The organism is Ruegeria sp. YTSC230, from assembly GCF_059609665.1.
This window is the reverse complement of the sequence record NZ_JBXWMC010000012.1, coordinates 55,086-142,066: the sequence shown is the minus strand read 5'-3', so window position 1 is coordinate 142,066 and position 86,981 is coordinate 55,086. Positions and strand designations below refer to the sequence as shown.

Below are 86,981 nucleotides of genomic sequence, written 5' to 3'. Positions count from 1 at the left end.
CCATCGCGCACAGCCGCACCAAGGATCTGCCCGACGTGGTCCGCCGCGCCGATATCGTCGTGGCCGCCGTTGGCCGCCCCGAAATGGTGCCGGGTGACTGGATCAAGGAAGGGGCGACCGTCATCGACGTGGGCATCAACCGCATTGATGCGCCCGAAAAAGGTGAAGGCAAGAACAAACTGGTCGGCGACGTCGACTACGCCAGCGCCGCAGCACGCGCCGGCGCCATCACCCCGGTCCCCGGCGGCGTCGGCCCCATGACCATCGCCTGCCTGCTGGCCAACACACTCACCGCCTGCTGCCGCGCAAACAAACTGCCAGAACCAGAAGGCCTCACAGCCTGACCTGTTTCTCTGGGGCGCAAAAAATGCGCCCCAGAGAAACTGAATTTTGCACAAGTTTGAAAATTGGCCATGATGTCAACGTGCTAAATTTCCCCCCTTTAAGGTTTGAATGTCTGAATGGGGCGTGTTAGCCGGGATCTCCCAGCCGTTTACAGTGTGTGAATGTTAGCTTTCCGGGGCTTTTGGCTGGGTCCCTGAAAGTGGTTTTTGATATGGTATGACTTCAAAGCTAAGACCCATCTTCAGCCTGTGCAGCCCACAACGCGTGGTGGCCGGAGCGTTCTTCCTTCCTATGCTGGCTTACGCTTTTCCGCCGTTCCAGATGTCGGATTTGCCGTTTGTCATAAGCTTCTTATTTTGGTTCGGGGTGATGGGTATCGCCGTTACGTCGACCTGGATGGCCCGAAAGCTGATCCGAGAATCCGGGACTGTTCTGAACTTGCCGGTGCGTGATCTGGCAATCGCCCTGTTTGTTTTGCTATTGTTTATCCCGTCCCTTTGGGTGCTGGCCGTGGTTCTTTTTTCCATTGGGGGCCACTCCGCACCCGGCATCCCGCGGGTTATTGGATACAGCGCCTTGTTTACCGCTGGCCTGATTCTGACCAGCCGGGCAGAACCCAAAGGCGCTCCACCATCATCCCCGGTGCCGCGGCTTGCACGACGGTTGCCTGCGTCTTTTCAGGGGCAGATTTATCGCCTGAGCTCGCGCAATCACTACGTGGATGTGGTCACATCAGAGGGTACCTTTGCGATCCGGTTACGGCTCTCTGATGCGGTTGGGGAAATGGAGCCCTTGCGCGGGCATTGTGCGCACCGGTCCCATTGGATCGTGGACAACGCAGTCACAGGCACTGAGAAGGTAGCTGACAGAATCTACTTGAAGCTGGTGAATGGTGACCTGATACCGGTCAGCCGGAAGTACAAGCCGATGCTTGAAGACGACGGGTTGATATGATCTCAGCGTGGCATTGGGATGATTTGTGGTTGAGGGCCGGTCAGGATGGCCATTGCCCGGTCGCTCATCAAGTCACTTAGAACTTTCTCGGAACTTCGTAGCCCGCCTGTATAGGTGCCATAGGCCGGTAGGATAAGCCGTGCATTATCCATCAAAAACGCCGGGCGTGTGATCGTCCGACCGCGTGCCCTAATGCGGGTCTTGGGATGGTAGTGACCCGAGACTTCACCTTGGGCACCAAGTTGGGCGATATGTCGGAAAACCAGCGGACCTACCGCGTATTCAGCCAGATGTTTTCCGCCCAGATCTATTGGACCTGGGTCGTGGTTTCCTTCGATCCAAATCCATTGTCGGCCTGCTTGCAGGGCGGTCAACGAAAGCGTCTCGGCGGTCCCCAACGCCGCCAAAGCATCCAAATCGTCAAAGCTGTCGCCCAGGCAGATGACAGTTTGCGCGCCGGTTCTGTCGATGTCGGCTGCCAGCCGGTTCAGGGTGTCCTGACTGTCATAGGGCGGCAAAGAGGGACCACCGCGCCGCGCAATACGTTCGGATTTGCCAAGATGCAGATCGCTGACGCATAACAGTTTCCGGCTTGGCCACCACAACGCACCAGATCCCAATGCGCGCAGGTCTTGTTCAGCAAAGGAAAACGCCAGCTCGTTCATGGTACGTTCTTCACCTGTTTTGATCCTTGGCGCAAGCTGAATTACTTCGCGTCTAGTCCCGCAGCCTGTAGCAACCGGGCGCTTTCCTCGGCCAACAGACGTTCTTCGGCGGCACCTTTGACCGGTACTTTGCCAACCTCCAGAAACAACGGCGCGGCGAGGGGAGAGACCCGATCCAGCCGAACCAGATCTATCCGGTCACCAATTCGTTCAATCATTGTCTCGATACGTCCAAAATCCACTAGTCCGCGCATTGCTTCCTCGCGGGTGATCTGCATCAGAAGGTGGTTGGAGTCATACTTCAGCAGCGTATCGTAAAGAATATCCGAGGAAAACGTAGCCTGAGGCCCGCTTTTGCGTTGCCCGCCTGTATTGCGCTCGATCAGGCCTGCTATTGTGGCCGAAGCGCGAAAGGTGCGTTTCATGACAGCGTTGCCCGCCAGCCATGTCTCAAGCCCGTCACGCAGTTTGTCCAATTGGAGCAATGGGCTTGGGTCGGTCACAGCATCCAAGCCCCAAATCAGCGTCGCATAGTCGGTGGCAACAAAACCAAGCGGCGCCAACCCGGTTTCCTCCATCCGTTTGGACAATAAAAGCCCAAGGGTCTGTTGCGCATTGCGCCCAGCGAAGCCGTAAACACACAGGTGTTCACGACCGTCATTGGGAAAACTTTCGATCAGCAAGCGATCCCGTTGAGGCAGTCGGGATATATCCCGCTGCAACGCTAACCATTCGGCCGTGTGGGCAGGTAGTTGTGGCCAGTCTAGCTGAGCGAACATGCGCAGGATACGGTCGCTGAGTTGGGTCGAGGTCGCGAACTTGGTGCCCGAAAATGTAGCGATCTTGGGCTTCTTGTCCGCCCGGCGGCTGACCTCGACCACCATTTCTCGCAGCCCCTCGTACCGTACGATCTGTCCGCCGATCAGAAACGTGTCTCCGGGCGTCAGAGAGGCTGCAAATGCCTCCTCGACCTCACCCAGCGGTTTGCCCCCGCGATTGCGCTTTAAGCGGACTTTCAGCGTGTCTGTGTCCTGTATCGTGCCCAGGTTCATACGAATACGCTGTGTTGCCCGTGGGTCTCTTAGCTGCCATTTCCCGTCTGGCCGCTGCAACAGCCGCTGCCAGCGATCATAGGCGCGCAGCGCGTAGCCGCCGGTTGCACAGAAATCCAAACAGGCGTCGAACTCAGCGCGGCTGAGATCGGAATATGGCCCTGCTGCCGTCATTTCGGTGAACAGGGCATCTGCATCGAACGGGCCTGCCGCAGCGGCGATGAGCATATGCTGGCACAAGACGTCCCTTGGGCCCGGTCCGCGCGGTTCGCCATCCAGATCATGGGCCTTTGCCGCCTCCAACGCGGCGACGCACTCGACCACTTCAAACCGGTTCGCTGGCACTAATAGGGCTTTGGACGGGGCGTTGTAACGATGGTTGGCACGACCAATGCGCTGAACCAGACGTTTTACGTTCTTGGGCGCGCCAATCTGGATCACCAGATCCACATCGCCCCAGTCGATGCCCAGATCCAGACTGCCGGTGCAAACAATGGCGCGTAGGTCACCGCGGACCATTGCAGCCTCGACCCGTTCGCGCTGTTGCCGATCCAGGCTGCCGTGGTGAATGCCAATGGGCAGCCCGTCATCATTGGCAAGCCAAATGTTGTGAAAGAATATTTCGGCCTGCGCGCGGGTGTTGTGAAAGATAAGCGTGGTTTTGTGTTGTTTGATCTGATCCAGCACCGCAGGGATCGAATAGGCCGCCCCTCCACCGGACCAGGGCGGCATCTCTTGCGTCTCAAGCATTTGGATATCGGGGTCGGGGCCGGGATCAGCCTGAATGATCTTGCAAGGATCGGGGTGGCGGGCCAAAAACTGCGCGATGGCATCGGGGTCTTCGACTGTGGCCGACAGGCCGACGCGTCGCAGGTCAGGGCACAAGCTCTGCAAACGGGCCAGCGCCAACATCAACTGATCGCCTCGTTTGCTTTCGGCCAAGGCGTGGATTTCGTCCACGATCACGCGTTGGACGCCTGCAAACATCCGCGGGGCGTCTTCGTACGACGTCAGTAAGGCCAGGCTTTCAGGCGTGGTCAGCAGGATGTGCGGAGGGTCCACGCGCTGACGTTTCTTTTGCGTGGCCGAGGTATCGCCTGTTCGGTCTTCGATGCGGATGGGCAGGCCAATATCGTCCGCCGGGCCGCGCAGGTTGCGGCGGATATCGGCGGCCAAAGCCTTGAGTGGGGAAACATAGAGCGTGTGCAGGCCGGGGCGATCATTTTCCGCCAGTTCGGCCAGTGTCGGCAGGAAACCGGCCATCGTTTTGCCACCGCCGGTCGGCGCAATGAGCAAAGTTGCCGGGTCCGCAGCCCGGTCAAACATCTCTTGCTGATGTGGATGGATGGACCAGCCTTTGGCGTCAAACCAATCCGTGATCCGGGGGGGAATCTGCGTCATGAACGCAGACTACCCGGCCTGTCCCGGAAATGGCACGGCGTTAATTTACGATTACCTCGTCTTTGACGAACATGTTGGCCCAGGCCCTGTCGATCAGGTCGGGGCTCATCTGATAGGGGATGCCCTCAAATTCGCAGATCGAGATCATCTGGTCGATCAGGAAGATCGGCTGATAGTTGGCATAGACGTTGTTGATGGTCGGGTATTTGACCTTCAGCAAATGCACCAGAGCGGATTCATCCAGCGGCATGCCGCGTTTCCGCGCCACCATTGCAAAGATTTTTAGGAAGTCTTCTTGAACGGGACCACCGATCTTGATCTTGAAGAAGATCCGGCGCAGGGCCGCTTGGTCGAATATCTCATTTGGGTGGAAGTTGGTCGAGAAGATAACCAGTGTGTCAAAAGGCACTTCGAACTTTTCGCCAGACTGCAGGCCAAGAATGTCCTTGTTCTCTTCCAAAGGAACAATCCAGCGGTTGATCAACGCCTGTGGCGGTTCCTGCTGACGACCAAGGTCGTCCACGATGAAGATGCCACCGGTTGATTTCAGCTGCAGTGGCGCCTGATAGGTACGTGCAGTCGGGTTGTAGACCAGATCCAGCATTGAAAGCGAAAGTTCACCACCCGTTACCACGGTCGGGCGTTCGCACTGAACATAGCGTGTGTCGAACCGCTTGCGACGGCGAAGGCTGTTGGGGTCATCCGCCTCTTGCTCGATCGCAGTGTGGACGATCGGATCATAGACCGTGATGACCTGACCTGCATACTCGATGGCACGGGGAACATAGACGTTGTCCCCCAGCGCGTCGCGAATACCGTTCGAGATTGAGGATTTACCGTTACCCGGAGGGCCATACATCAGAATTGACCGGCCGGCGCTGACTGCGGGGCCCAGATGGTCCAGTAGGCTGTCGGGCAGAACAAGATGTCCCATCGCACCAGTTAGCTGATCGCGGGTCACCTGAATATTTCGGATTGACTGACGCTTGACCTGTTCCCGGTATACGTCCAGCGGAACCGGCATAGCGCCGAAGTATTCAGATTGGCTCAGCGCGTCCAGTGCACGGGCTTTGCCGGCATCGGTAAGCTGATAGCCCATCTCGTTGCCACTGTTGGCGTTCAGTGTGCCCGTCGCTTCGAGCAGTTTCTGTTCGCGTGCAATGTCTACAAGTTCTTGCGTGACCGCACCTGGCAAACAGATCGCTTCCGCGATTTCCGTGACCGTATCCACGTTCTTTCGGAATATCGTCTTAAGCAGAATGTCCCGCATCATCACGATGGGCAGTTTCATTTCGGCCATACCCTTGGGGGCAGGGGGGGCCATAACCGAGGTCGTCTGCATATTCATGAGCGTTGCCCGTCTATCCACTAATCACGCCAAAAGCCCCACAAGGGCTGCTTGGTTAAAATCTTAACCTGCTTTGTGTCAGCACAAAGGCATTGAAAAGGCGGACTGATGATAGTTTATGAGCCGGAAACAGTTCCGAAAATCAAATAGATCGCCAAACTGGCCCCTAACGGAAAACCCATCGGAAATTTCTTGCCCCGATCCCAGCTCTCCCAGTCCGGGGCGATTGCCCGAAGGCGTGTGTGCTTGGCCAGCCTGTGCGTCACATATGCACCAAGCATGGCGCAAGTGGCGATCAGCGTCATAAGCAGATAGTCACCGGCCCAGACAAAGGCTGAGGCGGCAGCCAGAAACTTGGCATCACCTGCCCCCATGACGCCGGCCGCGTTCAACAGGATGCCAAAAAACAAAACGACAACGATGTGCAGCAATTGCCACAGATAGGGCGGAAGTGTCAGGGCAATCGGACCCACGCTGCCGGTCGTCCACTCGGTGGCCCAGGGTGGCAGTGCAATCAACCCGACAACAGCAAAAATCGCGGCCAAAGCGATCACGGCATGATTTTTGATCAGCATGCTACGCAGATCGGTGAAGGCCACATAAAAACAGATCGGCAACACAAACGGCAAAAACCATGCGGCTGCCGTCGCAGGGATATTCATGAATCAGGCCTCTTCAAGCGCGCGAAGCGATCGGACGGCTTCCTCATAATGCTGGGGGTGGGTTGCGATGGCTTCACGGAACAGGTTTTTGGCCGTCGTGATATCGCCTTGTTTGATCGCAGAAATACCCATTGTATTCAGCAGCATGGCCCGCTCAACTTGTGTCAGAGGAACAACTGGCATGTTATAGTTCCCCTGTGCAGCCCTGGCCAACACGAGGTTGTTCTTGGCGGTGAACAGCGATTTGTCCTGACGGATTGCTTCGGAAAACAATCTCTCGGCATCGGCGTAATCACCGCGCGATAGCTTGGAGTAGCCCCAGTTGTTCATAACGCCACCTGGGCGCGTGGTTAGACCAACGGCTGTTTCATAAAAGTGATCTGCACGTTTCCAGTCTTTACTGGAGTCTGCAACGACCGCCTCAAGACGGTAACGTTGGAATGTCTCATAGGTTGGAGGAACAGAATCCAGCGTCGACTTGGCTGTTGCCCAGTCACCAGCGCGGACCGATGCGGCGGCGTATTCGACCCGGTCGACGTTGCTCGCGCCTTTCATGGTCGTCACTTTTTTCCACGCCGAAGCGGCCTCGGTCGTGCGTTTAGCGCGCGTAAGAGAAATCGCGAGGCCCCGTTGCAGGTCGATCCGGCCGGGGTTTTTTGCGGCGGCCCCTTTGAAATAAGTTACAGCCTCGTTTGGGTCAGCCGCGGTCAGAAGAACCTCGTTCAGGTTGGTTTCGTCAATGACGTTCACCTCCTGATAGGTGCGTTCTACCTTTTCTTCTTCGGTTTCTTTCTCGCAGGCGGACAGGACCATCCCGCAGACTACCATCGTCGGAATCAAGAATTGTTGGCGCATTTTTTGCGTCCCTTACTGCTCTTGCCTATGTTACGGGAGCTTGCGCAGCTTGAATTGCCCGTTGCCTTGCTGCTCCAGTGTATATTCTTGTTTTTCCGGGGTAGTATTAACAGGATTTTCCATTTTTGCGAGTGCTAAGCGCAGATTGTCCAAAATTGCGTCACTTTCGCCATTGTCCAAAGCAAAGGCGCGCCGGAACATCTGTTCTGCCTCGGGGTATTCGGCCTTTTCCATCAGCACAACACCAAGATTGTTCCACACGATAGGCCAGTCAGGCTCATCCTCAACTGCGCGGCGCAGCAGTTCCTCTGCCTGCCCTAAACGCCTGAGACCCAGGTTCGCAGTTCCCATTGAGGTCAGGAGTTCCGTTGTCATCCCCTGATCCAGCGCGGCACGGGAAAAGGATGTCAGCGCCAGTTCATATTCGCCCGATGCCATCAGCCGGTTTCCGACCGTAATCGGATCAACAGATTCTGCCTTAGGGTCGATACCAGGAGCATCCAGGTCGTTCGAAAGGCCTGTTTCTGTACAAGAGGCCACCATGGCAAGAACCAAGGTGGCCTGAAACGTGCGGCGTAGCCTTAACCGGATACACCTGAAATTTGAATTCATCGGGACGTTATCCACCGGATCCACTGTTTGCAAAGTCCGCGATGCCTTTTGCCGAAGGGCCGACCAGAATGACCAGCAACGGCGGCACCGTCAGCATCATTGTGGCAAGTGTCATTTTGGTTGGCAACTTGTTCGCGGCCTCTTCGGCGCGCATTACCCGCTTGTCACGCATTTCACCGGCATAAACCCGCAGGGCTTCGGCGATTGATGTACCAAATGTGGCCGACTGGATCATAACAGTCACAAACGAGCTGACGTCCTGAACGCCGCAACGTGTGCCAAAGTCTCTGAGAACGCTGTCCCTTTCCTTACCAGCCTTCAATTCGTGCGCGACGACTTCGAATTCCGAGGCAATATCCGGGTAAGAGACTTTCATTTCAGCTGCGACCCGAACAATCGCCTGATCCAGCGACTGACCAGCTTCGACGCAAACCAGCATAAGATCCAGAGTGTCGGGAAAACCTGCAACGATGGCTTCCTGTCGTTCGGCAACGCGCCGTGTGATCCAATAGCGCGGGAGGAAGTAGAACGCACATGCCGGGATCAAGACGCGCATGGCCATCTGGGCTGGTGTAAATTCCTGATCACCGGCAAAAACCGTGACCAACAGCACACCAATCGAAATGCCGACCAAACCAAGCGCAAATTGAGCAAAATGGAAAAAGCGGACCGAGTCTTTGGACTGATACCCCGCCTGGCGCAGCTTGAGCTCCATCGCGGACAGTTCTTCTTTGTTCTGTGGTTCCAGGAAGTTCGCGAATTTCTGAAGCTGCTCGTTGCGGCTGGATTGTCGCAATTTGTCCTTGTTGCCCTTTTTGCTTTCCTTGGAGGGCGCATTAGAGCGCTGAAGTTTCTTGAGAGGGTCCTCAGGCTGGTTCAGCATCAGTGGCAAGGTCACAAGGATCATGAACAAGCCCAAAACCCCGACTACGATAAGTGGCCCGAACGGCCCCAAATTCTCGGTCAGGACTTCATTGATTTGGGTCAGAAATTCCATACTCAAGCCCTCAGACTTTGATATTCGTAAGAATGCGCATGACGATCAGGTTCAGTGTCAGCATGATGCCCACAAAGAAACACATCGGAATGAACCATGGGTGGTCCACAACTTCGTCATAGTAGCCCGGATCTTTTACCAAAATGAACAACAGGCAGAATAGGGGGAAGCCAGACAGGAACTTGCCGGACCATTTGGCCTCTGCCGTAATCGCATTGACACGGCGGAACAAGCGGAATCGCGCTCGGATAACCTGGGCCAGACCCGCCAAAATCTCGGCCAGGTTACCACCCGCCTGTTGCTGAATTCCTACCGCGACGGACAAAAAGCGCAGATCCTGCATCCCCAGTCGTTCGGCCATGTCTTTCAGGGCTTCACCGACGTCACGGCCATAGGCGCATTCATCTGCGATGACGCCAAATTCCGTCCCAAGCGGGTCCTGCACTTCATTGGCAACAATTTGAATCGTCGAAACAAATGGGTTCCCGACGCGAAGAGACCGAACCATCAGTTCAACTGCGTCGGGCAGTTGCTCTTCCATCAATCCCATACGTTTCTTGGCTTTGTTGTTTACCCAAGCATACACACCACCCACGCCGATCGCGATCGACAGCGCAATCCGCAACACGACCTCGGTTCCTGTGCCGATGCTCAAGCCCACATAGGCAAATCCAGAAACCAGCATCATGATCATGATCAATTGGCGAGGTGAAAAGGCGATAGCAGCTTTTTGTGCCTTGTCGGCCAAAAGCGAATAGAGCGGGATGCTCTGGGATTTCATATGCTGCTGCATTTCCTTGCGCAGCTGTTCCAGAACCTGTTCGCGTCCGACGCCTTTTTCAAGCATATCCAGACGCCGGTTCACACGGCTGTTCAGGCTGATGGACTTGCCAAATGCCACAAGATAGATGCCCTCGACCAGGAGAAGAACTCCGACGAAGATCACAACATAGATAAGAGCCTCTACGGGCAGTTGCATTTCCGGATCTCCTTAGACGGTCGTAGGTTCGTAGATAGATGACGGTAGATCAAAGCCCCACAGACGGAAGCGTTCGGAATAGTGGCTGCGCACACCGGTCGCGGTGAAATGGCCAATGATCTTGTTGTCCGGCGTCAGACCAACGCGTTGAAACTTGAAAATTTCCTGCATCGAAATCACGTCACCTTCCATCCCCGTAATCTCAGTGATCGAGGTCATCCGACGTGAGCCGTCCTGCAGGCGGCTGGCCTGTACAATCAGGTTCACAGCGGATGAGACTTGGCTGCGTACCGCTTTTATAGGCATCTCGATCCCGGCCATCGCAATCATGTTCTCGAGACGCGAAATCCCGTCACGCGCCGAGTTGGCGTGGATCGTGGTCATCGATCCGTCGTGGCCAGTGTTCATGGCTTGCAGCATGTCGATCACCTCGGCGCCACGCGTCTCGCCCACGATGATGCGGTCAGGACGCATACGAAGAGCGTTTTTAAGACAGTCGCGCGGGCTGACTTCGCCTTTGCCTTCGACGTTAGGGGGGCGGCTTTCCATCCGTCCCACATGGGTCTGCTGCAGCTGAAGTTCCGCCGTATCCTCGATGGTCAGGATGCGTTCGGCGTCATCAATAAAGCTGGACAAGGCATTCAGCGTCGTCGTTTTACCGGAGCCTGTACCGCCCGAGACGATGATATTCAGGCGCGTTGAAACAGCTGCCTGCAAATAGGCGGCCATTTCCTCTGTGAAGGCACCGAAATTGACAAGATCGTCGATGGCCAGCTTGTCTTTTTTGAACTTACGAATGGAAACCAGCGACCCGTCAACGGCGATAGGTGGCACCATTGCGTTGAAACGCGACCCGTCAGCCAGGCGAGCGTCAACATAGGGGTTGGATTCATCGACCCGGCGACCCACGGCGGATACGATCTTGTCGATGATCCGCATCAGGTGCTTTTCGTCCTTGAACGTGACGTCGCTGATTTCTAGCTTGCCGTGCCGCTCGACAAAAATCTGCTGAGGGCCGTTTACCAAGATGTCGTTGACGCTGTCGTCTTGAAGCAGCGTCTCAAGGGGCCCCAGACCAGTGACTTCGTCATACAGTTCCTTGTTTAACTGCGACCGGTCTTCGCGGTTCAGAACGATATCACGAGATTCAAGGATTTCGCTCGAGATTGCGCTGATTTCTGCACGAAGTTCAGATTCTCCGGCCTTTTCAAGTGCCGCAAGATTCAGGTTTTCCAGCAGTTCCCGGTGCATCTCGATCTTGATTTCACCCAGGCGCTCTTTGCGCTTGCGATCCCGGTCCGAAGCGACCGGTTCAGCGGCCTTTTTTTGGATTGGGCGACGGGCGACGGCGTTTTCAGTGGATGCTTTTTTCGGAGCAGGCGTTTGTGCCGCAGCCTCAGGCGTAGGAGCAGCCTCGACCGGCTGCGCTGCTGGCTGCTTCTTGTATCTTGAAAACACGGCGACTACCCCTCTGAAATACGGTTACGCGGCTTCGGCGCTGCTGCTGCCCAAACTGTGAAGCGATTTTGCAAGTTTTGCGATTTCCCGACGCAGCGGGTTTTTGGCGGCGGATTTGGCCAGCGGCAATCCGTGATCACCGCTTTGCATGACGGGTTTGCCACCATCTGGCAATTGCAGGTCAATTGAAATGCCCAGGCTTTCGCCCATTCGCTTGACCCGGCCTTTGCCATTCAAGTCAGTGAATTTCGGGGCTCGGTTCAGAGCGAACCGGAGCTTGTTGAACGGCAGTTCCTCGGCCTGAAGGGCGCGTTTCAACCGCAGCGCGTTCTGAGCGGATCGCATATCCAGCTCGATCATGGCAAAGTACACATGTGCAGCCTGAAGAACCGTTTCCGACCAATGAACAAGGGTTGTCGGCATATCGACAACCACGTAGTCGAATTTCCTGCGGGCTATTTCGATGACGCGCTCGATGTCTTCGGGTGTGATCAGGTCCAACGGAACCATATCGGACGGTGCAGTCAGGACCTCAAGCTTTTCCTCATAGGTTTGTAGGGCCTGCGAGAAGACATCGTCGTCCATCGAGTTTGTGTCCGACAGCATCTCAAATATGGTTTCGCGTCGGGGAAGGTCCAGATAGGTCGACACGCTGCCGTATTGCAGATCCAGATCGATGACGCACACAGAAGGTGCCTCTTTGTCTGACGCAGTTGCCAGCTCCCAGGCGAGATTGACCGCCATAGTCGTTGATCCCACACCGCCTGCCAGCCCATGGACCACAAACAGCGCGCCTTCTTTCGAATCACCCTGAGTGACCTGAGCTGCCACTGCAGTCGTTGCCACCGGTTCAGGTTTGTTCATGCGCTCAATGGCTTCCTGCAACTCTCCTTCGGGAAGAGGGTAGGGGACAAACTCGTCCGCGCCCTTGCGAAGCAGTTGGTGCAGAGACGCAGGTGTTACGTCTTCGGCGATCAGAACGATCTTGATCTTTTTCTCTTTGGCCTGCGAGATGATTTCGCCCATCAGGGAAAGGTTGTCTTCATCTTCTCCGTCAATAGCAAGCGCAACGAATTCAAGGCTTTCCGCCTCTGGTTGGCTGAAAAAAGCCAGGGCTTCGGCAAACCCAAGGTCGCCCCAACGTTCGCCCAAAATGGTTTCCATGTCCTCGATCAGAAGATCAAAATTTTGGACGTCACGGCTGATCGTGCAGGCCAGAATGGCAGTTCCGTCATCATGCGTTTTGGCGCTTGTCATTCACACAATCCTCGTCGTCTGGACCTGCTCACTGCCCGAACATGTTTGGTTCGGTTCAGTTCGCTGTTGCCCGGTCGCGGCCAATTCGGGCCGCACTTCACCTAATTGTTGAAAAGATGGCTTGGAACTTAGGCAAGATTTTGGCGCAAAAGAACCAATTGTAGGGAAATGGGCGACGATGCCGCCCATTTCTTATGGATTATTCATCGTCGCTGCCGCCAGCGTCTTCACGCTGGATGTAACTTTCTCTTGTCGCGCTGTCGACGTATTCGCGGTACACGATCTCGGCGTATTTGCCATCCAGCACCAGCGGGTTGCGATCCAAGAAGCCGGACACTTCGGTCACAGTACGCCGATTTCGGCGATCTCGGTTCGGAGTGTCGATCAGAGGTCGTGTTTTCCCAAAGGAAACAACGGCTTCCAAGCGTGATCGCGAGATTCCCTGCTGCGTCAGGAACGCGACGGCGGCGTTTGCACGACGTTGCCCAAGCGACTGGTTATAGGCGGTAGAGCCGACGGCATCGGTATGGCCGTAAACGCGGAACCGCGCTTCGGGGAACTGCTTGATCCATGCCGCTTGCCGCAACAAGACCCGTTGCGCCTGAGCGTCCAGCTGAGAACTGTTAAACGCAAAATTGATCTGCGTCGGAACTTCTGCAGCAAACCGCTGACCCAGGATTTGGGCGTATGTCAATTCACCGTTCATGACCTGAACGTTGTTTAGCGTTGCGTTGCCAAAGGCGCCTTGGTCGATTTCGTATCCGGCCTCGCGTGTACACGCGGCAACGGTGACCGACAGACCCAGTGTTATGATCCACTTCTGCATTGGTCCTATCCTCTCAATCATTCCAGGATGTAGCCGTATGAGCTGCCAAAGTCCTGTTTGGCGACTTCAGACGCAGCACCCGAACCAACGCGCGTCGTTCGCGCCGTTTTTCCGTTCAAGAACAGGTCAAACTCGCTAGGCGGTTTGACGCGGTCTGTCGGCAGGGCCAGGGCTTCACCACGGGTGGGTGATACCAGATGGGCTGTGACGATGATAACCAGTTCAGATTGCTGACGCTGGTATTCCGCGCTGCGGAACAAAGCACCCAGCACAGGAATGTCGCCGACCCATGGAATTTGGCTATTCAGGTCCGCGAAGTTGTCCTGAACCAACCCTGCAATTGCAAAGCTCTCGCCGTCTCGCAATTCAACTGTCGTCTTCGTCTGACGCGCAATGAATGTTGGCACGTTGTTGCCTGCAATTGAAAAGTTGGAGTTAGGGTCAATAGTTGACACCGATGTTCCCAGCTCGAGGTTTATCAGATCACCGTCCACCACGCGGGGCGTAAAGAGGACCTGCACACCAAAATTCCGGTATTCAATTGCGATTTGGCCGTCATCGGCTGGAACCGGAATCGGGACTTGGCCGCCAGCCAGGAATTCAGCTTCCTGACCAGACAGAGCTGACAGGTTGGGCTCTGCAAGAGTACGGGCAAGCCCTTTGGATTCGAGCGCCTCTAACAGCAAGCGTACCTGTGTCGAACCGGCACCAAAGCCAAACAAGATGGCACCTGTATTTGTCTGCTGGAAGGGAATGTTGTTGTTCAACGCGTTGGCCAACGCACCAGCGGTGTTCAACGTGTTGAATCCGCCCGTTGTGTCACCACCGCCAAAACCAAGCGATGCGGTCAAACTTTTGGCAACCGACCGATTCATTTCGGCAAAGCGAACTTTCAGCATGACCTGTTGAACACCGCCAACAGACATTAGGTTCGAAACCCGCTCGGGCGCGTAACGTTCTGCAAGTTCCAGGGCACGGGCCAATTTAGCCGAGCTGGAGATCGTGCCAGAAAGAACGATGCCGTCGTTGGCAGTACGCACTTCGATTGGCTCGTTCGGCAGAATCTGTCTCAATCTCTCTTTGAATTCAGACACATCCGGCGAAACACGGACCCGAACGTTGGCCAGCAGGTTGCCAGCCCCATCGAACAAAGTCAGCGTGGTCAGGCCAGGTGCCTTACCCAAAACATAGATAGTACGATCAGAAAGCGACGAAATGTCAGCGATGCCTGCGTTGGCGATGCTGAGTTCCGCAAATGGTGTTTCGCTTTCAACGACAATTGCGCGGTTCATCGGAACGTCCAGCGTTTCCGCCGTACCGTTCTTAACCACGCGAAGTGTTTCAGCTTGGACAGCAGTGCTGGCCGAACTGATAACTAACGCCAACCCCAGAAGGGTTGCGTTGAACCAAGATATTATTTTCATGTGACCTGCCTCTCCGATCACGCCTCGTTTTAGGTCTAATGCCTTATGTGCGATAACACTGCGCGAATTACGATTTTATTGCAATAATCAATGGTTTCTGGAATTTTCCTTATGTGGGTAATGCGCAACATTCGAAACGAAACAAGCCGCGCTGATGGCGCGGCTTGTGGCTTTAACGTTTTGATTTTGCGCTAGTTTGTGCAGGGAATGGGTGTTTGGACGATTTCCGCGCCACGACGAATGTTGGTGAAGCACTTTCGTTCCTCAACCTGAACAGGCGCTGGTGCGGCAGCTTCGATTCCCAGCAGTTTTCTTTGGTCCACTTCAATCGCAGTCGCAATGGTCTCATCCTGGGTGCCGACCAATGCCAGTGACAAGCGCCCGGTGTTCTGAGCTTGGGCGAGTGCGGCGACCTGTTCCGGGGTTATTGCAACAGTGACCGTCCTGGCGATTGTTGTGCCGGTCACGTCCGATCCCGCGGATTGATCAATTGCAATCAATTCAATGTTGGTCTGGATAAGACGTGTGATCTCTCCCTCGCCGCCAGTACCTCTTAGGGATCCGGTCCAGTAAACGTCGACGTTATCGCCCGGGCGCAAAAAGCCAGACACGCCAGATGCTACATCTACGCTGATGGCAAAAGCTCGCATGCCTTTCTCAAGGCGCGAGGTAAGGCCAGCCGATTCGCCGGGCTGGGTTACTTTGATTTCCAAAAGCGCCTCGTCTTTTTCTATCGTGCGAAGGATAAAGCGATCGCCCTTACCATCTTGCGGAAACAACGCGGTCATGTCCGAGAAAGTTCCTTCAGGAATCGCGTCCTCTGGCCACTGCACGACGCGCACATCGTCTTCTGCCAGACGCTCGCCGTATTTCATCGCCCGATTCAAAACCATGACGTCCACTGTAGGAATTGTCTTAACGTTCGCCAGAGCGTTTTGAGTAGCCAGCCTCTCGCGCTCTAGTTCCGCCTGGGTTTGACTGATGTAGTCCTTTGCCAGGTACACAGCACCACCGGCCAGAGCGACCCCAATAATCAGAACAAGTCCAAATACCGCACGCATTCGCGTCCCCTCACACTTCTTTTTTGGTTTGGTGTCGATCAGAATACGACATCATTTGCCCCCTGTGTAAACGTGAATTGTGTCGAAAAGGGGGACAATGTTGGGTAAATTGGCAAACCTTGTTCTAGGAAACTAGGAAATAGTGCCGTTAAGAGCCGGAGCCGGAAAATTCCACTGAGATTTCCAATGAATCAACTTGGGTTGCCACTCCGTTCATTGATCTGCCGTTGGCTTCATCAATTGCCTTCAGAGGGGCGAAAAAGTAAATGCCCACGAAAGCAGCTAGCCCTACCACTGCTGCGGTTAGAACGACCCAATCAACTGTGACCGCCCCATCTTCGTTTTTCAGGAATTTTTCGAGTCTGTTCAACATCAGAGCACCAGAGACGGAAGTTTAGAAAAAAATAGGGGCCAAGCTAGTTCAAGCATGGCCCCACCCCAGATAGTCTGTACCTGGATTAGTTGTCGGTTGGGTTGACGTCAGGCGTCTGAACGGCAGTCGAAACGCTTGTCAACGATGTGCCAACGCTGTCCGACACGGCTTTGGTGCCGTTACCGATCTGAGTGTATGCAACTGCGGCCAGGCCAACAACGGCTGCGGTCAGAACGACCCAGTCTACTGTTACGGCGCCGTCTTCGTCTTTGCGGAAGTTCTTGATGAACTTGATCATGTTACGTCCCTCCTAAAGGATCTAAAAAAGTCAATTAAACCTAGGCGTCTATCAGAGCTTCCTCTCTCAGTCCGCTCCCGATCGTCTCGGTATGGCACTATGATTGACCGCTGTGCATGGCAGGAATTGGGCCAAACCCTATTTTTTTTTGGTGAAGTTTAACTTTTTGGTAGTTTTTCTGGTAACTACTTAAAAATAAACAATAAAAAAACAAACCTAACAGAGGTTGTCTGGTCGCCCCGATGCAAATTTGCGGCAAATGAGGCGAAATTGCCCCATTTCGCATTGTTTTTCTGGCCTTGCGGGCAGATTCGAGGTTCAACTCAACCAAAAGAAAAACATGAGGCAGGCAAATGAATCTCCGGCTCGCAATGACTTGCGCCGGTTTGGCGGCGTTGATGCTGTCTGGCCCAGTGCCAGTCGTGGCGAACGAGGTTGAGCCAAGAGGCGTTTACAAACGGGTCAAGGCCCCAAAGCCTGGCACGCGGCCACGCGTCACGGTCCAGATTACGCCCGATGAGCATGCGAAGACCCCGTCTGCCCCTAGTACAGGCATAGAATTAGTCGAACCTGAAATCATCGCGCGCACGCGTGTCATACCGCCAACTCTTCCCGGTGCGGGCAAAAAACCGGTTGGTTCGTACAAGGCTTTCTGGGAAAGGGTGTCGCCATCATTGACCGAGGCCGGGTCCGGACGGCTGCACGATGCCATGAATGCACTGGCTGCCATCAACGTCGCGGCACCGCGTTTACAGACCCTGCAAAATATCGCCCAACAGCGCCGCGTGGATATTCTGCGCTCGACCGTGGGAACAAATGTCTCACCGGCATTGGTTCTGGCGGTCATTTCCGTGGAATCCGCCGGGCGCACTGACGCTGTAAGCTCGGCAGGGGCACAAGGATTGATGCAGCTGATGCCTGCAACCGCCAAACGTTTTGGGGTTCAGGACAGTACGCAGCCGTCGCAAAACATTGCGGGAGGTGTGAAGTACCTGAACTGGCTGATGGAAGAATTCGGTAACGACCCGATCCTCGTCCTTGCAGGGTATAACGCTGGGGAAGGGGCCGTACGTAAGCACGAGGGCGTCCCACCTTACGCAGAGACCCGTGATTACGTACCCAAGGTTCTTGCAGCGTTTCAGGTGGCGCGGGCGTTGTGTTCGACACCGCCTCAGCTGATTACGGATGGGTGTGTATTCCAATCGTTGAACTGAAAATGGCCCACCCGAAACGGTGGGCCTTTTCATTGGTGTGAATTAGTTGACGATGTTGGCTTCGGTCGCAGCGCGGATCTCGTCTTCGGTCACGCCTTCGGCAATCTCGATGATCTTCAGGCCGCCATCAACCACGTCCAGAACGCCAAGGTTGGTGATAATGCGATTCACCACCTTCTTGCCGGTCAGGGGCAGGGTGCACTTCTTCAGCAGCTTGGACTTGCCGTGCTTGTTGGTGTGATCCATCACGACGATAACACGTCGAACGCCTGCAACCAGGTCCATCGCGCCGCCCATGCCTTTGACCAGCACGCCCGGAATCATCCAGTTGGCCAGATCACCTTCTTCATCGACCTCCATCGCGCCCAGAACCGCAGCAGCAATCTTACCGCCGCGGATCATGGCAAACGATGTAGCACTGTCGAAATAGGCGGTACGGGACAGCTCCGTGATCGTCTGCTTGCCAGCGTTGATCAGATCCGGGTCTTCTTCGCCTTCAAAGGGGAAGGGGCCCATGCCAAGCATTCCGTTCTCGGATTGCAGGGTGATGTCCTTGTCGCCCACATAGTTAGCCACCAGCGTCGGAATACCGATGCCGAGGTTTACATACATGCCGTCTTCCAGCTCTTGTGCCGCACGTGCGGCCATCTGATTACGATCCCAGGGCATTATGCTTCCTCCTTCTTACGGGTGGTGCGTTGTTCGATGCGCTTTTCATGCTGACCCTGAATGATGCGATGCACGTAGATGCCGGGCAGGTGGATCATATCGGGGTCCAGCGAACCACGCGGCACGATTTCCTCGACCTCGGCGATGCAGATCTTGCCACAGGTCGCAGCAGGTACGTTAAAGTTGCGCGCGGTCTTGCGGAAAATCAGGTTGCCGGTGTCATCGGCCTTCCATGCTTTGACAATGGCCAGATCGGCAAAGATGCCTTCTTCCAAGATGTAAGTCTCGCCATTGAAGTCTTTGTGCTCTTTACCATCGGCGATCACGGTGCCCACACCGGTCTTGGTATAGAACCCGGGGATGCCTGCGCCACCAGCGCGCATGCGTTCGGCCAGGGTACCTTGCGGGTTGAATTCGAGCTCCAGCTCTCCAGCCAGATATTGGCGCATGAACTCGGCGTTTTCACCGACGTAAGAGCTGATCATCTTTTTGACCTGCTTGGTCTGCAGCAGGATGCCGATACCGAAATCGTCGACGCCGGCGTTGTTCGAAGCAAACGTCAGATCTTGAGCGCCCGAGTTCTTGATCGCCTCAAGCAGCAGTTCGGGAATACCGCACAGGCCAAAACCGCCTGCCGCGATCATCATGCCGTCCGAAATCACTCCATCGAGCGCTTCGGTGGCATTGGCATAGACTTTCTTCATGGAAAACTCCCCCAATGACATGGTGATGGCGCAGGTTGTGCCGCCACGTCACGGGGAAGTCAATGAAACCAAGGGGTAGGTGGTATTTCTACCTAGCCAGTCGTTAGGTGGCCGCCTTTTTGGTTGTTTTCTTGGCAGCAGCTTTCTTTTTCGGAGCCGCTTTTTTCTTGGTGCCCTTTTTAGTTGCGCGTTCGTTGACCAGTTCGATGGCCATTTCCTGTGTCACATCTTCGGGCTTAATATCTTTTGGAATGGTCGCGTTGACCTTTTCCCATTTCACGTATGGCCCATAGCGCCCATCCAGAACCTGCATCGCGCCGCCATCTGGGTGCTCGCCTAATTCCTTCAACGCTTTTGCCGCTGCGCGACGGCCACGCCCGGGGTTGGCGCGCTTTTCAGCCAGCAACTCGACAGCGCGGTTCATGCCGATTTCAAACACGTCGTTGGGGTCTTTGAGGTTTGCGTAGACCGGCTTGGCCTCATCCGCCAACTGATGCATCAGATAGGGACCAAACCGCCCAAAGTTCGAGCTGATCATGCCACCCTCTGGGTGTTCGCCAATCTGGCGGGGCAGGGACAACAGCGTCAGCGCCTTGTCCAGATCCATGTCATCCTTGCTCCAGCCACGCGGTAGTGAGGCGCGCGGTGGTTTTTTGTTCTCGGGCGTCGGTTCGCCGCGCTGAACATAGGGGCCAAACCGGCCGGACTTCAGCCAGATATCTTCCCCTGCATCTTCGCCCAGAAGACGTTCCTCGCCTTCGGCACCTTCGCCGGCGATGGGGCGCGTATAGGTGCACTCTGGATAGTTGCCACACCCAACGAACCCGCCGGTGCGCGAAGTTTTCAGGTGCAACTGACCCAGACCGCATTTCGGACAGACACGCGGGTCCGAGCCGTCTTCACGCGGCGGGTAAAGTTGCGGCGCCAGGGCTTCGTCGAGTTTGTCCAGAACCTCAGAAATCCGCAATTCGGACGTTTCGCCGATAGCAGCCGAGAAATCGCGCCAGAACTTGCTCAGCAACTCCTTGTAGTCTCGCCCACCGGCGCTGACGTCGTCCAATTGTTCTTCCAGATTGGCGGTGAACTCATACCCCACGTACTGCCGGAAGAAGTTCAGCAGGAAGATCGTAACGATCCGGCCCTTCTCCTCGGGGATCAGCCGGTTCTTGTCTTTGCGCACATATTCCCGGTCCTGAATCGTGGTCACGATCGAGGCATAGGTCGACGGTCGCCCGATCCCCAGCTCTTCCATCCGCTTGACCAGCGTAGCCTCGGTGTAGCGCGGCGGCGGTTGAGTGTGGTGCTGCAGGGCCAGTACAGATTCGTTCTCGGACAGAATGGCCTCTTTCGCGGCTTTTTCAGTGCCCTCGCTGGTCGCTTTGGTGAACTGATCTCGCAGGGATGTTTTGGCAAACCGAGCTGGATCGCCCTGCATGATTTGCGGCAGGCGCTTTTCATCATCATCGGCCACGTCGTCGCGGCCTTCTTCATAAACGCGCATGAACCCGTCGAACAGAACAACCTGACCGGTGGCGCGCAGGCCGACCTGGCCGTCATCGCTGCCAATCTCGACCGTAGTGCGCTCCAGCCGGGCCGCAGCCATCTGGCAGGCAATGGTACGTTTCCAGATCAGGTCATACAGTTTGCGCTGATCCTCATCTGTGACCTTCAGCGCCTTGGTATCGCGGGACATATCCGTCGGGCGGATACATTCGTGCGCTTCCTGGGCGTTCTTGGCCTTGTTTTTATAGATACGCGGGCTGTCCGGCACGTATTCTGCACCGTAACGGTCTGCGATGGTATCGCGAGTGGCCGCCACGGCCTCGGGCGCCATGTCGATGCCGTCGGTCCGCATATATGTGATGTAGCCCGCCTCGTAGAGGCGTTGAGCAACCTGCATCGCGTGACGCGCGCCCATTCCGAACTTGCGGCTTGCTTCCTGCTGCAAGGTAGAGGTCATGAAGGGTGCACTGGGGTTACGCGCGGCAGGCTTGGCCTCGACCGAAGTAACGCTCAGCGCGCGGCTGGTGATGGCCTGCACCGCCAGTTCGGCCTGCGTGGCGTTGGCCAGATCATGTTTGTCCAGTTTTTTACCAGCCAGCGTGACCAGGCGCGCCTCAAAAGTCTGGCCGCGCGGTGTTTCGAACACTGCCTTCACAGACCAATATTCGACTGGTTTGAACGCTTCGATCTCCATCTCGCGCTCGACGATCAGGCGCAGACAGACTGACTGAACGCGACCGGCAGACTTCGCGCCGGGCAGCTTGCGCCACAGAACCGGTGACAAGTTGAAACCCACCAGATAGTCCAACGCGCGGCGGGCCAGATAGGCCTCGACCAAAGGCATGTCGACCTGGCGCGGGTTCTGCATCGCCTCGGTCACCGCATCCTTGGTGATCGCGTTGAAGGTCACGCGGCTGACAGGCGTATCTTTCTTGATCGAGCGGCGCTTGGTAAGGGCTTCTTGCAGGTGCCAGCTGATGGCCTCACCCTCACGATCAGGGTCAGTCGCGAGAATCAGAGCGTTGTCTTCTTTCAGCGCATCGGCGATGGCTTTGACATGTTTGCGGCTGTCGTTGCCGACCTCCCATTTCATCTCAAATTCATGCTCGGTATCGACGGATCCGTCCTTGGGCGGCAAGTCCCGGACATGGCCATATGAGGCCAGCACCGTGTAGTCAGGGCCAAGATATTTGTTGATTGTTTTGGCCTTGGCAGGGGATTCTACAACAACTACAGGCATTTAAGGGAAAACCTCGCTCGACGGAATTGGCGCCTTCTATGATCGTGCAAGATGTGGAGGGCAAGGGCGAATTGTCAATGCGTTCCTTTGAACACAGGAATTATGTGGTAATTTCAACCACGTAACCTGTGCATAAAAAGGACTTGGGCAGAAACCAGGCCTCAGCGATGAAGGTTATGCTGACAGCGACAGGAGGCCGCCGGGCTGGCGCTGGATCTGTCCCTCGAGTTCCAGATCAATCAATGCGGGTCCGATTTCTCCGGCCGTTGCGGCAATGTCGCGGATCAACTGATCTTCGGCAATCGGGGAGGGGCCCAATCGCGACAGGATTTCACGATGCAGCGCGGCACCTGCGATCACCGGTTCTGCCACTACGTTGGGTACGGTGAGGGCTTCGGCCTGACGGGCAGTTGCTTGTTTCGGTAGCGCCTCAATGACGTCTTCGGCGGCTCGCACCAATATCGCGCCGTCCCGGATCAGCATATTGCACCCGGCAGCGCGTGCATCGAAAGGGTGCCCGGGTACGGCCAGAACCTCGCGCCCCTGATCCAAGGCGTCCCGTGCGGTAATCAGACTGCCGGATTTTGCGGCAGCTTCGACGACGACAACCGCTTGGGCCAGACCTGAGATAATCCTGTTTCTGCGCGGGAAGTGCCGGGCCTGCGGTGTGACGCCCATAGGCTGTTCAGAGACACGCAACCCGGTTTGGCCAATCTTTTCCGCCAAAACAGTGTTTTCGGTGGGATAGACGACATCCACGCCGCCCGCCATCACAGCGACGGTGCCCGTTTCAAGCGCGGCCATATGGGCCGCTGTATCAATGCCGCGTGCCAGGCCGGACACAACGACATAGCCTTGCTTGCCGAGATCTGTGGCAAGCCCCCGCGCCATCCGCGCCCCCAGGGACGAACAATTCCGCGCACCGACCAGTGCAATCGACCGGCGCTGCAGCAGAGAGCTATCTCCAATCGCCCAAAGCATTGGCGGGGCGTCGGATAGATCGTTCAAGGCATCTGGATAATCGGCGGAGCCAAGGCACAAAAGGTGCGCGTTCGCGGCTTTTGCGGCCTTGAGTTCCGCCTCAATCACGCCGGGGGGGCAAACTTCGTACCCATCAATTCCGGCAGCGCGTGCCATCTCCGGCAGCGCGGCCAGCGCGTTCTGCGCCGAGCCATGTTCCCGCAGCAACCGACGAAACGTCGCCGGACCAACCTTGCGAGAGCGCAACAGACGAAGCCAGGAAAACCGATCCTCTTCCGTGGTGGGTGGGAGTGTGGGGTGATAGGAAGAATGCTGCTCTTCGGTCATCCGATGCTCCGCCTGATTGCAGAACTGGTTTACGATTGCTGGGGTTAACAGCTTGTGAATCTCTTCAAATTATCCGGATAATTTTCGGCGTTTATCACTTAGAGTTATTTAGTGCGTTGAAATGTATGAAATAAACACAACGGCCTTCAATGCGGGCGCCTGACAGGATGTTAAGGCGCCGGCAGGCTAAAAGCGCAGCGTTAACCCTGCGCTCTCGATTTCCCGCCAAGCGATTCCCGGCTATGCGGCCGATCCGCCGACTGTCAGGCCATCCATCAGAACGGTAGGCTGGCCAACGCCGACCGGTACCCACTGGCCGTCTTTGCCACAGGTTCCCATGCCCGGATCCAGCGCCATGTCGTTGCCCAATCCCCGAATGCGTTTAAGGGCGGATGGACCGTCGCCGATCAGGGTCGCGCCTTTGACCGGCGCCCCTATCTTGCCGTTTTCGACGCGGTACGCCTCGGTGCAAGAGAACACGAATTTGCCGTTGGTGATATCCACCTGACCGCCGCCGAAACCAACGGCCCAGATTCCGTCCTTGATGTCCTCAACCAAAGAGGCCGGATCGGCGTCGCCCCCCAGCATCACAGTGTTCGTCATCCGCGGCATGGGTTTGTGCGCATAGCTTTGCCGCCGCCCGTTTCCGGTGGGGGCCCCGCCCATCAGGCGTGCGTTTTGGCGATCCTGCATATAGCCGGTCAGGACGCCATCTTCGATCAAGACAGTCCTGGAACTGGGTGTGCCTTCGTCATCCAAAGAGATCGAGCCCCGACGATCCGGGATTGTGCCGTCATCAACAACGGTCACGCCTTTGGATGCGATCTGCTGTCCCATCAAACCGGCAAAGGCCGAGCTTCCCTTGCGGTTAAAGTCACCCTCCAAACCGTGTCCGATTGCCTCGTGCAATAGGATGCCTGGCCAACCGGGGCCAAGCGCGACCTCCATCACGCCGGCAGGGGCCGGGATCGCGTCGAGATTGACCAAGGCGATCCGCAACGCCTCGCGCGCTTTGTCCTGCCAATCCGACGGATCGATCAGGCCGTCTAGCCCGACGCGCCCGCCACCCCCGGCCGAGCCACTTTCGCGGAGACCGTTCTGTTCGACGATGACCGAGATATTGAGGCGGGTCATTGGCCGCACGTCTCGCATCAGTACGCCGTCCGGGCGCAAAATCTCGACTTCTTGCACGGCTGCGGCGATTGTCGCGCTAACCTGCACGACGCGGGGATCCATGTCGCGGGCATAGGCGTCGATCTCGCGCAGTGTTTCGATCTTGACCGGGAAATCAGCGGATTCAATCGGGTCTTCGTCCGTATAAAGGCGGGTATTGGTAGCGCGCGGACCATCGGCCAGCGTGCCGCCGCCGTCGCCAACAGCCAGGCGCGCGGTCTCGGCTGCCCGCTTCAGCGCCGGAATTGAGACATCGGTGGAATGCGCATACCCGGCAACTTCGCCCTGCACCGCCCGCAGGCCAAACCCTTCGGATGCGTCATAAGACGCCGTCTTCAAGCGCCCGTCGTCAAAGACCAAAGCCTCGGATTTTCGCCGCTCGACAAACAGCTCACCGTCTTCTGCCCCAGAAGTGGCGGATTGCAAAACCGCAAGCGCCTCGTCCTGCGGAATAGCGCTATCAAATGGGCGAAACGGGTCATTGGACATCTGTTGGGACCTTCCGAGTTTGATCCAGATCAAAAATAGCGTCTGTTTGACGCAAGCATTTTGCTTTATCTACCCGACGGAATATGGTTTTTAACGCGGCCAAAGACAACGGGAGAGGTGCGACTGATTCACACCTTTTCGCCAGAGAAGCAAAGATCAGACGATCAGGACAGAAAATGAAGAATGCTTTGATGCTTTCGGGGTTGATGACAGCCCTCTCCAGCCTTCCCGCAATGGCTCAGGAGCTTGAGATTATTGGTAAGCCGGTTGATGGCGGCCTTGGGTTCCAGCCCGCGGCCACCAGCCTGGCCTCGGGGATTCAGCGGCTGGATGATATGATTCTGGTGATCATCACCGCGATCTGTTTGTTTGTTGCGGGTCTGCTGATCTACTGCATCATTCGCTACAATTCGCGTAACAACCCTGAACCGGCGCGATTCTCGCACTACACCCCGGTTGAGATTGCCTGGACCCTTGGCCCGATCCTGATTCTGGTCTTCATCGGTGCCTTCTCGCTGCCAGTTCTGTTCAATCAGCAGGAAATTCCCGAAGGCGACATCACCATCAAAGTCGTTGGGAACCAGTGGTACTGGACCTACGAATACGTTGATCACGATTTCGCCTTCGACAGTTATCTGCTGGGCCATCCTGCCACATTGGATGAAGGCGCACGCCCGGCTGATGCGGATGTGACCCCGTTTGTTCTGAACGACGCGATGCGTGCCAAGCTGGCGGATGCGGGCTACAGCGATGACGAATGGCTGCTGGCCACCGATACCGCAGTTGTGGTTCCGGTTGGCAAAGTCATCGTCATGCAGGTTACCGCTTCGGACGTGATCCACTCGTGGACCATCCCGTCCTTCGGCGTGAAGCAGGACGGTGTTCCGGGTCGACTGGCCGAACTGTGGTTCGAGGCCGAAAAGGAAGGCATCTATTTCGGTCAATGTTCCGAACTGTGCGGCAAGGATCACGCTTATATGCCGATCACCGTCAAAGTGGTCAGCGAAGAGGCGTATGAGCAGTGGCTGCAAGGCGCACTGGAAGAGTATGCAGGTCAGCCCGCAGCCTATCAGGTTGCATTCAAGTAATGACCCGCGCGGGCTGAAAAGCTCGCGCCAAAGGTAATGCAGGCTGCGCGGTATCCGCGCAGCTTTCGCCCCAGAAGGACCGGAAATGAGCGACGCAAGCATCAATGCCAGCACAGTAGGCGCCCAATCCCACGCGGATGAGGCCAGCTTTGGCGATTTCTTTGCCTTGCTGAAGCCGCGTGTGATGTCGCTGGTCGTGTTCACCGCTTTGGTCGGCCTTCTTGCGGCACCGGTCCCTGTTCATCCATTCGTCGGCTTTTGCGCCATCCTGTTCATCGCCATTGGCGGTGGCGCATCCGGCGCTTTGAACATGTGGTGGGACGCCGATATCGACCGCGTGATGAAGCGTACCAAAGGCCGCCCGATCCCCTCTGGCAAGGTCCAGGAGGGTGAGGCGATGGCAATCGGGCTGGCCCTGTCGGGGCTGTCCGTTATTATGCTGGGTCTGGCAACCAACTGGTTTGCTGGCGCTTTCCTGGCCTTCACGATCTTTTTCTACGTTGTCGTCTATACGATGTGGCTGAAACGCTCGACGCCGCAAAACATCGTGATCGGCGGCGCGGCAGGGGCATTCCCGCCGGTCATCGGCTGGGTTGCCGCAACGGGGTCTATGTCCATCGAGCCGTGGCTGATGTTTGCCCTGACTTTCATGTGGACCCCGCCGCATTTCTGGGCTCTGGCGCTGTTCATGCGCTCGGATTACGACGATGCGGGTGTTCCGATGCTGACCGTCACACATGGTCGTCGCGCCACGCGCTGGCACATTCTGGTATATACCGGGCTGCTGGCCATGCTGGCTGTTGGAACCGCATTCTCGGGTATTGGCGGTCCGATCTACCTGACCGTCGCTGTGGTGTTGAACGCGCTGTTCCTGCGCGGAGCGTGGCAGATTTCGCGCCGGAACGAGGAAGACTCCGAGGCCGACAATTTCAAGGTCGAACGCGCGTTCTTCAAGCTGTCGCTGCTGTATCTGTTCCTGCATTTCGGTGCTATCTTGGTCGAAGCACTGCTGAAGCCCTATGGGCTGGGAGGTTGGTCATGAGCCTGCGCAAGAGCCACGAACTTCACCAACGCCGGTTCAGCCGTAACCTTGGGGTCGGCCTGACGCTGGCCGCCTTTATCGTGATCATATTCGGTCTGACGGTCGTAAAGGTTTCAGGCACTGATTTCAGCTTGGCGACGCAAGAGGTACAGAACTGATGGCGCTGACAGGTCCTCAGAAAACTGTTGCGCAGACAGTTGGCGTGGTTGTCCTGATGGGCAGCCTGGCCTGGGCATCTGTTCCGTTTTACGACTGGTTCTGCCGTGTCACCGGTTTTGGTGGCACCACCGGTGTGGCCGCGACTGCACCCGAAGACATTCTGGATCGCAAGGTGACCATCCGCTTTGACGCCTCGAAGGCGAAAGGCATGGCATGGGAATTCAAGCCGGTCGAGCGCGAGATGGAAGTGCGTATTGGCGAAACCGGACTGGCCTTTTACGAAGCCTACAACCCGACCGACCGCCCCATTGCCGGGCAGGCGTCCTATAACGTGACTCCGTATTCGGCCGGCGGGTACTTTCAGAAAATTGCCTGTTTCTGCTTTGAAGAGCAGGTGCTGCAACCCGGTGAACGTGTTGAGATGCCGGTCACCTTTTTCGTCGACCCTGAAATGGTCGAGGATCTTGAAGCTAAGTATGTTCATACGATCACACTGTCGTATACATTCTACGAAATTGACCTGCCCGAGGGCGTTGCCGCCCTTGAGACGCAGGCTGATATAACAACGAACTAACGCCTGTAGGTGAGGGACGCTGATGGCACACGCAAAAAACCATGATTATCACATTCTGGCCCCGTCGATCTGGCCTCTGATCGGCGCGATCGGCGGCTTTGTGATGCTGTTCGGAGCCGTCCTGTGGATGCACGGGGTTACCTCGTGGATGTTCTGGGCCGGTCTGGTAGCCGTTCTTTACACCATGTTCGCATGGTGGTCCGAGGTTGTGGTCGAAAGCCGCCAGGGCGATCACACGCCAGTTGTCCGCATTGGCCTGCGCTATGGCTTCATCCTGTTCGTTATGTCCGAGGTGATGTTCTTCTTTGCCTGGTTCTGGTCGTTCTTCAAACATCGCATGTACCCGATGTACGATTATGCCGGTACCGAGTACATCCAGCCTGACATTCATGCGGTTGACCCGTTCCACCTGCCGCTGATCAACACTCTGGTCCTGCTGCTGTCGGGCTGTGCAATCACCTGGGCGCACCACGCGCTGGTACACGGCAATGATCGCAAGGCGCTGGTGCAGGGCTTGGCCATCGGTATCGCTCTGGGCGTCGCATTCACCGGTCTGCAGGCATTTGAATACTATGAGCTGCTGGCGCATGAAGGCTGGAAATTCGGCGGTGATCAGTTCTATTCGAACTTCTTTATGGCAACCGGCTTTCACGGTTTCCACGTGCTTATCGGTACCATCTTCCTGTCAGTGTGCTTAATCCGGGCGCTTAAGGGTGACTTCACACCTGAGAAACACGTCGGGTTTGAGGCGGCTGCCTGGTACTGGCACTTCGTTGACGTTGTCTGGCTGTTCCTGTTCTTCGCAGTATACATCTGGGGCCAAGCGCCGTTGATGTAGCGCCAGACGGGCGAACAAATTGCAAAAGCCGCCCTTTTGGGGCGGCTTTTTCTCTATTCGGGACGCAAGATTGCGCCCCATACAATTGCAAGGTTGCCTTTCTGCGGCTGCAGCCCTTAACAAGACGCCGGCTCTTGCTGAGCCTTCGAACAACACAACCTGGTCCTGACATGCGCCGCATTCTCTTTCTGATGATCTTTGGCATTGCCGGTCTGGCGATCCTTGTGTCGCTGGGTGTCTGGCAAATGCAGCGGTTGGCGTGGAAACAAGGCGTTTTAGCCGAAATTGAAAATCGGATTTCAGCCGATCCGGTTGATTTGCCTGACACCGTGTTGCCTGATGCTGATAAGTACCTGCCGGTCACAATTGCGGGCGAGGTCGAGCCGGGTGAGATCCACGTTCTTGTCTCGGTCAAACAGGTTGGGGCGGGCTATCGCATCATCCAGTCTTTTAGCACAAATGACCGGACAATTCTTGTGGACCGGGGCTTTGTTCCTGTGACCGCGAAGCACGATCAAAGGCTGAATGGACCGATGGAGATCACTGGAAATCTGCACTGGCCGGACGAAATTGACGGCTACACGCCTGAGCCGGATATTGACGACAATATATGGTTTGCCCGCGATGTACCGAACCTGGCCGCTGCACTTGGGGCTGAGCCTGTTCTGCTAATCGCGCGGTCGCAAACCGACCCCAACATCACACCCTTGCCTGTTTCGGTGACGGGTATCCCGAATGATCACTTGCAATATGCAATAACATGGTTTGGCCTGGCTTTGGTCTGGGCCGCGATGACCGGATATTTTCTGTGGCGCAGCCGCGCCCCTTCTGAGAGTGACGCGACATGAAATACATCTCGACCCGCGGGCAGGCGCCCGAACTGACGTTTGAAGAGGCGATGCTGACCGGATTGGCTCGTGACGGTGGTCTGTACCTGCCTGCCGAGATCCCGGTGATGACGCAGGATGAGATCGCGGCACTGGCCGGACTGCCCTTTGAGGAAATCGCGTTCCAGGTGATGTGGCCCTATGTCAGCGGATCTTTCGGTGAGGGTGAGTTCAAAGAGATCATCGGCCGCGCCTACGAAGGCTTCGGCCATGACGCCCGCGCGCCATTGAAGCAGTTGAACGAAAACCACTTCCTGTTGGAGCTGTTCCACGGGCCGACCTTGGCCTTCAAAGACTTCGCCATGCAGCTGATCGGTCAACTGTTTCAGGTGGCGCTGAAACGCCGTGGTGACCGTGTAACCATCGTTGGCGCGACCAGTGGCGACACCGGATCGGCTGCGATTGAAGCGTTCCGGGGGCTCGACGCCGTGGACGTGTTCATCTTGTTCCCGCATGGCCGAGTTTCGGAAGTGCAGCGTCGGCAGATGACGACACCTGCGGACCGCAACGTGCATGCGTTGGCCATGGACGGCGATTTTGACGATTGTCAGGCTGCGCTGAAGGACATGTTCAACGATTTCGACTTCCGCGACGGCGTGAAGCTGGCTGGCGTGAATTCGATCAACTTTGCCCGTGTTCTGGCGCAAATCGTCTACTACTTCTCCGCTGCAGTCAGCCTCGGCGCACCGCATCGCAAGGTCAGCTTTACGGTGCCGACCGGCAATTTCGGTGACATCTTCGCGGGCTACCTTGCCAAGCGCATGGGCCTGCCAATTGATCGTCTGGTTGTCGCAACCAACCAGAACGACATTCTGCACCGTTGCCTGTCGGGCGAGGGGTACTTCAAGGGCGACACCATCCCCTCGATCAGCCCGTCGATGGACATTCAGGTCAGTTCGAACTTTGAGCGTGCGCTCTACTATGCGTATGGCGAGGATGGCGGCGCTGTCGCGCAGTTGATGGATGAACTGAAGAACGGCGGCTTCAATGTCAGCCAGGGCGCAATGGAAGCGCTGCGCGAAAGCTTTGACTCGGGCCGTGTATCCGAGGATGAGACGCTGGCGACAATCAAGTCCACTCTGACCCACAGTGCGGAATTGGTTTGCCCGCATACCGCCGTGGGCATCAAGGTTGCAGAAGAAAATCGCGCGGCCGACGTTCCGATGATCACACTGGCCACCGCGCATCCCGCAAAATTCCCGGCAGCGGTCGAGAAGGCAAGCGGCGAACATCCGCCTCTTCCATCCCGCATGTCTGATCTGTATGAACGTCCGGAACGGGTGACCCGCATCGCCAACGATCTGGGCACCCTCGAGGATCATATCAGAAGGCATATCGCTGAGTGACTGTCAGACAAGACCAACTGAAGAACGGATTTCGTATCGTCAGTGAACATATGCCGGGGTTGCAATCGGCGGCCATCGGCATTTGGGTGACCGCCGGTGGGCGGCACGAGCGGATTGAACAGAACGGTATCGCGCATTTCCTTGAGCATATGGCTTTCAAGGGAACCCAGCGCCGTTCAGCTTTGCAAATCGCCGAGGCGATTGAGGACGTGGGCGGGTATATCAACGCCTACACGTCGCGCGAAGTAACGGCTTATTACGCGCGTGTTCTCAAAGACGATGTGGCGCTGGCGATGGATGTCATCGGTGACATCGTTCTGAACCCGATCTTCGACCCGCGTGAGATCGAAGTTGAACGCGGTGTGATCCTACAGGAAATCGGTCAGGCCTATGACACGCCCGACGACGTGATCTTTGACTGGTTGCAAGAGCAGAGCTATCACGATCAACCGCTGGGTCGAACCATTCTGGGTCCGACCGAACGAGTCAGTGCGTTTTCGCGCGAAGATTTGTCCGGGTTTGTGGCTGAACACTATGGTCCTGAACAGATGATCCTGTCTGCTGCTGGTGCCGTTGATCATGATGCGTTAATGAAAACCGCTGAAGCGTTGTTTGGCCATCTTAAACCCCGCAAAGGGCTGATCCCAGAAACCGCCCGTTTCACTGGCGGCGAAGCGCGGCAGGAGAAAGAGCTGGAGCAGGCGCATTTCGCACTGGCGCTGGAAAGCCCCGGCTATCGCGACGATGCGATCTATACCGCACAGATTTATTCGACGGCGCTTGGCGGCGGCATGTCCTCTCGCTTGTTCCAGGAAGTGCGCGAAACACGCGGATTGTGCTATACGATCTTTGCGCAGACCGGAGCTTATGCCGATACCGGCACGACGACGATCTACGCCGGAACGTCGGCGGATCAGGTCGCAGAGCTGGCCAGCATAACGATTGATGAGATGAAGCGCGCCGCCGAAGACATGAGCGCCGAAGAGGTTGCCCGCGCCCGCGCGCAGATGAAAGCCGGTATGCTGATGGGGCTGGAAAGCCCGTCGAACCGGGCGGAACGTCTGGCGCGTCTGGTGCAGATCTGGGACCGGGTTCCCTCGCTTGAGGATGCCGTGGCCAAGATCGACGCCGTCAGCACCGAAGATGTGCGTGCCTTCGCCGAACAGATGGCAGTGCAGGCCCCTGCTGCGCTGGCGCTTTACGGTCCTGTCTCGGGCGCACCCACGCTGGCGCAATTGCAGGAGAGGCGTGCGGCGTGATGCTGTTGGGCAGACGCAAGCTGAAACTTGAAACCGAGCGCCTGAGCTTGCGCCCGCCCGCGCATTCCGACTTTAACGACTGGGCGGCGCTACGGCGCGCGTCACAGGAATACCTGACCCCGTGGGAACCGATCTGGGCCAAGGATCACCTGAGTCGAAAATCCTTTACCAACAGGGTTTATTGGGCGCAGCGCTCCGTGGCCGGTGGGACGGCGATCCCACTGTTTTTGTTTCGTCGCACGGATGATGTGCTTTTGGGGGCCATCACGCTGGACAATGTCCGTCGCGGCCCGGCGCAGGCAGGAACCTTGGGATATTGGACGGGCCAGTCTTTTGCCCGTCAGGGTTACATGCGCGAGGCCATTGGTGCGATCGTTCATCACGCCTTTACCCGACTGGACCTGAGTAGGATTGAGGCTGCCTGCCTGCCCGAGAACAAACCATCACGTGGGTTGCTGGAAAGTTCGGGGTTTAAATACGAGGGCGTGGCGCAGTCGTATCTGCAGATCAACGGGCGGTGGCGGACGCATGTGCTGTATGCCAGCCTAAGGTCGGACCGGCGCGGGAAGACGGACGCGGGGTAGGGCATTGCGCGGTCCCAAAAGCCAATGATCTGGGTCAGCGACGCTATGGTGGGCACGGCGAGCATCAAAGGGTTTGATCAAGATAATTATCTTGAAAACAACGAACTTGCCGTCGATGCAATGAAGCGGAACAATGTTGGCGAGGCTTTGCCCGCAAATCGCTTCCCCAAGGAAATGTACGCTGAATACAAAGACAAAAAGGAAAAGAAACAGCCCGACCTATTCAATGCCGGCGGGACTTGGACGGTGTCTTCCGCGTGTGCGGCAGTTCTGCGCCAGTTTGATCTTGGCGACGGGAATCTCTATCCAGTCAAACTGTTTCAGCATGACCGTGCCACTCCGGTTGAAGGAGAATATTATTGTCTGAACTTCGGCAATCAAAAAGCTGCAGTGCTGACAGATCAATCTCCGAACATTGATAGACCCTACGAAAATCAAGAAGTTTATCAGCCACCGTTGGTCATGAAAGACAAAGACATCGCCGTGAGCGCGATAGCATTGGATGGCCCGGATATCTGGATTGACCCACAAATGCGCCGCGCATTTTTTGTGAGTGATCCGTTGGCTCAAGCGCTACGTGCGGCGAAAGTCTCGCGCCCGTTCAAGCTGCGGGAGTGCATCGTTCTCTGAATTGCTCCTAGAAAATGCCAAATCCGTGAATTCACTCACGCGATATCTGCAGGCGTGACTTACCCGTGTTCTGCGCTACACTCCGGACATGCGCTGGATTGTTGCGGTATTGATGGTGATCTCGGGTGAGGCTTCGGCACAGGAACGGCGGCCGAGCCATTGCATTGCCATAGCGGATGCCGCACCGGGGATTGAATATATTCACAAAGCGGCCTGGCAGGATCCGGTGCCCGAGTTTTCGGTCCGGATCAGCTATGTTGCTCACGCGTCATTTATGATCCAGACGCAGGGCGGGTTGAACGCAGTGACGGACTTCACCGGTTTCATCGGCAGCGCGGATCTGATCCCGGACGTGGTGACGATGAACCATGCCCACGGCACCCATTGGACCGCCCATCCGGATCCTGCCATCCCAAATGTGTTGCCGGGGTGGGGCGAGTTCGGGCAGGGGATCGAACACTATCTTGATTTGGGAGAGATGCTGATACGCAATGTCTCGACCGATATCCGATCCTCTTATGGTGGTGTGGAAGAGCGCGGAAATTCTATCTTTGTGTTTGAGGTTGAAGGGTTGTGCATAGGCCATCTGGGTCATCTGCACCACGTGCCGTCAGATGAACAATTTGCCGCCCTGGGGCGTTTGGATGTTGTGATGGCTGCGGTGGATGGTGGAACGACGATGCCGCTGCCGGAAATGATCACTGTATTGAAGCGGCTGAAAAGCTCTGTCATCATTCCAATGCACTGGTTTTCCAGTTTCTCACTGGACCGTTTTCTGGTCGATATCCGCAACGACTTCCCCGTTGAGCGCAAAGGTGTGTCTGAGATCACCGTGTCTCTTCGCACGTTACCTGATCGCCCGACGGTTGTGGTGCTTGAGCCGCAATACCTCATCGAACTGGAATAAGGCTTGTCGGGGCGTCACGACTTGGGCAAGGAAAGGGTATGAAACTAAACCCTGCCGATGACAATTTTGCCCAATCAATCCGCACTGCGCTGGGCGATGATATTCTGCACCCTGTCGAGGAACGATACCTGGAAGAGCCGCGCCGCAGGTTCGCAGGCCGTGTCGGCGTTTTGGCGCTGCCGAAGTCGGTAGAACAGGTTTCGACGCTCGTTCGGCTCGCCTCGGATGCTTCGGTTCCCGTCATGCCTTACGGCGGCGGCACCGGATTGGTCGGCGGGCAGGTGATGGCTGACGGCCCGGCCCCGTTGCTTATTTCTCTGGAGCGGATGTCAGCCATCCGGGCGGTTTATCCGACCGAGAACATTCTTATCGCCGAGGCCGGTGCCATTCTGGCCGATGTTCAGGCTGCTGCGGAAGAAGCTGATCGATTGTTCCCGTTGGCATTGGCGGCGCAAGGGTCTTGCCGGATTGGTGGAAATCTTGCGACGAATGCGGGTGGCGTCAATGTATTGCGCTATGGCAATGCGCGCGACCTGTGTCTTGGGTTGGAAGCAGTTCTTCCGAATGGTGAAATCTGGCACGGCCTCAGCCGATTGCGCAAGGACAACACTGGGTATGATCTGCGCAACCTGCTGATCGGGGCGGAAGGTACACTGGGGATAATCACAGCCGCGTCGTTGAAGCTGTACCCGCGCCCGACCGAAACCGGCACCGCGATGTTCCAGGTGACCTCTTTGGATGCTGCCATTGAATTGCTGGCGCTGGCACGCGATCAGGTGGGCGAGGGGGTCAGCACCTTTGAGCTGATCCACAAGCAAGGCCTGCAATTCCTGTCCGAGGTTTTGCCCGATATCCGCCAGCCCTTTGACGTCCAGCCTGAATGGATGGTGCTTATTGAATTGGGCCTTTCTGGCGGTGCGTCACCGTCAGACGCGCTGATGGCGCTGTTCGAAACAGCGGAGGCGCGCGGGCTTGTAGGTGACGCGGTCATAGCCCAAAGCGAAGCGCAAAGATTGGAGCTTTGGGCCGTACGTGAGCAGATTCCCGAAGCCAACCGGTTGATCGGTTCGGTCTCGAGCCATGACATCTCGGTCCCGATCTCGCAAATCCCCGAATTCATCCTGCGAGGGTCCGAAATTGTACGCGGGTTGGGGGATTTCCGGATTAACTGTTTTGGGCATCTTGGTGACGGCAACCTTCACTACAACGTGTTCCCGCCGCAGGGGCATAGCCGTTCAGAGTATGACGCACAGCGGCAAACGGTAAAACGCTTGGTGCATGATTTGGTGCATGAGTTCGGTGGCTCGATTAGCGCTGAACACGGCATAGGGCGTTTGAAAACGGATGATCTAAGCCGCTATGGCGATCCGGTAAAGCTGTCGGCGATGCGCTCGATCAAGGCAGCGCTTGATCCAAAAGGGATCATGAATCCGGGTGCCGTTCTAAAGGCGTAGGCGCGGCCCGTTTAACACAGGCCGCGCGCTGAGTTCACGATGCGGGCAGAATAACTTTGTCAATCACGTGGATGACGCCGTTCGATGTCTCGATGTCTGCCTGAACAACGTTCGCGTCGTTGACCATGACGCCGTTATCAAGGTCAATTTTGACTTCTCCGCCTTGTACGGTTGCGGCTGTCATGTCATCGGACAGATCGCCTGACATCACTTTCCCGGGCACCACATGGTAGGTCAGGATGGCAACCAGTTGATCCTTGTTCTCGGGCTTCAGAAGGGTTTCAACTGTGCCTTCGGGCAAAGCGGCAAAGGCGTCATCAGTGGGGGCAAAGACGGTGAAAGGGCCTTCACCTTTCAGAGTATCTACGAGTTCTGCGGCCTGAACGGCTGCGACGAGAGTTTCAAAGCTGCCTGCACCGACTGCGGTGTCGACAATATCCTTGGAGTGACCATCAGCATAAGCGGCTGTTCCTACGAAAAAGCTTGCGACACCGGCAATTGCGAGTTTGCGAAACATGGTATGATATCCCTTGTTGGAATGCCCTTGGTGGCATCAACTGGGATACGGGGCGGCATCGAAGGGAGATCACTGAATATGTCGATAAGTTCGGGTTGATCCAATGAAAAACCGCGCTAAGCTAGCGCGGTTTCAGGTTTCCACTCACGATCTTGTGAATGCGCAGCTTGTCAAAGGCCTTCAAATTCGCACAGGACGTGGACATCCATACCCATATCCTCCAATGCCTTGCGCCCGCCCAATTCGGGCAAGTCGATAATGAACGAGCATGAGACGATCTCGCCGCCCAATCGTTCGATCAGTTTGATTCCCGCGGCCGCGGTTCCACCTGTTGCAAGCAGATCATCGACTACGAGTATTTTTTCACCCGGTTGAATGGCGTCATCATGGATCTCAACAATCGCTTCGCCGTATTCCAACTTATAATCTTGGCTGATCGTAGTTCCCGGCAGCTTGCCCTTTTTGCGGATCGGCACAAAGCCGACACTCAGCTGGTGCGCGATGGCGCCGCCTAGGATAAAGCCACGCGCCTCGAGGCCAACGACCTTGTCGATGCGCTCACCGGCATAGGGGTGCAGCATTTGATCGATCGCCATGCGGAAACCGCGCGGATCAGCGAACAGGGTCGTTACGTCCCGGAACATGATCCCCTCATGTGGGAAATCAACGATGGTCCGAATGTAATCTTTGACCGACTTGTTTCTGGACATGGCCATCCCCTCTGGCGTCAAAACACGCTGGGCTGTTTGGCCCATTGGTGTGAGTCATGCAAGGAAAGATTGCCACCCCAGACGTCCGGCGGTTCGACTGGCGGTAGTCGCGATACAGTGCATCGACCGGCCGCGTCAGATATGGTTTGTACCCCTTGCCCTGATCTTTTGAAAAACTCGCCTGAGCGACATGAAGGTTCGTTGCCATAACCTTCTTTTGTTGTTAGGTGCTCGTGAATTACAAACTATATGCGAAGTATATACAAAGCCTATCTTACAGGCCTGGGAATTTGATGGGGATGGGACGCGTGGGAACGAAAGACAGTAAGATTTCAACCAAGAAAAACAGTCAGTTGGTCCTGCGGTTGGATAAGGATGAACGGGACGATTTTGTTCAGCTATGCAAAGAGTTGGACACTTCGGCCGCGCGAGAAATCCGGCGGTTCATTCGCGGTTTCATGAAGGAACACGCTGAGGGCTGAGCCCTCAGGCCGGGCGGCGCAGGACAGCCGTAGCCACTCCCATCCCGATTAATGCCAGCCCTCCGAACCGGGTCATAGCGGTGATGACGCCTGAACGGCCGATCATCTTGCGTAGGTGGTCCGCCAAAAGGGCGTATGCCAGCGAATTCAGCCATGCCAGCCCCACAAAGGTTGCGATCAGGATAGCAAATTGCGGTCCGAGCGGGTCAGCCGGGCGCAGAAACTGAGGAACGAAAGCGATAAAAAACGCGATAGATTTCGGGTTCAACGCGGTGACGGCGGCAGCATGGCCAAAAACGCTGTGTGCGGTGACATTGCGCCCGGTGTCCACAGTCTCAAGCCCGCCTGATGGCGCGCTGCGCAACAGTTTGATCCCCAGCCAGACCAAATAGGCGGCACCGACCCATTTGAGGGCCGTGAATAGGGCAGCCGAGGCCAGGACCAGCGCACCAAGCCCCAAAAGAGAGGCCGTCATAGCCACCAGATCTCCAACAGCTACACCCGTCGCCGAGGCGACAGCCACGCTGCGCCCCTTGGATAGGGCATAGCTGAGCACCAGCAAGACCGTCGGGCCTGGGATCAATAGTAAGGCGGTAGATGCAGCGACAAAGGCGAGCCAAAGGTCAAGGGACATCGGAAATCCTGTGAATACGTTTCCCGCAGCAAGCCCGGACCAGCGCGCAAGGTCAAGCCCTGCGTGGTTGCGTTGTCAGACGCATCAGCGCCTCAAGCGGACCGCGTTTGAATTTGCGGGACCACAATAGGGCAAAGATCGAGGACGCGGCACAGAACGCAACAGCGTAACCCGCGATCTGTGGGGCGTTCAGTGAACCGTTCAGCAGACCGGCTTCTTCTAGTATCCCCATGCCGATCAGGATGTGGGCCATATAAAGTGTCAGGCTTTGCCGACCGGGCGCGGTCAGGACAGGGCCAATGCGCAGTTTTTCGATCTTCGGCCACAGCTTCAGCAGCAGTCCGATCACCACGCAAGCCGACCCTGTACCGGCAATGATGTAGAACGGCCCCGGCGGGATGGATGCAGTCCCCAGATAGATCACCAGATCAGGGTCCGAGGCCAACATTTGCGGAAACAGGGCAAATACGGCAGCTCCGAACCCCCACATGATCAGCCTGTGTTGAATGCAGATCGTGTGCAATTCGGATCGTCCAATGGCCATTCCGATCAACAGAAACGCCGCCCAGGGAAGGACCGGGTGCCAGCCGTTGAAAAACAGGTTGCGCAAAAAACCGGGCAGGGTCCAAAGGTCGGTGTATGTCAGCGTTTCCCAGTCCCAGCCAAGGTCGTAGTTGAAAATCATGACGGCGAGGACAGCCAGCGCCACCACCCCAACTGAACCCAACCACAATGCACGGGTTGGTGCCGTCAGGAAAGCGGTGCCAACAACGAAGTACACCGCGTAGAAATGCAGGATATCGGCGTCAAATACAGTCATGTTGATCAGACCGAGCACGAACAAAAACACCGCGCGCCGCAGCAGCACCGACGCTGAAACAGAGGATAACCCAATTCCGATACCGGCCAGGATGACAAACAATGCGGCCGCGCGGCCTTCAAGCAAATCGATCAGGGTCGAGGCCCAGTCATTGCCAGGGGCGACCTGAGCGGCAATGCGGAAATTCACCAGAACCATTCCGCAAAACGCCAGAAACCGGGCCGCGTCCAATGCCTCAAGTCGTTTCATGCTATCCCTCTGTTTCGCCAGCGTTTTGACGGTGCCGTGCGAACCACACATCGGTGCAGTACAGGCGATATTTCAAGGCGCTGGACGAAAAAGAACCGGGGCCGTGCAACGCGGCAACAAGTTATAAGATTGGATTAAGTGTGCCCCGCGCGGCTTGAATTGGTCTCTCGGGTCACCGACCTTGGACCTGACGCAACACTTCGGAGAGGCCGATGGTTCCAACAGATCATACCCGCGCGAACGCGGCACCTGAAACCAGTCATTCGCGGCTTGCCCACGTAAAGGGCGCGCTGATCCTTTTGGTTCCGGTCCTCGCAGTGATCTATGCGGGCATCGTTGGGTATATGTATGTGAACCAGCAATCGCTTTTGTTCAAACCAGATGGCGAGTTGCCCGCACCCAATTCGATCGGCCTGGCCGATGTCGAGACCGTTTCCCTTACGATGTCTGATGGCGTCAGGTTGACCGCGTGGTCCGCCCCACCCGCGATCGATGATGCGCCGACGGTTTTGTTCTTTCATGGCCAATCGGGCAATCTGGGCGACCGGGCCGACCGGATGAGAGAGATCCTCAACAGCGGCTTCGGCCTGCTGGCCCCCAGCTATCGCGGATATCCGGGCAGCGAGGGCGAATCGTCCGAGATGGCGCTGATTTCCGACGGAATCCAGATGTATGACCAGCTGGACCGCCAAGGCGCGGACGTTGTGTTGCACGGCCAAAGTCTTGGAACAGCCGTTGCGACCGCGGTGGCTGAACAACGCCCAAATGCACAACTGCTGGTGCTTGAGGCACCCTTTACGGCCACGGTGGACGTCGCGGCGGAAAGATATCCCTGGCTTCCCGTGCATGCCCTGATGCGGGATCAGTTTGCGACCCGTGATTTGATCGGGAACGTCACCGTTCCGACTTTGATCTTCCACGGGTCCAAGGATGAAACGGTTCCACTGCATCACGGCGAAGCTTTGGCCGCGATGTCTGGGGATACCGCGCAGATCTATGTTATCCCGGACGGCACCCATAACGACCTCTGGTCGCATGGGTTGTGGGATCAGGTTCAACAGTCTTTGCCAGCCAACTAAGGTTGCGGGTCAGAGAATTCGACCAGCAACAGCATCCAGTTTTGCCAACACGGTGGGATCACGTTTCTCCGGTGCGGTCAGGATGGCATATTCCAACGCCCGGTCGCAGCCATGAGGACAGGGCGCGCGGTCAGCGCCCAGCAGATCGGGCAGACCTTTGACAAGCGCACGGCCTTTCTCGGCATTGCCGGTCAGCGTGGCGATGATGGCGGTGACGTCCACCTCGCCGTGGTCTGGATGCCAGCTGTCGTAATCGGTGACCATCGCGATCGAGGCATAGCAAAGCTCGGCCTCGCGGGCGAGTTTGGCCTCGGGCATGTTGGTCATGCCTATCACGTCGCAGCCCCAGTGTTCGCGGTACATCTTGGATTCCGCCAGTGTCGAGAATTGCGGCCCCTCCATCGCCAGATAGGTGCCCCCGCGATGGATGGTTATCCCTGCCGCTCGACCGGCAGTCTCACACGCGTCCGACAGGCGCGGGCAGGTGGGGTGCGCAACGCTGACATGGGCGACGCAGCCGGTGCCAAAAAAGCTTTTCTCCCGCGCGAATGTCCGGTCGATGAACTGATCGACGATCACGAAATCGCCCGGCGCCATATTCTCGCGAAACGATCCGCAGGCCGAGACAGAAATCACGTCAGTCACGCCCAGTCGCTTCAGCGCGTCTATATTGGCGCGGTAAGGCACTTCAGTCGGGGAATGCACGTGTCCGCGCCCGTGACGAGGCAGAAAGGCCATCTCAACGCCATTCAGTGATCCCGTCAGGATTTGATCCGAAGGATCGCCCCATGGCGTTTCGACTGTGACCCATTCCGCTTTTTCCAAACCGTCGATGTCGTAAATGCCTGATCCGCCGATGATAGCGATTTTAGTCTGGGTCATGGCTGCTCTCCGTAAAAAACTGTTGAAAGAGTTCTGCGTGGCAGCCGCGGGTTTGGCAAGCGGCTTCAAGGGTTTGTGTAACTTGCTTGCTAGCTATGCGGTTTACGCATATCAGGGTCCCGCTGGGTGCAGTATCTAATGTCAGGTATGACAGGTAAAAGGCATCTTTCGCGCGAACAAACAACCCCACAGGACGTCTCATGCCCCGAGCCATGCTGGCAAGCTTTGCCAATCGTATAGCCAAACCTGATCTCCGCTGGATGCCGGATGAGGGGCTGACGGTCTCGCGCTTGCGGATTGAGCTGTTGTCGGGCCTGACCGTTGCGCTGGCGCTGGTCCCCGAAGCGGTGGCGTTTGCCTTTGTCGCAGGTGTCCACCCGTTGGTCGGACTGTATGCCGCGTTCATGGTGGGCTTGATTACGGCGCTGATCGGTGGTCGGCCGGGCATGATCTCCGGCGCAACCGGCGCTCTGGCTGTTGTGATGGTGGCGTTGGTGGCTGAACACGGGGTGGAATACCTTTTCGCCACGGTGGTTCTGATGGGTGTTTTGCAGGTCATTGCAGGCGCGATGCATTGGGGCCGGTTCATCCGACTGGTGCCGCATCCGGTGATGCTGGGGTTTGTGAATGGTCTGGCCATCGTGATTTTCTTGGCGCAGATGGGTCAGTTCAAGGTGCCCGGCACCATGGAAAACACCGGCCACGGCCTAAGCGGCGGTGAATGGCTTTCGGGCCTGCAGCTTTACACGATGTTGGGTCTGGTTGCCCTGACGATGGCCGTTATCTGGGTCATGCCGCGTATCACGCGTATCGTGCCTGCACCATTGGCCGGGATTGTTGTTGTGGCTGCGCTGGTGATTGGTTTTGGACTTGATGTGCCGCGTGTTGGTGATCTGGCCTCAATCGAGGGCGGCCTGCCGGCGTTTCACATCCCGATGGTGCCGCTGAACTGGGAAACCTTTGAGATCATCTTGCCCTACGCTGTCATTCTGGCCGCCATCGGCTTGATTGAATCCCTGCTGACCCTGAATCTCGTTGGTGAAATCACCGGCAAGCGCGGAGGGGCCTCGCAAGAATGCATTGCGCAGGGTGTGTCCAATGTAGCGACTGGATTCTTCGGTGGCATGGGCGGTTGTGCGATGATCGGTCAGTCGATGATCAACGTAAAATCCGGCGGTCGTACCCGCATCGCCGGGATTGCTGCAGCCCTGTTCCTGCTGGTGTTCATCCTGTTCGCCTCACCGCTGATTGAGCAGATTCCGCTGGCCGCGCTGGTTGGTGTGATGTTCATGGTGGTGATCGGGACCTTTGCATGGAACTCGTTCAAAATCATGCGCAAGGTGCCCCTGATGGATGCGTTCGTCATTGTTCTAGTGACTGTTGTGACCGTGATGGAAGACCTTGCGGTTGCCGTGGTTGTCGGTGTGATTGTCTCGGCGCTGGCCTATGCCTGGAACAATGCTAAACGCATTCACGCAGTCACGCGGGACTCGGCCACGGAAGAGGGCGCAAAAGTCTATGAGATTCAGGGGCCTTTATTCTTTGGTTCGTCCGACGGATTCATTGAACTGTTTGATATTCAGAACGACCCTGACACTGTAATCGTGGACTTTGCCGAAAGCCGCGTCGTGGATCAATCCGCGCTGCAGGCCATCGAAAACATCGCTGGAAAATACGAGGCTGCGGGCAAACGCGTCATGCTGCGCCACCTCAGCCGGGATTGCCACAAACTGCTGAACAAGGCCGGCCACCTTATGGTCGATAGCGACGATGACCCGGACTACGAACTGGCGGTCGATTACTCGGTCCGCACAGGTGTGCTGGGCGGGCATTGATTGTAAAAGGCGGCCACTTTGGCCGCCTTTTACTTTGGAGCAATCCGTTCCAATTCTTCAATATTACCAGACAGAAGCGCCTTTTCGGCTTCGGCGATCTTCTCGGCGGGCCAATCCCACCAGTTCAATGCTAAAAGCCGGTCGATGGTGTCCTTTTCGAACCGGAACCGCCGTACTTCGGCAGGGTTCCCGGTAATGATCGCATAGGGCGGTACGTTTCCGCGAACAACAGACCCGGCACCAATAATTGCCCCCGAACCGATCTGCGCACCGGGTAGGATCATTACGCCATAGCCAATCCAGACATCGTGGCCGATGAGAGTGTCGCGCGTGTCCGGCTGAAACCCGGTCATTCCGTCCGAGTCAAACACTGGAAACGGAAAGCACGTCAATCCATCCATTGAATGATTGGCCGATGATGTGATGAAACGTACGCCATGGGCGATCTGACAGAACTTCCCCAGCACCAGCTTTTCTTGCGAAAACGGAAACAGGTAGGGGGCAAGTCGTTGCGCCCAATCGTCTGACGGCTCAAAATCCGATGCGTAGCTGTATTCTCCGGCCTGAAACCTGGGATGGTCAATCGCTTCAGACAGGAAAACTGTGCCCTTGTGATCAGAGCCATCAGGGAGCGTGATCGGGTATCTGCGTAAGGGGTCAGGAAGCGGCATTAGTCATCCGGTCGTGAAAGGCTGAACAGCTCGGTGACTACTGAATAGTCCCGGTACCCAAGCCTTGCCAGCGGTTGGAATGTTGTGACGTCGAACATGCCATCCTTCAGGCAATCGTCGCGCAGATGTACGCCGGTTACTTCTCCGAACACTACCCGATTGGCCTCGCCCGGAAGGGACACGATCTGGGTTAGCTTGCATTCCAGCGCTGCCGGAGCCCCTTCGATCCGGGCGCATGGGATGGTTTCGCATTCCAAGGGTGTCAGGCCTGCATGGCCAAATTCGTCGACATGTTTCGGCAAGCCTGCTGAGCTGGCATTCATTGCGTCGCGATGTGCGTGGGCCACGACGTTTACACAAAACACCCCCGTTGCCTTGATATTGGCAAGACTGTCTTTCGTGCCGTCTTGATCGTGTTTGGTTCCGGTTGAAGCAAACATCACCTGCGGCGGGGTGTAAGCAACGCCGTTGAAAAACGAATACGGAGCCAGATTGTTGATCCCATCTGTGTCACGCGTGGAAATCCAGCCGATCGGTCGTGGCGTGATAATGGCGTTGAACGGATTGTGTGGCAGGCCGTGGCCGTCTTCGGGGCGATAGAACATAAGATCTCCAAGCGTTTGCCCAAGGCGTACCGAAGTGCTAGGGCGATTGCCAGCTAGGAAAAGAGGGCAGGGTGCAGCAGTTCGTGATCAGGCCGGAGGAGCCGGATGATTGGTGGGAGGTCGAGGCACTTTACGACCTGTGCTTTGCGCCGGGGCGTGAGGCGCTGTCCTCGTATCGTCTGCGCGATGATGTTCCGCCGGTGTCGGGTCTTTCCCTTGTTGCGCGCGACGGGCAGGGCATTCTGGCCGGGGCGATCCGTTTCTGGCCCGTGCATGTGGGCGATCACGACGCTTTATTGCTGGGTCCCGTGGCCGTGCACCCGACCCATCAAGGCGAAGGTCTGGGGGGATTCCTGATCCATCAGGGGCTTGAGGCCGGTCGCGAAATAGGCTGGCAAAGGGCGATGTTGGTGGGCGATGCGCCTTATTATGCGCGTTTCGGTTTCACACGACTTTCCGGTGTGGAAATGCCGCCCCCAACAAACCCTGACCGGGTTTTAGGCGCGGAATTGAGCCCTGGTGAATGGTTGAATGTGCGTGGCCCGGTCACACGCTGGACCCGCTGAGCTATTGAAACCCTGCCATTAAGCCCCGATGTTTAACGTCAGGAGGGCTTATATGCAGGACGTGCTTCTAGTCGAAAAGCTGGATACCGATGCCGAATTGGATCGGTTGGCCAAGTATTACAGAACCGCCGGAGGTCCCGGCGTTAAACTGTTGAACAGTTTGGGAGGTTCGGCAGAATCCTTGCTGGAACAACTGCCTGCATCTGTGCGGCAGGGGCTGACAGGGGCCACGGAACAGGCGCTTTGGCTAGCGATGCACGCAGCCGAGGGGTCGCGCCGGGCCGTTCCGGATCAAAAGCCATGGGTGAACACGGCTGTCGCAACGGCGATGGGGGCGGCCGGTGGCTTGGGTGGCGTGTCGACTGCCCTGATGGAATTGCCTGCAACAACGGCCATGCTATTGCGTGCCATTCAGGGTGCGGCGTTCCGCGAAGGGTTCGATCCGTCCGAGGAAGGCGTCAAATTTGATTGCGTTCGGGTCCTGTCTGCAGCCGGACCACTGTCTTTTGACGATGGCGCAGATCTGGGCTTCTTTTCGGTCCGCCTGACGTTGACTGGCCCAGCGATGCAAAAGCTAATTTCAGCGGTAGCGCCGCGACTGTCCATTGTACTGGGCCAGAAGCTGGCTGCGCAATCGATACCGGTCCTGGGTGCGATCGCAGGGGGTGGTACAAACTACGTCTACACCCGGTACTATCAGCAGGTGGCCCGAGTTCACTTTGGGCTGCGGCGACTGGCAATCGATGCAGATATCCCGCATGAAGATCTGGTTCGGAAACTGGCTGCTCGGGTCTGAATCCTGTCTAAACACTTGGAAGAAACCGCACCATATGGTATTCTCACCCCAGCCGGCCGCTAAATGTACAAGAAACGCAAAGGCCGGTGATTGAGGATGAAAGCAGTTTGAAAGGTGGTGCGGCGTGATCGGTGCGAGGCAACCGACGTGTCTGCGGGGAAGCGAACAGCACCTGCGGCTTAAGCATCAATCGGCAGCCATATGCTATCGCATCAAACACGGAAAGCTCAGAGTTTTGCTGATCACAACGCGCAAATCCAAGCGCTGGATCATACCGAAGGGCTGGCTGATCGAGGATATGACACCGTCGCAAACCGCCAGACGAGAAGCTTGGGAAGAGGCTGGGGTTAAAGGCAATTGCGCAAACAAGCCCATGGGCCGTTTCTCATATTTGAAACCCCACTCCAGTACGAACCCCGTATTGTGTCTGGTGGATGTCTTTCCCCTCTGTGTTACGTCGATTGCGCCAGAATTTCCTGAACGGGCCCAACGAAAGCGAAAGTGGGTTTCGCCTAAAAAAGCGGCCTCTCTGGTGAAATCGCCGGAACTGTCCCATTTGTTACGCAGTCTTGGCCCGATTCTACACTGACTCGCCTTTCGAAGGGCTTGATCTTGCCATGTCTGTCGGTATCTATTTGCCTACCGGAAAATGGACGGACCATGATTCAATATTCGCTGAAATGCAGCCGCGACCATACATTTGACAGTTGGTTCCAATCGGCCGCCGCTTACGACAAACTCGCCTCCGCAGGTATGGTGACCTGCGTTGTGTGTGGTGACGTGCAAGTAGATAAGGCTATCATGACCCCTCGCGTTCGTCCGGCCCGCAATGCGCAGACAACTGAACCACAAAGCAAACAAGTGGATGTCGCGACGCCGTCGCCAGATATCGAGAAGGTGCTGGCCGATCTGCGTCGCAAGGTCGAGGAAAACTCGGACTATGTCGGTAAGGATTTTGCCAAAGAAGCGCGTAAGATCCATTTGGGCGATGCGCCCGAACGCGCGATTTATGGCGAAGCCAAGCCCGACGAGGCCAAAGCGCTGATCGAAGACGGCGTGCCCGTTTCGCCGTTGCCTTTCCTACCCACCCGTAAAACGAACTGACCCATGCATATCGTTATCACCGGGGCCAATCGCGGAATTGGCCAAGCTCTGGCAGATCGTTACCGCGCGCAGGGACATGACGTAACCGGAACCGCCCGGGATTCCAGTGCGCAGCTTGTGTTGGATGTGACAGACCCGAAGCAGCAGGCTTCTATGGCAGAAGGGCTTGCGGGTCGTCCGGTTGATCTGTTGATCTGCAACGCCGGGGTTTATCTGGACAAAGGCCACGGAATGGACGGCTATCCTGCCGACATGTGGGCGCAGAGTTTTGCGACCAATGTGACGGGCGTGTTTCTAACCGTGCAGGCGCTTTTGCCCAATCTTCGGGCAGCGCAAGGCAAAGTTGTGATCCTGTCGTCGCAGATGGCGTCGCACACACGCGCGCCCGGTGGCAGCTATATTTATCGCGCGTCCAAAGCAGCAGCCCTGAATTTGGGGCGGAATCTGGCCACTGATCTGCGTGCAGATGGTATATCGGTGGGCATCTACCATCCGGGGTGGGTGCAGACGGATATGGGCGGCACTCAGGCTGAGATCACTGTGGATCAGGCAACAAATGGGCTGCTTTGCCGCTTTGAGTCACTGTCACTGGCCACGACCGGGTGTTTTGAAACCTGGGACGGTCAGCCGCACGATTATTGACGTTTCAAAGCCGCCGTGGGGATTTCGTAAACTTCATCGGGGTCGATGAAGACCACTGTCAGGTCACCCCGTGTTTCGTGACTGATCCGGGCCGGTGAGCTGCTGGAGGTCGGTACGCCATCGGTAAAATAGATGCTGCGTACTTCGGCGCCGCCCAGCCCCACTGCCAAGGTCGTGGTCCCATCGTCATGGTGTCGCAGCTCGGCGTGGCAGCTGCTCAGCGCTGCTCCGCCTTTGGCACAGGGCACCGTACCCAGTGCATTCTTGCCGTCGGTTGCAGCCAGCGTTGAGACCTGTGCAAAGGCGGATGAGGATAAAAGGACGAGGGCTGCGGCAGCGCGGATCATGGAGAACCTCTGGGAATAAATGCGAGTTGCAGGCTGACAGCCTCTTGGTCGGTTGTAAAGCGATCAGGTGCGGCCATCCGACTGGTTTTGAACTCTTGCCCTTGCGGCCCCCCTCGCATAAGACGCACGGGACCAGAAATCCAAGGCGCGGAGACACTTGCCCCCATGCCCTTACTCGTGATGAAATTTGGCGGCACTTCGGTGGCCAACCTTGACCGTATCCGCCGCGCAGCCAAGCGCATCGGCGTCGAAGTGGCGAAGGGCTATGACGTGATCGTCATCGTGTCGGCCATGTCCGGCAAGACGAACGAGCTTGTGGGCTGGGTCGATGAAACTTCACCGCTATATGATGCGCGTGAATATGATGCCGTCGTGTCCTCGGGTGAGAATATCACGGCTGGTCTGATGGCGTTGACGCTGCAGGAAATGGATGTCCCGGCACGCAGTTGGCAGGGCTGGCAGGTTCCGCTGATGACCACCAGCGCCCACAGCCAGGCCCGGATCGAAGAAATTCCGACCGATAACCTGAACCAGAAGTTTGGCGAGGGCATGAAGGTTGCCGTTGTCGCCGGGTTCCAGGGCATCAGCCCCGAAGGCCGTATCACGACCTTGGGCCGGGGTGGGTCGGACACCACCGCCGTGGCATTTGCCGCCGCCTTCGGTGCCGAGCGGTGCGACATCTACACGGATGTTGACGGTGTCTATACCACCGACCCGCGCATCTGCGAGAAGGCACGCAAGCTGGACCGTATTTCGTTCGAGGAAATGCTGGAATTGGCCTCGTTGGGGGCAAAGGTGCTGCAAACCCGCTCGGTCGAATTGGCGATGCGGTATAAGGTGAAACTGCGCGTTCTCTCAAGTTTTGAGGAACAATCCGACGAGGCTGGTACGCTGGTCTGCGATGAGGAGGATATCATGGAATCCAATGTTGTGGCCGGTGTGGCCTATTCCCGCGACGAAGCCAAGATGACTGTTGTCTCGGTGGCTGACCGCCCGGGCATCGCGTCGATTATCTTTACCGCGCTCAGCGACGCGGGCGTGAATGTCGATATGATCGTGCAGAACATCTCGGACGAAGGGCGCACGGACATGACCTTTTCCTGCCCCACCGATCAGGTGGCCCGCGCCGAACAGGCATTGCTGGCGATCAAGGATGCGGGTGAGCTGAATTATGCCGAACTGGTCGCGGATCAGGATGTCTGCAAGGTCTCGGTCGTGGGTATCGGTATGCGCTCGCAGTCGGGCGTGGCGGCCAAGATGTTCAAGATACTCTCGGATGAGGGGATCAACATCAAGGTCATTACAACCTCCGAGATAAAAATTTCCGTCCTAGTCGACAGGAAATACATGGAACTTGCTGTTCAGGCACTGCATGATGCCTTTGAATTGGACAAGGCGGCCTGAGCATTTCAGCCAAAGGTCTCGCCTGATTCCGTAATTTGGGTGGGATATGGCGGAAGGCACCGAAACTGAATCCCGCAAGCTGCTGGGGCGGCTGCGCGAAGAGATGGCGAGCGAAGCCGCCGGTCAGGAACGTCTTGACCGGATCACGCATCTGATTGCCGACAGTATTCGGGCCGAGGTGTGCTCGATCTATCTGTTCCGGGATGCCGATACCCTTGAGCTTTGCGCGACTGAAGGGTTGTCGCCAGAGGCGGTTCACAAGACACGTATGCGGTTGGGTGAAGGGCTTGTTGGTCATGTTGCGCAATCAGGCAAGGTCGTGAACACCGCAGACGCGCCTTCGACCAAAGGGTTTCGGTATATGCCGGAAACCGGCGAAGAGAGGTTCTCGTCCTTCATCGGGGTGCCGATCCAGCGTTTGGGTGAAAAGCTAGGCGTACTGGTCGTTCAATCCCGTGATGCGCGCGTGTATTCTGCTGACGAGGTCTATGCGTTGGAAGTGGTCGCCATGGTTCTGGCCGAGATGACCGAGCTTGGTGCCTTTGTGGGCGAGGGCGCAGCGCTTTCACCCCGGCACCAGCAATCGGTGCAATTTGAGGGGGGACCAGCACAGGAAGGATCTGCCGAAGGGCATGTCTGGTTGCATGAACCCCGTGTTGTCGTCACCAACCCGATTGCTGACGATCCCCACCGCGAACGTGAACGTCTGAACGAGGCCGTGGATGAACTGCGCGTGGGCGTCGACAAGATGCTTGAGATTTCGCAGGGCGGTGACAAGGAACAATTGCAGGTTCTGGAAGCCTATCGCATGTTTGCCAATTCCAAAGGCTGGATGCGCCGGATGGAAGAGGACATTGCCCTGGGCCTTAGCGCCGAAGCGGCGGTTGAGAAAGAACAGTCGCAAGCGCGGGCGCGCATGGGGCAGGTTACCGACCCCTATCTGCGGGAAAGGCTGGCAGATCTGGATGACCTCAGCAACCGGCTGCTGCGCATTCTGACCGGGCAGGGGGGCACCAACGGGGCCGACCTGCCACCGGATCCGATCCTGGTTGCCCGAAATATCGGGCCTGGGGATCTGTTGGAATATGGTCGCTCGTTGAAAGGGATCGTTCTTGAGGAAGGCTCGGTCGGTAGCCACGCAACGATTGTGGCTCGCGCCCTGGCAATTCCACTGGTGGTTCACGTTGGGCACATCACGACCGAGGCGTTGAACGGAGATCATATTCTGGTCGATGGCGATCAGGGTATGGTCCAACTGCGTCCAGAAGATACGGTTGTCTCCGCGTTTCGCGATAAAATCGCAATGCAGGCCAAAGCTCAGGAACGCTATGCCTCGATCCGCGATACTCCGACAGTGACGCGCGATGGTGAACGGATCAATCTGGTTATGAACGCGGGCCTGATGGCGGATCTGCCGTCGTTGGGCAATTCCGGGGCCGAGGGTGTGGGCCTGTTCCGCACCGAGCTTCAGTTCCTGATCCGCAATCAGATGCCCAAGCGGTCCGAGCTTGTGACACAATATCAGCGCGTCATGGATGCTGCTGGCGACATGCGCGTGGTATTCCGCACACTGGATATCGGGTCGGACAAAGTTCTGCCCTACATGAAGCACGTCGAAGAGCCCAACCCGGCTTTGGGCTGGCGCGCTATTCGCGTTGGTCTGGACAAACGCGGCGTGATGCGGATGCAGTTGCAGGCGTTGATGCGTGCAGCCAATGGGCGGCCTTTGACAATCATGTTCCCGTTTGTGGCGCAGGCCGAAGAGTACCGCGAAGCACGTTGGGAAGTGAACAAGACCATCGAACGCGAAAAGCGCCTTGGTCATGTGCTACCAGAATCGATCGAAGTTGGTGCAATGCTGGAAACGCCATCTCTCGCCTTTGCCCCGCAGAAGTTCTTTGACGAGGTCGATTTCGTCTCGATCGGGGGCAACGACCTGAAACAGTTCTTTTTTGCCGCTGACCGCGAAAACGAGCTGGTGCGCCGACGCTATGACACGCTGAATGTCAGCTTCCTGACCTTCATCGAACGGATTGTCGAACGCTGCAATATCTCGAACACGCCGTTGTCTTTCTGTGGCGAGGATGCCGGGCGACCGGTTGAGGCGCTTTGTCTGGCAGCCATGGGTATTCGGACCCTGTCTATGCGCCCTGCGTCGATAGGCCCGGTCAAAAGCGTGCTGTTGCGCGCCGATCTGCAGTCACTGCGTAAGATCATCGCTGACGCCCGCCATCGTGGAGACCAATCGGTTCGATCCTCGGTAATGGAGTGGTTGCGGAATCAGGGTTGATTTTCCAGTTGCGCTTCCCTATTCAGTGCCTGAATGTTAGCGGTAACAATGCTTGCATCACAAGGACCAGTGATAACTGCGCCTAAGTGATGCCAGCAGATTTGAAGGAGCCCATAGATGGTTTCACGCGTAATCCCGGTAGACCCGTTCGATCTGGTGCTATTCGGCGCGACCGGTGATCTGGCGCAGCGCAAGATCTTACCCGGGCTCTATCATCGGTTCGAAGTCGGTCAGATGCCCGAAGACGCAAAGATTATCGGCACTGCGCGGTCCGACATGGACAGCGACGGGTTCCGGGACCAAATACGCGCCTCGATGAAAGAATTTGCGCCTGCATTCAAAAAGGACGTTCTGGATCAGTTTCTAAGCCATGTTGAATATGTTCCCGTTGACGCAATGGGAGATTCCGGCTGGAAAGATCTTGCCAACACCTTGCGTCCTGACGTTGTACGCGCGTTCTACCTGTCAGTTGGCCCCAGCCTTTTCTCTGGTATCGCAAAAAGGCTCAGCGATCATGGTATGGCGACCCCTGACAGCCGTATCGTGGTCGAAAAACCCTTTGGCCACGACCTCGCTTCAGCCCAGGCGCTGAACTCCGGGCTGCGAGCCTGCTTTGAAGAGCACCAGATATATCGGATCGACCACTATTTGGGAAAGGAAACGGTGCAGAACCTGATGGCGCTGCGCTTTGCAAATTCCCTGTTCGAACCTCTCTGGAACGCCACACATGTCGATCATGTTCAGATCACCGTGGCCGAGACTGTTGGCGTCGAAGGGCGCGGAGCCTATTACGATCAGTCTGGTGCAATGCGGGATATGGTGCAGAACCACCTAGTTCAGCTTCTGTGTCTGACTGCGATGGAACCTCCGTCCAAATTTTCGCCCAACGCCGTGCGTGATGAGAAGGTCAAGGTGATCGAGGCGCTGGAGCCCGTTGCGCCGTCTGACATCGCACGCGGCCAATATCGTTCGAGCAAAGGCGGCGACGGTTATTTGGATCATGTTGGCAACCCCGCGAGCCGCACCGAAAGCTACATCGCTCTTAAGGCTCATATCGGCAACTGGCGCTGGGCCAGTGTGCCGTTCTATTTGCGAACTGGAAAACGCCTGCGTGCCCGCGAATCCGAAATCGCGGTGTTTTTCCGGGATCCGCCGCATACGATCTTCCCCAATGTCGGCCCGCTGCACGGCAACGTGCTGGTGATCCGCCTGCAACCGGACGAAGGTATTACCCTGCGCACGACGATTAAAGAACCGGGGCAGGGCGGGTTCCGCCTGTCAGATGTTGCGCTGGACATGAGTTTTGCCGAGGCGCTTGGGGACGAGGCACAATCGCCGGACGCCTATGAACGACTGATCATGGATGTCATTCGTGGCGACCAAACCCTGTTTATGCGCGGCGACGAAGCCGAAGCCGCCTGGGCCTGGGTTGACCCCATTATTCACAGTTGGGAAGAGCGTGGAGATCGCCCCGCGAAATATGATCAGGGCAGTTCCGGCCCAGAAGAAGCGCTGATGCTGATGCATCGCGATGGGCGCCGCTGGCGTCAGATCGGAGGGTAATCATGGTACATTCAGTCATCACCGACGTCACTCAACGCATCATCGACCGCAGCGCCGAACTGCGCGGCCCGCATATTGAGCGTATGGAACATGCCCGATCCAAGGGACCGGCGCGCGCGCATTTGTCTTGCAGCGGTCAAGCCCATGCCTATGCCGGTGCGGGTGAGGATCAGCAAGCGATGGCCACTGATACGGCCGGTAATCTGGGCATCGTCACCGCCTATAACGACATGCTTTCCGCCCACCAGCCGTTCGAGCGATATCCCGGCCTGATCCGCGATGCGATCCGAGCCGCAGGTGGCACTGCACAAGTTGCGGGTGGCGTGCCAGCCATGTGTGACGGCGTCACCCAAGGCGAGGCGGGGATGGAGTTGTCTCTATTTTCCCGCGACGTGATTGCCTTGGCGACCGGAGTGGCGCTGAGCCACAACACCTACGATGCGGCCGTTTTCCTGGGCGTTTGTGACAAGATCGTGCCCGGTTTGATTATCGGCGCACAGGCGTTCGGCCACCTGCCCGCTGTTTTCCTGCCAGCCGGACCGATGACCAGCGGTCTGCCCAACGATGAAAAAGCCAAGATTCGCCAGAAATTTGCCGCAGGAGAGATCGGCCGTGACGAGCTTATGGCAGCTGAAATGGCAGCGTATCACGGACCGGGCACTTGTACTTTTTATGGCACCGCGAACACCAATCAGATGCTGATGGAATTCATGGGCCTGCACCTGCCGGGCTCCAGCTTTGTGAATCCCAACACGCCTCTGCGGGATGCGCTGACCGAGGAAGGCGCGCGCCGCGCCCTGTCGCTGAGTGCGCTGGGCAACCACTATACACCAGTCTATCAGGTTTTGGATGAGCGGGCGTTTGTGAATGGCATCGTGGGTCTGATGGCCACGGGTGGGTCGACCAACCTGCTGATCCATCTGATCGCAATGGCGCGCGCAGGTGGTATCGTGCTGGATTGGCAGGACTTTTCTGACATTTCCGCCGTGGTTCCCTTGGTTGCGCGGGTTTATCCGAACGGTCTGGCAGACGTGAACCACTTCCATGCGGCGGGTGGCCTTGGGTACTGCATTGGAACGCTACTGGAAGACGGGCTGCTGCATCCTGACACTCTGACCGTCGCGGGGCAGGGTCTACAGAATTATACCAAAGAACCGAAGCTGAAGAATGGTGAGTTGGTTTGGGAAGACGGCGCTGGCCACAGCCTGAACGAAAAAATCGTCCGCCCGGCGAAAGACCCGTTCCAACCCACTGGTGGGTTGTCGCGCCTGACCGGCAATTTGGGCACCGGCGTGATGAAGGTTTCGGCCGTCGCCGCGGAACATCAGGTTGTCGAGGCGCCTGTACGCGTGTTCCATGATCAGGATGAGGCGAAAGCCGCGTTTAAGGCCGGAGAGTTCACCGGCGACGTCATCGTTGTTGTCCGGTTCCAGGGACCCAAAGCAAATGGCATGCCCGAGCTACACTCGCTGACGCCGATCCTGTCGATCTTGCAGGGCCGTGGGCAAAAGGTGGCGCTTGTAACCGATGGTCGTATGTCCGGCGCGTCCGGCAAAATCCCTGCGGCGATCCATGTCTGCCCCGAGGCGCTGGATGGCGGGCCGATCGCTTACCTGCAGGATGGCGACATCTTGCGCGTCGACGCGGTGAAGGGTGAGTTGGAGATTCTGACCCCCGGGGTTCTGGACCGTGCCCCTGCCACTGCTGATCTGTCGGCCAACCAACACGGCGTGGGGCGTGACCTGTTCGCTACCTTCCGCCAAAATGTCGGATCAGCAGACACCGGCGCCAGTATTTTCGGAGTTTGACCCATGTCCAAAACCCAACGCACGCGTGAAATCTGCGCACTTGCGCCCATTGTTCCTGTCCTTGTCGTCGATGATGCGGCTCAGGCGCGCTCTTTGGCCGAGGCGCTTGTCGCAGGTGGCCTCCCCGCGCTTGAGGTTACTCTGCGCACACCCGCCGCGCTGGACGCGATCCGCGCGATGGCGGATGTGCCGGGCGGCGTCGTCGGCGCAGGAACTTTGGTGACGCCCGAAGATGTGCGCGCCGCGAAAGAGGCAGGCGCGCAATTCGGGGTCTCGCCCGGTGCCACCGACATTCTGATCGCGGCTTGCGAGGCCGAAGGCTTGCCCTTGTTGCCCGGCGCCGCCACAGCCAGTGAGGCGATGCGTCTGTTGGAAAAGGGCTATGACATGCTCAAGTTCTTCCCGGCCGAAGCATCGGGTGGTGCACCGGCGTTGAAGGCGATCGGCGCACCGTTGCCGCAAATCAAGTTTTGTCCGACCGGTGGTGTGTCGCCCGAAAATGCAAAGAATTACCTGTCCTTGTCCAATGTGGTTTGCGCGGGCGGAAGCTGGGTTGCGCCGAAAAAGATGGTCATTGATGGGGATTGGGCCGGTATCGAAAACCTTGCGCGCGCGGCCTCCAAGCTGATGGATTGACGTCGCTTAAAGCTGCGCTAGGGTGGGCGTCAATTCATACAGGTTGATCCCATGACAAACTCCATTTCCCTGGCGCAAGGGCGCGAATATCTGGCGATTCCAGGACCTTCGGTCATTCCAGACGCGGTGTTGCAAGCCATGCACCGCCCGTCACCGAATATCTACGAGGGCGAGCTGATCGAGATGATGCCGTCGCTGACCCGCGATCTGTGTCGCGTGGCGCGGACCGAGCATAATGTTGCTATCTATATCTCCAACGGCCACGGAACGTGGGAGGCCGCGCTGTCCAACGTCATCGCACCCGGTGAAACGGTTCTAGCCCCCGCATCTGGTCGATTTACCCATGGCTGGGCCGAGATGGCCGAGGGTATCGGCGCCAAGGTTCAATTGATCGACTTCGGCTCGTCCTCGGCGTGGGATTTTGACCGTATTGCCGAGGCATTGCGTGACGACAAAGCCCACATGATCAAGGCGGTACTTGCCGTTCATGTGGACACCTCAAGTTCAATCCGGAACGACATTCCAGCACTACGCGCCTTGTTGGACGATCTGGACCACCCGGCGCTTTTGATGGCGGATTGCATTGCCTCGCTGGGGTGTGACCGGTTCGAAATGGATGCCTGGGGCGTCGATGTTACGGTTACGGCTTGCCAGAAGGGGCTGATGACACCCGCTGGCACCGGCTTTGTCTTCTTCAATGATAAAGCACAGGCCAAACGAGCCGCTATGCCACGAGTTTCGCAGTATTGGGACTGGCAGCCACGATCCAACCCCGAGTTGTTCTATCAGTATTTCAACGGCACCGCACCGACCCATCACCTCTACGGTTTGCGCGCAGCCTTAGACATGATCCATGCCGAGGGGATGGAACAGGTTTGGGCGCGGCACGAGAGGCTAGCCACGGCCATCTGGGAAGCATGTGAAACCTGGGCGCAAGATGACGCGTTGCATCTGAATGTTGCGGAGCGTCAACATCGCAGCCATGCTGTCACTGCCTTGCGACTGACCGAGGGACGCGGCACACCATTGCGCGAGTTCACTGAAAACCAACTGGGGTTGACCCTTGGTATTGGTCTGGGGATGGACGACTGGGAAGGATGCTTCCGTCTTGGCCATATGGGTCACGTCAATGGCCAGATGGTTATGGCTACTTTGGGCGGTGTGGAAACAGCCTTGGCCGCGCTGGATATCCCTCGCGGCAAAGGCGCGTTAGACGCTGCAGCTGCGGTGCTTGCGTCGAAGACCTAACGCCGCGCCTCGGCAAGCGCTTTTGGCAATGCTGTGGCAAAGGCATCCAGATCGGCTGCCTCGCCACAGCTGACGCGGATGCAGCGATTTTGCGGTGCGGCAAAGGGCATACGCACGAAAATGCCCTGCGCAACCAGCGAGTCCAGAACCGCCTTGGCAAAGGCCCCATCCTTCCCGCAATCAATGGCAACGAAGTTGGTGGCCGAGGGCAAGGGCGCCAAACCATTCTCTCGTGCAATATGGCCAATCCGGTCACGCGCTTCGGTAATCTTTGTCTGAACATGATTTAGCCACTCGGCATCATTCAGTGCGGCCAGCGCACCGACCTGCGCGGCTCGGTTCATTCCGAAATGGTTGCGCACCTTGTTGAAAGCTGAAATCAGGCCGGGTGCGCCGATGGCATAGCCAACCCGCGCGCCCGCCATGCCGTACACCTTGGAAAAAGTTCGCATCCGGATCACCCGCGGATCGTCTGCTGCCACTGGGGCGGCGGTGCCTTCAGGCGCACATTCCACATAGGCCTCGTCCAATACAAGCAAGCACCCGTCAGGCAGATCGTCCAGCGCCGCCACGATATCCGCTCCGGAATGCCAGCTACCCATCGGGTTGTCAGGATTGGCCAGATAAGCCAGCTTGGCATCCACTTCACGTGCCTTGGCAAACAGCGCCGCCGGGTCTTCGTGGTCGTCGCGATACGGCACCTTGTGGAGTGTCCCCCCGAAACCAGCCACATGGTAGTTGAAGGTCGGATATGCCCCATCTGAGGTGACAACCGCGTCTCCGGATCCGACCAGTAGCCGCACCAGGTAACCCAACAGCCCGTCGATGCCTTCGCCAACCACGATGTTTTCCGACCCGACTCCATGGTGATCCGCCAATGCCGCGCGCAGATCGTGGTTTTCCGGATCGCCATACATCCAGATCCCCGTTTCTGCCATTGCCGCTATGGCGTGCGGAGAGGGTCCAAACACGCTTTCATTTGCGCCCAGCCGCGCCACAAATGGCGCGCCACGCTGGCGTTCCTGCGTTTCGGGGCCAACAAACGGCACGGTTGCAGGCAGGGATTTGGCAAGCGGGGTATAGCGTGGCTCTGTCATGGGGGCAGATAAACGTAAGGTCATACGACAGGCAAGCTTGCGTTGCAGAATGCTGCTCCGCATTGTTCGCGTAACGATTAAAGGGAGGAGCGCGCATGCGCATTGTTTTGGGCTTGTTGATTGTCGGCCTCGCCTATCTGGTTTTCTGGCCGGTCCCGGTTCAACCGGTGGCATGGACCCCACCCGAAGCACCGGGTTTCACTGGTGACTTCGCGGAGAACAATGCGTTGGACCAACTGGAGCTGATCTCGTTGCCTGACGATGAGAAAGGCCCCGAAGACATTGCCATCATGCCCGACGGGTCCGTGTACACGACCAGCTTGTCCGGGGCTCTGTACCGAATAGACGACGAGTCCCCGGTGAAAGTTGACGACCTCGGCGGTCGGCCCTTGGGCCTGACGGTCGGTCCGGATGGGGTGCTTTACATCGCCGACAGCTTCCGAGGCATCATGCGCTGGACCGGCCCCGGTACGCTGCAGCCAGTCGTGTCTGAGATAAACGGCGGGCCGGTGATCTATGCAAATCAATTGGACGTGGCGAAGGACGGGACGATCTATTTCTCAAACTCGTCCGATCGGTTCGATCCCGAAACGATGGGCGGGACCAAACCGACTTCGGTACTGACCATCTGGGAGCAATCGGACACAGGTTACGTTGCCCGCCACGCGCCCGATGGCACGACCGAGAAACTGGCCGAAGGCTTTGTCTACACAAACGGCGTCGCGTTGTCGCCAGGTGAGGATTTTCTGCTGATCGCTGAAACCGGGCGCGCCCGGGTGCACAAGCTTTGGCTGACCGGCCCGAAGGCCGGGCAGCAAGAGGTCCTGATGGACAATCTCCCAGGCTATCCCGACAACATCGAGGCACAGGGCGATGGTACGTATTGGATGGCCTTTGCCAGCCCGCGCGTGCCAAGCGAGGCACTGATGCCATACCCGTTCTTGCGCAAGGTGATCTGGCGACTGGGGCCGACGGTGCGGCCTGCGCCGATCCATCGCGGGATGATGGTGCAGTTTGACGGCGACGGGAACATCCTGCAGACCTTGCAAGACCCCGGGGGTCGGCTGGGCATCACCACGGGTGGCAAGTTGGCCGGGGGACATTTCTACGTCATGACATTGGATTCGCCCTGGTTCGGGCGCATGCCTGCGTCAAATCTGCCCTAACGTTTAGGTGGAACTGCCTGATCCATCGGGGCATTGTACCCCTAACCGGAATTGAGAGGCCTGAGATGTCACGAGTATCCGTCGAATACAAAAATCACATCGCGCACGTAACTCTGACGCGCGGCGACAAGATGAATGCGCTGGATGATGCGATGATAAAGGCCATCATTTCTGCGGGGCAGGAGGTCGCTGCCTCGGATGCCCGTGCGGTGGTGCTATCGGGTGAAGGCAAAAGCTTTTGCGCGGGTCTGGACATGGCCAGCTTTGCGAGCATGGCGCAAACGGACCCGACCGAATGGTTGATGACCCGCAGCCACAAGGACGCCAATGAGGTGCAGGAAGTTGCCCTGGTTTGGCAACGCGTGCCCGTTCCCGTCATTTGTGCCATTCAGGGTGTTGCTTATGGCGGCGGTTTGCAACTTGCGCTGGGCGCCGACATCCGAATAGCACATCCCGAGGCTAAACTCGCCGTAATGGAGATGAAATGGGGCCTGATCCCCGACATGGGCGGTATGGTTTTGCTGCCAAAGCTGGTCCGGTCGGACGTTTTACGCCTGTTGACCTATTCGGCCCGCCCCATCGGTGCCGCGCAGGCAGCGGACTGGGGGCTGGTTACCAAGCTGTCGGATGACCCGCTGACCGAGGCATTGGCCTTGGCTGAGGACATTGCGGGCCAAAGCCCTTCGGCCATCCGCGCGGCCAAGCGCCTGATCGAGGTTGCGGAAGCCAAACCCCGCACAGAGGTGCTGCTGGAGGAGTCGTCAGAGCAGGCGGAACTGATCGGCAAACCGGACCAGATGGAGGTCATTGCGGCGAATTTGCAAGGTCGCAAACCAGAGTTCAAATGATCTGGCCATCTGTCACACGATTGATCTTGTACGCCAAGGATATCGAGAAGATGGTGCATTTCTATGAGACGCATTTTGGCTACGCAGCGCGCCAACTGGAAGGGGACCGGATTGTAGAGCTTGTGCCTGACAAAGACGGGTTGCGCCTGTTGTTGCATCCGGCCAGCAAGGCCGCCCGTCAGGGGCAAGCGGCGGTCAAAATCGTTTTTGATGTCGCGGACGTTGCCGAGTTTTGCAAACAAACCGCGCAGCACGGGCTGAGATTCGGTCCGATCCACACAGCGGATGGCTACAGTTTCGCGAATGCCAAGGATCCGTCGGGAAACTCGATTTCCGTGCCAAGCAGGGCATTTGCGCCCGGTAATTAACGCATAAAAGCCCGTCGTGCATCACGGGCCATATTGTATCGCATCTCAAGCTCGGCGATCTTAGCCATAGTCACTTTACGCTCGTCAGCATCGGACTGCGACGCATAGGTTTTGCGGGCGGCATCTAATTCTTTCTTGATGCTGAACTCTTCGGGCAGAACGTCTGCTTGCGCCATGATCCGATGACCGGCGGCGACGGCCGGATCGGTCTGAGCCTCGGACGAACGGTCAGGCAGCGGCTGTCCTTCGCCCTCCAGCCCCTCTAGCTGACCTTCGGCTTGCGCCTTTTTGATCTGGCGTTCGACCAGTTTTCCGAGCGATCCAAACATAGGTTCGTAGTACCCGACCAGCACAGCGGGGGAAAGCTGTCATCTGGATCGGTTGGTAACCAGATAGGCGATACCACCTGCGGCCAAACCCCAGACTGCAGCACCCAGGCCGAAGACGGTGATTCCTGATGCGGTTATGGCGAATGTCAGAATCGCCGCTTCGCGTTCGGCGGGAACCTCTAACGCAGCAAAGGTCGCATTTGCCATCACACCAATCAGGGCAATGCCGGTCAGTGTACCCATGAGCAATGGGTCCGCGTGGGCCGCGAACCCGGTGATTGCCACGGCAAAGACGCCAAATACGCAGTAAAATAGGCCTGCCATAACCGCTGACCAGTAACGCTGGTTCGGGTCCGGGTAGCTGTCTTCGTTTGAACACATCGCAGCGGTAATCGCAGCAAGGCACGTGGCCGGAGCGCCAAAGGGGGCAGACAAAATACTGGCACCCCCGACGGCTGAGAACAACTTGCCAGCAATTGGCGCATACCCAAAGCTGCGCATGACGGCGATGCCGGGTATGTTTTGCGTAGCCATGGTGACGATGAACAGGGGGATGCCAATCCCGATCGCTGATGCGATCGAGAATGTCGGCATGGTCCAGACAGGGGCGGCGACAAGATGCTCGGGTCGGACCGAACCGTCACCGGCGTTTAATACAACGACGATTGCCGCGGCAACCACTGCGGCAGGAACTGCGATCAACCGATTGATCCGCCCGGCGATAAACCACGTCAGAATGACCGGCAGCGCTTGCCAGGGCAGCTCAACTGCCGCCTTGAACGGAATGATGCACAAGGGCAGCAAAACCCCGCCCAGCATGGCCTGTGCAAGTGTTGTCGGGATAGCGGCCGCAAGCCGTCCAAGCGGACGCCACATTCCGGCAACAACAGTCAGGGCTCCGGCGCAGAGAAAGGCCCCAACTGCATCAGAAAATCCGACCAATGGGGTCGCCGAGACCGCCAGCAGAGCGGCACCGGGTGTTGACCATGCCACGCTGATCGGCTGCCGGTACCAAAGGCTGACCACAATCGCCGTCACCCCCATTGCAACCGCGGCCATCATCAAACCCGAAGCCGCCTCAGCCTCCGAGGCGCCCATCGCAATAAGGCCCTGCAGCACGATCGGGAAAGAGCTGAAAAAGCCGACAACGGCCACCACAAGGCCAGTCGAAATTGTCTGCACAGGAGGGAAAGGGCGCGCCATGACTTCCTCGGAGTTGTCTGCAGAGATTGCTAACAATCGCAAGCGGATAGAAACAAGGTGAAATGCGTCACCGCACAAAAAAACCCGCCGGGTGAGCGGCGGGTGTTAGATTTTGAGTATTTGCGAAAAGACGAAGATCAGGCGATTTCGGCCAAGCGGGCGAGGGCCTCGTTCAGTTTCGCCTCTTCTTCTTCGCGGGCGGCAAGGTTGGCTTTGGCCTCCGCGACAACCTCTTCCGGGGCCGAAGCAACGAATTTGGGGTTGTTCAGACGTCCGCGCAGACCGCCCAGTTCCTTGGCTAGCTTGCCTTTGGCTTTCTCCAACCGTTCCTTTTCCGCGCCGATGTCGATGATATCCGCCAATGGCAGGCCGAAGGACGCGCCGAGGGCGGCAATCGAGATCGTACCTTTGGGCAGCTCATCCGCTTTTGTCAGGCTGTCGATCCGCGCCAGACGCTTGATCAGCGCCTGGTTACGGTCCCACGCGGCTTGGCCATTGGCGTCGATCTCGGTCACCAGCATCGGCACATAGAGGCCGGCTGGAACCCGCATCTGCGCACGGGCCGAGCGTGTGTTTTCGATCACCGAGATCACCCAGTTCATCTCACGATCCGAATCCGCGTCGATCAGGTCGGCGGCGGCATAGGTCGGCCAATCGGCGTGGACGGCCATTTTGGCGCGGTCGCCGGTCAAGCCCCACAGCTCTTCGGTGATGAACGGCATGATCGGGTGCAGCAGGACCATGCACTGATCCAGAACCCAACGCATCGTAGCGCGGGTCTCGGCCTGCGCCTCGGCATCGTCCCCTTGCAGCAGTGGCTTGGACAGCTCCACGTACCAGTCGCAAACCTTACCCCAGACAAAGGCATAAAGCCCGTTGGCCGCGTCGTTGAAGCGATAGCTTTCCAGCGCCGCGTCGACCTCTTCCCGCACACGTGCGGTTTCGCCGATAATCCAGCGGTTCACAGCTGCCTTGGGCTTTAGGTCGGCCACATCCAGTTGCGGGACGGCGTCAGTGAAGACCTCGTTCATCTCGGCAAAGCGGACGGCGTTCCACAGCTTGGTGCCGAAGTTGCGATAGCCGGTGATGCGTTCGCGGGACAGTTTCAGCACGCCGCCGATCGCCGCCATCGAGGCGTTGGTAAAGCGCAGCGCGTCGGCACCGAATTCGTCCACGATCTCCAGCGGGTCGATGACGTTGCCGGTGGTCTTGGACATCTTCTTGCCCTTCTCGTCGCGGACGAGCTGGTGCAGGTAGACGGTGTGGAACGGGATTTCGTTCACCACGGCCAGTTGCATCATCATCATCCGAGCGACCCAGAAAAACAGGATGTCCGCGCCGGTGATCAGAACGTCCGTAGGGAAGTAGCGTTCCAGTTCATCGGTCTTTTCGGGCCAGCCCAGCGTGCCGATTGGCCAGAGGCCGGAGGAGAACCATGTGTCGAGGACGTCGGGGTCGCGCCAGACCGGATAGATCAGTTTGGTTGGGTCTTGTTCGACGGCATACTGAGCGAGACTTTCAGCAAACCGATGGATCGCCTCGTGTTTGTCTGAAACTTCAACAACAGTTGCGTGGCTCAGCGGGCTGGGAATGTCGGCATTGTCATTGAGGAATTTTTCGGTGACCGCCTCAAAAGTAGGCGCACATTCCATGACGCTGCCACGGTGTAACATGCCACCTTCATTGAGCAACCGGCCCAGTTCGACCAGATCCAGGTCACCATCATTTTCGTCATCGATGAATTTCTCTGCAGACAAATCCAAACCATACCAAACCGGTATCTGGTGCCCCCACCACAACTGGCGCGAGATGCACCAGGGCTCGATGTTTTCCAGCCAGTGGTAATAGGTCTTCTCACCCGACTCGGGAATGATCTTGACCGTGCCGTCTTTGACCGCATCCAGCGCGGGGCCGACGATCTTTTCGGCATCCACGAACCACTGATCGGTGAACATTGGCTCGATCACAACTTTCGAGCGGTCGCCGAAGGGCTGCATGATCGGTTTGCTCTCGACCAGCGGCACCAGTGCGGCAGGATCTTCATCTTCGCCCAGCTTGGTGCCCAGAACCGGATCGTCCGCACGGGTCATCACGGCCAGACCGTCGGCGTTGATCTCTTCGACCACTTTCGCGCGCGCCTCGAACCGGTCGAGCCCACGCAGATGGTCGGGAACGAGGTTAATCGCGTCGATCTCGTTCTCGGTGAACGCGCGACCACGTGCGTATTCCTGCGCTTTACCAGCCTCTTCGGCGTAGGGCGCACCATCAGCCCGCATCGCGCCTTTGGTATCCATCAGGCGGTACATCGGAATGCCGCCGCGCTTGGCGACCATGTTGTCGTTGAAGTCATGTGCACCAGTGATCTTCACCGCACCCGAGCCGAAATCAGGATCGGGGTAGTCATCGGTGATGATCGGGATCTGGCGACGATGCTCTTTCGGGCCAACCGGGATTTCGCAGAGTTTCCCAACGATTGGCGCATACCGTTCATCCGACGGATGAACCGCAACCGCGCCGTCACCCAGCATGGTTTCGGGGCGGGTCGTGGCAATCGAAATGTAATCGCGTTCTTCTTCGAAAACGACGTTCCCGTCCTCATCCTTCTCGATATAGGTGTAGGTTTCACCACCAGCCAGCGGATACTTGAAGTTCCACATGTGGCCCGCGACCTCAATATTCTCGACCTCAAGGTCCGAGATCGCGGTCTCGAAATGGGGGTCCCAATTGACCAACCGCTTGCCGCGATAGATCAGGCCCTTTTCATACATGTCGACGAAGACCTTGATGACCGCGTCGTGGAAGTTGGCCGAGTTTTCATGCCCGGTGCGCGGATCGCGTGGTGCCCCCGCCATGGTGAAGGCGTTGCGCGACCAGTCACAGGAGGAGCCAAGACGTTTCAGCTGCTCGATGATCGTGCCGCCGTATTCGCCCTTCCATTCCCAGACCTTGTCCAGAAAAGCCTCGCGACCCAGCTCGTTTCGGCTGGGCTGTTGGGTGGCGGCCAGCATCTTTTCGACCTGCATCTGGGTGGCGATACCGGCATGGTCCTGACCGGGTTGCCACAACGTGTCGAAGCCGCGCATCCGGTGCCAGCGGGTCAGGATATCCTGCAAGGTGTTGTTGAACGCGTGGCCCACATGCAATGCGCCCGTCACGTTGGGAGGCGGGATCATGATGGTAAAGCTTTCGTCGCGCGATCTGTTCGCGCCTGCCTTGAAGGCCCCGGCCTGTTCCCAGGCCTCATAAATGCGGGCCTCAGCCTCGGCCGCGTTGAATGTCTTTTCCATCGCCATAGGATGCGTCCTGCGTCAACAAATTCGGGTCAGCGCCTGCAATAGCGAATGCGTAAGGGAAGGGGAAGGGTTGTATGCTATTCGGCTTGGGCAAAGCGCGCGCGAAAATAGTCCTGAACACACTGGTAGGCCGGTTCATGGAAATCCAAAGTCAGCAATGAGTGGTCGTTGCCGTCAAGTTCCACCGTCTCAAGATGATCACCGAAAGCATCCTTCAGGACGCCCATATGCCTTTCTGAGGCAAGTTTGTCATCGGCGTAGCGCATGACGAAGGCCGGGGCCGTTCCGTACCATGCCCGCGCGGGCGTCGGAACCGACATACACGTCGTGGGTGGCTTCGCCGCCGCTGGTCAGCAGGGCGGTGAACGGAAATACGCTGTCATGTGCCCATGTGATGATCTGTAGGTTAACCAAAAAATGACTGGCAAGACACGAGGGAGCTGCCTCTTCGACTGGACATCGTCTTGTGGCGGGCTACGGTCGCCATCGCAGGAGGATCATCGCATGGAAAAGTTCGGCAAAAGCCAGCCCGTCAAACGGACAGAAGATCAGCGGTTTCTGACCGGGCACGGACGATACATGGACGATGATGTACCCGGAGATGCTCTGTTCGCAGCTTTTTTTCGCAGCCCGGTTGCCCATGGTCGGATCACGGCGCTGGATTTGGATGCCGCGCGTGAAGCGGAAGGGGTGCGCCTTGTCATGACGCTGGATGATCTCTCGACGGCTGGGATCGACACTGTGATGAACGCAGCAACTGTGCAGAACCGCGATGGCTCTCAGACCCTTGCGCCCGACAGGCATATGCTGGCCCAAGACCGCGTCCGGTTTGTTGGCGAACCTGTGGCTGTCGTGATCGCAGACACGCTGTTGCAGGCGAGAGATGCGGTTGAGATGATCTGGATGGACACGGATGATCTGCCTGCAAAACTGGATGTCGAAGCCGGTGGCGAACCACTGCATGATAGGGTCGCCGACAATCGTGCTTTTGATTGGGGGTTGGGCGATGAAGCAGCAACCGATGCCGCCTTTCAGGCTGCCGCGCATACCGTTTCGCTGGATGTGGCCGACAACCGCGTGATCATCACCTCAATCGAGCCACGGGGATGTCAGGCCAATTGGGTCGATGGACGTTTGCACTTTGCCTATGGTGGGCAAGGCGTCTGGGCGATGCGGGGGCAGTTGGCGCAAAAGCTGAAACTGGAGCCCGAGGCGATCCGTGTCACCACCCCGGATGTGGGTGGCGGATTCGGCATGAAGGTCATGCCGTACCCTGAGTATTTTTGCGTCTCAGTTGCTGCGATGAAACTCGGGCAACCGGTTCATTGGATGTCTGACCGATCCGAGGCGATGCTGTCGGATCATCACGGTCGCGACCTGACCTCATTGGCTGAGCTCGCCTTTGACGAGGACCTGAAAATCACGGCCTACCGTGTGCACAGCAAGGTAAATCTGGGTGCGTATAGCAGTCATTTCGGGCAAGCGATCCAGACCAGTCTTTTCAGCAAAGTGTTGATGGGGGTTTACGACGTTCAAACGACGTATCTGCGGGTTGAGGGGTTCTATACCAACACCACGCAAGTCGACGCCTATCGGGGGGCAGGGCGGCCCGAGGCGATCTATGTTCTGGAACGTGTAATGGATCGCGCCGCGCGCCAACTGGGGGTCGATCCTTGGGAGTTGCGCCGCAGGAATTTCATCCGGCCGGAAAACTTCCCCTACAAGACCGCGACCGGCGAAATCTATGACGTAGGTGATTTCGATATGGTCCTGTCCCGTGCAGATGCCCAGACCCAGGGGTTCGCGACACGAAAAACTGCAGATGCGGAACGTGGCCTGATCCGGGGGCGGGGCTTGTGTTACTATATCGAAAGCATTTTGGGTGACCCTTCGGAAAACGCGAAAGTCGAGTTTTGCGAGGATGGCACGATGAACCTTTATGTCGGCACCCAATCGAACGGGCAGGGGCATGAGACGGTCTATGCGCAATTCCTGTCAGACCAGACCGGAGTTCCGATGGACCAGATCAATGTGGTCCAGGGTGACAGCGATCAGTTGCCACATGGCGGCGGGACTGGCGGGTCACGTTCGGTCACGGTGCAAAGCACGGCCACGTTGGCGACAATAGATGTCATGATCGCCGCATTCACGCCGTATCTGGCGGATAAGATGGGGGTGGAGGAAAGTGATGTGCGTTTCGACCATGAAACCTTTCGGGCGCCGGGATCAAATCTGACGCCCACGCTGGCCGAAGCCGCGGAGATGGCCCGCGCCGACGGCCGCGCCGACCTGCTGAGCCATGAAGCCAGCGCCAATCTGGATGCGCGCAGCTATCCCAATGGCGCACATGTTGCCGAAATCGTGATTGATTCTTACACCGGTGAAACCTGGGTGGATCGCTATACTGTCGTCGACGACTTCGGTAATCTTATCAACCCGATGCTGGCCGAAGGGCAGGTGCATGGCGGGGTGGTGCAGGGCATTGGTCAGGCGCTGACGGAACACGTTGTGCATGATGCGCAGGGGCAACTGCTCACGGCTTCGTTGATGGATTACGCCTTGCCCCGCGCGGCCGAGATACCCATGATTAAGTTTACCTCGGCGCCGGTTCCGTCAACTTCCAACCCGATGGGGATGAAAGGATGCGGAGAGGCCGGCACCGTGGGCGCGCTGGCCGCGGTGGCAAACGCGGTTCAGGATGCGCTCTGGGATTACGGGGTGCGGCAGGCGGACATGCCTTTCACACCTCATAAAGTATGGGAAATGTTGACGCATGGTTCTGTCGCGGCTGAGTAGAAAGGTACTGGGATGGCTCGGACGGCCCTTACGGTCCGAGCATTCCGCCGAGGCGCTTCACCGCGAGCCCGTCAGCCATGTGATTATCCTAGACGGCACCATGTCGACGCTTGAGCCGGGCTACGAGACCCATGCGGGTCAGACCCTGCGACTGTGCCGCGAAATGGGCAGTAAAGTGTCCGTCTTTTACGAATCTGGTGTGCAATGGGAAAACTGGAAGTCCTCGCTAGACGTGATGATGGGGCGGGGCATCAACCGCCAGATCCGCCGCGCATATGGCTATCTCGCTTCACGTTACAAACCCGGCGACCGTATCTATTTCATCGGCTATTCACGCGGCGCTTACGGTGTGCGCAGCTTGGCTGGTGTGATTGACATGATCGGTCTGCTCAAGGCCGAACATGCCACTGTGCGCAACATCAAACAGGCCTACCGGCACTATGAATGCAATGCCAGCGGGTCGGCTGCGGCCGAGTTCCGGAGGCAGTTTTGTCACGAAGATGTGGCGATTGAGATGGTTGGCGTCTGGGATACGGTCAAAGCGCTGGGCATGCGTCTGCCGCTGCTGTGGCGCTGGGCCGAAGAGCGTCACGCCTTTCACACCCACCAGCTTGGACCGGCGACGCGCCACGGGTACCACGCAATGGCACTGGACGAGACTCGCGAAGTGTTTGAGCCGGTCTTGTGGAAATGTACGCCCGAATTCAAAGGCCATGTCGAACAAGTTTGGTTCCGTGGCACTCACGGTGATGTGGGTGGCCAGTTGAACGGCTTTGAAGAGGCCCGTCCCCTCAGCAACATTTCTCTGGTCTGGATGCTGGATAAGGCAGAACTGCATGGTCTTCCGCTACCTGAGGGTTGGCGTGATCGGTTCCCGACGGATACCTCCGCCCGTTCTGTCGGAACCTGGCGTGGCTGGGGTAAAATTTTTCTGCTGCGGAAGCATCGCAAGGTGGGCCGCGACCGGTCAGAGAAGCTCCATGTCTCGGTCTCCCCGGATGAATTGCCACGCTGGGTGCCGATGCCGGATTTGCCATCGCATCCGGCGCAGTAGAACTTACTTAGCAACGCAGGCGTTTCTGACCGGTTCGATCAGTGCGTCCGGGCGTTCTACAAGATCGAAACGCCAATGCCTTGGAGACCAATTGTAAACCCTTTGATCGTCCGGATGATCTACGAGCATCAAACCGTGAAAGTACCATTCAGACGTCGATTTGTATCCGGTTTTTGTTGTGTAGAATGAGAATCCACGTAGCCCGTGCAGGGTTTCGATCGGAGAATTCTTTGAATGCTCGGCGATGCAATAGGGCGAACCGTCCGCGATCAACCGTGCCTGAAACAAGAGCATCGGAATCGTCAGCAGGGACCAGAGCGCGATCAGAGTCGAGTTCGATACCGATTTTCGCAGTCCGTGATGGATTTGGCTTCCCATCACGACCCGACCAAATGAGAAAGCTCGATGCAATCGCGATCGTTAAGCTGATCCCATGCAACAGCTGAGTGTCCGAAAATAAGGCGAGCACGCCGGATGCCAGTGTCAGCAGTAGTCCAATCACAACTGACGAGATCGCCAGAAATACTGCTAGAAGACGCGAGATTGGACACATCCCCAGCAAGGCAAGCCCACCAATGCACATGGGTGCGGCTGGGATGATCCAAACGAGCAGAAACAAGCCTTGAATGAACAATAAGAGGGCTTTTCTGTCCGTGTTTGGTTCGAACAATTGCGGATCTAACGGCTGCATGTAGGCAATAAAGATCAGCACAGCATAGGCGAAGAACAGGACTTTGTATCTCAATCTTGGTGGAATAGCAGAATCTCTCTGGTCAAAAAATGACTGACCACCCGCCTTTCGATGGGTGGTCAGTTAAGAAAACAAGTCGCCCGTGTCACACCAAGAGACCAGCGCGCACGCCTAAGAGTTTACCGCCGGCGGTCGCGACGCGAGCTCATTGGCTGGAAGGCTACGCCAACATGCGCTTCGCAATAAGGTTTACCCGCTTCAACCGGCAGGCCGCAGAACCAGAAATCCTCGGTCGCGGGGTCGCCAACGGGCCATTTGCAGGTCTTCTCGGTCAGTTCCATCAGCGTCAGCTTCTTGGCCTTCTTCTCGATCTCGTTGACCTTGGCCAGCGCCTCGGGGCTGATTTCGTTGGCCGAAGGCTGCGGCGGCAGTGGTTGACCCGCCGGTATGATCTGGCGGCGCGCTGGAACGGCCGGTTTTGTCTCGGCTGCAGGTGCCGGCGTTGGGCGCGCCGGTTCGGTCTTAGGCGCGGGCCTTGGCTTGGCCTCGGCCTTGGGCGCGGGTGCCGGTTTGTCTTTAGGTTCGGATTTAGCCGGCGAGGCACCGGTTGCGCGGTTCGACAGGCCCAGACGGTGCACCTTGCCGATCACCGCATTGCGGGTTACGCCGCCCAGTTCCTTGGCGATCTGGCTGGCCGACTGGCCCTCGCCCCACATTTTTTTCAGCAGTTCTACACGCTCGTCAGTCCAGGACATCATTTGCCTTTCAAAAGCGGAAAGCGGCCCCGGATTCGGGCCGCCTTGGGAATTCGTCTCAGCCCCCTATTTTAATCACTGCGAGCCGAGTTACAAGCGGTTCTCGAATCAGGATGAGGGCAGGTGATGCAGATTTCCGCAGATCAGAGCGAACGGCGTTTCGGAACAGTTAACTGGATGGGGCTTTACACGTTGGCCCAGCGTGAAACACTGCGGTTTCTGGCGGTCTGGACACAAACCCTGTTGGCGCCGCTTGTGACGGCCGGGCTGTTCCTGCTGATCTTCAATATCGCCATCGGTCCGGGGCGTCCGGATGTGATGGGTGTGCCGTTCCTGACCTTTCTGGCGCCGGGCATTATGATGATGACCGTGATCCAGAATGCGTTCGCCAACACTTCTTCGTCGATGGTGATCGCCAAAGTGCAGGGAAACATCGTCGATACGTTGATGCCGCCTTTGTCCCCGCTTGAGATACTGCTGGGCTATCTGGCCGGTGGCGTCGCGCGGGGTGTTCTGATCGCTTGTGTGGTTGCGGTCGCACTTGCTTTGGTTTTGGGGATTTACCCGCAGAACCCGTTGTTTGCCCTGATCTTCGTTGTTCTGGGTGGCGCATTCATGGGGGCCTTGGGCCTGTTTGCCGGTATTTTTGCCAACAAGTTTGATCAGATGGCGGCCATCACGAACTTCATCGTGACACCATTGGCTTTCCTGTCGGGTACGTTTTACTCGGTCCAGGCGCTGCCTCCTATCCTGAATCGGGTGAGTCATGTGAACCCGGTCTTCTATCTGATTGACGGCCTGAGGTATGGAATGATCGGCGTGTCCGACAGCTCACCCTGGTTGGGTATTGCGGTATGCACCGGTGCCACGCTGCTGGTCGGTGCGCTGACCTGGCAGATGCTGCGAACTGGGTATCGCCTAAAGGCTTAACCCGTCTCGGCCAGTGAACCGGGATGAAAAGTCATTCTGGGCTTTCCCAATCGTGGGTGCAGATTTGCGGCCACGGCCCAGACCCCGAACAGAGCCAACCCTCCGACCGCGAATACGCCGGCGACCGGTGAGATCAGAAGGACCAGTGATGCAACTCCGGGTGTCAGTATGCCGGAGACGTCGCGGTAACTGGAGTAGATCGCTGACATTTCAGTGCGTTCGGACGGTTTCACTGCCATGAGGAAAGGCAGCCCTGCGCAAATGTCCAGAACGATCAGCCAGATGGACCCAAGAACCAACGCCGCAACCGCCGCGACCGGCCAACCTGCGATTGCCCCAGCGGTGACAAAGCAGGTTCCGCAGGCAGCAAAACCCACGCGGACAGCTGTGCGTATCGAACGCCCCTGCACCCAGCGCAGAATAAGCGGAGCTGCGAACAGCATCGCATTGGTGGTGGACAAAAGGATGCCGCCCAGTTGCTCACCCAGCCCGTTTTGAATAGCGAAGATGGGTAGGTACACCACGTAGATCCACCAGCCACAGGATCGGATCATGGCGAAAAGGTACCCGGCCACCAACCGCGGCTGGGCGAAGAAGCGTGGCAGAAAGGCCAGCGGGTTTTTTGCGGTGCCTCGCGCCTTGGCGATCAACTTGCCATTGCCCAACCGCATGCGCCAGAACTGGATCAGCATGACCGCACCTGCCAAGGCGCTGATGACAAAGGGGGCAGGGGCCCAGACCTCCAGCAGTAAGACGCCGGCCATCGGTCCGCCTGCCCAGCCCAGCGCGCTATAAAACATGCGGCTGGTCTCACATTTGCCCAGCTCGATTTTGCTGATGTAATCCAAGACATAAGCATTGAAGCAAATGAATGTGACCACTGTCGCGACCGTGTTCAGGGCAAGCGCACCGACCACGGCCGCCGGGCTGCCCTCAATCGCCAGAAGGGCACCGCCGATGAACATGAGGCAACCAACGGTGTACGCCCATCTGCGCGGTATGAAGCGGATCAGGAATGGCACCATCAGCCCCGCAATCAACGAGATAACGCCGACCAGAAAATACAGGAACGAGACCGAAGACGCATCACCCAGTGCTCGGTACATGGCCAGTGGAAAGACGGAGATCAATATACCGCGGACAATAGCTTCGAATCCGGCCAGGATGCCGAAATCGCGGACTGAAGGCGCTGGGGCGTGGCGCACCCATTCGGGGATACGACGTTCATGCATGGGTAAACTCTCAAATCAACTGAGACCACATTGCGCCGGATCGATCCGCGTTCTTCCGGGTTTGCGACATACAGGTCGCCCTCGGGCCATGCCGGTACAACTTTTTTGGAGTTTCAGGCTTGCCGCGCCCGCGCTTCACGCCAGACGAGAATAAGCCCGCCGGTCAGAATTATGGCTGAGCCGATCATGCTGATCCCGTCCGGAATCACGCCGAATATCGCGAAATCGTAGAAAGCGGCAAAAATCAGCGTCGCATAGCTGATCGGGGCAACGAATGAGGCATCCGCACGGGCCATGCCGTTCACAAAACACGCCTGCGCGCAGGCCATCAGCGCGCCAATACCCGCCAGCGCTGCCCATTGTTCTAAAGTTGGCATCTGGAATACAAAGCTCACCGCGACAGAGGCAATCGTCAGGCCCATTGCGTTGTTGATCAGCAAGATCTGGATCGGGATTTCTCGACCAGAGAGTTTCTTGATGAATATCAGCTCCATCCCGATGACTGCGGCTGCGGTTAGTGCCAACAGGGCAGCTGGCTGAAAGCTATCGGGTGTCGGGCGCAACAGTATCAGCGCCCCAGCCAGCGCCACCGCTGCCGCCAGCCAGCGCCAAGGGCCGACACCTTCTTTCAGCAGTGGGATTGCCAGCACCATTGCAAAGACCGGGTTCAGAAAGGAAATCGCCGTCGCATCCGCGATCGGGATGAATGCGACCGAGGCGAACATCAGCGTAATGCCGACCCAGCCGAAACTTGTACGCCCAATATGCAGGCCCCAATGCGGACGCTGCAAGCGCGACCGCATCACGCCTACGGCGGTGACGATCACGATAAAGGCAAACAGAAACCGCCCATGGCTGATCTGCATTGGATGTAGCGCGGGACCCAATGTGTCCGTCCCCAAGGCTTTGGCCAGCAGGGTGGTCCCGGCCAGCAATGCACTGGCGGCGGTGATCAGCACGGCCGCAAGAGGCGGATTGTGGGCTTTGGCGACAAACATATGTCAGCGGTGCGTCAGCGCATGTCAAATGGCAAGCAGCAAATGCGTCGCGCCAAGAATTTTCGCTGGTTGCCAAATTCAGGGTTTTCAGATGCTTCGGGCAGCGTTATACGGCGGCTTATGATCAAAAACGCACATATCCTGCGACTCCGACGCTGACGCTTCGCCGCGTAACCGGCCTCTTTGATCTATTTGCGCTGTTCAAATCGGCGCAATTTCCACCAAATCAGTTGACGAACACAGGCCGAGTGTATCACTCACAAGGCTCAAACTACCTGAAAAGGATGATCCCATGATCCCGTCCGTTCTGCCGACCTATAACCGCGCGCCCCTGACTTTCGTGAAGGGTGAAGGCGCCTGGCTGACCGAGGCGGATGGCCGACGTTTTCTGGACCTGGGCGCTGGGATCGCCGTGAATGCCCTGGGCCATGCCCATCCCGCGCTGGTCAATGCCCTGACCGAGCAGGCGCACGCGCTGTGGCATGTTTCAAACCTCTACCACATCCCACAGCAGCAAGCCCTGGCAGACAAACTGGTCGAGCACACCTTTGCTGATACCGTGTTCTTCACAAACTCGGGCACCGAGTCTTGCGAACTGGCCGTGAAAATGGCCCGCAAGTACTTCTACGACAAGGATCAGCCTGAACGGGTCGAGATAATCACTTTTGACGGCTCGTTCCACGGCCGGTCGTCGGCTGGTATTGCCGCTGCCGGGTCTGAGAAAATGACCAAGGGTTTCGGCCCACTGCTGCCGGGCTTTGTTCATGTCACGTTTGGCGACCTCGATGGCGTCACCAATGCGATCACCGATAAAACCGCCGCGATCATGATCGAACCCGTGCAGGGCGAGGGCGGCATCCGTCCGGTTCCAGACGCGGAGCTCAAAGCCTTGCGCCAGATTTGCGATGACAACGGCCTGCTTTTGATCCTCGATGAGGTGCAATGTGGAGTAGGTCGTACCGGCAAGCTGTTCGCCCATGAATGGGCTGGAATTACCCCGGACATCATGATGGTCGCCAAAGGCATCGGCGGCGGCTTCCCTCTGGGTGCTGTTCTGGCCACGGAAGACGCCGCCAGCGGTATGACGGCAGGCACGCATGGCTCTACCTATGGCGGCAACCCGCTGGGCTGTGCCGTGGGTTGCGCCGTCATTGATCAGGTGGCAACGCCTGCATTCCTAGAGGGCGTCAACCGCAAGGCCGGGATGCTGCGCCAGAAGCTCGAAGGGCTAATCGCCGAGCACCCGGAGGTCTTCGAAGAAGTGCGCGGAACAGGACTGATGCTGGGCCTGAAGTGCAAAGCGCCCAATATCGACATGGTCAACGCCGGTTATGACAATGAGGTCATTACCGTCCCAGCCGCCGATAACGTGATCCGCCTGCTTCCGCCGCTGACATTGACCGAGGATGACATCGCCCAAGCCGTGATCCGCCTCGACAAAGCCGCTGCGCAGGTCGAAGAGTCAATGGCCTCGGCCTAAGACACACCCGAATGAAAAGTGAACTGAAATGAACCATTTCCTCGATATCCATAAAACCGACGCGGGCGATCTGCGGACCATGATTGATCAGGCGGGCGCTATGAAACAGGCGCGCCTGGGCCGCCCAAAGGCAGCACTTGATGACGAACAGCCTCTGAAAGACCGTATGGTTGCGCTGATCTTCGAAAAACCGTCTACCAGAACGCGCGTGTCATTTGACGTGGGCGTGCGCCAGATGGGCGGGCAAACCATGGTGCTGTCGGGCAAGGACATGCAACTGGGCCACGGTGAAACCATCGCTGACACCGCCCGCGTCCTGTCGCGCTATGTCGACATGATCATGATCCGGACCTTCGATGAGACCATTCTGACCGAGATGTCTGAATACTCGGACGTGCCAGTCATTAACGGCCTGACTGACCGCACCCATCCCTGCCAGATCATGGCGGATGTGCTGACGTTTGAGGAACACCGCGGTCCGATTGCGGGCAAGAAAGTAGTCTGGACCGGCGACGGCAACAATGTTTGCGCCTCGTTCCTACATGCTGCGGGTCAGTTCGGGTTTGATTTCACTTTCACCGGCCCGGCCCAGCTTGATCCGGAAGAAGAGTTTATGGGGCTTGCCCGTCAAAAGGGCTCGAAAATCGTGGTCGAACGAGACCCGTATAAAGCGGTTGAGGGTGCCGATCTGGTGGTCGCCGATACCTGGGTTTCAATGCACGATTCCCAGTCCGCCAAGGAACGTCGCCACAACATGCTGCGCCCCTATCAGGTCAACGCCGAGCTGATGTCCCACGCAAAACCGGACGCGCTGTTCATGCACTGCTTGCCTGCCCACCGCGAAGAAGAAGCGACATCCGAAGTGATGGACGGCCCCAACTCGGTCATCTTCGACGAGGCCGAAAACCGTCTGCACGCGCAAAAGGCTGTGATGCGCTGGTGTCTGGGCGTCTGAACGGAGTCCATCATGCCCCATGTCACATTGGAGTTTTCGAAAGGCATAGAGCAGATCCATGATGTTCAGGCAATTTGCGATCAGCTATTTGCCTTGCTGGCTGAACATCGTGAATTCGACGCTGAAACGATAAAAGTCCGCGCCATTCCGATAGAATACTACCGTATCGGCACTGATCCCCAGAGCTTTGTCCACGCCACGCTTCTGCTGATGCAGGGTCGTGACGAGGCGACGCGCTCTGAGCTTAACGCGGCCATACTGGAGGTTCTGTCGGCGGCCTTGCCCGAGGTTGGCAGTATCACAGTGCAAGACGTTCAGATGAACCGCGCTTCCTACGCGAAACGGGTGGCCGGGCCATAGCCAGTGTCCGGTTGTCACAGATCCTGTGTTGTTCAGGTGGGTCGCCTGATATCCCAAATCCGCAATTTGGCGAGCGTCGCGACGCTCGCCAACACGACCAGACCGCACAATACCCACTTGGTCATGACCTCCATGGTACCTTCAATCATCAGGGCATGTACGACGCTGCCAATAATGGTGATGATCGCAAGGCTCGCATGCCCCAACCTCCAGACGCGAAACCTTAAGCCAAGGCGCTTGCGAGAAAGACCTAGAAACGCGGCTCCGAACGCGGCCCACATCGCAATCACACCCCAAGCCGAAAACGGTGTCGGTGAAACAAATAACAGAGCGTCAATAACGTCGGGCGGGCTGGTGATCCACAAACCACCGACATGGATCAGAATGGCTGCAACTAATGCTAGCCCACACCACCTATGCCAATGGCGGCTGGCAACCGGGGTCAGCCCCGGCAACAAACGGCCCGCAAGTAGCGGCTGCATCAACAGCAGACACATTGAAATAACACCGGCAAACCCGGCGGTGATGTAGATCGGTTCACGCCAGGCCAGCTGAGGGCTCGCCGCAGCCGCGATAATCGGTACGGCCATGGCAAGGATCACAAAGGTCCAGATTACTAGGCTTCGACGCACTGTGGTTAGGCAGGCTGCAGAACGAAATGCGCGGCCAAGGTTTTGTCCTTGGAGCTGCCCATAATTGGGCGCAGGAAAACCGTTTCGAATTCACCACTGTCATAAGCTAGATGGCCGTGTGGCTGGCCAAAGGCGGGTACGATTTGCGGCATCTCCAGTCGGAACTCTCCATTGGCATCGGTCAGAGTTGCGCCGTGGCTCTGCGGATCGCGTTCGTGGCCTTCTGTCGTATGCGCCCAGATCTGGATGCGCTGACCGGGCAGGGGGGCACCGTCCCCGGCGCGTCGCACTGTTCCGGTCATCCAGAACCCGCCGCTGCCAATCTGGTCAACGATGGGCGCGCCGGGACGGTAATTGTTGGACCCTCCGCGCATGGATGCGGTGGGGGCCACGCCACTTGCGCGCGCTGGCACCAAAAAGCCTGTCGCACCCGTTGCCAGAACAGCCCCAGACGCCAAAACCAAAGAACGACGAGAGAACGTAAGACCAGGCATGCAAACCTCTCTTTTCAAGTGTTTCACCACGCCTCGACAATGCCGGGCATCCTTTCAGCGGAAAGATAGCACGATTGTTTCAGTTTCCGAGGGGTCGCGCGGCGGGGGTGACAAATTGTGAATTCCTTTGACCGTGCCCCCGCGCAGGTGCCATCCTGAAATCCGTCAGTTCGGGGGGTCCTGCACTATGATTGTCGAAGACGTTGTCTCAGACGAAGAAATCAAGGCGTTCAAGCGCGACGGTGCGGTTGTGCTGCGCTCCAGGTTCTCAGAGGATTGGCTGGCACTTTTGCGAGACGGCATCGACGCGGATTTGGCCCGCCCAACCGATAATTTCACCCGCCATACCAAGGACCCTCGCGCACCTGCCTATTTCGAGGACTACTGGGCTTGGAATAAAATCCCGCAATTCACGCAATTCGTTTACAACTCACCTTGTGCTCCGCTTGCCGCACAGTTGCTGGGTGCACCATCGATCAATCTTGTCATGGACAACTGGTTCCTGCGCGAGGCTGGATCAACTTCGCGTCCACCGTTTCATCAGGACCTGTCCTATTTCGACTTCGAAGGCACGATGTGCGTCCTGTGGTTGCCGCTTGAGCCGGTTACCAAAGAAAACGGTATCGCCTTCGTCAAAGGCTCGCATCTGTGGGACAAGCTGTTCATGCGGGTCAGGTTCGCCGACGGGCATCCCAGCTACGAACCCACCGAGGTTGCAGGGTTGACCTATCACCCGCCGCCTGACGTCAATGCCGATCCGGGTGCATTCGATCTTTTACAATGGGATATGAATCTGGGCGACTGCATCTTCTTCGACATGCGCACCTTGCACGGTGGGCTGTCATCAGTCACCCCAACGGAAACGGTACGCCGGTTTACGCTGCGGATGACCGCTCCGGATGGCAGGATCCGGTATCGGGGGGATTGGGCCAAGGATGAACGGGCGCAGTTCGAAGCCGAAGGATATCGCGAAGGTGATCGAATTGATGGGGCGTTTTTCCCGCAGCTTTGGCCGCGCCGTGCCTGATGTATGGTCCGGGTCCGCACCCGTTCTGTGCGTTTCTGCAAATTGAAAGGCGAGTATGTCAGGCCTAACCTACATCAGTGAACCGAATGAACTGATCGCGGGAGAGCAGGCATGAGTTGGAATCCTACCCAAAACCCCAAGAATTCGCCTCTGGAGACACTGATCATCCCTCGTGCCCGTGATCTGGGCGGTTTCGAAGTGCGGCGCGCGTTGCCCTCGCTCAAACGGCAATTAGTCGGCCCGTTCATCTTTTTCGATCAGGTGGGCCCCGCCGAGTTCATCACCGACGGTGGCATCGACGTGCGGCCGCACCCTCATATCGGCTTGGGTACAGTGACCTACCTGTATCAGGGCGAGTTTGAGCATCGCGACAGCCTTGGCACCCATCAGATGATCTATCCAGGTGAAGTGAACTGGATGGTGGCTGGCCGCGGCGTGACCCATTCGGAACGTACCAGTGAAGAAACGCGGGCTAAGCGGCACAGCCTGTTCGGTGTTCAGACCTGGATTGCACTGCCTGAGGTGTACGAGGACATGGCCCCGGATTTTGAGCACCACAAGCAGGGCGCGCTGCCGCATATCAAGGACAATGGCGTCAGTGCCCGGCTAATCCTTGGTTCGGCTTATGGCGAAACCAGCCCGGTGACGATGCTGTCGGAAACCTTCTATCTGGATGTGCAGCTTGAATCCGGCGCCGCCTTTCCATTGCCCGACGACCACGAAGATCGCGGGGTTTATGTCATTCAGGGATCGGTTGAGATTGCGGGCGACACGTTCGAGGAAGGTCGCATGATGGTGTTCCGCCCGGGCGATCGCCTTTCGGTCAAGGCGGGTCCGTTTGGCGCGCGGTTGATGCTGCTGGGCGGAGCCACATTGAATGAGGATCGCTATATCTGGTGGAATTTCGTGTCCTCTTCGAAGGAAAAAATCGAAAACGCCACTCGCGAATGGAAAGCCGCGGATTGGGCCAACGGTGCCTTCCACCTGCCCCCCGGCGATGATCAGGAGTTCATTCCGATTTCAGACGAGTTGGAGCGCACAAGCCCAAGACGGGCACGTTAACCAGACGTCAGGGGGCCTTGTCCGAACTTGCGATACCGGCAATCCTCGCCTCAACGGGAGGGTTGCCATGAAGATCATAATCGCAGGCGCGGGCAGCATTGGATGTTATTGCGGAGCCTTTTTGGCTGATGCCGGTCACTCGGTCACGCTGTTGGGTCGCCCACGCATTCTGGACCCAATCCGTGAGGAGGGCCTGACCGTCACTGATTTTTCCGGCCTGCACGTTCATGTGGCGGCTGAGACGCTGACGATGTCCGAAACCCCGGATTGCCTGAAAGACGCAGAGTTGGTGATCCTGGCCGTTAAGGCCGCGGCCACGGCGGATATGGCAGAACAGATCGCGCGGTTCGCGCCGGCCTCTGCGCCGGTGTTGTCCTGGCAGAACGGGATGGAAAACGCCCGGGTGCTGCGGGCGGCGCTTCCGGATCATGACGTTCGCGCGGGAATGGTGCCCTTCAACGTCGTGCCGCCTCAACCCGCCAGCTTTCACCGCGCCACTTCCGGCGATATCGTGATCCAGTCCGGCCCGGGCCGTTTGGGGCAAGCACTTAGCTCACCTGACCTGCTGGTGATCGAAAGCGATGAGATTGAAGCTGTGCAATGGGGCAAACTGGTCATCAATCTGAACAACGCATTGAACGCGTTGTCGGGGCTGACGTTGAAAAATCAATTGCTGGATCGCAAGTGGCGTCGTCTGATGGCCGACCAGATGGCCGAGGCTTTGCGGGTAATTCAGGTCGCAGGCCACCCTGTAGCATCAACCACACCTTTGCCTGCCTGGATGACGCCGCATATCCTGCGTCTGCCAACGCCGTTATTCACGCGGATCGCGGCCCGGATGCTGACCATCGACCCCAGCGCACGCACGTCGATGGCCTATGATCTTATGGCGGGGCGCGTGACGGAAATCGACAGTCTGCAAGGTGAGATTGTCCGACTGGGCAAGCAATATGGGCGGCCTGCACCGATTTGCGCAAGGGTACAGGCTCTGATCGAACAGAAGCCGGATGTAAGTCTGTCACCGGATCAGATCATCCCGTGATCTGACCACATTCAGGTGAATGCGGTCAGTATCCAGAAGATAACGGCTGACATTGCAGCCGCGGCCGGGACGGTAATCACCCAAGCGGCAATAATGGTCATGAAATGCGACCGCCGCACCAACTTGCGCCGCCGCTGCTCTTCACGGGCCAGCCGCAACTCGGGCGGGCGGCGATCATTACTTTGCTTGCGTCGGCGATCCTGATTCCATTCACGGTAAAACCCGACGCCGAACACCGCACCCACCGCGATGTGGGTCGAGCTGACCGGCAGCCCAAGCCAGCTTGCAACAATCACTGTAATTGCCGCCGACAAAGCGACGCAGAATGCGCGCATCGGGTTCAGTTTGGTGATCTGGCTACCCACCATCCGGATCAGCTTGGGGCCAAACAGGAACAGGCCGAACGAAATCCCAAAGGCCCCGATCACCATTACCCATGTCGGTATCGTGACTTTCGAGGCAAAATCGCCAAATTCAGCGGCGTGCACAATTGCGGCCAGCGGACCGACAGCATTGGCGACGTCGTTGGCACCATGTGCAAAGCTCAGAAAACCGGCTGAGATGACCAGAGGCAACCCAAACAAAACTTTCAGAGATTTGGTGCGGTTTTCCAGCCCTTCGGATTTGCGGCGAACCCAAGGCACGGTCAAGGCCCAAGCCAGAATGCCCGAGGTCAGACCGATCAGTAGCGCGATTTCCAGATCGATTTTCACGATCCGCTTCAGGCCTTTGACAGAGAGATAGGTGGCAAATGCACCAGCCATCACAGCCACCAGAATAGGCACCCAGCGACGGGCCGCGGCAATTTTGTCGTCTTGATACTGAATTTTCGCCTTGATCAGCGCCAGAAATCCGGCAGCAATCGCGCCGCCCAGAACCGGAGAGATCACCCAACTGGCTGCAATCGCGCTCATCGTGCCCCAGCTAACTGCGCTAAGGCCTGCTGCTGCGACGCCAGCCCCCATCACACCGCCCACGACCGAGTGCGTGGTGGAAACAGGCGCGCCGACCCATGTGGCTAAGTTGACCCACAGCGCCGACGAAATCAGTGCTGCCATCATCGCCCAGATAAAGACCGAGCTATTCTGAACTGAGGCAGGGTCGATGATGCCCTTGGAGATGGTCGAGACCACGTCTCCGCCCGCCAGCAGGGCCCCCGCGCTTTCCGCGACTGCGGCGATGGCAATTGCCCCACCCATGGTCAGGGCGTTGGCACCGACCGCAGGGCCCATGTTGTTGGCAACGTCGTTGGCGCCGATGTTGATTGCCATATAGGCACCAAAACCAGCAGCCGCGATGACGATCAGCCCACCGTCTGCCCGACCGAATAGTATCGCAGCAATCAATCCGGCAATAACTATGAAGGCCAGCGCGATGCCCGGCGCAAGCAGCGGCCGCGCCACGTGCACGTTCGCATGCTCAAGGCGGGAAATTCGGTGCAGATCGCTGTCCAGGGCTTGCCAGCGGTTTTTATTGTTCGTGTTCGACATCGGTTTTCTGTGGGTGATACGGTTTAACCGGCGCGGTTAACGGTTGCCCGGTCTTGTGGCAACCGGCCTCACAGAAGTTTGTTGCGAAAGCGTTACATTTGCCGCAGCATTTCGCGCAGCTCCGGCTCTTGCACCAGCTCTGCGGCCTCTTTCGGCGAGAACCAGCGCCGTTCACGCTCGCTGACCTCGGGGAATTCCTCGGCCAGATCTTTGACATCTATGCGATACACATTGGTGCGCACGGGTTGGGCCGTTCCGTCATCCAGGATCTTGTCATAGGTGAAATGGCCCACCGCCTTGCGGCCCAGGTGTTTCACTTTTACGCCGGCTTCTTCCCATGCTTCTTCTTTGGCAGTCTCGGCCCCGTCCATGCCGTCAATCGGCCATCCCTTTGGGATGACCCAGCGACCTGTGCCACGGCTGGTGATCAATAGAACTTTTTTGTCGTCGCCAGTTCCGCGCACGCACAAGGCTGCAAACTGTACCCTGTGTGGGCGTTGAAAGAAGGGTTTGCCAACTTCTTCCCAGATATTGTTCAGCCAAGATGCCATCGATTAAGTGCCAGTACTTTTCTTAGGTTCAAGGAAAAGTGACATAACAACTATAAACCGGGGCTTCAATGCATCTATTGAACGAACGCATTTACTGAAGCAAACGAACGTCAGGTCCGCCGCTTGGCCCGCAAGGTTGGATCGGCCTGCGTCGGATCCTCGGGCCAGGGGTGTTTGGGATATTGCGCGCGCATGTCCTTGCGCACATCGGCATAAGATCCAGCCCAAAATCCCGGCAGATCGCGCGTGATCTGGATTGGTCGCCGCGCAGGGGACAGCAGAGTGATCTTGAGCGCCTCGCCCCCGATAAGCGGATGCCGGGTGACACCGAACAGTTCCTGCAAGCGGACCGAAATCTCGGGCACCGCCCCGCCGTAATCAATCGGCACCTTTCGACCCAGTGGTGTTTCAAACGATCCCGGCGCGCGACGGTCCAGCTCCTGCGTCTGGGACCAGTCCAGCCGGGCACGCAGGGCGGGCAGCAGGTCGAACTTTTTCCAGTCGTCTGCACTGCGCTGACCTGACAGCATGGGTAGCAGCCAGTCGTCCAGAGCGGCCATCAGCCCGCCCAATGAAAAGTCCGGCAGGTCGATCCCCTCGGCGCGTACTAGTTCCACCCGTGCCGCCAATCGTGCCGCGGCCCCGTCCAGCCGCAATCCCAGATCACGCACTCCGTCCAGCATGGCGCGGGCGATGGCCTCGTCCGGCGCGTCCTTCCAGATACGGTCATCCAGAGTGATCGCGCCAAGGCGTTCCTGCGTGCGCGCAATGACCCGGCGTTCGCGTTTCGACCACGCGCAGCTGTCTACCCATTCGATCTGATCCGCGAACAGGTCCCGGATTTCACGTTCCGAGATTTGTGCGGCCATGCGCACCTTGGCCTCGCGCGGGTTTCCGTCCGTATCTGTCACCACAAGATACGGCGCGGCCGCCAATGTGTCACCGTTGTCCAGCACGACGCCCTTGCCGCCGGACAGAACGTAACGCGGCACATCGCCTTTGCGGCGTTGCCCAATGCGATCGGGATAGGCCAATGCGGCCATCGCGGCTGGGCTCAGGTCTGTCTTGCTGCTTCGAGTCTTCAGCCGCTTGCTCTCGGCTTTGATCCGTTCCAAAGCGCCCATGTTGATCTGCCACACCCGGTTGCGTTGGAAGGTGCGGGTATCGCGCAATGCCTCGAGTCGCAGCAGCAGATCTACCGGAGCGCCCTTTAGCGGATCACGTTCCGCCATCAGCGCTGCCAGCGGAGCGGCGCCGGTCCCGGCCGTCACCAGCATATGCCCCAGCCGAGGATGCAGGGGCAGCGCAGCCAAGGCCCGTCCGTGGTCGGTGATCCGCCCTTTGGTATCCAAGGCACCCAGCATGTTCAACAACGTGCGGGCCTCGGCCATCGTTCCTTCGGGTGGTGGTGTCAAAAAGGCCAGGTCATCAGGTTCAGCCCCCCAAAGCGCCAGTTCCAGAGCAAGGCCCGTCAGGTCGGCGGCTTCGATTTCGGCAGGGGGGTAGGCGGCCAGCGCGCCTTCTTCCCCTTTGGACCAAAGCCGGTAACACACGCCCTCGGCCACGCGCCCAGCACGACCTGCGCGTTGGGTTGCTTCGGCCCGCGTCACCCGTTCCGTGACCAGCCGCGACATGCCAGAGCCCGGATCGAACCGCGCCCGGCGCGCTTGACCCATATCCACAACCACGCGGATGTCGGGAATGGTCAGCGAGGTCTCGGCGATTGACGTCGAGAGCACGACCTTGCGCCCTGTCTCGGCTGGCGAGATCGCTGCGCGCTGGGCGGCAAAGGGCATTGCTCCAAACAGAGGTCTAACTGCGCAATCGCCAGGCAACCGTTTAGTTAGTGCGGCTTCGGCCCTGCGGATTTCGCCCTCGCCGGGCAGAAACACGAGCATACCGCCCTCAGTTTCATGCTCGGCCTGGACGATCAGATCAATCAGGGCGTCCAGGCGTCGCGCCTGTGCACCCAGTGGTCGGTCCAGCCAACGTGTTTCAACCGGGTAACTGCGCCCTTCGGACGTCACCACCGGCGCGTTCATCAGTTGGCCGACGGGTTCGGCGTCGAGTGTGGCGGACATCGCCAGCAGGATCAGGTCGTCGCGTAGTGCGCCCGTAACCTCAAGGCACAGGGCAAGCCCGAGATCAGCGTTCAAAGATCGTTCGTGAAACTCGTCAAAAATCACCGCGCCGACGCCGGGCAGATCCGGTTCAGATTGCAGCATTCGGGTCAGAATACCTTCGGTCACCACTTCGATTTGGGTTGTTTTTGAGGTTTTCGCATCGCCCCGCACGCGGTAACCAACGGTTTCGCCTGCACGTTGTCCCAGTGTTTCAGCCATCCGCTCTGCCGCGGCACGCGCAGCAAGCCTTCGGGGTTCGAGCATTATGATCTTGCTGTCGCGCAACCCGGCCTCGAGCATCGCAAGAGGCACCCGCGTTGTCTTGCCTGCGCCCGGAGGGGCTTGCAAAACGGCCCGGCCATTGGCCTTCAGGGCGTCAAGCAATTCGGGGATGGCGTCATCAATGGGCAGGTGTGTTGTCATTGGCGCTTTATCAGCCAACCACGGCGCAACGTCCAGTTCCGCTGTTTCCCAATGACGATGATCGCGCCGCTACGGCATAGAGCCAACAGCGGTCCGGTCAAAGAGGATCAACAGCAACACATAGGTGCGAAATGCAGGTATCGGGCAGGTTTCCTTCGCGGTCCGGTCTGGACAAATCACCTGTCGGGGCGGCAAGTAGTCGTGCCGCAAAAGATCGGGGTCGGAATGGATATGGACAGCCTAGGTGATAAGATTTTGGACGGAGACCGGCGTGCGCTGGCCCGGGCAATCACTCTGGTAGAAAGTGGCCGCGCCGATCATCGGGCGCAGGCGTCTGAATTGCTGGCGCATTTGGCCAAAGCCGGGCGGCAATCCCTGCGCGTTGGGTTGTCCGGTACTCCGGGGGTGGGCAAATCCACCTTTATCGAAAGCTTTGGCATGATGCTGATCGAGCAGGGCTTGCGCGTTGCGGTCCTGGCCGTCGACCCCAGCTCGACCCGTTCAGGTGGATCTATTCTGGGCGACAAAACCCGGATGGAGCGGTTGAGTCGCGAGAAGAACGCCTTTATCCGCCCATCCCCCAGCCAATCCCATTTGGGCGGCGTGGCTCGCCGGACACGTGAGGCGATTGCCCTGTGCGAGGCGGCGGGATTCGACGTGGTGCTGATTGAAACTGTAGGGGTCGGGCAGTCCGAGACCGTCGTTTCTGAAATGTCCGATCTGTTTGTGCTGCTGCTCGCTCCTGCGGGCGGGGATGAGTTGCAGGGGGTCAAACGCGGCATCATGGAAATGGCCGACATGATCCTCGTGAACAAGGCGGATGGAGATCTGAAAGCCACGGCCACCCGCACCTGTGCCGATTACGCGGGGGCTTTGCGCCTGCTGCGAAAGCGCCCGCAGGACCCAGAAGGTTTTCCCAAAGCGATGACCGTTTCCGCGGTCGAGGAACATGGACTTGACCAAGCCTGGGACGAAATGACCACCCTGTCAGGCTGGCGGCGTGAAAACGGCCATTGGGATGGCAACCGCGCGGCGCAAGCGCGGTTCTGGTTCGATCAGGAGGTGCGTTACGCGCTGCTATCGCGGTTGGATACGCCGACCGCCCGCGCAGAAATGGATCGCCTTGGGGCCGCCGTTGGCGCAGGCAATCTCAGCCCGACGGCAGCTGCGGATCGAATGCTTAGTATCCTGGCAACACACTAGACGCCTGTTGGTGTCAATGGTGGAGGGTACGCCAAAATCATGTATTATGGGCAAGGATGCAATTTCTGATTGTGCAATTTCGAGAGCAAGGCGGTAGTCTCGATGGTGCGCAAGTCAACAAATGAACGCGTCGGAGAAAGCCGTACATGCCCAATATCCGTGGGACAAATGGTGACGACGATATCGAAGTCACCGGCGACGAAGGTACGCTGAACGGTACGCCCCAAGGCACACCCATTGATGATATTCGCGCCCGTGGCGGCGACGATGAGATTACGATTGTAAGCAGTACTATTTCCGGAAGTGTACGCGGCAACGCCGGAAACGATGAAATCACAGTGTCCAACGCCCAGATCGATGGGCAGATCAATGCGGGCCGCGATGCGGATACCGTCTCGGTTTTCGACGTTGGCGTCGGCAATATCCGTTTGGGGCAGGGTAATGATACCCTGAACTTTATCCGAACCCAAGTCGCCGGGGATGTACGGGGCGGCGGCGGGCAGGACGCGCTGAACCTTCCGGTTGGCACCACTGTAACAGACGACAATTTCGGTACGTTCACCGTTGTTGTCGGACAATCCTATTCGCTGTCCAGCGGCAGTTTCGAATTACCCTCGGGGATCGTGGTCAACTATAGCGGGTTTGAATCCGGCACAGGTTTTTTGTGCTTTACCCGCGATACAGTAATTCAGGCACAACGTGGTCCGGTCCTTATTCAGGATCTTCGGCAGGGGGATATGATCCCAACGCAGGGCAACGGGATGCAACCGATCCGCTGGATCGGGCGTCGTAAATTTGACTCGGTGGCATTGGCGGGCGATCCGAAACGTCGCCCCGTCCGCATATTGGCAGGCGC

85 protein-coding genes and 1 pseudogene (1 of these 86 only partly in view) are annotated in these 86,981 nt (G+C 57.7%); 44 read left to right on the top strand and 42 right to left on the bottom strand.

The window, feature by feature from the left end; all coding sequences use genetic code 11:
• A pseudogene (locus AC2FD9_RS20790) lies at positions 1 to 344 on the top strand (bifunctional methylenetetrahydrofolate dehydrogenase/methenyltetrahydrofolate cyclohydrolase); the annotation flags it as partial.
• A gap of 217 nt (positions 345 to 561) precedes the next feature.
• On the top strand, positions 562 to 1,299 hold the full coding sequence (locus tag AC2FD9_RS20785; RefSeq protein ID WP_282169102.1) for a LytTR family DNA-binding domain-containing protein: 738 nt from the start codon (positions 562 to 564) through the stop codon (positions 1,297 to 1,299).
• 2 nt (positions 1,300 to 1,301) lie between these two features.
• Here AC2FD9_RS20785 and pdeM read toward each other — a convergent pair whose 3' ends face one another.
• From pdeM to AC2FD9_RS20710, 15 genes are all read right to left on the bottom strand, one after another.
• Positions 1,302 to 1,964, bottom strand: a complete 663-nt coding sequence (gene pdeM, locus AC2FD9_RS20780) for a ligase-associated DNA damage response endonuclease PdeM (protein ID WP_496838682.1) — start codon at positions 1,962 to 1,964, stop codon at positions 1,302 to 1,304.
• A 41-nt stretch (positions 1,965 to 2,005) separates the two neighbouring features.
• Positions 2,006 to 4,417: a ligase-associated DNA damage response DEXH box helicase gene (locus AC2FD9_RS20775; protein WP_496838680.1), complete on the bottom strand. Its 2,412-nt coding sequence runs from the start codon at positions 4,415 to 4,417 to the stop codon at positions 2,006 to 2,008.
• A gap of 40 nt (positions 4,418 to 4,457) precedes the next feature.
• Positions 4,458 to 5,765, bottom strand: a complete 1,308-nt coding sequence (locus AC2FD9_RS20770) for a DUF8689 domain-containing protein (RefSeq protein WP_109313459.1) — start codon at positions 5,763 to 5,765, stop codon at positions 4,458 to 4,460.
• 116 nt (positions 5,766 to 5,881) lie between these two features.
• Positions 5,882 to 6,427 (bottom strand): prepilin peptidase, encoded by a 546-nt coding sequence (locus AC2FD9_RS20765; RefSeq protein WP_282120047.1) that lies wholly within the window; start codon positions 6,425 to 6,427, stop codon positions 5,882 to 5,884.
• Between the two features lie 3 nt (positions 6,428 to 6,430).
• Entirely contained in the window at positions 6,431 to 7,282 is an 852-nt protein-coding gene (locus AC2FD9_RS20760; protein ID WP_282169105.1) for a tetratricopeptide repeat protein, read from the bottom strand.
• A gap of 30 nt (positions 7,283 to 7,312) precedes the next feature.
• Positions 7,313 to 7,894, bottom strand: coding sequence for a tetratricopeptide repeat protein (locus AC2FD9_RS20755; RefSeq protein ID WP_282169106.1), 582 nt, complete (start codon positions 7,892 to 7,894; stop codon positions 7,313 to 7,315).
• Positions 7,895 to 7,901: 7 nt separating this feature from the next.
• A complete protein-coding gene (locus AC2FD9_RS20750; RefSeq protein ID WP_282169107.1) occupies positions 7,902 to 8,891 on the bottom strand; it encodes a type II secretion system F family protein in 990 nt (329 codons plus the stop codon).
• Positions 8,892 to 8,901: 10 nt separating this feature from the next.
• Complete coding sequence (locus tag AC2FD9_RS20745; protein ID WP_282169108.1) at positions 8,902 to 9,870, bottom strand: type II secretion system F family protein; 969 nt, start codon at positions 9,868 to 9,870, stop codon at positions 8,902 to 8,904.
• Positions 9,871 to 9,882: 12 nt separating this feature from the next.
• On the bottom strand, positions 9,883 to 11,328 hold the full coding sequence (locus AC2FD9_RS20740; RefSeq protein ID WP_496838676.1) for a TadA family conjugal transfer-associated ATPase: 1,446 nt from the start codon (positions 11,326 to 11,328) through the stop codon (positions 9,883 to 9,885).
• Between the two features lie 24 nt (positions 11,329 to 11,352).
• Positions 11,353 to 12,585 carry a CpaE/TadZ family protein gene (locus AC2FD9_RS20735; RefSeq protein ID WP_496761377.1) on the bottom strand — a complete coding sequence of 411 codons (1,233 nt, stop codon included), beginning with the start codon at positions 12,583 to 12,585 and terminating at the stop codon, positions 11,353 to 11,355.
• A 199-nt stretch (positions 12,586 to 12,784) separates the two neighbouring features.
• Positions 12,785 to 13,411 carry an OmpA family protein gene (locus tag AC2FD9_RS20730; RefSeq protein ID WP_282120041.1) on the bottom strand — a complete coding sequence of 209 codons (627 nt, stop codon included), beginning with the start codon at positions 13,409 to 13,411 and terminating at the stop codon, positions 12,785 to 12,787.
• 17 nt (positions 13,412 to 13,428) lie between these two features.
• Entirely contained in the window at positions 13,429 to 14,835 is a 1,407-nt protein-coding gene (locus AC2FD9_RS20725; RefSeq protein WP_282120040.1) for a type II and III secretion system protein family protein, read from the bottom strand.
• 191 nt (positions 14,836 to 15,026) lie between these two features.
• Complete coding sequence (cpaB, locus tag AC2FD9_RS20720) at positions 15,027 to 15,896, bottom strand: Flp pilus assembly protein CpaB (protein ID WP_496838673.1); 870 nt, start codon at positions 15,894 to 15,896, stop codon at positions 15,027 to 15,029.
• 148 nt (positions 15,897 to 16,044) lie between these two features.
• Positions 16,045 to 16,269: a hypothetical protein gene (locus tag AC2FD9_RS20715; protein ID WP_282120038.1), complete on the bottom strand. Its 225-nt coding sequence runs from the start codon at positions 16,267 to 16,269 to the stop codon at positions 16,045 to 16,047.
• An 85-nt stretch (positions 16,270 to 16,354) separates the two neighbouring features.
• The gene (locus AC2FD9_RS20710) at positions 16,355 to 16,567 is read right to left on the bottom strand and encodes a Flp family type IVb pilin (protein WP_282120037.1); all 213 of its coding nucleotides are present in this window, start codon (positions 16,565 to 16,567) and stop codon (positions 16,355 to 16,357) included.
• A gap of 353 nt (positions 16,568 to 16,920) precedes the next feature.
• On the opposite strand from AC2FD9_RS20710, the gene AC2FD9_RS20705 reads away from it, so the two are divergent.
• Positions 16,921 to 17,781 (top strand): lytic transglycosylase domain-containing protein, encoded by an 861-nt coding sequence (locus tag AC2FD9_RS20705; RefSeq protein ID WP_496838671.1) that lies wholly within the window; start codon positions 16,921 to 16,923, stop codon positions 17,779 to 17,781.
• A 42-nt stretch (positions 17,782 to 17,823) separates the two neighbouring features.
• On the opposite strand, the gene AC2FD9_RS20700 is transcribed toward AC2FD9_RS20705, so the two are convergent.
• The 5 genes from AC2FD9_RS20700 to tldD form a co-directional block, all read right to left on the bottom strand.
• A complete protein-coding gene (locus AC2FD9_RS20700) occupies positions 17,824 to 18,450 on the bottom strand; it encodes a CoA transferase subunit B (protein ID WP_058276937.1) in 627 nt (208 codons plus the stop codon).
• Positions 18,450 to 19,154, bottom strand: coding sequence for a CoA transferase subunit A (locus AC2FD9_RS20695; protein WP_108861806.1), 705 nt, complete (start codon positions 19,152 to 19,154; stop codon positions 18,450 to 18,452). Before AC2FD9_RS20695 ends, AC2FD9_RS20700 begins: the two co-directional genes overlap by 1 nt.
• A gap of 103 nt (positions 19,155 to 19,257) precedes the next feature.
• Positions 19,258 to 21,897 (bottom strand): type I DNA topoisomerase, encoded by a 2,640-nt coding sequence (gene topA / locus AC2FD9_RS20690; RefSeq protein WP_496838670.1) that lies wholly within the window; start codon positions 21,895 to 21,897, stop codon positions 19,258 to 19,260.
• 174 nt (positions 21,898 to 22,071) lie between these two features.
• Complete coding sequence (gene dprA / locus AC2FD9_RS20685) at positions 22,072 to 23,205, bottom strand: DNA-processing protein DprA (RefSeq protein WP_496699811.1); 1,134 nt, start codon at positions 23,203 to 23,205, stop codon at positions 22,072 to 22,074.
• Positions 23,206 to 23,445: 240 nt separating this feature from the next.
• Complete coding sequence (tldD, locus tag AC2FD9_RS20680; RefSeq protein WP_496838667.1) at positions 23,446 to 24,867, bottom strand: metalloprotease TldD; 1,422 nt, start codon at positions 24,865 to 24,867, stop codon at positions 23,446 to 23,448.
• Between the two features lie 176 nt (positions 24,868 to 25,043).
• Between tldD and coxB the strand changes: the two genes are divergently transcribed.
• The 12 genes from coxB to AC2FD9_RS20620 all read left to right on the top strand — a co-directional run bounded on the left by coxB (position 25,044) and on the right by AC2FD9_RS20620 (position 35,635).
• Complete coding sequence (coxB, locus tag AC2FD9_RS20675; RefSeq protein ID WP_058272310.1) at positions 25,044 to 25,955, top strand: cytochrome c oxidase subunit II; 912 nt, start codon at positions 25,044 to 25,046, stop codon at positions 25,953 to 25,955.
• Positions 25,956 to 26,040: 85 nt separating this feature from the next.
• Entirely contained in the window at positions 26,041 to 26,997 is a 957-nt protein-coding gene (gene cyoE, locus AC2FD9_RS20670) for a heme o synthase (protein WP_496838439.1), read from the top strand.
• Complete coding sequence (locus AC2FD9_RS20665) at positions 26,994 to 27,155, top strand: cytochrome c oxidase system small membrane protein (RefSeq protein WP_170561014.1); 162 nt, start codon at positions 26,994 to 26,996, stop codon at positions 27,153 to 27,155. The genes cyoE and AC2FD9_RS20665 overlap by 4 nt, the downstream gene beginning before the upstream one ends.
• Entirely contained in the window at positions 27,155 to 27,730 is a 576-nt protein-coding gene (locus AC2FD9_RS20660) for a cytochrome c oxidase assembly protein (protein ID WP_496838437.1), read from the top strand. Before AC2FD9_RS20665 ends, AC2FD9_RS20660 begins: the two co-directional genes overlap by 1 nt.
• A 22-nt stretch (positions 27,731 to 27,752) precedes the next feature.
• Positions 27,753 to 28,568: a cytochrome c oxidase subunit 3 gene (locus AC2FD9_RS20655; RefSeq protein ID WP_058272267.1), complete on the top strand. Its 816-nt coding sequence runs from the start codon at positions 27,753 to 27,755 to the stop codon at positions 28,566 to 28,568.
• Between the two features lie 170 nt (positions 28,569 to 28,738).
• Positions 28,739 to 29,416, top strand: a complete 678-nt coding sequence (locus AC2FD9_RS20650; RefSeq protein ID WP_282169115.1) for an SURF1 family protein — start codon at positions 28,739 to 28,741, stop codon at positions 29,414 to 29,416.
• Entirely contained in the window at positions 29,413 to 30,801 is a 1,389-nt protein-coding gene (gene thrC / locus AC2FD9_RS20645) for a threonine synthase (protein ID WP_496838663.1), read from the top strand. The genes AC2FD9_RS20650 and thrC overlap by 4 nt, the downstream gene beginning before the upstream one ends.
• Positions 30,798 to 32,060, top strand: a complete 1,263-nt coding sequence (locus AC2FD9_RS20640) for a M16 family metallopeptidase (protein WP_472724215.1) — start codon at positions 30,798 to 30,800, stop codon at positions 32,058 to 32,060. The genes thrC and AC2FD9_RS20640 overlap by 4 nt, the downstream gene beginning before the upstream one ends.
• The gene (locus AC2FD9_RS20635) at positions 32,060 to 32,644 is read left to right on the top strand and encodes a GNAT family N-acetyltransferase (protein WP_058272263.1); all 585 of its coding nucleotides are present in this window, start codon (positions 32,060 to 32,062) and stop codon (positions 32,642 to 32,644) included. Before AC2FD9_RS20640 ends, AC2FD9_RS20635 begins: the two co-directional genes overlap by 1 nt.
• Before the next feature lie 24 nt (positions 32,645 to 32,668).
• Positions 32,669 to 33,274, top strand: coding sequence for an imm11 family protein (locus AC2FD9_RS20630; RefSeq protein WP_496838662.1), 606 nt, complete (start codon positions 32,669 to 32,671; stop codon positions 33,272 to 33,274).
• A gap of 88 nt (positions 33,275 to 33,362) precedes the next feature.
• Positions 33,363 to 34,181, top strand: coding sequence for an MBL fold metallo-hydrolase (locus AC2FD9_RS20625; RefSeq protein WP_496838660.1), 819 nt, complete (start codon positions 33,363 to 33,365; stop codon positions 34,179 to 34,181).
• Between the two features lie 38 nt (positions 34,182 to 34,219).
• Positions 34,220 to 35,635: an FAD-binding oxidoreductase gene (locus tag AC2FD9_RS20620; RefSeq protein WP_496838658.1), complete on the top strand. Its 1,416-nt coding sequence runs from the start codon at positions 34,220 to 34,222 to the stop codon at positions 35,633 to 35,635.
• Positions 35,636 to 35,669: 34 nt separating this feature from the next.
• Here AC2FD9_RS20620 and AC2FD9_RS20615 read toward each other — a convergent pair whose 3' ends face one another.
• Both AC2FD9_RS20615 and AC2FD9_RS20610 read right to left on the bottom strand, forming a co-directional pair.
• Positions 35,670 to 36,152: a fasciclin domain-containing protein gene (locus AC2FD9_RS20615; RefSeq protein WP_496838656.1), complete on the bottom strand. Its 483-nt coding sequence runs from the start codon at positions 36,150 to 36,152 to the stop codon at positions 35,670 to 35,672.
• Between the two features lie 170 nt (positions 36,153 to 36,322).
• A complete protein-coding gene (locus AC2FD9_RS20610) occupies positions 36,323 to 36,862 on the bottom strand; it encodes an adenine phosphoribosyltransferase (protein ID WP_058272309.1) in 540 nt (179 codons plus the stop codon).
• A 308-nt stretch (positions 36,863 to 37,170) separates the two neighbouring features.
• On the opposite strand from AC2FD9_RS20610, the gene AC2FD9_RS20605 reads away from it, so the two are divergent.
• Positions 37,171 to 37,344: a hypothetical protein gene (locus tag AC2FD9_RS20605; protein ID WP_496838655.1), complete on the top strand. Its 174-nt coding sequence runs from the start codon at positions 37,171 to 37,173 to the stop codon at positions 37,342 to 37,344.
• A 4-nt stretch (positions 37,345 to 37,348) separates the two neighbouring features.
• Here the strand turns inward: AC2FD9_RS20605 and AC2FD9_RS20600 are convergent, their stop codons facing one another.
• Complete coding sequence (locus AC2FD9_RS20600) at positions 37,349 to 37,978, bottom strand: LysE family translocator (RefSeq protein WP_496838653.1); 630 nt, start codon at positions 37,976 to 37,978, stop codon at positions 37,349 to 37,351.
• A 52-nt stretch (positions 37,979 to 38,030) separates the two neighbouring features.
• A complete protein-coding gene (locus AC2FD9_RS20595) occupies positions 38,031 to 39,047 on the bottom strand; it encodes a DUF418 domain-containing protein (RefSeq protein WP_496838651.1) in 1,017 nt (338 codons plus the stop codon).
• A gap of 212 nt (positions 39,048 to 39,259) precedes the next feature.
• On the opposite strand from AC2FD9_RS20595, the gene AC2FD9_RS20590 reads away from it, so the two are divergent.
• Positions 39,260 to 40,126, top strand: coding sequence for an alpha/beta hydrolase (locus AC2FD9_RS20590; protein ID WP_496838650.1), 867 nt, complete (start codon positions 39,260 to 39,262; stop codon positions 40,124 to 40,126).
• Positions 40,127 to 40,135: 9 nt separating this feature from the next.
• Here the strand turns inward: AC2FD9_RS20590 and AC2FD9_RS20585 are convergent, their stop codons facing one another.
• Complete coding sequence (locus AC2FD9_RS20585; RefSeq protein ID WP_496838648.1) at positions 40,136 to 41,008, bottom strand: S-methyl-5'-thioadenosine phosphorylase; 873 nt, start codon at positions 41,006 to 41,008, stop codon at positions 40,136 to 40,138.
• A 200-nt stretch (positions 41,009 to 41,208) separates the two neighbouring features.
• Here AC2FD9_RS20585 and AC2FD9_RS20580 point away from each other — a divergent pair, with 200 nt between their 5' ends.
• Positions 41,209 to 42,843 carry a SulP family inorganic anion transporter gene (locus AC2FD9_RS20580; RefSeq protein WP_282120019.1) on the top strand — a complete coding sequence of 545 codons (1,635 nt, stop codon included), beginning with the start codon at positions 41,209 to 41,211 and terminating at the stop codon, positions 42,841 to 42,843.
• Positions 42,844 to 42,872: 29 nt separating this feature from the next.
• Here AC2FD9_RS20580 and AC2FD9_RS20575 read toward each other — a convergent pair whose 3' ends face one another.
• Together AC2FD9_RS20575 and AC2FD9_RS20570 are read right to left on the bottom strand one after the other, a co-directional pair.
• Positions 42,873 to 43,514: a CatB-related O-acetyltransferase gene (locus AC2FD9_RS20575; protein WP_496699804.1), complete on the bottom strand. Its 642-nt coding sequence runs from the start codon at positions 43,512 to 43,514 to the stop codon at positions 42,873 to 42,875.
• On the bottom strand, positions 43,514 to 44,119 hold the full coding sequence (locus AC2FD9_RS20570; protein WP_108861743.1) for a flavin reductase family protein: 606 nt from the start codon (positions 44,117 to 44,119) through the stop codon (positions 43,514 to 43,516). The genes AC2FD9_RS20575 and AC2FD9_RS20570 overlap by 1 nt, the downstream gene beginning before the upstream one ends.
• A 71-nt stretch (positions 44,120 to 44,190) precedes the next feature.
• Between AC2FD9_RS20570 and AC2FD9_RS20565 the strand changes: the two genes are divergently transcribed.
• The 5 genes from AC2FD9_RS20565 (at position 44,191) to AC2FD9_RS20545 (ending at position 47,227) form a co-directional block, all read left to right on the top strand.
• Positions 44,191 to 44,685 (top strand): GNAT family N-acetyltransferase, encoded by a 495-nt coding sequence (locus tag AC2FD9_RS20565; RefSeq protein ID WP_496838423.1) that lies wholly within the window; start codon positions 44,191 to 44,193, stop codon positions 44,683 to 44,685.
• Positions 44,686 to 44,737: 52 nt separating this feature from the next.
• Positions 44,738 to 45,481, top strand: a complete 744-nt coding sequence (locus tag AC2FD9_RS20560) for an EcsC family protein (protein ID WP_496838421.1) — start codon at positions 44,738 to 44,740, stop codon at positions 45,479 to 45,481.
• A gap of 124 nt (positions 45,482 to 45,605) precedes the next feature.
• On the top strand, positions 45,606 to 46,070 hold the full coding sequence (locus tag AC2FD9_RS20555) for an NUDIX hydrolase (RefSeq protein WP_496838644.1): 465 nt from the start codon (positions 45,606 to 45,608) through the stop codon (positions 46,068 to 46,070).
• Positions 46,071 to 46,141: 71 nt separating this feature from the next.
• Positions 46,142 to 46,585, top strand: coding sequence for a DUF1178 family protein (locus tag AC2FD9_RS20550; RefSeq protein ID WP_496722721.1), 444 nt, complete (start codon positions 46,142 to 46,144; stop codon positions 46,583 to 46,585).
• 3 nt (positions 46,586 to 46,588) lie between these two features.
• The gene (locus AC2FD9_RS20545; RefSeq protein WP_496838642.1) at positions 46,589 to 47,227 is read left to right on the top strand and encodes an SDR family NAD(P)-dependent oxidoreductase; all 639 of its coding nucleotides are present in this window, start codon (positions 46,589 to 46,591) and stop codon (positions 47,225 to 47,227) included.
• Here the strand turns inward: AC2FD9_RS20545 and AC2FD9_RS20540 are convergent.
• Positions 47,221 to 47,574, bottom strand: a complete 354-nt coding sequence (locus AC2FD9_RS20540; RefSeq protein WP_058272247.1) for a hypothetical protein — start codon at positions 47,572 to 47,574, stop codon at positions 47,221 to 47,223. The genes AC2FD9_RS20545 and AC2FD9_RS20540 overlap by 7 nt on opposite strands.
• Positions 47,575 to 47,739: 165 nt before the next feature.
• On the opposite strand from AC2FD9_RS20540, the gene AC2FD9_RS20535 reads away from it, so the two are divergent.
• The 6 genes from AC2FD9_RS20535 (at position 47,740) to AC2FD9_RS20510 (ending at position 56,523) form a co-directional block, all read left to right on the top strand.
• Complete coding sequence (locus AC2FD9_RS20535; RefSeq protein WP_058272246.1) at positions 47,740 to 48,978, top strand: aspartate kinase; 1,239 nt, start codon at positions 47,740 to 47,742, stop codon at positions 48,976 to 48,978.
• Positions 48,979 to 49,024: 46 nt separating this feature from the next.
• Positions 49,025 to 51,268 carry a phosphoenolpyruvate--protein phosphotransferase gene (gene ptsP / locus AC2FD9_RS20530; RefSeq protein ID WP_113790526.1) on the top strand — a complete coding sequence of 748 codons (2,244 nt, stop codon included), beginning with the start codon at positions 49,025 to 49,027 and terminating at the stop codon, positions 51,266 to 51,268.
• 117 nt (positions 51,269 to 51,385) lie between these two features.
• Positions 51,386 to 52,831, top strand: a complete 1,446-nt coding sequence (gene zwf / locus AC2FD9_RS20525) for a glucose-6-phosphate dehydrogenase (RefSeq protein WP_496838640.1) — start codon at positions 51,386 to 51,388, stop codon at positions 52,829 to 52,831.
• A 2-nt stretch (positions 52,832 to 52,833) separates the two neighbouring features.
• The gene (edd, locus tag AC2FD9_RS20520; RefSeq protein WP_496838638.1) at positions 52,834 to 54,639 is read left to right on the top strand and encodes a phosphogluconate dehydratase; all 1,806 of its coding nucleotides are present in this window, start codon (positions 52,834 to 52,836) and stop codon (positions 54,637 to 54,639) included.
• Positions 54,640 to 54,642: 3 nt separating this feature from the next.
• Positions 54,643 to 55,275: a bifunctional 4-hydroxy-2-oxoglutarate aldolase/2-dehydro-3-deoxy-phosphogluconate aldolase gene (gene eda / locus AC2FD9_RS20515; protein WP_282120010.1), complete on the top strand. Its 633-nt coding sequence runs from the start codon at positions 54,643 to 54,645 to the stop codon at positions 55,273 to 55,275.
• Between the two features lie 51 nt (positions 55,276 to 55,326).
• Positions 55,327 to 56,523, top strand: coding sequence for a pyridoxal-phosphate-dependent aminotransferase family protein (locus AC2FD9_RS20510; protein ID WP_496838636.1), 1,197 nt, complete (start codon positions 55,327 to 55,329; stop codon positions 56,521 to 56,523).
• On the opposite strand, the gene AC2FD9_RS20505 is transcribed toward AC2FD9_RS20510, so the two are convergent.
• Positions 56,520 to 57,620 carry a pyridoxal phosphate-dependent aminotransferase gene (locus tag AC2FD9_RS20505; protein ID WP_496838635.1) on the bottom strand — a complete coding sequence of 367 codons (1,101 nt, stop codon included), beginning with the start codon at positions 57,618 to 57,620 and terminating at the stop codon, positions 56,520 to 56,522. The two genes, AC2FD9_RS20510 and AC2FD9_RS20505, sit on opposite strands and share 4 nt — an antisense overlap.
• 95 nt (positions 57,621 to 57,715) lie before the next feature.
• Between AC2FD9_RS20505 and AC2FD9_RS20500 the strand changes: the two genes are divergently transcribed.
• The 3 genes from AC2FD9_RS20500 to AC2FD9_RS20490 all read left to right on the top strand — a co-directional run bounded on the left by AC2FD9_RS20500 (position 57,716) and on the right by AC2FD9_RS20490 (position 60,002).
• On the top strand, positions 57,716 to 58,786 hold the full coding sequence (locus tag AC2FD9_RS20500) for an SMP-30/gluconolactonase/LRE family protein (RefSeq protein ID WP_496838406.1): 1,071 nt from the start codon (positions 57,716 to 57,718) through the stop codon (positions 58,784 to 58,786).
• A 65-nt stretch (positions 58,787 to 58,851) separates the two neighbouring features.
• A complete protein-coding gene (locus AC2FD9_RS20495) occupies positions 58,852 to 59,634 on the top strand; it encodes a crotonase/enoyl-CoA hydratase family protein (protein WP_109313418.1) in 783 nt (260 codons plus the stop codon).
• Positions 59,631 to 60,002: a VOC family protein gene (locus tag AC2FD9_RS20490; RefSeq protein WP_496838404.1), complete on the top strand. Its 372-nt coding sequence runs from the start codon at positions 59,631 to 59,633 to the stop codon at positions 60,000 to 60,002. The genes AC2FD9_RS20495 and AC2FD9_RS20490 overlap by 4 nt, the downstream gene beginning before the upstream one ends.
• Here the strand turns inward: AC2FD9_RS20490 and AC2FD9_RS20485 are convergent.
• The 4 genes from AC2FD9_RS20485 to AC2FD9_RS20470 all read right to left on the bottom strand — a co-directional run bounded on the left by AC2FD9_RS20485 (position 59,999) and on the right by AC2FD9_RS20470 (position 65,093).
• Positions 59,999 to 60,331 (bottom strand): DnaJ family domain-containing protein, encoded by a 333-nt coding sequence (locus tag AC2FD9_RS20485; RefSeq protein ID WP_496722737.1) that lies wholly within the window; start codon positions 60,329 to 60,331, stop codon positions 59,999 to 60,001. The genes AC2FD9_RS20490 and AC2FD9_RS20485 overlap by 4 nt on opposite strands.
• Positions 60,332 to 60,370: 39 nt before the next feature.
• On the bottom strand, positions 60,371 to 61,534 hold the full coding sequence (locus tag AC2FD9_RS20480; RefSeq protein ID WP_496838633.1) for a benzoate/H(+) symporter BenE family transporter: 1,164 nt from the start codon (positions 61,532 to 61,534) through the stop codon (positions 60,371 to 60,373).
• Positions 61,535 to 61,671: 137 nt separating this feature from the next.
• The gene (locus tag AC2FD9_RS20475) at positions 61,672 to 64,827 is read right to left on the bottom strand and encodes a valine--tRNA ligase (protein ID WP_496838631.1); all 3,156 of its coding nucleotides are present in this window, start codon (positions 64,825 to 64,827) and stop codon (positions 61,672 to 61,674) included.
• Between the two features lie 77 nt (positions 64,828 to 64,904).
• The gene (locus tag AC2FD9_RS20470; protein WP_496838629.1) at positions 64,905 to 65,093 is read right to left on the bottom strand and encodes a hypothetical protein; all 189 of its coding nucleotides are present in this window, start codon (positions 65,091 to 65,093) and stop codon (positions 64,905 to 64,907) included.
• On the opposite strand from AC2FD9_RS20470, the gene AC2FD9_RS20465 reads away from it, so the two are divergent.
• From AC2FD9_RS20465 to AC2FD9_RS20455, 3 genes are all read left to right on the top strand, one after another.
• Positions 65,092 to 65,232, top strand: coding sequence for a hypothetical protein (locus AC2FD9_RS20465; protein ID WP_186437380.1), 141 nt, complete (start codon positions 65,092 to 65,094; stop codon positions 65,230 to 65,232). The two genes, AC2FD9_RS20470 and AC2FD9_RS20465, sit on opposite strands and share 2 nt — an antisense overlap.
• Positions 65,233 to 65,331: 99 nt before the next feature.
• Positions 65,332 to 67,623 (top strand): xanthine dehydrogenase family protein molybdopterin-binding subunit, encoded by a 2,292-nt coding sequence (locus AC2FD9_RS20460; protein ID WP_496838627.1) that lies wholly within the window; start codon positions 65,332 to 65,334, stop codon positions 67,621 to 67,623.
• Positions 67,601 to 68,677 (top strand): T6SS phospholipase effector Tle1-like catalytic domain-containing protein, encoded by a 1,077-nt coding sequence (locus tag AC2FD9_RS20455; RefSeq protein WP_058276975.1) that lies wholly within the window; start codon positions 67,601 to 67,603, stop codon positions 68,675 to 68,677. Before AC2FD9_RS20460 ends, AC2FD9_RS20455 begins: the two co-directional genes overlap by 23 nt.
• Before the next feature lie 148 nt (positions 68,678 to 68,825).
• Here the strand turns inward: AC2FD9_RS20455 and AC2FD9_RS20450 are convergent, their stop codons facing one another.
• Positions 68,826 to 69,422 carry a hypothetical protein gene (locus AC2FD9_RS20450; protein WP_496699791.1) on the bottom strand — a complete coding sequence of 199 codons (597 nt, stop codon included), beginning with the start codon at positions 69,420 to 69,422 and terminating at the stop codon, positions 68,826 to 68,828.
• Between the two features lie 125 nt (positions 69,423 to 69,547).
• On the bottom strand, positions 69,548 to 70,123 hold the full coding sequence (locus AC2FD9_RS20445) for a GcrA family cell cycle regulator (protein ID WP_058272305.1): 576 nt from the start codon (positions 70,121 to 70,123) through the stop codon (positions 69,548 to 69,550).
• A gap of 126 nt (positions 70,124 to 70,249) precedes the next feature.
• Here AC2FD9_RS20445 and AC2FD9_RS20440 point away from each other — a divergent pair, with 126 nt between their 5' ends.
• On the top strand, positions 70,250 to 71,053 hold the full coding sequence (locus AC2FD9_RS20440; protein ID WP_109313410.1) for an ABC transporter permease: 804 nt from the start codon (positions 70,250 to 70,252) through the stop codon (positions 71,051 to 71,053).
• Here AC2FD9_RS20440 and AC2FD9_RS20435 read toward each other — a convergent pair.
• Entirely contained in the window at positions 71,050 to 72,285 is a 1,236-nt protein-coding gene (locus tag AC2FD9_RS20435; RefSeq protein ID WP_496838624.1) for an MFS transporter, read from the bottom strand. The genes AC2FD9_RS20440 and AC2FD9_RS20435 overlap by 4 nt on opposite strands.
• A 113-nt stretch (positions 72,286 to 72,398) precedes the next feature.
• Entirely contained in the window at positions 72,399 to 73,283 is an 885-nt protein-coding gene (locus AC2FD9_RS20430) for a DMT family transporter (RefSeq protein ID WP_496838623.1), read from the bottom strand.
• Positions 73,284 to 73,575: 292 nt separating this feature from the next.
• Between AC2FD9_RS20430 and AC2FD9_RS20425 the strand changes: the two genes are divergently transcribed.
• From AC2FD9_RS20425 to AC2FD9_RS20415, 3 genes are read left to right on the top strand one after another with little or no spacing between them, the layout of a single operon-like run.
• Complete coding sequence (locus AC2FD9_RS20425; protein WP_058272228.1) at positions 73,576 to 74,763, top strand: aspartate aminotransferase family protein; 1,188 nt, start codon at positions 73,576 to 73,578, stop codon at positions 74,761 to 74,763.
• A 28-nt stretch (positions 74,764 to 74,791) separates the two neighbouring features.
• Complete coding sequence (gene argF / locus AC2FD9_RS20420) at positions 74,792 to 75,718, top strand: ornithine carbamoyltransferase (RefSeq protein WP_058272227.1); 927 nt, start codon at positions 74,792 to 74,794, stop codon at positions 75,716 to 75,718.
• 12 nt (positions 75,719 to 75,730) lie between these two features.
• Positions 75,731 to 76,078, top strand: coding sequence for a 5-carboxymethyl-2-hydroxymuconate Delta-isomerase (locus AC2FD9_RS20415; protein ID WP_282119992.1), 348 nt, complete (start codon positions 75,731 to 75,733; stop codon positions 76,076 to 76,078).
• Positions 76,079 to 76,110: 32 nt separating this feature from the next.
• On the opposite strand, the gene AC2FD9_RS20410 is transcribed toward AC2FD9_RS20415, so the two are convergent.
• Positions 76,111 to 76,668 carry a ferric reductase-like transmembrane domain-containing protein gene (locus AC2FD9_RS20410; RefSeq protein WP_109313404.1) on the bottom strand — a complete coding sequence of 186 codons (558 nt, stop codon included), beginning with the start codon at positions 76,666 to 76,668 and terminating at the stop codon, positions 76,111 to 76,113.
• 47 nt (positions 76,669 to 76,715) lie between these two features.
• Positions 76,716 to 77,204 (bottom strand): peptidase associated/transthyretin-like domain-containing protein, encoded by a 489-nt coding sequence (locus tag AC2FD9_RS20405; protein WP_282119991.1) that lies wholly within the window; start codon positions 77,202 to 77,204, stop codon positions 76,716 to 76,718.
• A 187-nt stretch (positions 77,205 to 77,391) separates the two neighbouring features.
• Here AC2FD9_RS20405 and AC2FD9_RS20400 point away from each other — a divergent pair, with 187 nt between their 5' ends.
• From AC2FD9_RS20400 to AC2FD9_RS20390, 3 genes are all read left to right on the top strand, one after another.
• A complete protein-coding gene (locus AC2FD9_RS20400; RefSeq protein ID WP_282119990.1) occupies positions 77,392 to 78,231 on the top strand; it encodes a phytanoyl-CoA dioxygenase family protein in 840 nt (279 codons plus the stop codon).
• 111 nt (positions 78,232 to 78,342) lie between these two features.
• Positions 78,343 to 79,293 (top strand): pirin family protein, encoded by a 951-nt coding sequence (locus AC2FD9_RS20395; RefSeq protein ID WP_282119989.1) that lies wholly within the window; start codon positions 78,343 to 78,345, stop codon positions 79,291 to 79,293.
• A 67-nt stretch (positions 79,294 to 79,360) separates the two neighbouring features.
• The gene (locus tag AC2FD9_RS20390; RefSeq protein WP_496838619.1) at positions 79,361 to 80,335 is read left to right on the top strand and encodes a 2-dehydropantoate 2-reductase; all 975 of its coding nucleotides are present in this window, start codon (positions 79,361 to 79,363) and stop codon (positions 80,333 to 80,335) included.
• 11 nt (positions 80,336 to 80,346) lie between these two features.
• Here the strand turns inward: AC2FD9_RS20390 and AC2FD9_RS20385 are convergent, their stop codons facing one another.
• The 3 genes from AC2FD9_RS20385 to hrpB all read right to left on the bottom strand — a co-directional run bounded on the left by AC2FD9_RS20385 (position 80,347) and on the right by hrpB (position 84,922).
• Positions 80,347 to 81,825 carry an inorganic phosphate transporter gene (locus tag AC2FD9_RS20385; RefSeq protein WP_496838617.1) on the bottom strand — a complete coding sequence of 493 codons (1,479 nt, stop codon included), beginning with the start codon at positions 81,823 to 81,825 and terminating at the stop codon, positions 80,347 to 80,349.
• Between the two features lie 92 nt (positions 81,826 to 81,917).
• Positions 81,918 to 82,376 (bottom strand): NUDIX hydrolase, encoded by a 459-nt coding sequence (locus AC2FD9_RS20380; protein ID WP_108861772.1) that lies wholly within the window; start codon positions 82,374 to 82,376, stop codon positions 81,918 to 81,920.
• A gap of 110 nt (positions 82,377 to 82,486) precedes the next feature.
• Positions 82,487 to 84,922 (bottom strand): ATP-dependent helicase HrpB, encoded by a 2,436-nt coding sequence (gene hrpB, locus AC2FD9_RS20375; RefSeq protein WP_496838615.1) that lies wholly within the window; start codon positions 84,920 to 84,922, stop codon positions 82,487 to 82,489.
• Positions 84,923 to 85,147: 225 nt separating this feature from the next.
• Between hrpB and meaB the strand changes: the two genes are divergently transcribed.
• Complete coding sequence (gene meaB, locus AC2FD9_RS20370; RefSeq protein ID WP_496838685.1) at positions 85,148 to 86,125, top strand: methylmalonyl Co-A mutase-associated GTPase MeaB; 978 nt, start codon at positions 85,148 to 85,150, stop codon at positions 86,123 to 86,125.
• A gap of 146 nt (positions 86,126 to 86,271) precedes the next feature.
• Positions 86,272 to 86,981, top strand: the 5' portion of a protein-coding gene (locus AC2FD9_RS20365) for a Hint domain-containing protein (protein WP_496838613.1). The gene runs 418 nt beyond the window's last position; only the first 710 of its 1,128 coding nucleotides appear in the window; its start codon is at positions 86,272 to 86,274; its stop codon lies off the right edge, out of view.

What these genes read in the sequence shown, in the direction of transcription:
- AC2FD9_RS20785 (WP_282169102.1), top strand. Translation starts at nt 562, where the DNA reads ATGACTTCAAAGCTAAGACCCATCTTCAGCCTGTGCAGCCCACAACGC.
- pdeM (WP_496838682.1), bottom strand. Translation starts at nt 1,964, where the DNA reads ATGAACGAGCTGGCGTTTTCCTTTGCTGAACAAGACCTGCGCGCATTG.
- AC2FD9_RS20775 (WP_496838680.1), bottom strand. Translation starts at nt 4,417, where the DNA reads ATGACGCAGATTCCCCCCCGGATCACGGATTGGTTTGACGCCAAAGGC.
- AC2FD9_RS20770 (WP_109313459.1), bottom strand. Translation starts at nt 5,765, where the DNA reads ATGAATATGCAGACGACCTCGGTTATGGCCCCCCCTGCCCCCAAGGGT.
- AC2FD9_RS20765 (WP_282120047.1), bottom strand. Translation starts at nt 6,427, where the DNA reads ATGAATATCCCTGCGACGGCAGCCGCATGGTTTTTGCCGTTTGTGTTG.
- AC2FD9_RS20760 (WP_282169105.1), bottom strand. Translation starts at nt 7,282, where the DNA reads ATGCGCCAACAATTCTTGATTCCGACGATGGTAGTCTGCGGGATGGTC.
- AC2FD9_RS20755 (WP_282169106.1), bottom strand. Translation starts at nt 7,894, where the DNA reads ATGAATTCAAATTTCAGGTGTATCCGGTTAAGGCTACGCCGCACGTTT.
- AC2FD9_RS20750 (WP_282169107.1), bottom strand. Translation starts at nt 8,891, where the DNA reads ATGGAATTTCTGACCCAAATCAATGAAGTCCTGACCGAGAATTTGGGG.
- AC2FD9_RS20745 (WP_282169108.1), bottom strand. Translation starts at nt 9,870, where the DNA reads ATGCAACTGCCCGTAGAGGCTCTTATCTATGTTGTGATCTTCGTCGGA.
- AC2FD9_RS20735 (WP_496761377.1), bottom strand. Translation starts at nt 12,585, where the DNA reads ATGACAAGCGCCAAAACGCATGATGACGGAACTGCCATTCTGGCCTGC.
- AC2FD9_RS20730 (WP_282120041.1), bottom strand. Translation starts at nt 13,411, where the DNA reads ATGCAGAAGTGGATCATAACACTGGGTCTGTCGGTCACCGTTGCCGCG.
- AC2FD9_RS20725 (WP_282120040.1), bottom strand. Translation starts at nt 14,835, where the DNA reads ATGAAAATAATATCTTGGTTCAACGCAACCCTTCTGGGGTTGGCGTTA.
- cpaB (WP_496838673.1), bottom strand. Translation starts at nt 15,896, where the DNA reads ATGCGTGCGGTATTTGGACTTGTTCTGATTATTGGGGTCGCTCTGGCC.
- AC2FD9_RS20715 (WP_282120038.1), bottom strand. Translation starts at nt 16,269, where the DNA reads ATGTTGAACAGACTCGAAAAATTCCTGAAAAACGAAGATGGGGCGGTC.
- AC2FD9_RS20710 (WP_282120037.1), bottom strand. Translation starts at nt 16,567, where the DNA reads ATGATCAAGTTCATCAAGAACTTCCGCAAAGACGAAGACGGCGCCGTA.
- AC2FD9_RS20705 (WP_496838671.1), top strand. Translation starts at nt 16,921, where the DNA reads ATGAATCTCCGGCTCGCAATGACTTGCGCCGGTTTGGCGGCGTTGATG.
- AC2FD9_RS20700 (WP_058276937.1), bottom strand. Translation starts at nt 18,450, where the DNA reads ATGCCCTGGGATCGTAATCAGATGGCCGCACGTGCGGCACAAGAGCTG.
- AC2FD9_RS20695 (WP_108861806.1), bottom strand. Translation starts at nt 19,154, where the DNA reads ATGAAGAAAGTCTATGCCAATGCCACCGAAGCGCTCGATGGAGTGATT.
- topA (WP_496838670.1), bottom strand. Translation starts at nt 21,897, where the DNA reads ATGCCTGTAGTTGTTGTAGAATCCCCTGCCAAGGCCAAAACAATCAAC.
- dprA (WP_496699811.1), bottom strand. Translation starts at nt 23,205, where the DNA reads ATGACCGAAGAGCAGCATTCTTCCTATCACCCCACACTCCCACCCACC.
- tldD (WP_496838667.1), bottom strand. Translation starts at nt 24,867, where the DNA reads ATGTCCAATGACCCGTTTCGCCCATTTGATAGCGCTATTCCGCAGGAC.
- coxB (WP_058272310.1), top strand. Translation starts at nt 25,044, where the DNA reads ATGAAGAATGCTTTGATGCTTTCGGGGTTGATGACAGCCCTCTCCAGC.
- cyoE (WP_496838439.1), top strand. Translation starts at nt 26,041, where the DNA reads ATGAGCGACGCAAGCATCAATGCCAGCACAGTAGGCGCCCAATCCCAC.
- AC2FD9_RS20665 (WP_170561014.1), top strand. Translation starts at nt 26,994, where the DNA reads ATGAGCCTGCGCAAGAGCCACGAACTTCACCAACGCCGGTTCAGCCGT.
- AC2FD9_RS20660 (WP_496838437.1), top strand. Translation starts at nt 27,155, where the DNA reads ATGGCGCTGACAGGTCCTCAGAAAACTGTTGCGCAGACAGTTGGCGTG.
- AC2FD9_RS20655 (WP_058272267.1), top strand. Translation starts at nt 27,753, where the DNA reads ATGGCACACGCAAAAAACCATGATTATCACATTCTGGCCCCGTCGATC.
- AC2FD9_RS20650 (WP_282169115.1), top strand. Translation starts at nt 28,739, where the DNA reads ATGCGCCGCATTCTCTTTCTGATGATCTTTGGCATTGCCGGTCTGGCG.
- thrC (WP_496838663.1), top strand. Translation starts at nt 29,413, where the DNA reads ATGAAATACATCTCGACCCGCGGGCAGGCGCCCGAACTGACGTTTGAA.
- AC2FD9_RS20635 (WP_058272263.1), top strand. Translation starts at nt 32,060, where the DNA reads ATGCTGTTGGGCAGACGCAAGCTGAAACTTGAAACCGAGCGCCTGAGC.
- AC2FD9_RS20630 (WP_496838662.1), top strand. Translation starts at nt 32,669, where the DNA reads ATGATCTGGGTCAGCGACGCTATGGTGGGCACGGCGAGCATCAAAGGG.
- AC2FD9_RS20625 (WP_496838660.1), top strand. Translation starts at nt 33,363, where the DNA reads ATGCGCTGGATTGTTGCGGTATTGATGGTGATCTCGGGTGAGGCTTCG.
- AC2FD9_RS20620 (WP_496838658.1), top strand. Translation starts at nt 34,220, where the DNA reads ATGAAACTAAACCCTGCCGATGACAATTTTGCCCAATCAATCCGCACT.
- AC2FD9_RS20615 (WP_496838656.1), bottom strand. Translation starts at nt 36,152, where the DNA reads ATGTTTCGCAAACTCGCAATTGCCGGTGTCGCAAGCTTTTTCGTAGGA.
- AC2FD9_RS20610 (WP_058272309.1), bottom strand. Translation starts at nt 36,862, where the DNA reads ATGTCCAGAAACAAGTCGGTCAAAGATTACATTCGGACCATCGTTGAT.
- AC2FD9_RS20600 (WP_496838653.1), bottom strand. Translation starts at nt 37,978, where the DNA reads ATGTCCCTTGACCTTTGGCTCGCCTTTGTCGCTGCATCTACCGCCTTA.
- AC2FD9_RS20595 (WP_496838651.1), bottom strand. Translation starts at nt 39,047, where the DNA reads ATGAAACGACTTGAGGCATTGGACGCGGCCCGGTTTCTGGCGTTTTGC.
- AC2FD9_RS20590 (WP_496838650.1), top strand. Translation starts at nt 39,260, where the DNA reads ATGGTTCCAACAGATCATACCCGCGCGAACGCGGCACCTGAAACCAGT.
- AC2FD9_RS20585 (WP_496838648.1), bottom strand. Translation starts at nt 41,008, where the DNA reads ATGACCCAGACTAAAATCGCTATCATCGGCGGATCAGGCATTTACGAC.
- AC2FD9_RS20580 (WP_282120019.1), top strand. Translation starts at nt 41,209, where the DNA reads ATGCCCCGAGCCATGCTGGCAAGCTTTGCCAATCGTATAGCCAAACCT.
- AC2FD9_RS20575 (WP_496699804.1), bottom strand. Translation starts at nt 43,514, where the DNA reads ATGCCGCTTCCTGACCCCTTACGCAGATACCCGATCACGCTCCCTGAT.
- AC2FD9_RS20570 (WP_108861743.1), bottom strand. Translation starts at nt 44,119, where the DNA reads ATGTTCTATCGCCCCGAAGACGGCCACGGCCTGCCACACAATCCGTTC.
- AC2FD9_RS20560 (WP_496838421.1), top strand. Translation starts at nt 44,738, where the DNA reads ATGCAGGACGTGCTTCTAGTCGAAAAGCTGGATACCGATGCCGAATTG.
- AC2FD9_RS20550 (WP_496722721.1), top strand. Translation starts at nt 46,142, where the DNA reads ATGATTCAATATTCGCTGAAATGCAGCCGCGACCATACATTTGACAGT.
- AC2FD9_RS20545 (WP_496838642.1), top strand. Translation starts at nt 46,589, where the DNA reads ATGCATATCGTTATCACCGGGGCCAATCGCGGAATTGGCCAAGCTCTG.
- AC2FD9_RS20540 (WP_058272247.1), bottom strand. Translation starts at nt 47,574, where the DNA reads ATGATCCGCGCTGCCGCAGCCCTCGTCCTTTTATCCTCATCCGCCTTT.
- AC2FD9_RS20535 (WP_058272246.1), top strand. Translation starts at nt 47,740, where the DNA reads ATGCCCTTACTCGTGATGAAATTTGGCGGCACTTCGGTGGCCAACCTT.
- ptsP (WP_113790526.1), top strand. Translation starts at nt 49,025, where the DNA reads ATGGCGGAAGGCACCGAAACTGAATCCCGCAAGCTGCTGGGGCGGCTG.
- zwf (WP_496838640.1), top strand. Translation starts at nt 51,386, where the DNA reads ATGGTTTCACGCGTAATCCCGGTAGACCCGTTCGATCTGGTGCTATTC.
- edd (WP_496838638.1), top strand. Translation starts at nt 52,834, where the DNA reads ATGGTACATTCAGTCATCACCGACGTCACTCAACGCATCATCGACCGC.
- eda (WP_282120010.1), top strand. Translation starts at nt 54,643, where the DNA reads ATGTCCAAAACCCAACGCACGCGTGAAATCTGCGCACTTGCGCCCATT.
- AC2FD9_RS20510 (WP_496838636.1), top strand. Translation starts at nt 55,327, where the DNA reads ATGACAAACTCCATTTCCCTGGCGCAAGGGCGCGAATATCTGGCGATT.
- AC2FD9_RS20505 (WP_496838635.1), bottom strand. Translation starts at nt 57,620, where the DNA reads ATGACAGAGCCACGCTATACCCCGCTTGCCAAATCCCTGCCTGCAACC.
- AC2FD9_RS20500 (WP_496838406.1), top strand. Translation starts at nt 57,716, where the DNA reads ATGCGCATTGTTTTGGGCTTGTTGATTGTCGGCCTCGCCTATCTGGTT.
- AC2FD9_RS20495 (WP_109313418.1), top strand. Translation starts at nt 58,852, where the DNA reads ATGTCACGAGTATCCGTCGAATACAAAAATCACATCGCGCACGTAACT.
- AC2FD9_RS20490 (WP_496838404.1), top strand. Translation starts at nt 59,631, where the DNA reads ATGATCTGGCCATCTGTCACACGATTGATCTTGTACGCCAAGGATATC.
- AC2FD9_RS20485 (WP_496722737.1), bottom strand. Translation starts at nt 60,331, where the DNA reads ATGTTTGGATCGCTCGGAAAACTGGTCGAACGCCAGATCAAAAAGGCG.
- AC2FD9_RS20480 (WP_496838633.1), bottom strand. Translation starts at nt 61,534, where the DNA reads ATGGCGCGCCCTTTCCCTCCTGTGCAGACAATTTCGACTGGCCTTGTG.
- AC2FD9_RS20475 (WP_496838631.1), bottom strand. Translation starts at nt 64,827, where the DNA reads ATGGCGATGGAAAAGACATTCAACGCGGCCGAGGCTGAGGCCCGCATT.
- AC2FD9_RS20465 (WP_186437380.1), top strand. Translation starts at nt 65,092, where the DNA reads ATGACGAAGGCCGGGGCCGTTCCGTACCATGCCCGCGCGGGCGTCGGA.
- AC2FD9_RS20470 (WP_496838629.1), bottom strand. Translation starts at nt 65,093, where the DNA reads ATGCGCTACGCCGATGACAAACTTGCCTCAGAAAGGCATATGGGCGTC.
- AC2FD9_RS20460 (WP_496838627.1), top strand. Translation starts at nt 65,332, where the DNA reads ATGGAAAAGTTCGGCAAAAGCCAGCCCGTCAAACGGACAGAAGATCAG.
- AC2FD9_RS20455 (WP_058276975.1), top strand. Translation starts at nt 67,601, where the DNA reads ATGGTTCTGTCGCGGCTGAGTAGAAAGGTACTGGGATGGCTCGGACGG.
- AC2FD9_RS20445 (WP_058272305.1), bottom strand. Translation starts at nt 70,123, where the DNA reads ATGTCCTGGACTGACGAGCGTGTAGAACTGCTGAAAAAAATGTGGGGC.
- AC2FD9_RS20440 (WP_109313410.1), top strand. Translation starts at nt 70,250, where the DNA reads ATGCAGATTTCCGCAGATCAGAGCGAACGGCGTTTCGGAACAGTTAAC.
- AC2FD9_RS20435 (WP_496838624.1), bottom strand. Translation starts at nt 72,285, where the DNA reads ATGCATGAACGTCGTATCCCCGAATGGGTGCGCCACGCCCCAGCGCCT.
- AC2FD9_RS20430 (WP_496838623.1), bottom strand. Translation starts at nt 73,283, where the DNA reads ATGTTTGTCGCCAAAGCCCACAATCCGCCTCTTGCGGCCGTGCTGATC.
- AC2FD9_RS20425 (WP_058272228.1), top strand. Translation starts at nt 73,576, where the DNA reads ATGATCCCGTCCGTTCTGCCGACCTATAACCGCGCGCCCCTGACTTTC.
- argF (WP_058272227.1), top strand. Translation starts at nt 74,792, where the DNA reads ATGAACCATTTCCTCGATATCCATAAAACCGACGCGGGCGATCTGCGG.
- AC2FD9_RS20415 (WP_282119992.1), top strand. Translation starts at nt 75,731, where the DNA reads ATGCCCCATGTCACATTGGAGTTTTCGAAAGGCATAGAGCAGATCCAT.
- AC2FD9_RS20410 (WP_109313404.1), bottom strand. Translation starts at nt 76,668, where the DNA reads ATGGCCGTACCGATTATCGCGGCTGCGGCGAGCCCTCAGCTGGCCTGG.
- AC2FD9_RS20405 (WP_282119991.1), bottom strand. Translation starts at nt 77,204, where the DNA reads ATGCCTGGTCTTACGTTCTCTCGTCGTTCTTTGGTTTTGGCGTCTGGG.
- AC2FD9_RS20400 (WP_282119990.1), top strand. Translation starts at nt 77,392, where the DNA reads ATGATTGTCGAAGACGTTGTCTCAGACGAAGAAATCAAGGCGTTCAAG.
- AC2FD9_RS20395 (WP_282119989.1), top strand. Translation starts at nt 78,343, where the DNA reads ATGAGTTGGAATCCTACCCAAAACCCCAAGAATTCGCCTCTGGAGACA.
- AC2FD9_RS20390 (WP_496838619.1), top strand. Translation starts at nt 79,361, where the DNA reads ATGAAGATCATAATCGCAGGCGCGGGCAGCATTGGATGTTATTGCGGA.
- AC2FD9_RS20385 (WP_496838617.1), bottom strand. Translation starts at nt 81,825, where the DNA reads ATGTCGAACACGAACAATAAAAACCGCTGGCAAGCCCTGGACAGCGAT.
- AC2FD9_RS20380 (WP_108861772.1), bottom strand. Translation starts at nt 82,376, where the DNA reads ATGGCATCTTGGCTGAACAATATCTGGGAAGAAGTTGGCAAACCCTTC.
- hrpB (WP_496838615.1), bottom strand. Translation starts at nt 84,922, where the DNA reads ATGACAACACACCTGCCCATTGATGACGCCATCCCCGAATTGCTTGAC.
- meaB (WP_496838685.1), top strand. Translation starts at nt 85,148, where the DNA reads ATGGATATGGACAGCCTAGGTGATAAGATTTTGGACGGAGACCGGCGT.